This is a genomic window from Streptomyces sp. NPDC093591, assembly GCF_044764885.1.
Classification (GTDB): domain Bacteria; phylum Actinomycetota; class Actinomycetes; order Streptomycetales; family Streptomycetaceae; genus Streptomyces.
Genome location: NZ_JBIWIY010000001.1, coordinates 312,661 through 428,003, shown reverse-complemented (window position 1 = coordinate 428,003; position 115,343 = coordinate 312,661). Strand labels below are relative to the sequence as shown.

The window sequence follows — 115,343 nt, the reverse complement described above, 5'->3', positions numbered from 1 at the left end:
CTCGGCATCGGTGGTCTGCCATTCGAGTCCACCGAGCTCGAACTGCCGGAGGGCAGCCTGCTCGCGCTGTACACCGACGGACTGGTGGAAAGCCGCGAGCGGGACGTCGACCAGCGGACCGCCGAACTGCTGCAGCTGTTGAACCACTCGGCCACCTCACTGGGGGCCCAGTGCGACACGGTGATGGACGCCATGCTCCCCGATCACCGCACCGACGACGCCGCCCTGCTGCTCGTTCGCACGCGTGCGCTGGATCCCCACCACGTCGCCGACTGGGACGTCGCGCCCGACACCGCGCAGGTGCCACGGGTCAGGAAGGTCGCTGTCGACCAGGTGGACGCCTGGGGCTTGGAGGAGGCGGCGTTCGTCACCGAACTGGTCGTCAGCGAACTGGTCACCAACGCCATCCGATACGGCGAGCCGCCGATCAGACTGCGGCTGATCCGCGACACCTCCCTGATCTGCGAGGTCTCCGACGCCAGCAGCACCGCTCCCCACCTGCGCCGGGCCCGCGCCTTCGACGAGGGCGGCCGAGGTCTGCTGCTCGTCGCCCAGCTCACTCAGGGGTGGGGCACCCGGCACACCACCGACGGCAAGACCATCTGGTGCGCACAGGCCCTCACCACACGCACGCCGCAATAAGCAACGAGCAACAAGTAACAAGCAACATGGCCAGCTCAGACCGGTGTCGCCTGAAACCCGGACGTCGCCGGCCGCACCGTCACCCTGCCCACCCCGCCGTCCGCGGCGCTGCTCCGCATCACCCGACGAAAGGACGACCAAGGGTGCCCGCTCAGAACCGGCCCGCCCGCGCCGCCAACCCCGTGCGGCTTCCACCCCGACCCGAGCATCTGCCGCGTCGGTGACGACTACTACCTCGCCTGCTCCAGCTTCGAGTACTTCCCCGGCGTACCCCTGTTCCACAGCCGTGATCTGGTGCACTGGAGGCAGATCGGCAACGCGCTGGACCGGCCGGGCCAGTTGCGGCTTCCGGCCGAGATGCCGTCCTCCGACGGGATCTACGCCCCGACCCTGCGCCACCACGACGGCCGCTTCTGGCTGATCGTCACCAACTGCAGCGAGGGCGGCGGGAACCTCATCGTCACGGCAACCGACCCGGCCGGACCGTGGTCGGATCCCATCCGGGCGCCGGGCGTACCCGGCATCGATCCCGACCTGGCCTGGGACGAGGACGGCACCTGCTGGTGCACCGTCGCCGGGGTCTCCCAGGTCCGCCTCGACCCGTCCACCGGGCAGACGTACGGGACTCCGCACAAGCTCTCGGTCCGGCGAACCCGGTGCCAAGGCCCCGGAAGCGCCGCACCTGTACCGCATCGGCGACTACTGGTATCTGCTCGTCGCCGAGGGCGGCACCGAACGCGGCCACGGCGTGTCGATCGCCCGCGGCCCCCCTCCGAGCGGCCCGTTCGAGCCGTGCCCGGCCAACCCGATCCTCACCCACCGCGGCGCCGACCACCCCGTCCAGAACACCGGGCACGGCGACCTGGTCGAGGCCCCCGACGGCTCGTGGTGGATGGTGTTCCTCGGGGTGCGGCCGCGCGGCGGCACCCCGGGCTGGCACGTGCTCGGCCGGGAGACCTTCCTCGCGCCCGTGACCTGGGAGGACGACTGGCCGGTCGTGGGCGAGGTCACCCTGGACCTTCCCAAGCTCCCCTGCCTCCTCGCCGGACTACCGGAACGGCACGGTCATCCTGCAGCCCGAGTTCCTGAAGTCGCTGCGCGACGGCGAACTGGTGACACTGACCTTCCACTTCTACAGCGGCAAGAAGGTCATCTATCACGTCAGGAAGTCCGGAGACTCCGTCACCGGCACTCACGTCCCGCCCATCTCCTGACCGACCCGCCTCCCCGCCCTGGTTGCCGCCTGTCCGGCGACCAGGGCACGCGTGTCCGAGCGCCAGGGCCGGTTCGGTGACCGGCTCCCGGCTCGGAGTCAGGCCCCCAGCGACTCCGCCTCACGTCCGCCGCACCGGGTGATCCAAAAGGTTCCGGGCTCGCGGCAACCTGTGCGTGGTCTGTGACGACTAGGAAGCGGATCCGGTCAGTTCCGGTGGCCGGGATCCGGGTTTCCACTGTTGGACAGATTCCAAGGAGAACGCCTCCCCATGAACAACCCCACGAACGGCGGGCGCCGCGGGCGTCACCGCCGTCGCTGGACCGCCACCGGCCTGCTGCTCGGCGTGCCCGCCGTCCTCGTGCCGTATCTCCTGTACGCGCAGGAGGACTCGCAGGCCGCGACGGTCGACGGCGACGTCTACTACCGGCTGGTCTCCGTGCGCAGCGGCAAGGTGCTGGACGTCAACAGCTTCTCCACCGCCGACGGCACCCGGATCCAGCAGTGGACCGACCAGAACACCGCCAACCAGCAGTGGAAGCTGAAGGCGACCGGGGACGGCTACTACGAGCTGGTGAACCGCAACAGCGGCAAAGTGCTGGGCATAGCAGGCAATTCCACCGCTCAGGGGGCCGCGGCCGAGCAGCAGACCGACAGCTCCGCCACCTCGCAGGAATGGCGCATCAGCGAGGTGAGCGGTTCCGACGCCGTCACCCTCACCTCCCGCAGGAGCGGCCAGCTGCTGGACGTCTCCGGCGGCTCCACCGCCCAGGGCGCGGCGGTCATCCAGTACCCCGACAAGGGCGGCAGCAACCAGCAGTGGAGGCTGGTGGAGGCGGGCGGGACCCGAACGCCCGCAACCGGCACCGCGCAGACCACGGCCGCGGCCGGACCGTACAGGTGGAAGAACGCCCAGGTGGTGGGCGGCGGTTACGTCACCGGGCTGGTGTTCAACCCGCGGGAGAAGGGCCTGCTGTACGCGCGCACCGACATGGGCGGCGCCTACCGCTGGGACACCGGGGCCGAGCAGTGGATCCCGCTGACCGACTGGGTCGGCGAGAAGGACTGGAACCTGCTGGGCATCGACTCGGTGGCCACCGACCCCGTCGACCCCAAGCGGCTCTACCTCGGGGCGGGCACCTACACCAACGACTGGGCGGGCAACGGCGCGATCCTGCGTTCGACGGACCGGGGCCGCACCTTCCAGCGCACCGCTCTGCCCTTCAAGCTGGGCGCCAACGAGGACGGCCGCGGGGCGGGCGAACGACTCGCGGTCAACCCGGCCGACAACGGCACCTTGCTGCTCGGCACCCGCAAGAACGGCCTGTGGCGCAGCGGCGACCACGGCGTGACATGGAGTCAGGTCTCCTCGTTCCCCGTCAAGGACGGCGCGAGCAGCGGCGCGGGCATCTCCTTCGTGACGTACGGCCCGGCCGGAAGCAAGACGGTCTACGTCGGCGTCAACGACAAGTCCACCTCCCTGTACCGCTCCACCGACGGCGGCAGCACCTGGCAGGCCGTCTCCGGGCAGCCCACCGGTCAGATGCCGCAGCACGGCGTCCTCTCCGGTGACGGCTCGCTGTACCTGACGTACACCGACAACCTCGGGCCCAACGGCGTGACGGGGGGCTCGGTGTGGAAGTACACGCCGGACCGCGGGGCCTGGAGGAACATCTCCCCCTCCCAGGGCAACTACGGGTTCTCCGGGCTGGCCGTCGACCCGCGCACGCCCTCCACGGTGATGGTCACCACCCTCGGCCGCTGGTGGCCCGAGGACGAGATCTACCGCAGCACCGACGGCGGCACGACCTGGAAGGCTCTGGCCGACAAGTCGAAGCGGGACGCCTCCGCCGCTCCTTACGTCGGCACCCACACCGGGCACTGGATGACCGCCCTTGCCATCGACCCCTTCAACTCCGGGCACGTGCTGTACGGCACCGGCAACGGCATCCTGCGCAGCAAGGACGCGGACGCCTCCGACAGCGGCGGCACCAGCCACTGGAGCATGGGGGCCCGAGGGCTGGAGGAGACCGCGCTGATGGACGCGATCGCCCCGCCCGGCGGCGCCGCCGTCATCACCTCCATGGGCGACCAGGGCGGTTTCCGGCACGACTCCCTGACCAAGGTGCCCTCCGGGCGGCTGAAGAACCCGCTGATGTCCCACAGCACCGACATCGACTTCGCCCAGTCCAAGCCCTCGATGATGGTCCGCGTCGGCAGTGGCGGCGAGCAGGACGGCGCCTACTCCACCGATGGCGGCCGCAGCTGGAACGGCTTCAAGGCAGAGCCGGTGGCCGGCGCCCAAAGCGGCCACATCGCGCTCGCCGCGGACGGATCCACCATCGTCTGGACGCAGGCCGGCCAGGCTCCGTACCGCTCGACCGACAACGGCACGAGCTGGTCGAAGGTCGGCGGGCTGGGCACCGGCGCCGTGGTCGTCGCCGACCGCTCCTCGGCCAGGACCTTCTACTCGCTGTCCGGCGGCACGCTCTACGCCAGCACCGACGGCGGCGCGACCTTCACCGCCCGCGCCGGCAACCTGCCCTCCGGCCGGCTCACCGCCGTTCCCGGCATCGCCGGGGACCTGTGGATCGCCGGCGGTGACAAGGGGCTGCTGCACTCCACCGACGGCGGCCGCACCTTCACCACGCTCAAGTCGGCGCAGTCCGCCTCCGCCCTCGGTTTCGGCAAGGCGAAGCCGGGCACCGGCTACCAGGCCCTGTACCTGATCGGCACCGTCAAGGACGTCACGGGAGTCTTCCGCTCCACCGACAAGGGAGCCACCTGGCTCCGCGTCAACGACAAGGCCCACCAGTGGGGCGCCATCGGCGGCACCGGCGTCATCACCGGCGACCCCGACACCTACGGCCGCGTCTACGTCGGCACCAACGGACGCGGTCTCCAGTACGGCGACCCGTCCTGACCCCAACCCCTGAACGGGGCCGCAGCCACCACGGCCTGCGGCCCCGTCACGGCTGCCGGACCTCGCCCGGGACGCGAGCGGCGTCACGGCAGCCGGACGACCGGGACGGCCCCACTCAGCGTTCGTGGACCACGCGCCCGTCGAACACCGTGAGGTCCACCTCCACCTGGCTGATGTCGTGCGGGTCGAGATGGAGCAGCGGACGGTCCAGGACGCACAGGTCCGCCACCTTGCCGGGTTCGATGGTGCCCTTCCAGTCGTCGGCGAAGTCCTGCCAGGCCGCGTTGACCGTGTAGGCGCGCAGGGCCGAGGCGAGGTCCACGCACTGCTCGGGGCCACTTTGCCGGCCGCTTGCTTTGGATTCGCGCAGCATCATCGACGCCACACCCTGGCGCCAGTCGGGCTCGGTGATCGGCGCGTCGGAGCTGGAGCAGACCCTCACGCCTGCCTCGATCGCCGAGCGAACCGGCCATTGGTACGCCGACCGCTGTGGTCCCACGATCTCGTCCATGAGGTCGGAGATGGTCCACTTGATGCCGGGATTCATGTTGACGCCATAGCCGTGCGCGGCGAGTTTGGTCAGGCTGTCCGCTCCGATGAAGTCGCCGTGGATGACGTAGTGGCGGGCATCGGGGCGGGGTGCGGCCCCGTCGGCCGCGACGAAGGCGTCCACGACGGTGTCGATGGCCCGGTCGCCGGTGACGTGCACCCCGAGCTGGAATCCGGCCTCGTGCGCGATCCGGATCATCTCGCGCAGCTCCTCGACCTGGAGGGCGGACGACTCTCCGTGCACGCAGAGGGCGCCGTGGCCACCGTCCGGGTACGGATCGTTCATCCAGGCCGTACGGTTGGGCGGCACCCCGTCGGCGAAGATCTTGACACCGATGGCGTTCAGCAGCCGCGGGTCGGCCGACTCCGGGCGGCGCAGCTCGGCCAGCCCCTTGCGCACGTCGTCGGCGGAGCCGCCCATCGGCGCCGGGAGCAGCAGCACGCTGACGCGCGCCTGAAGGTCACCTGTTGCGGCGAGGTCGGCGTACGCGGTCCAGTTGTCGGTGCTCAGACCGCCGAAGAGGGTGCCGGTGCCGCCGGGGCCGAGGCCGGGCTCGGTGTAGCTGGTGATGCCCCGTGAGTGCAGTTCCCGGATCACGCCTTCGATGGCCTGGCGGCGCTGGGCGGTGGTGGGGGTGGGCAGCGCGCTCTGGACGAGCCGTTGGGCGGCTTCGCGCAGGATGCCGGTGGGTGTGCCGTCGGGATCGGTGTCGATGACGCCGCCGTCCGGCGCGGCGGTGTCAGCGTCGATACCGCAGGCGCGCAGGGCGGCGGTGTTGGCCCACACCATGTGGGCGGAGAAGTCGGTCAGGCAGACCGGGTTGTCCGGGGCCACCGCGTCCAGGTCGCGGCGGTGCGGGAAGCGCCCGGGATCCGTGAGGTACTCGGTGAGGTAGCCCGCGTCCCAGCCGAGTCCCACGATCCACTCGCCCGGCCGGGCGGCGCACACCGCGCCGCCGACGAGCGCGGTGATGTCGGCGATCGACCCCACCGCGGGATGGCCGACATCGAGGGCGAAGGGCGGCTTGGTCATCCCATACGCGGCCCCGTGCAGGTGGGAGTCGTTGATGCCGGGCAGGACGGTCCTCCCGTCGAGTTCGACGATGCGGGTGCCGGGGCCGGCCAGGGCACGCATCTCGGCATCGGTACCGACGGCGACGATGGCCCGGTCGCGTACGGCCACTCCTTCCGCGACGGTGAAGTCCCGGTCGACGGTGAGGACCTGACCGCCGGTCAGGATGAGGGTGGGAGCGGATTCGGTCACAGGTGAACTCCTTCGGGGGGGGCGGGGAAGAACTGGCCTTGGAGGTCAGCGCCCGGGGCGTGGTGCGAAGCAGGCCAGCGCCGCGCCCGCCACCAGCGCCGTGCCCTGGGCCATCTGCTGCCAGAACGTCGGCACGCTCAGCAGGGTGAGACCGTTCTGCAGCCCGCCCAGGAAGAGCACGCCGAGCAGGACGCCGAAGATCGATCCGGAGCCGCCGGTCAGCGCGACCCCACCGATGAGCACGGCGGTCAGAACGGCGAGTTCGAAGCCGGAGCCGGAGGTGCCCGCGACCGCGCTGTCCAGGACCGACGCCTTGAGGGTGCCGGCGAGAGCGGCGGCCGCGCCCGTGGCCACGAACAGTGCGAAGGGCGTACGGCGGATGTTGATGCCGGACAGGTGGGCGGCCTCGCGGTTGACGCCGATGGCGAAGACGTGCCGTCCGGTCGGGGTGAGCGCCAGGAAGAGGGCGCCGGCGATGAGAACGAGCGCGGCGATGACGACCGGTGCGGCGATCCCCGCGATCCGTGCGCCGCCCAGCCAGGCGAAGCCGGAGCCGAACCCGCTCAGCGGCAAGGGGAAGAGCTGCTGTGCGAGGCCGCGTATCGCGGTGAGCATGCCGAGCGTGACGATGAACGGGGACAGCCCGAGGTGGCAGCACAGTACGCCGTTGACGGTGCCCACGACGGCTCCGGCCGCCAGCGCGCCGAGGACGGCGACGGCCGGCGTGTGCCCGTTGCTCGCCAGCCAGCCTGCCACCAGCCCGCCCAGGGCGAAGGTGGAACCGACGGAGAGGTCGAGATAGCCGCTGATGACGAGCAGGGCCAGCGGTACGGCGACGATGGCCAGGGTAGCCGCGTCGGTGGCGATGCCGCCGAGGTTGGCCGGGGCGAGGAAGCTGCCGGTCGAGAGCTGGAAGGCCACCACCATCACGGCGAGGACGAGGAGCAGGGGGTGGCGTCTGAGGGTGGTCAGACCGCCCGTGGCGAGGACGCGGGGGCGGGTGACGATGCGGTCGGCGGTCGTCATGCTGCTCCTTGGGCGGGCCGGGAGTCGGGCTCGTGGACGGCCGACAGCAGGGCCTGTTCGGTGAGGTCGGGGCCAAAGAGTTCGCCGACGACGCGGCCGCCGGCGACGATCAGGCAGCGGTCGGCCAGGGCGACGACCTCCTCGGGGTCACTGGAGGCGAACAGCACGGCCGTACCGCGTTCGTCGGCCAGTGCGGTCACCACGCGGTAGATCTCCTGCCGGGCGCCGACGTCGACGCCCTGGGTCGGTTCGTCCAGCAGGAGCACCTCCACGTCGCGGGCCTCGTTGATCCACCGGCCCAGGACGAGCTTTTGCTGGTTGCCGCCGGAGAAGGCGCCCGCGGGAAGTCCTGGGCGGGCCGGGCGCAGCCCGACGCTCTCGGCCAGGGAACCGAAGACGCGGCGCTCGGCGCCCAGCGCCCGCACCCCGGCGCGGGAGAGCGGCCGGATCGCGGGCAGCAGCACGTTGTCCTGCGCGGTCAGCGACGGGAACAGCGCCTGGGCCCGCCGGTCCGCGGGTACCAGGGCTATCCCCGCGGCGAGGGCCTGGGCGGGCCGGGCCGGGGTCACCTCCTTCTCCCCGACCCGGATCGTTCCGCCCTGTGCCCGGCGTCGGCCGAAAAGGGTTTCCAGCAGGCGCGTTCGGCCGGAGCCGATGAGACCGAACAGTCCGACCCGTTCGCCTTCGCCGACGGTGAGGCCGACGGGGCCGAAGCCGTGTCCGTGCAGGCCGTCGACGGTGAGGCGGGGCCGCCCGGCGGTCCGCGCGGGACCGCTCCGTGCCGTCGCCTCGTGACGGCGGCCGGCGATGGCCTCCACGAGTTCGTTGCGCGAGAGCCCGGCCACGGACGAGTGGTGGGTGACGCGGCCGTCGCGCATCACGGTGACCGCGTCGGCGAGTCGTTCCACCTCGGACAGCAGGTGGGTGACGTAGACGATGGCGAGGCCCTGGGCGCGCAGGTCCTCGACGCGTTCGGCCAGGGCGTCGCTCTCCGTGCCGGACAGGGCGGCGGTCGGTTCGTCCAGGACGAGCACGGACGCGCTGCGGCTGAGCGCTTTGGCGATCTCCACCAGCTGGCGCTGGCCCATCGGCAGGTCGCCGACGCGGTCACGCGGTGAGCAGCTGGCCGCCACCCGTTCCAGCAGGCCGGCCGCGGCCTCCTCTTGGACGCGCCGGTCGACGCGTCCGCGACGGGTCCACTCCTGGCCGAGGAAGACGTTCTCGGCGACCGTCAGCGCGTCGACCACGCTGAGGGTCTGGTAGATGATCGCCGCGCCCGCGGTGATGGACTCGCGCGGTGTGAGGCGGGCGTAGGACCGGTCGCCGATCTCGATCGTGCCCGAGTCCGGCGGGAAGGCGCCGCCGAGGCATTTGATCAGGGTGGACTTGCCCGCGCCGTTGTGGCCGAGCAGGGCGTGCACCTGGCCGGCGGGGACGGTGAGGTCCACGCCGTCCAGGGCCTTGACCCCGCCGAAGGACTTGGTCAGCCCCTGGATGCGGAGGTTCGTCGTCATGGCCGGCCCTAGGCGTTCTGGGCGAGCAGGGCATCGATCCTGGCCGCGTCGCCGCGCTGCACGAGGTTGACCGGCACCTGAGCGCTGGGGTCGGCCTTGCCCGCGGCGACCGCGAGCGGGACATCGACGATGGCGGCCGCGAGATCGTTCGGGGCCAGGGCCGCCGAGGCCCGGTAGAAGGTGCCCTGCTTGATCGCGAGGAGGGAGGGAGCGGAACCGTCCTGTCCGCCGACGAAGGTATTGGCGTCGTCCATGGCACGGCCCGACTGCTGCAGGGCCTTGAAGGCGCCGTAAGCGGCGGCGTCGGTGATACCGAGGACGATGTTGAGGTCGGGGTGCTTGGCGAGGATGGCCTTGGCCTTGGACAAGCCGGTGTCCGGGTCGATGGCCTGTTCCTGCGCCACCACGTCCACGCCGGGAGCGGCCTTGGTGAACGCCTCGACCATGCCCTTGGTGCGCTCGCGGCCCAACTCGATGGTGCTGTCGGTGAGGAAGGCGACCTTGCCCTTGCCCGCCAGGTTCTCCTCCGCCCACTTCGCCGCCGCCTCGCCCAGCAGGGTTCCGCCCGCACGGAAGCTGAACTGGATGTCGGCGCTCTGGTGCTCCAGCGATCCGCCGTAGGTCACCCAGATCAGGCCCGCCTCCATGGCCCGCTGCGCCACGGCCTCCATGGCCTCGAACACCATCGGGAAGGACACGATCGCCGGGACCTTCTGCGCGATCCAGGTGTTGAGGTTCGAGGCCTGCGTGTCGGCGTTGGCGTTGTCGCTCGTGGTGATCAGGGAGCTGCCGTGCTTCTTCGCCTCGGCCGTGGACAGCTTGACCAGCGTGGAGTAGAGCGGGAGCTGCGTGAAGGGGTAGTCGAGTCCGATCTTCGTCAGCTGCTTGCCCTCTGAGGATGCGGGCTTGGCCGAGGCCGCGGTCTTCTCCGGCGCCGAACAGCCGGCCGCGGCCAGCGCCGTGGTGGCCAGCGTTCCGGCGGACAGTGCGAGGAACCGTCTGCGGGAGGCGGCGGAAGGCATGCTGGACTCAGGAGTGATCATGGCAGGGCTCTCCGAGGGGCAGGCCCGCGGGAGGCGGGCGTCCGGGTCGTGCCGAGTGGCGTGTCGAACAGGAAAGACTCCCGGCCGCCGTGCCGCCATCGGTAGAAATACCGAGCCGGTACGAGGGCGTGACCCCAGGGGGTTCGATTGGGTCACGGAACCGTGAACGTCTTGCCGCCCGGACACCCGCCTCATATCGTTGGGCCTCAAACGATCCGTCTGATTCCGAGCCCGCCCCGGAGGCTCGTTTGCACAGCCATCACCAGATCGCGGCGGCCGCCCGCATCGGCATGCTCGCCCACGAGCCGGACGCACCGGCCGCCTGTGCCGCAGTACTGCGGGAACTCGCCCGTGCCCTCCCCCTCGACGCGGCGACGCTGCTCTCGATCGATCCGGTCACCGGCGATCACATCCAGTTGGCCGGGGTCGGCTACACCACCGAGCTGTCCCAGAACCTGGCAGCCGAGTTCGTCAGAACCCCGTGGTACCAGAACGTCATGCGGCAGGAACTGCCACCGTCCATCTCCGAGGACGCCGACGACACCGGAACGCGCTTCAGGCACGGCTGGTTCTACGCGGAACGGGTCCGCCCCGCCGGGTTCCGCGACGGAGTGACCGGAGCGCTGCGTCACCGCGGCCGCCTCGTCGGCCTGGTGCACCTCTCCACCGAGCGTGCCGACGCGTACGACACCGACGCACGGCGCCTGCTCGCCTGCGTCATGCCGGCGCTCGCGGCCCTGGCCGACCCGGTGCCGCACATCCCCGACCTGGAGAACGGCCTGACGCAGGAGAGCGCGGCGAGCCTCGTGGCGGACGATGCCGTGATCGACGTACCCGGGCATGAGCGCGTGGGGATCCTGCGCGACGAGGTCTTCCACGAGCTGCTGCGGGCCTTCACCAGTACCGGCGGGCGGCGGCTGCGTCTGCTGTGGTCGGTGGGCGGCGACTGGCATCGCGTCACGCTCCAGCGGTACCTGCCGGGTGCCCGCCGCCTCACCGGTGCGGTGCTGGTGGTGCAGACACCCACCGAGCTCCCCTACGGGCTCAGCCCGCGGGAGCTGGAGGTGCTGACCCGGGCGGCCACGGGCCAGACCAACCAGGCCATCGCGCAGGCGCTGTACCTGGCGCCACGGACCGTGCACACCCACATGGAGCACCTGCTGCGCAAGACCGGCGCCGCCTCCCGCGCCGAGGCCACCGCCCTGGCGGTCCGCGACGGTCTGCTGCGCCCGGCTCCGGATCAGGTGGCCCGCTTCGTCGAGCGGTGAGGTGCGCCGGGCGCGGCGGTGCCGGGCAGCTCCCCCCGCGCCGGGCCGGACGGTCCGTCCGTGCGACGGGTCAGCCGATCAGTCGCTCCATGCGCCGCATCACCTCACGACAGAACGCCCCGACGCCGCCCGGGTCGTCGATGAACTGGTTCGGCTTGACGCAGAAGGTGGTGAAGCCGCTCTCCCACTGCTCGGGAACCGAGGCGAGCGCCGCTCCGAGATCGGCCGGCGAGCGCTCGTCGGGGAAGACGGCCTGGGTGCCGCCGATCATCTCCAGTTCGGTGATGTCGCGTCCCGCAGCCGACATCGCGTCCTTCAGCGCCCGCAGGTCTTCGGGCGCGGGCCGGCCGAGCGGATGGAAGCCGTGGCCGTGGCGGACGAGCCGCCGCAGCAGCGGGCCGTGCAGTCGCTGCCCACCGAACCAGAGCCGAGGGCCCTCAGGACGGTACGCCTTGGGCTCGAAGTAGACATCCTGGAAGGGGTAGTTCGGACCGTCGTGGGAGAGGGGTGACGGCCCCCACGCCTTCGCCCACACCTCCAGATGCTCATCGAGCAGCCTTCCGCGCTCACCGAACGGCACGCCGAGCGCGTCGTACTCGTCCCTGCTCCAGCTCACCGTGGGTTGCACCACCAGCCTCCCCTCGCTGATCAGGTCGAGGGTGCCCAGTTCCCGGGCGAGCAGCAGCGGGTGGCGCAACGGTGCGAGGACGGCCGCGGCGGCCAGCCGGAGTCGTTCGGTGACCGAGGCGATGGCGGCGAGCAGGAGCAGCGAGTTCGGCCAGGGGGTGTACGGGTCCTGGTTGCCCGGCAGGGCGTAGTCACGGGGGTTGCCCATGATCCCCCGGTCCGCCGCGTCGGGTCCGAGGACGATGTGCTCGCTGACCATGACGGCGTCGAAGCCGGCGTCCTCTGCCTCGCGGGCCCACCGTACGGCGGTGGGCAGGTCGGCCCGGCCGCCGGTGAGGGTCCAGTTCTCGCTGAGGACGAGCAGCATGCGTGGGGCGGCGGGGGTGCTCATGAAGCTCCTTCTTCAGGCGGAGGAGAGATAGGCCGAGAAGTCATTTCAACCCAAACGAACGTCACTTATCGTGGAGCCGAACTATCCGTTTGGCAAGGAGCGGGCGTCGGGGGCGGCATGAACAGACGCCGTCCGTGCCGTCGGCGGGCCCTCCAGCAGTGCGCTGCGGGGCGGGGGCGCCGCAGGACGGCGCTGCCCCCGCGTGCGCCGAAGCTGGAACGCGTGGGGCAGGCATCCGGAAGGATGCCTGCCCGATCGCTGTTCACAAGGACTCCCGCCGGTGGCGGGAACCTTTGGGGAACTCGGGTCAGCTCATGCCCCGCAGGCGCCAGATCTGGTTCTTCTTCCAGGTCAGGTCGGTCGCCGGGTCGCAGCACCCCCGCTGACAGGCCGGGTTCCGACCATCCGAAAGAGGGACCCGCACCACCGGACGACTCGCGCGGCGGCCGTGCGCCCCTGCAGGGCGAGGGCCGTGTTCGGGGCCCTGCCTCGGCTGCTGCGGCCGTCGGATGCGGCCCGACGCCGGGCCGAGTGGCCGTCGTTCCTTCCGGTCCACGGACGGCGCCGGGCCGACACCGCGTCAGGCGAGCTTCCAGGCCGAGGATGACGGCCGCTCCCCCCGGGGCCAGTGGCCGGTCGGACGAGGGGACCGGTCACCGGCGGCCGGCCGTCGGAGCATGCGCCGCCTGTCAGAGGGCGGTCCTCGACGCCTCGGAACGGAGCAGGGTGTTGAGGTTGGCCATGGAGGTGCGCATGCCGGCACGCATCGCGGGCTGCTGTATGCAGTCGAGGAGCAGTCCCAGCGGACCGAGGCCGATGGTGTACTCGACCTGGTAGAGCATCTCCGTCATCTCCCGGCCGTCGGCGCTGTGGACCGGGCGGAACTCGAAGGTGTTGGTGACGTCCCTCAGCGGGGCGAAGCCGGTGCCGGTGTCGACGCGGCGCTTGAAGGGCTCGATCTCCCTGACGGTCCAGACCGAGTCGGTCTTGAGGGGTCCGATGGTGCGGTTGCGCTCGGAGTAGGTCTTGCCGACGACGGCGACGCCGTGGTGGTCGGTGACCTCGATGGCTCCGGCGACCCACTCGGCGTACCGGTCGGTGCGGGAGATGACGTCCCAGACCCGCCCGAGGGGGGCGTCGATGACAGCGGTCTCGGCGACGACGAAACGGTTCATGGCAGGGTTCCTTTGCTGGTCGGTGCTGGTGGCGCTCAGATCTGGTGGAGGAGTTCGGTGGCGGTGTGGCGGCCGGAGCGGACGGCGCCGTCCATGTAGCCGTTCCAGTAGGGGGAGAACTCGGCACCCGCCCAGTGCACGCGGCCGTGGGGGCGGCCCATCCACTGGCCGAAGTCGGTGAGCACGCCGGGGGCGGCGACGGAGGTGGGGCCGCCCTGGGTCCACTGCTCTGCGGTCCAGTCCTGCTCGACGTAGTCGACGGTGTCGAAGGCGCGGTCCCCGACGACCTGGGCGAAGCAGCGCAGGACGGCGCCGCGGCGCTCGGCGGCCGAACGGTGTGCCCACTTGCGCCATTCCCTGCCGCCGAGGAAGCCCATGAGCACGCCCGGACCGCCGTCGGGCGGGGTGTTGTCGAACATCTCGCGGATGGGGGAGCCGCCGCGCAGCAGACCCATGCCGGACAGCCCGTCCTCCCGCCAGAACGGCTTGTCGTAGACAGCCACGCACTTCATGAGCGTGCCGAACGGCAGCCGCTGGAAGAGCTGGTCCTGCTGCGCCGGAAGCAGCGGGTCCCACACGATCCGCGACGCCACCAACGGCGGTACGGCGACGATCACCCGGTCTCCCCGCCAGTCCCCGGCGTCGGAGACCACGGTGACACCGGTGGGGTCCTGGCTGACGCGCCGCACCGGCGCCGACAGATGGACGCGGCCGTCGAGTTCCTCGGCGAGCCGCTGCGCGACCAGCTGTGAGCCGCCGACGAACCGGCTGTCCTGGGCGCCGCCGGTGGTGCCGGTGCCGCGTTCCATGGTGCCGGGGTGCGTCTCGTTGCCGAACGTCGAGACGTACCAGAGGCTGAACAGCGCGGACGCGTCGCGCGCCTCGCCGCCGTAGGCGGAGTTCAGGAACATGTTGATCATGTCGACGGCGTCGCCGGTGATCTCGGCCTTGCGCAGCCAGGTCTCGTAGGTCATGCCGTCCAGTTCGCGGGCGTTCGGGGCCCGCCAGGGGGCGGCCGGGTCCACCTTGGCCGCGGCCTGGCCGATGCGGGCCAGGGCGATACCCATGTCAGGCAGCGCGAACAGGTCCGGTGGGGTGTGCCCGGTGAACCGCTTGGCCTTGCCGTCGTGGACGTAGACGCTCTCGCCGGGGACGGCGGCCCGATAGGTGTCCACGCCGACCTCCTTGGCCAGCGCCAGGATGTGGTCCTGGGTGGGCCCGACGAACTGCCCGCCGATCTCGGTGACCCGGCCGTCGCCGAGGTGGTGGTTGAGCAGCCGGCCGCCGACCCGGTCGCGGGCCTCCAGCACGGCCACCGACTTGCCCTCCGCCACGAGCTCCCGTGCCGCGGTCAGACCGGCCAGTCCCGCGCCGATCACCACCACGTCGGCCCGGCGGGCCTGGTGTGACGTGGCGATGTCCTTGTCCAGCGTGCTGCTCATGATCGCTCCTTCTCATGGGTGTCCCGGCGCCGCGGAAGGCCCCCGGGGAAGCGGCACAGGCCGATGACCTGGCTCTTCCCGGGGGCGGTGTGCTCCGGTGACCTCACCATACAGGCGACATGGTCGAGCGACAATGTCAGAGGTTCAAGTTAGACGATTTGATCGAGCGACTTGAGCGAGTGATAAAGTCGGTGCTCGAAGCAGGCCGGATGCCGCTCACGGCACCGGAATGCCTCATGCCCGTGCCCGCTCGCCTGCGCGGGCCGACCGGTTCCGTCGTTCGTCCCGTGTCCGCGACGAGACGTCCGGAAATCCCTTACCGACCTCGGGAGTTCGTCATGGCTGTCCTGCTCCATCGGCTGGGCCGCGGTGCCTACCGTCATCGCAAGCTGGTGCTCGGTATCTGGTTCGTGGTCCTCGCCGCTCTCATCACGTGCGTCGGCGTTTTCGGCGGCAAACTCGACGACCGCTTCACCGTGCCCGGGACCGAGTCGCAGCGCGCGCTGGACACCCTCGGCAGGACGCTGCCCGAAGCCTCCGGAGTGAACGCCCAGATCGTCTTCACCGCACCCGAGGGGGGCCAGGTCACCGACGCCCGCTTCACCGCTGCCATCGCCGGAGCCGAGGCGGCGGCCTCCAAGGCTCCCCAGGTCAGCGCCGTCATGGGACCGGGCGTCACCGGCGCCGTCTCGGCCGACCGGAGCACGGCGATCGTGCAGGTGCAGTACTCCGTGCAACGGTCCGAGGTACGCGCCTCGTCGCTGGACGCCATAGAGCGGGCGGCCGAGGCCGCCGAGCAGGACGGGCTGAGTACCTACGTCGGCGGCAGTGTCTACGGCAGCAACGGCGTGCACATAGGCCCGTCCGAGATCATCGGCGTCGCCGTCGCCGTGCTCGTCCTCGTCGTCACCTTCGGCTCCCTGCTCGCCGCGGGCATGTCGCTCCTGCCGGCCCTGATCGGTGTGGCCGTGGGACTCGCCGGGCTGCTCGCCCTCGCTCCGGCGGTCAGCATCTCCTCCACCGCCGTCACGCTCGCGCTGATGCTGGGGCTGGCCGTGGGTATCGACTACGTCCTGTTCATCCTCTCCCGCCACCGCCAGCAGCTCGCCCGCGGCACCGATCCGCAGGAGTCCGTGGCGCTGGCCACCGGCACGGCCGGCAGCGCGGTCGTCTTCGCCGGCAGCACCGTGATCATCGCCCTGGCCGCACTCAGCGTCATCGACATCCCGTTCCTGACCGTGATGGGCCTCGGTGCCGCCGGAGCCGTCCTCGTCGCCGTCCTGGCCGCGATCACCCTGGTCCCGGCCCTCGCCGGATTCGCCGGCACCCGACTGACCCCGAAGCCCGGCAGCAAGGCGGCACAGCAGGCCACCGACCCGGGCGGATCCGCCGGGCGAACCACCTTGGGCGCCCGCTGGGTGAAGTTCGCCGTCGCCAAGCCCCTGCTCACCGTCCTGGCCGTCGCGGGCCTCCTCCTCGCGCTCGCCCTCCCGGCCGCCGACCTGCGCCTGGCCCTGCCGGACAACGCGTCGGCCCCGGTCGGCTCCACCGAGCGCAAGGCATACGACACGATCCGCGACAAGTTCGGCCCCGGCTTCAACGGCCCGCTCCTGGTGCTGACCGACACCGACCATGGGCCCGGCGCGCAGGCGGGCTCCGAGGTCGCCCGCGAGCTGCGGGACCTCAAGGGTGTCAAGGCGGTGCTGCCGGCGGTTCCCACGCGTGACGCGGCGCAGACCGTCGTCCAGGTCGTCCCCGAGACCGGCCCCGACAGCGTCCGCACCGACCGGCTCGTCCGGGACATTCGTGCCACGGCCCCGGACCTGCGTGAAACCACCGGAGCGAGGGTCGCCGTCACCGGCACCACAGCCGTCAACATCGATGTCTCCAGCCGCCTCAGCGACTCCCTGCTGCCGTTCATGGCGATCGTCGTCGGCCTCAGTCTGATCCTGCTGACCATGGTGTTCCGCTCGCTGGTCGTCCCCCTGAAGGCCGCCGCCGGGTTCCTGCTCTCGGTCGCCGCATCGCTCGGCATGGTCGTCGCCCTGTTCCAGTGGGGCTGGCTGGCCGACACCCTCGACCTCGCCCACACCGGTCCCGTCGTCAGCTTCCTGCCGATCATCCTGATCGGCGTGCTCTTCGGACTCGCCATGGACTACGAGGTGTTCCTCGTCTCCGGGATGCGCGAGGAGTGGGTCCACACCGGTGAGGCCCCCCGCTCGGTGACCGACGGCGCGCGGCACAGCGTACGAGTCGTCACCGCGGCCGCCCTGATCATGTTCACCGTCTTCGCCGGGTTCTTCCCGCTCGACGACGCCCTGATCAAGCCCATCGCCTTCGCGCTCGCCGTCGGCGTCGCCATTGACGCCTTCGCCGTCCGCCTGACCCTCGTCCCAGCAGTCCTCGCCCTCGCCGGACGACACGCCTGGTGGCTCCCCGCCTGGCTCGGCCGGCTCCTGCCCGACCTCGACGTCGAGGGCACCCGCCTCCAGAAAGTCCCGGAGGTGGAGCACAAGGAGCCGGAGCAAGTCTCCTGAACCGGCTGCGCACCCGGCGGATCCACCGCCTCGCGCGGGGCCCTGGCCCGGAGGGAGCGCCACCTCCGGTCCAGGGCCCCGGCCCTGCCACCGGAACTGCGCTGGGGCCGGCGAGTGCAGTTCGTCCTCGGAGCCGTCCTCAGCCTGGTCGGCTGCTGGATCCGCCAGGGCGCGCAGGAGACGAGGAACGCCGAGCAGCAACGGGCCCCGCGCCCCGGCCTGTTGGAGGCGCGGGGGCACGGCACCGTACGTGGGGACGCAGTTCAAGGAGCTCGGGCACGCGGATCTCTTCCCCTGGTACGTCGCCGCCCTGTGCCTCGGCTCCTCGCTCGTGTATCTGCGGCTTCCCGAGACGACTCACAAGGCGTTGCGACGCTGAGCCCGCCTCCGCGCCGTCCGGGACCCGGTGGTCAGATCCGCCCGCCGGTCAGACGGGTGATCGGACCCAGCGTCCGGCGGCCCGCACGCCGGCCCGCCGCGTACGACGTCGCGCCCAGGGCGGTCAGTCCCGCGCCCAGCCCCGCGACGAGGACCTTGCGGTCGGCGATGACCGTCCAGGCCGTCTTGGCGAGGGCCACCGCCTGGCCCGATGCGGCGACGACGGCCTGCCGGCCGGACTCGACGCGCTCGGCCGCCGTGTGGGCGACCTTGGTGGTCACCTCGGCCGCGCGCCCCGCGCTACGTCCCGCCGTGTCCGCGGCCGCAGACGCCGCGTCACCGGTCTTGCCGGCCGCCTTCTCCGCCGCCTTGGACGCCGGCGCGGTCGCCTTGGCCGTGGTGCGTCGGGCCTTGGACGCCGTCCCGCGCGTCGATCCGGACTCTTGACTCGTGTCGTTGTTCGAAGGACTCATGGACATCGCGTTGCCGCTCCCCTCGACGGCAAACACGTTCGGGCCGGACCATGTGCGCCGGGCCCGCGACGACCACCCGAACTTCCACAGGTCGTCGCTCACACAGACCTGGGCGCCCATGTTCCGTTCCGTCATGCGGAGCGCGGCGTCGGCCAGGTCGGCGTGGATGTGGGCCACCGCGTCCCGGGGGACCGGACCAGCCGGTCGATGCCCTGCTGGGACAGCGGTACCCCAGGGAGGTCTCGAAAAGGATCGAGTGCCGGGCCTGGACGACGGGTGCCCCGAAACACGGCGACGCGCCTCACGCTCACCCAGGAGGTCATCGGAGCCAGGCTGCGACGTCGGTCCCTTCCCGTACGTACACGGGGATCCGTTCCAGTGGGGTCCTTGCGTCCAGCCGCGTACCGCCCTTCAGCACGCGCCCGGTGACCGCGTCGAGCCACCGCGCGCCGACCGGCAGATACACCTGGCGGACCCGCGCGCCCGCCTCGTACACGGGTGCCACCAGCACATCGGGGCCGAGCAGGAACTGGTCATCCACGTCCCATGCCTGTGCGTCCTCGGGGAAGTCGAAGAACCGCGGACGCATCGCCGGGGCGCCGGTGCGGTGGGCCTCCTCGGACAGCCGGGTCAGGTACGGGCGCAGCCGCTCGCGGAGCATCAGGTGGTCGCGGAGGATGCCGTACGCCTCTTCGCCGTAGGACCAGACTTCGTTCGGACCGCCGGTCATGTCCGTGGAGAACGTGGGGTGGTTGGGCTTCCGGTTCCCGTGCAGCCGCATGACGGGGCTGAAGGTGCCGTACTGGAACCACCGGATCAGCAGCTCGCGGTACGCGGGGTCGTCCGGGTCGCCGCCGCCGAACCCGCCGATGTCGGTGTTCCACCAGGGGATGCCGCTCATCGCGACGTTCAACCCGGCCCTGATCTGGCGCGCGAGGGAGTCGAAGGTGGTGGGGATGTCACCGGACCACAGCAGGGCTCCGTGACGCCGGCTGCCCGCCCACGCGGAACGGACCAGCGAAAGCGGCCGGTCCTCACCTGCCGCGCGCAGGCCGTCGGCCACCGCGCGGGTGTGCAGCAGAGGGTAGAGGTTCGCGGCCTCGGCGGCCGACCCGGCCGCGTAGACGGCGCGGTCGGCGACCTCCCGGGGCAGATCGGGCTCGCAGGCGTCCAGCCAGAAACAACCGACCCCCAGCGACCGGTAGTTGTCGTTCAGCCGCTGCCACAGCGCGGCGCGTGCCCCGGGGTGGGTGGCGTCGTAGTACGCCATGGGGAGCGTCAGCGCCGGCCCGGCCTCCCGGGAAGGCCACGCGAAGGTGAGCAGACCGCCGTCCGCGTCCCGGACCAGGTGCCCGGACATGCGCAGCTCGTCGTAGGTGTCGCTGCCGGGTTCGACGGTCGGCCACACCGAGACGGCGAGCTTCACCCCGAGGCCCGCCAACTCCTCGGTCATGGCCGCGGGGTCGGGCCATTCGCTCTCCTCCTCCTCGAAACGCCAGCCACCCATCTTCGGCCAGTGGAAGAAGTCGCAGACGATGACGGACAGCGGCAGCCCTCGCTCTCTGTACTCCCGTACCACCGCCAGGAGTTCGTCCTGGGTGCGGTAGCGCAGTTTCGACTGCCAGAAACCGGACGCCCACTCGGGGAGGAGGGGCGGGCGTCCGGTGACCAGGGTGTAGGCGTCGAGGATCTGGGCCGGGGTGTCGCCGGCGGTGATCCAGTAGTCGACGCGCCCGCCGCCGTCGGCGGTCCACCGGGTGGTGTCGGCGCCGAGTTCGACGCGGCCGGCGGCGGGGTTGTTCCACAGCAGTCCGTACCCGCGCGAGGAGTGCAGGAAGGGGATGGTGGCCACGGTGTTGCCCTGGACGAGGTCGATCACACAGCCCTTCTGGTCCAGGCGCCCGTGCAGATGCCGCCCCAGGCCGTGCAGCCGCTCACCGTCGTACGCCTCGAAGTGCTGCTCCGTGCGGCCGCCAGCCGCGTGGACGCAAGGGCCGGCGTGGTGGGTGTAGGGGGCTTTGTCCGCGAGGAGTTCACGGCCCGAGGCGGCGTGGCAGAACCTCAGCCGGCCGTCGGCCGAGGCCTCGACGACGAGGCGGCCGTTGAGGAGACGGGCACGGCCCTCGTCCGATACGAGCACTTCGGCCTGCGGGGAGGGCGAGGGTGGGCTCTCCAGCGCGCCCGGGACGGTGGGGTCGATGGTCCCCGATGAGGCCCGGACCCGGACGGCGTCCGGCCCCCAGGGCTCGATGCGGAGGATTTCTTCGGCGGTGTGCCGTTCCAGGCCGCCTGCACGGACACGGTAGGACAAGGGGAAGTCCTCGGTTCGGCTCAAGTGCCCGGGCACATGGTCCGTGCGGGCAGGGGCTGCTTCGGTATCCGCGCGTTCATCCGGAGGGGCGCGGGCGAGGCGGGAGCCCCGCCGACAGTTCGAGTTGACTTTCTCCAGCTCTGGCACTCCTCACACCCTTCACGGCGCTCCAATGTTTGACTCGGCGTCAGAACGCGGGCCGGACACATACCAGCAGGTAACAAAGTCTTTCGTGTCGCAAGACTAGACAGAGGCAACGTTCGTATCCGTTAATCCATCCCATGTATCAGTGGCGAGGGCTGATGGGACCGAGACCTCTATGAATTCCAGGCCTCGTGCCCAACAGGGCTCCATCCTGGCTCACAGTCGCCGCCAACGACTCCGCTGTGATGTCGTCGGCCTGCCGCGTATGGCGCCACACCGGCAGCAGACCAGCCCGTGACGCACGGCACCCGACCGTCGGACATGCGAGCGAACGCACCAACGGCCAAGCAGTCACTGTCCACTCACCGAAAGGTTCAAGATGTCTTCCTCCGTCAGCAGACGGCGCCTGCTGCAGGTGGCCGGGGCCACCGCCGCCGCCTCTGCCACCGGGTCCTTCGTCGGGGCATCTGCCGCCCACGCGGCGGCCGTTCCCCCCGCGAGGGCCGACATCGGGGTCTCCGCGCACCCCTTCGCACTCGACCAAGTCCGGCTCACCGCGAGCCGGTGGCTGGACAACCAGGACCGTACGCGGAACTACCTGCGGTTCGTCGATGTCGACCGGCTGCTGTACAACTTCCGCGCGAACCACCGGCTGTCCACCAACGGCGCCGCTGCCACCGGCGGTTGGGACGCGCCGGACTTCCCCTTCCGTACCCACGTCCAAGGGCACTTCCTCACGGCCTGGGCACAGCTGTACGCCGTGACCGGGGACACCACCTGCCGGGACAAGGCGACGTACATGGTTGCGGAGCTGGCCAAATGCCAGGCCAACAACAGCGCCGCCGGTTTCGACGCCGGGTACCTCTCCGGCTATCCCGAGTCCGACTTCACCGCTCTCGAGCAGCGGACCCTGAGCAACGGCAACGTGCCGTACTACACCATCCACAAGACCCTCGTCGGCCTCCTGGACGTATGGCGCCACATCGGCAGCACCCAAGCCCGGGGCGTGCTGCTCGCCCTGGCGGGATGGGTCGACCGGCGTACCGGCCGGCTGACCGGCCAGCAGATGCAGACCATGCTGCAGACCGAGTTCGGCGGCATGAACACCGTGCTGACCGATCTCTACCAGCAGACCAATGACGCGCGGTGGCTCACCGTCGCCCGACGGTTCGACCACGCCGCGGTGTTCGATCCCCTGGCGTCCAACCAGGACCGGCTCAACGGACTGCACGCCAACACCCAGGTACCCAAGTGGATCGGGGCCGCCCGGGAGTACAAGGCCACCGGCACCACCCGCTACCGGGACATAGCCACCAACGCCTGGAACATCACCGTCAATTCGCATACCTATGCCATCGGCGGCAACAGCCAGGCGGAGCATTTCCGTGCCCCGAACGCCATCGCCGGCTTCCTGAACAAGGACACGTGCGAGAGCTGCAACACCTTCAACATGCTCACCCTCACCAGGGAACTGTTCGCCCTGGACCCGAACCGCGCCGCACTGTTCGACTACTACGAGCGGGCATGGCTGAACCAGATGATCGGCCAGCAGAACCCGGCCGACGACCACGGCCACGTCACCTACTTCACGCCGCTCAGCCCGGGAGGCCGACGCGGCGTGGGCCCGGCGTGGGGCGGCGGCACCTGGAGCACGGACTACGGCACCTTCTGGTGCTGCCAGGGCACAGGCCTGGAGATGCACACCAGGCTGATGGACTCCATCTACTACCGCAGTGACGACACCCTGATCGTGAACATGTTCGTGCCCTCGGTGCTCAACTGGTCGGAGCGCGGAATCACGGTCACCCAGACCACGACATACCCCGTCAGCGACACCACGACCCTGCGGGTCACCGGCAACGTCAGCGGAACCTGGGCGATGCGCATCCGTATCCCGGGCTGGACCACCGGGGCCACCATCAGCGTCAACGGCGCGGCGCAGAACATCACCACCACCCCCGGCAGCTACGCCACCCTGACGCGCTCCTGGACCTCCGGCGACACGGTGACCGTCCGCCTGCCCATGCGGGTCATCATGCGAGCGGCCAACGACAACGCGAACGTCGCCGCGATCACCTACGGCCCGGTGGTCCTGTCCGGCAACTACGGCAACTCCGCGCTCAGTTCCCTCCCGACGCTGGACACGTCCTCGATCACACGGTCCAGCGGCAGTTCGCTCGCCTTCACCGCCACCGCCAACGGCTCCCCCGTCAGCCTGGGCCCCTTTCACGACGCGCACGGCCACAACTACACCGTCTACTGGAACGCCGGCGGCAGCGTCCGCCTGGCCAACGTGGGCAGCGGTCTCCTACTGGGCATCCAGAACATGTCGACGGCCGACGGTGGCCGCGCCTTGCAGTGGCCGGACAACGGCACCGCCGACCACGACTGGTACATGATCACCGACGGGAACGCGGTCCGCTTCCGCAACGCCCACAGCGGCAAGGTGCTCGGCGTCATGAACATGTCCACGGCAGACGACGCGACCGTCCTGCAGTGGTCGGACAACGGCACCGCCGACCACCGATGGACGCTGCTCGACCAGGGAGACGGCACCTTCAAGATCCGCAACGAGCACAGTGGAAAGCTACTCGCCATCGCGGACAACTCCACCGCTGTCGGTGCGTTCGCGGTTCAGGACTCGGACGACGGCACCGCCGACAACCGGTGGCGCATCGCGAGGAACTGAGAACCGGTCACACTCCGCCCTTCAGCTCGCTCGACGCTTCGACCATGGTTCGACATACCGAACATCAGGGTCGTGTCGCAGCACATCAGTCCGGACGGCCTCCACCGGGGCCGACCGGAACCGCTCACCCACGGAATGAGGTCCCATGCTCAGACGCACTTTCAGCCGCAGGCATCTGTCTGTGGTACTCGCGGCCCTGGTCGCCTCGGCGGCGACGCTCGTCGCCGACCCGGCTCAGGCGGCCACCAGCGGCGCCTTGCGCGGCACTGGTTCCGGCCGGTGTCTCGATGTGCCGAACGCCAGCCAGACGGACGGCACGAACCTGCAGATCTGGGACTGCCACGGCGGGACCAACCAGCAGTGGACGCTGACGGACAACAACCAGCTCACCGTGTACGGCAACAAGTGCCTCGATGTTCCGGGCCACGCCGGCACGGCCGGTACCCGGCCGGTGATCTGGGCCTGTAACGGCGGTACGAACCAGCAGTGGCGGGTCAACTCCGACGGCACGATCGTCGCCGTGGAGTCCGGGCTGTGCCTGGACGTCAGCGGCGGCGCCACGGCCAACGGCACGGCGGTGCAGCTCTGGAACTGCAACGGCGGCACCAACCAGAAGTGGACCGGCCTGTCCGCATCGCCGGGCGGCACGTGTGCTCTTCCGTCGACGTACCGGTGGAGCTCGACCGGCCCGTTGGCTCAGCCGTCGAACGGGTGGGCCTCGCTGAAGGACTTCACCACCGTGACGCACAACGGCCGGCACCTGGTCTACGCGACCTACTCTGACGGATCGTCGTGGAAGTCGATGGCGTTCAGTCCGTTCACGAACTGGTCGGACATGGCATCGGCCACCCAGACCGGGATGAGCCAGGGCGCGGTGGCTCCCAAACTGTTCTACTTCGCGCCCAAGAACATCTGGGTGCTGGCCTCAAACGGGTGGGGCACCCAGTGGCCCTTCGTCTATCGCACGTCGAGCGACCCCACCAATCCCAACGGCTGGTCCGCGCCGCAGCCGCTGTTCACCGGCAGCGTCCCCGACGGCAGCGCGATCGACCCGACCCTGATCGCCGACGACCAGAGCATGCACATGTTCTTCGCCGGTGACAACGGCAAGATCTACAAGTCGACCATGCCGATCGGGAACTTCCCTGCCAGCTTCGGCTCGTCGTACACGACGATCATGAGCGACACGGTGAAGAACCTGTTCGAGGCGCCGGAGGTCTACAAGGTCCAGGGCCAGAATCAGTACCTCATGATCGTTGAGGCCAGGGGTGCGAACGAGCACCGCTTCTTCCGCTCGTTCACGGCCTCCAGCCTGAACGGTCCGTGGACCCCGCAGGCCGCCACCGAGTCCAACCCCTTCGCGGGCAAGGCCAACAGCGGTGCCACCTGGACCAACGACATCAGCCACGGTGACCTGGTCCGCAACAACCCCGACCAGACCATGACCATCGACCCCTGCAACCTGCAGTTCCTCTACCAGGGCCTGTCACCCGACACACCGTCGGGCACCGACTACATCAAACTGCCGTACCGGCCGGGCCTGCTCACCCTGCAGCGCTGAGCCGCGGGCACACGACCGGAAGCTGGTGACCGTGCCTGTCAGGCACGGTCACCAGCGGCTCGCCCCATCTCCCAGGAAGGAACGAACCCCCCATGGTCCCCCTACACAGACGACTGCTGCGTCTCCTCGCGGCCACCACACTGACGCTCACCGCCTGCGTCACCGCCTCGGCCGGCACGACCGCCGAGGCCGCGCCGGGCAGCCCCGCGCTCACCCCGCCGCTGGGCTGGAACAGCTGGAACAGCTTCGGATGCGGGATCACCGAGGCCCAAGTACGCGAGGCCGCCGACGCGATGGTGTCCTCGGGCATGCGCGATGCCGGCTACCAGTACGTCGTCGTCGACGACTGCTGGTTCGACCCGCAGCGCGACAGCGCGGGCAACCTGCGGGCCAACCCGACCAAGTTCCCCAGCGGCATGAAGGCACTCGGGGACTACATCCACAGCAAGGGCCTGAAGTTCGGCATCTACCAGGCACCCAACGAGCGCACCTGCGCGCAGGGCGTGGGCACCTACCCCGGCTCCACCGGCAGCAAGGGCCACGAGGTCCAGGACGCCAACACGTTCGCCTCATGGGGCGTGGACTACCTCAAGTACGACTGGTGCTCCGGCAACGGCACCCTCAGCGAGCAGGTCGCGCAGTTCACCCTCATGCGCGACGCCCTGCGCGCCACCGGCCGCCCGATCGTCTACAGCATCAACCCCAACAGCTTCCACGCCCCCACCGGTGACAAGTTCAACTGGGGCGAGGTCGCCGACCTGTGGCGGACGACCGAGGACCTGCTCGACATCTGGCAGAACAACAACACCAACAGCTATCCGATGGGCGTCGGCAACGTCCTGGACATCACCGCGCCACTGGCCGCTCAGTCGGGTCCGGGCCACTGGAACGACCCCGACATGCTCGTCGTCGGCCGTCCCGGCCTGTCCCTGACCGAGTCCCGCTCCCACTTCGCCCTGTGGTCGCTGCTCTCGGCCCCCCTCATGGCCGGCAACGACATCCGCACCATGTCCGCCGACGTGAGCGCGATCCTGCGCAACCCGCGTCTGCTGGCGGTTAACCAGGACTCGCTGGGCGCGGGCGGGCGCCGGGTGCGCGACGACGGGGACACCGAGGTGTTCGCCAAGTCGCTGTCCGACGGCTCGGTCGCGGTCGGCCTGTTCAACCGGGGAGGGAGCACCACGACCATCACCGCCACGGCCGCCCAAGTCGGCCTCACCGGCGGGCCGTTCACCCTCACCGACCTGTGGACCGGCGGCACGTCCAGCACCTCCGGCCAGATCTCCGCGAGCGTCCCCGCGCACGGTGTCGCCGTGTTCAAGATGACCGGCGGGAGCCCGCTGGCCGCCACCACCGCACGCCTGCGCGGTACCGGGTCCGGCCGCTGCCTGGACGTGGACCGCGCCGCCACCACGGCCGGGACGACGACGCTCATCTGGGACTGCCACACCGCCGCCAACCAGCTGTGGACCAGCTGGGCCGGAGGCGAGATCCGCGTCTACGGCGACAAGTGCCTGGACGCCCGCGACCAGGGCACCACCAACGGCACACCCGTCATCATCTGGCCCTGCAACGGCCAGGACAACCAGAAGTGGACCACGCAGGCCGACGGTTCGATCCGCAACCTCCACGCCGGGCTGTGCCTCGACGTCGACGGAGCCGGCACCGCCAACGGGACACCGGTCATCCTGTGGACCTGCAACGGCCAGAACAACCAGAAGTGGACCACGCTCCGGTAACCCCCTGGCACCGCGCAGCACGACACCCGTTCGGAAGGGGGCAGTCCCACCGCAGCAGGCCGAGCTGCGGGGGCTGCCTACCTGCGCCGAAACCGGCACTTCGACCCATCGCCGACCCCCGCCGATCGGAGGGGGGGTCGGTCGGCCGACCGGCGGGGCACGTCCTGAAGCCCGGCGGACGGTCGACCGCCCGCGCCTGAGCCAGGTTGTCCCGGTGACCGAGATCGAAAGCGCCGAGAAGGCGCCTCTCCAGCCCTTACCCTCACCCGAGTCCGCCCCGGCGACGGACCGCCCTTGGTCGACGGCGCGGCTGGTCGGGGTGGACCTCGCCCGTGCGGTGGCCGTGTTCGGGATGTTCGCCGTGCACGTCGGCCCCTTCAACCCCTTCCCCACGTCCGGCGACGACGTGGGCACCTGGTCCGTCTGGCTGGCGAGCGGCCGGGCCTCGGCGCTGTTCGGCCAGGAAGTACACCCAGCCGCCGACGCTGTCCCCGGCTGACGTCATCGGGGCGATGTACACGATGTACATGCCGAACACCGCCAGTGCGCGGGCGAGATCCAACCCAAGCAGGCGTCCCATCGAGGGGCCGGGCGAGGCCTGCCCGGCGGACTCGGACGAGGTGCGGGGCCCTGGAGGCGAGTACTCCTGCGGCGGCTTGTGTCTGTTTCATACGGAGAATCTCGCGTGCGCGCCAGGAGACGGACCATCCGGCAGTCTTCGGTAGCGCCCCCGCCGATCGGCCGTGACCGCCCCGCCGACCGGCGGAACAGCGCCGCCGGCCAACCGCCCTACTTGATGAGGGCGTTGGCCACCACAACCATGAGCCCGAGCAACGAGTCCAGTGTGCCGATCTTCAAAGCGGAGCCCCAGGTGCGGCCGGCGGCGCGGGCCGCGAGCAGGCCCCAGGCGAACAGCAGCACCGCGGCTCAGAGCACGGACAGGCTGACGCAAATACACGCGGGACATGGCTGGGTGATCCTCGAACGGTACGGAAATCGACTGCGGCCCGCGGACTCGGGCGAGCCACGGACCGATCCCACCGGACGAGAGCCGCGGACACCATCCGCCGAGCCTCGCCCACCCGCCCGCCCGCCGATGGGCCGGAGCGCTCCCCCCGAACAGCTGGAACCGGCCTGCCGGGTGGCGGAAGTCCACAGCGGCCGCACCGTCGCGCGCCTGGCCGGACGTACTGAGCAACTCGGACGGGCCCCGCGTCGCGAAATCGGCCCGGAGAGGGCTCCTGGCACCGGTGTCCTGTCGGGATCTGAGCCCGGAGGGGGCTCAGACCCCGGGCGCGGGGTTCATCCGGCGGTCAGAGCGGTCCACTTCTGGTTGGAGCCGCCGTTGCAGTCCCACAGCACGAGCGGTGTGCCGTCGGTCGTGGAGGAGCCCGGAACATCGAGGCAGCGGCCGGAGGCGGGGTTGCGGTAGCCGCCGTTGTAGGGCTGCCAGACCTGGTTGGAGCCACCGTGGCAGGACCAGATCTGCACCTTGGTGCCGTTGGCGGTATTGCCGCCGGCGGCGTCGAGGCACTTGCCCACGGAGCGCAGGGTGCCGTCGGTGTAGAGCGACCAGAGCTGGTTGGCACTGCCGCTGCAACCCCAGGTCTGGACGGCGGTCCCGTCGACGGTGCCGGCGCCGTTGACATCCATGCACTTGCCGGCGATGCCGGACTGCACGGGGGCGGGGGCTGGGGCGGGGTTCTTCAGCCACCCGGCGCTGTCCGCGGCCTGGACACCGCGGTGGAAGGCGTCGGCCATCTTCTGAGTGGGCGGTTCGTGAGGTGATGTCTGTTCCGGCTGAGGTTGGAGCAAGGCCGCTGGTGGAGGTTCCGTCGGTTATTGCTTCCTGGCGAAGTTGCCGGTGTCGGCCTCGGTGAGGATCCCGAGTTTGACCAGGCGTTTCAGCTTGGCGCGGGTGCCTTCGACGTTCTTCGGCAGCACTTCGTGGCCGAGGGCTTCGCAGACGTCCTTGGCCCGTAGCGGTCCGGTCGCGTGGTTGAAGGCGGCGAGGATGCGGGGTAGTCCGGGTGCTCGGGCAGGTCCGGCGCGACGGCAGGGAGCCGGTCGGCGAGGCCGGTGACGGTTGTGCGGGTGATCGCGAGGTGCTCCAGACGCATCTCGGCCTCCCGCAACCGGGTCTGCAGGTCGTCGATCTGTGCACGAAGGTCGTCGGCCAGGGCCCGGGCGGCATCTGCCTGGAGGTCCAGGGCGTCGAGCAGGGGCTGGATGTTCACGCTGCCGCCGCCTGCGCCTCGCGCCAGGTGGGGGCGTTCGCGCCGGTGAGGCGCCGGGTCATGGCGTGGGTCATCGCCCAGTAGACGCGGGAGGCGGAGGACGAGGGGCGGTGCTCGTAGTCGCGGACCAGGCGCCGGTGCAGTATCAGGATCCCGTAGGTCTGCTCGACCCTCCACCGCTTCGGCTGCGGCACGAACCCCTTGACCTGCAGGTTGCGTTCGACGATCTCGACGTCGATCCCCAGACCGGCGCCGTGCGCGACGACCTGGTTCTTGAAGCCCTGATCGACCAGGGCTTTGCGGACGGTTGTGCCGGCGTGCTCGGCGACCTGGTCCAGCAGCATGATGCCCGCGGCGTTGTCGTGGGTGTTCGCGGCGAGGACGACGACCGCGATGACCAGGCCGAGGACGTCCACGGCAAGACCCCGCTCGCGGCCTGGCACCCGCTTGGCCGGATCGTGGCCGCTCGTGGAGGCGGGGGCCCCGGCGGCCACGTGGACACTCTGGGTGTCCAGCACCACCAGGGTCGGGTCCTCTAATCGTCGGGCCCTCTCCCGGACCTGGCAGCGCAGGAGTTCATGGATGACCTGGTCGGTCCCGTCGTCCCGCCAGGCGGCGAAGTAGTAGTACGTCGCGCTCTTCTGTGGCAGGTCGTGCGGGAGACAGGCCCACTGGCAGCCGGTCCGCCCCTGGCCGAGGATCGCGTTAACGATCTCCCGCATGTCGTAGGCGCCCTGGTGGCCGCTGACAGAGCGGTGTCGGTTCTTCCACGCGGTGATCACCGGCTCGATCAACGACCACTGCTCGTCCGATAAGTCACTCGGGTACGGCTTGCGTTCACTCAACCGGTCACATCACCAGATCAACAACCGCGGACCGGCAGATTCCGCCCCGCCGCCACACCATCAGGCGACAGCAGATCACCTCAAAGACTCACGAACCGCCCACTCAGCAGGTGTGCACCCGTCCCACTACGCCGGAGGAACCACCTCCAGCAGGGGAACTTGATTTGCCGTCAGGCCGTACTCCACAGAAAGCGGCCTACTACAGGGCGGCGGCCGCCGCCCTGGCCTCCCGTTCTGCACGTTCCGTCTCGGCCCGGCGCAGGGACAGCGGCCTCAATAGCTGCGAACTGGCGGCAGCGTTGGGCGCGGAATCGCCTCGATCGGGGCCAGCGCACCGTCCGGCCTCCCCTACGCTCGTGGACCCGCGTCGTCGAGTGGGGCGCCGACGCTCAACTCCCGGCTCGGACAGACCCCTCAGCCCTGATCCACCCCCTGCGTCGGCCGTCTTCGAGAACTGCCGAATCCATAGCTCTCAGGGCAGGCAGCGGCAACCACCGGATTCCCATCAAAGCGAATGAAACGGGTGACCCAAGGTGTACACCTGGGGCACCCATTTACTTCTATTCAGATTCAGAGACCCGAGAACTCCGGAACCTTTTCCGGGTTCCCGTAGGTTAGAACGCGACGCAACCCAGCACGCATTCTCTCCAAGTCCACCTCAGGTGCAATGTTCAGCTCGATCTCCGAAGCAGGAAGATCGAGCTCTTCGACCGCCTCAGAGTTGAATTGGAAGCTGATCCCTTGCGAAGAGAGGGAAACCTTCTCCAACCCCCCGTAGTGCACGCCCCCCGTCTCGTTAAGAATGCAATAGCTGTCCAGGCCGAGCCTGCGGGATTGCTCGTCAGGCGCTTCCAGCCCGGCCTGAAAGATGAAATGCCCGCTTTCTCCGTACCGATCTTCAGCGAGGCCTACGATGAAGCAGGAATCGGGGACATTCTCCTCGGAGGTGACGACTCTGACGAGCCAGTCAAGACGACTCATATCCTCTCACCCACCGGCGCTCGCGGTTAAACGAAACTACATGGGCCAACTAATCCAGCACTCTCAGTTCGACTGAAAACCGGTCGCTAAGTCATACGCGAACTCCCGCTGCACGAAGGATGGCACGCCCCTCTGCCACCAGCGCGTCTCGTCCGGCCAAATGACCAGACCGTCGCAAAGGAGCGTGCGAAATCTGGCGTCGCCGCACTTGACCTCAGCGGCGAACAACAGCGCATTCGCCCCCGGATTCCGCTCAGTGAGGGAAATCCACATCCATTACTCTCAGGGCTTCCCTCGCTGTAGCCACCACTGTGTCCCACGGCTGCGATTGGATAATTTCACGATCACTCTCAGCAGTAGACGTAATGGCGCGATCGACAGCAGCATTCAGGTCCTTCATGACGCTCACTTCTCTTTCGTCACGGAGGATGAAACCCACCCTGCCCGTAGGATCGTCCAAGACTCCGGTGTCGTCGAAGAAGTCCAGCATGTCATCCATGGCCGAGTCTCCGGCCGACGTCCAGTTCCCTTCCTGCCAGCCTCTGTCACTCAGCTTCACGAGCCATTCGATCAACTGGGCACGCAGCCAGGGTGTTTGCAGGAGTACATCGTCAGGGGGCATTCCAGTTCCTCCAGGTCAGCCACTCGCTCATCGGTACGTGAGCTTCGACTGGGTAGTCCTGAATTCTTGCTCCGGGCGGCAGTAGCAAACCACCTCGCCCTACGATCCTGCCACCTGAGTTGATCACGACATGATCGACCTGCTGAGTGGCATGCGCCGAGTTCGGGTCTCCCCTGTCGATCCGGACGCTGTCCTGGCCCTTAGGGGCGCGCCAGACGAAGCCGGGCTTGTCCAGATCCTTCCTATATTTCTTGGTCATGTTGGGACCGCTCCACCCGCCGGGGATCTTCCCGCTGCCATTGGGAAACCAACCCGGACCCGAGACCTGGGACGGCCTTGGCTTCTTCATGCCGTTGTGCGCGAAGATTGCTGCCAGCGCTGAGGGCACTTGATATTCGTCACTGGTGATGTCGTAGCCGTGCTCGGCGACCCACTTGTCGAACTGGGTGCCGTAGTCACAGCCTGGATTCCCCGGGCCTCCGCCCCAGCAGTCTTCGTCCCAGATCCAGCCCGCGTACTCGACGGCGTGCGGGACGTTGCTGATGGCGCCGTAGAAGACCTCTCCTACACTTCGGCAGGTGCTGGAAAGGAAGCCCCAGTCCTTGCAGCTGTCGTCGACGTGGTAGGCCTTTTGCGAGGAGCTGCCGTCGCCGCCGCTGGAGCCGACGTTCCCCCCACCGTGCCCATTACCGCTGCTGTTGCCTGCGGTCCCTCCTGTGTACTCCGGGCAGTTCGGGTTGAGGAGGCTCGGGCATGCAACTACGGGTTTCGCGGCTTCGTTTGGCCTGCCGTTCCCGGGAGTTCCGTCGGGACGTGTCGGACAGCCGGGTTCACCTGGGCCACCGCACACTAGGCCCATGCCGCTCGGGTCCGCGTTACTCACCGGGTTCTGCGCGCCGTAGCTGTATCCATTGAGGGTCTGCGGGATGTCACTCTGCAGAAGCGGGTCGACACTGATGAACTGGGCGATGGCAGGGTCGTATTGGCGTGCGCCAATGTGGGTGAGGCCAGTGTCGGTGTCGGCGGTTTTGCCGAGGAATCCCTTGTCGTCCGGCCAGTTCGTCGCGCCGCTGGCCCGGTTGGAGCCGAAGGGGGTCAGATACCGCTTGGTCAGGGTCTGGTCGTCGGATGTGATCGCCGTCGTGCTGGTGCCGTGCTGGTCACCGGCGAGGAACGTGATCTTCTTCGTACCGGACTGGTTGCTGCACAGGGCGATGGTGGAGCCGGCGTGGGTGTAGTAGCGGCTGGCCCATGTCTTGCCCGCTTGGAGGTGTACCTCTGTGGCGCCGAGGTACAGGACGGTCTCCCCGCCGCTGGAGGTGTTGCGGCGGATGAGCAGGTTGCCGTCGGCTCCGTAGATGTAGTCCGTGGAACGGGCCGCGCCGCCAGGGTCCTCGGTCAGGCGGGAGAGCCTGCCTTCGCTGTCCCACTCGAGCTTCTGTGTGGTGCTGCCGTCCGGGCGCTTGGTGGTGTTGCCGTCTGCATCGTATGTGTACTGGGCAGTGGCGCCCGTGCAGGAACCGGTGGTCGTGGAGAGAAGGGTGTGGGGCTGAGTGGTACCCCCCTTGTAGCAGTAGGTGGTGGTCTCCGAGTTGCTGCTGTCGTGGGTGGTTTCCGTCGCCCGCTGGCCGCTCGCACCGTAGGTGTAACTCGACCAGTAGGGGGCGGCGCCGCCGAGGTTCGTGGCGGTGCGTCCGGTGTCCTTGCAGTCTCCGTCTGCCGGCGTCCATGCTTCGGTCATTCGCTGGTAGCCGTCGAAGGCGAAGCACTGGCTGTCGGCTTTACCGGTGCCGGCGAGCGTGGTGGTGTCGGAGATCTTGGTGACGTTGCCGGCGTCGTCGTAGGTGTAGTGCAGGTTCAGCGCGTCGTATGCGTGCGTCTGTGCGTGCACCTGGGTCTGCAGAAGGCGGCTGGTGCCATCCTCATAGCCGTAGGCGATATCGACCTTGTTCGTGCCGGTCGCCTCGGAGGCACCGAGCCGGAGCGTCGAGACCTGCCCCAGGTCTGTATAGGCGGTGTCCAGGACGATGCCCTTACCGCCGGCAGTGAGGGTGGTGGGCAGGCCCCGGTTCGAGTAGTCGTACTCGACGATCTCCGAGGCGAGACCGCCGGCTGCGGGCTCGGTGGTCTGCTCCAGAGTGCCGTCGATCTTGTAGTGGGCGGAGAAGTCCACCACATTCGATGCGAGTGCACCCGCGGTCACCAGCGCCTCGTCGGACGGGAGGGTGAGCCTGGACCCGGTGACGTTGTAGCGGCTGTCGTATTCCGTGACGCTCTGGGTGTACGCCTTGCCCCCGACCCCGGCTCCCCCCACGTACCGCGTGGAGGCGGCGAGTTTGCCTTTTCCGGAGGGGACGGTGTCGTACGTGCGCTGCGTGAGTTTGTTGGTGTCCGCTTTCTGCGCCGCGAGCACGGTGGGATTCGTCAGGTCCGCGTCGGCGGCCGACTTCCAGGTGTCGGTGAGCCTGCCGAGCACGTCGTAGGCGGAGATGACCGCCTGCCCGGTCGATGCCTTGGTCCAGGCAACCTGGTCGAGTGTCGTGTATCCGGTGGTCGTGGTGCCCTTGTCCGGGTCGGTCGCTGAGACCTGACGGCCGTGCAGGTCGTAGCCGTACGACCAGACGGCGCCGTCCGGGCCAGTGATCGACTTCTGCCGGCCGCCAGGCGTGTGGGCGAACCGGGTCTTTGTGTACTCAGCGCCCACCCCACCTCCGTACTCACTGTCGGCGGGTGAAGTGCTGGCGTACTGGCGCGTCTCGACGGTGCGGCCGAGAGCGTCGGTGATGGTCCGGGACGCCGAGCCGCCGGTGACGGCGCTGGTGGCGACGGAATCGCCGGTGTAGGTGGTTGTGGTCTGCCACTTCTGCACCCCGCCGACCAGGAACGTCGTCGTCGTCGGGCGTCCGGCGTCGTCGTACCCGGTCTTGGTCAGGCTGGGTGCTTCCCCGTACTCGGCCTGCGCGTAGGTCGCGGACGGCTCGGCGGTGTCGAAGATGTCGGCATAGGCCTCAATGGCCAAGCCCCGGCTGTCGTAGCGGGTGTCGGTCAGGATCCGGCCGCTTGTGGCGCCGGGTGTCTGCGTCTGGAGGGTGCGCAGGAGGGAGTCGTAGATGGTGTAGGAGGTGGAGTAGGTGCTGCCGTCCGCCTTCAGGGTGCCTGTGGAGGTCCAGGACCTGTTGGTGTTGGAGATGGAGTAGCCGAAGACGTAGCTGGCGCTCTGTCCGCCGGAGCGGCTGCGGTTGGGCAGCCACACCGAGGTCGTACGGCCCAGGGCGTCGTAGGCCGACTCCGTGATCCGGTTGTTCGGGTCGAAGGTCTTGGTTGTCTGGCCCCGCGCCGGATCGATATAGGCGTAGGTGCTGTAGGACTTTGCGTCCTTGGTCTGGGTGCGAGTGAGAGGGCCGGTGTCGGCGGGGGTGTAGGTGACGGTCGTCGGGTTGCCGGCGGGGTCCGTCGTGGTGCGGGGCCGGCCCAGCGTGTCGTACGTGATGCGGCTGACGGTCTGCCAGGACGAAGGGGCGCGCTCCCCTCCGGACACGGTGGCGGGGTAGGCGGAGGCGCGGCCGTTCCAGGTCTCGTCGCCCTTGGTGGGGGTCTGTGACACCGTCCACGCCGTGGCGCTCGTGTTGTCGTAGACAGTGGCGGTGTCCGAGACGACGTCACCGGAGGTCGCCGTGTTCGAGGGCAGCGACAGGTCTGCCTCGGTGACTGAGCAGGCTTTGCCCACCGTGCGGGTGCGCGAGGTGAGGGAGTTGATGCCGAGGTCGTCGTTGCGGGCGTACCAGGTGCGGGTGCAGGTTTCGTCGCCGGTCTTGGCGGTGTCGCCCGTGTTGTCGGTCCTGACGGCCATGCCGTAGTCGTCGTACGTGGTGGCGCTGGCCGTGGAGCGCCAGGACTGTGCGGTCGTCAGGTAGGTGTGCGTGGTGGTTTTGCCGGTGCGGACGTAGTACGCCTCGGTGTCGGCATACGACTTGTGCTGGGTGGCTGTCTTCTTCGACCAGGGGTCGTTGACGGTGACCGAGAGGGGGGCCGTGCCGTTGTAAGTGATCTCCTGGCGCAGGAAGCCGGAGAACTGCTCGCTGTCCGTCTGGTCGGGCACGTCCAGGCCAGTGAGGTCTTTACCCGGCACTGTTGAGCTGCGGCGGGCGGCGGGATCCAGGGTGCCGTCAGCCTTCAGGAGTCGGTCGCCGTTCATGCCCTGGAGATAGATCGAGGTCTTCTTCGAAAGGTCGGTGCCAGAGCCCTGGGTGAAGGTGACGGTGCGGAAGCCGCGCCAGATCGACCAGGTGCGTTCCTCAGCCGGGGTGAAGGGGGAGTCGTTGTAGTGCCAGGCCGGGTCGGCGTAGGTGTAGTGGCTCTCCATCGTGGCGCTGTGGCCGGTGGGGTCGCTCGTGACCACGTCTGTGACGCGGTATTTGTGGAACCAGTCGATGGAGGCTTCCTCGGCCCCGTTGATGTGCCAGTACTGCGGGTAACAGGACTTGGTGTTCTGGTCCTCCGCCACCGGCATGGCGCTGCCCCGTACGCATTCCTGGTCCGAGAGCGTCACGTCGGTTATGGCGCCGGTTTCCGAGGTGACGGTGCGAATGCGTGGCTTGTTCAGCGGCAGGATGTTGTCCCGGTCGCCGTCCACGCGATTGGGCCGCATGTCATAGACGAAGGTGACCGGGTTCAGGCTGATCGCGGTGCCGTTCTTCCCGGTGCGCTTGACGTTCTTGAGCGTCAAGGTCTGGTCGGTGGTGTCACCGATGTCTCCGCCGTCCAGGTACTCCTGGGTCAGCTCCCATGTGTCCACCGCCGTGAACGCACTCGTGCCGGCGGACCAGACATACGTGTCGGTCTTCGTCAGCCGCTTGCGGGTGAAGAACGACGGTCCGGTCGCGGAGCAGTCGGCGCCCGACGCGCAGATCGAGTCGAAGGGGACGTCAGGCCACTTCGAAGCCGTTGAGTCCGTCAGCTCGGAGCAGTCCGAGGCGGTGCAGCGTTCGGCGTACGCGAACTCGACCTTGCCCGACGTCACACCGGTGAACAGGGAACCTGCGCGCTGCCCGTAGAGAATCTTGGTCAGGTAGCCGCCCCGGGTGTAGGAGGCGGTGGCGGTGCTCGCGCCGTTCTTGGCGTAGGAGTTGGTCTCCTTGGTGTACCAGTAGGACATGGCGTTGCTGTGGGTGTCCTCGACGTAGTCGAGGTTCCAGCGCCAGGCCTGGGTCTTGGCACGGCCGGAGAACGACGATCCGCTGCTGTACCCCGGCTCCTTGTCGTCATCGCCGAAGACCGGGACGGTCCACACGGAGTTGGTACGGTCGCCGGCGCCCGCGCCGTCGAGTTCGTTGAGGCCGAAGACGTACCGGGTGCCGTCGCCCGTGGTGACGGTCCAGTACTCACCCTTGCCGTCTCCCTGACCGTCGACAATGTCATCACCATCGTCGCCGTTGTCGGCGCCCGTCGAGTGCGTGACGGTGGAGGCGTCGTCGTTCTTCAGGCGCCACTTGCCCGTGGTGTCGTCCTTGACGAGTTCGGAGGACTTGCCGTTCAGGACGAGGCTGGCGTTGTCGAACTTCCAGCACAGATCGAACTTGTCCGTCTGCCCATCCTCGTCGCAGGAGCCATAGGTGCGCTCGATGTACGAGTTCGCGGAGGAGTTGAAGCCCTCGCCGATCTGTGTGGACTGGTTGTTCGTGGATGCCGTCTTCCCGTCGACCGAACTGGAGTCGTAGCTCAGGGACAGCGACGGAGACGGGCCAGGCGCCGGAGGAACCTGCATGGGGTAGGACCAGGTGAACGCGCCGGACGAGCCTCCGGCCGCCCAGGTGGCCGACGGAGACAACTCAGTCGCGGCGTACGTGCCCGCGCCGGAGGCGGATTTAGCCTGGGTGGCCGGGCCCGCCTCGCGGACCCGGCCCACGATCTCGTGACCTTCACTCGGCGGGGCTGGACGTGATGACCGAAGAGCCGCGTACGGACCCGTCCCACCCCCTGCTCAACGAGCCGAACCTGGTGGTGCTGCCGCACTTGGGTTCGGCGACCGAGGCGACCCGCGCGGCCATGGTGGAACTCGCCGCCTGCAACATCGACGCCGTTCTGGACGGCCACCCAGCACTCACGCCCCTTCCTGGCACTCCGAGCCTGCCCGGCCGATACGTCTCATAGGCGTTTGTCAGCACTCTCGGCACTCCAGGCTCGGCACGCCTGCGGGGCGGGGGGAACCCGGCGCGGATGCCGGGCCCCGCCCCCTTTCGGGTCAGTTGATACGGACGAACTTCCAGAGCTGGTCGTCAACGCTCAGGCTGTTCCACTGGACGACGGCGGCGCCGTCGGCGGTGGAGGACTGGGCGACGAGGGTGATGTTGACGTTCCGGAGCCGCTAGTAGCCGTTGCCCGCGTCGATCAGAGTCCACTTCTGGGAGTCGGCGCTGGAGACGGCGTTCTGGACGATGACCGCGCCTGCCGCGCCGGAGGAGTTGCGGATGTCGTGGTTGAGATTGCTGTTTCCACACCCCACGGAGCTGAGTCGCCCGCTGCGGGTAATAACGCCCTTCCGCTCAATGGCCCATCGGGTGAGGGCCACCCCCGCGAGACGGGCGGCCGCGGACAGGCTGATGCTCTGGAGCTTCATGATCAACCAGGCCTTGACCGGCCTGGCGGCCTTCTTATGAACGACGACGGTCCGGACAGTCACTGAGTCGGCGTCATCGGGGTGCAATTCAACCCAGTCTCGGCATTCGGCCTCGTGGAGATCGCAGCCAGCGCCGAGGAGTTCGTCACCGACGTGCCCGAAAGCAGGTCACCGCTCGGCTCGGCCGGGCCGTGGTGGGTCCGCGCCCCTATTCGCGCAACGGCTGTCGCCAGTCAGCCACCAAATGTCCAAGTTCAACGCAGCGTAGTCAGCACCAAGTCAGCACGGGAGCGACGAAGACGGGTGATGACGTGGACTTTTAGTCAGCACCAAACCAGCACGGGAGTCAGCACGGCACCGTCAAATCACCCCTAACTACGCGTCCCGGACAGCGCCGTGTTTCGCCCCTCTCCGGGCCTCTGAGCCGACGCTCCACGAGCCAGCATGGTGGCCGAACGCATAGCCATGTCCCGAACTATGTTGTCCCACTACATGTGCGCCTGACCTGCAGGTTTCTACGGTATCCCGACACGTAACCGTCCCCACCGCACACGAGGAAGTGGCGAACATGGCCTCCGCAGCAACCGCTCCACCACCGCCCGGGAACCTCAAACGCATCGTCGCCGCCAGCCTCATAGGCACCACCATCGAGTGGTACGACTTCTTCCTCTACGGCTCCGCCGCAGCCCTCGTCTTCAACAAGCTGTTCTTCCCTGACTCCGACCCGCTCGTCGGCACACTGCTGTCCTTCCTGACGTACGCCGTCGGATTCGCCGCCCGGCCACTGGGTGCCCTCGTCTTCGGGCACTACGGTGACCGTCTCGGCCGCAAGAAACTGCTGGTGCTGAGTCTGCTGCTGATGGGTGGGGCGACCTTCGCGATCGGGCTGCTGCCCACGCACGCGACCGTCGGGTCCGCCGCGCCCGTGCTGTTGACCGTGCTGCGCCTGGTGCAGGGATTCGCGCTGGGTGGCGAGTGGGGCGGGGCCGTGCTGCTGGTGTCCGAGCACGGGGACGCCCGGCGGCGCGGCTTCTGGGCATCATGGCCGCAGACCGGTGCGCCGGCCGGCCAGTTGCTGGCGACCGGCGTGCTGTCCTTGCTGACGGCCCTGCTGTCGGACAGCGCCTTCAACACGTGGGGATGGCGGATACCGTTCCTGCTCTCCGGCGTCCTGGTGATCGTCGGCTTGTGGATTCGTCTGTCCGTCGATGAATCGCCCGTCTTCAAGCAGGCGTTGGCACAGGCCGAGGCGCGCAAGGCCGTGCACGAGGCCGCGGCCGAGAAGCTGCCGCTGGTCGCCGTGCTGCGGCACCACTGGCGGGACGTGCTGGTGGCGATGGGCGCGCGCATGGCGGAGAACATCAGCTACTACGTCATCACCGCGTTCATCCTCGTCTACGCCACCACCTCGGCCGGCGTCTCCAAGCAGACCGCCCTCAATGCCGTACTCATCGCCTCAGCCGTGCACTTCGCCGTCATTCCGGCCTGGGGTGCGTTGTCGGACCGGATCGGCCGCCGTCCCGTCTACCTGCTGGGCGCCGTCGGCGTCGGCCTGTGGATGTTCCCGTTCTTCTCACTCATCGACACCGGCGGCTTCGGCAACCTGATCCTCGCCGTGACCGTGGGCCTTGTCCTGCACGGCGCCATGTACGCGCCCCAAGCCGCCTTCTTCTCCGAGATGTTCGCGACCCGCATGCGCTACTCCGGTGCCTCCATCGGCGCCCAGTTCGCCTCGGTCGCGGCGGGCGCGCCCGCACCGCTCATCGCCACCGCGCTGCTGTCCGACTACGGCAGTTCTACTCCCATCGCCCTGTACGTCATCGCCGCGGCCCTCTTGACGGTGATCGCGGTGGGCGCCGCCAAGGAGACCCGCCACCGGGATCTGGCCGACATCGAGTCCTCCGCCGACGCGGAGAACACAACGGCGAGGGCGGCGGACGCGCGCACCGTCTGACCCCTGACCCTCGCGGCCAACCCCCGCAACCGGCCCCTGTACGCCCGTGCGTACGGGGGTCACTGCTGTCTAGGTGCCGACAACCGGTGCAGACGGAGGGCCAGTTGGATCTCCAGCGTGCGGGCGGGGCTCTGCCAGTCGTCGCCGAGGAGGCGGCCGACGCGCTCCAGGCGCTGGGCGACCGTGTTCACATGGACGTGCAGTTCGTCCTTGGTTCGGGCCGGGCTCATCCCGCAGGAGAAGTACGCGTCGAGGGTGCGCAGAAGGTCGGTGCCGCGCCGTTCGTCGTACGCGACGACCTGGCCGATCGTACGGTCGACGAAGCCCGCGATGTCCCGGTCCCCGGCGAGCAGCAGTCCCAGGAACCCGAAGTCCTCGGCGGCGGCGCCGTCTCCCGAGCGGCCGAGCAGCCGCAGGGCTTCGAGGCAACGCCGGCCCTCCTCGTAGGCGGCGGCCACGGCGTCGGGGTGTGCGGCCAGGTCCTCGATCGGAGCGGAAGCACCGACGGTGACCGCCTCGTGGACGGCCGTGCCGAGATGTCGGGCGGTGCGGCGGGCCAGGGCGGTGGCGGTGTCCCCGGCTTGGAGGGGCAGGAGCAGAACCGTGCCGCCGTCGCGGGCGGCGGCGAGGCCCTGCCGGGTCGCGGCGAGGTGGGACGCGGCGGACCACAGGCGTCTGCGGGCGGCCGCCTCCTGGTCGGCGTCGGCCGCGACGGCGTCGAGGCGGGCAGCGAGCACGACGTGTCCTGCGTCGAGGTCGGCGTCCAGCCGTGCCGCCCGCTCGCGCAGCAGTCGCGGGTCACGGTCGCGGGCGTCGAGCAGGTCGTCCAACAGCTCGCCCCGGACGCGCTGTTCGGCTTCGGCGGCGGAGCGCCGTGCGAGGAGCAGGAGCGAGGTGACCATCGCGGCCCGCTCCAGGGTGCGCTGGTCGACGGGGTCGAGGCCGGGGTGACCACGCAGGACCAGCGCGCCGAGCAGTTCGCCGCCCGCGGCCACCGCGGCGATCCAGTCGTCATCGTGCCGTACCGCGTGGCCTTCGGCGCGGGATGCCTCCAGTGCCCTGGCCGGTGCGGCGGTGGCTTCCGCGAACTCGACCGTCCCGTCGAGGACTTCGGAGACCGCGGCGGCCACGTCGTGCACCCCGCCGCCGCGCAGCACGAGTTGGGCGAGCCGGTCGTGCACGTCCGAAGCCCGTTCGATGACTCCACTGCGGTCCCGGATGATCTCGTTGGCCAGCTCCAGGTCGGCGAGGGCCGAGCGGGTCTCGCTGAGCAGGTTCGCGGTGTCGATGGCGGCCGCGGCAAGGGCGGCGAAGGAGCCGAGCAGCGCGATCTGCTCCCGTTCGAAGACCCGGGCGCGTCGGTCGGCTGCGAAGAGGACGCCGATCACGTGGTGCCCCAGCATCAGAGGCACTCCGAGGATGGCCACCAGCCCCTCGTCGCGCACGCCGGCGTCGATGGTGAGGGTGTGCTGGAAGCGGTCGTCCTTGAAGTAGTCGTCGGTGACATAGGGACGGGCGGTCTGCGCAACCAGTCCGCCGAGGCCCTCGCCCATGCCGAGCCGCAACTGCTGGAACCGGGCGGCGACCGAACCTTCGGTCACCCTCATATAGGTGTCGCCCCTGGCCGGGTCGTTCAGGCTGAGATAGGCGACGTCCGTGCCCAGCAGCGACCGGGCGCGCTGCACGATCGCCTGCAGTACGGCGTCCAGGTCCCGCAGACCCGCCAGGTCGTGCGCGGTCTCGAAGAGGGCCGACAGCTCGGCCTCGCGCCTGCGCCGCCCCTCCAGCTCGGAGCGCACGCGCAGCGCGAGAAGCTTGGCCTGTTCGAGGGCGACGATCCACTCGGTCGGTCTGCTCTCGGCGCGGGCGAGCAGCACCGGCTGCTCGTAGGCGTCGGCGGACGCACCCCTGGCCAGCAGCTCGAGAAATGGCGTCTCGGCGCTGTTCAGGGGAGCTCCGGCAGCGGCGGAACGCGAGGTGGACTGCACGTGATCGCGGGACATGCTCACAGGATTGCTCATCGCACCGCCGCCCCGTCAGGCCTGTGGATAACTCGGAATTCCGTCCGCGCGCCCCGCTCAGTGCGCGGTCCAGCCACCGTCGAGCACAAGCGACGTACCGGTCACGAAGGATGCCGACGGGCTGCACAGGTACGCCACGGCCTCCGCGACCTCCTCCGGTTCGATGAGCCGCTTGACCGCGCTGTCCTGCAGCAGCACCTCGGACACCACTCGTTCCTCGGGGACACCGTGCGCCCGGGCCTGGTCGGCGATCTGCTTCTCCACCAGTGGCGTGCGCACATAGGCGGGGTTCACACAGTTCGAGGTGACGCCATGGGGTGCGCCCTCCAAGGCGGCGGTCTTGGAGAGGCCCTCCAGACCATGTTTGGCGGCAACATAGGCCGACTTGAAGGCCGATGCGCGCAGCCCATGGACCGAGGACACATTGACGATCCGGCCCCAGCCCTGCCCGTACATATGGGGCAGGGCACCACGGATGAGCCGGAACGGCGCCTCCAGCATCACGGTGAGCACCGTGTGGAAGACCTCGGCCGGGAACTCCTCGATGGGGCGCACCAGTTGCAGTCCGGCGTTGTTGACGAGGATGTCGGTGCCCGCGGCGGCGAGTTCGGCCGCGTCCAGGTCGGTGAGGTCGAGGACGTGCGGTTCGACCGTGCCCGGGAGGCCCCGTGTCCGCTCGGCGAGGGCCTCCAGACCCGCGGCGTCCCGGTCGACCGCTCTCACCTTGGCCCCCGCGGCCGCGAGCCGCAGCGCACAGGCGCGGCCGATGCCACCGGCCGCGCCCGTGACGAGGGCGGTGCGGCCACCGAGGTCGAGCGGCGAGGGCAGGGGCGAGCCATGAGCCGGGAGGGTGCTGCCTGGGGTCATGGCACGACCCTAGGCAGCACCCTCGCCAGGCCACATATGGTCACAGCACATACTTCAGTCCGAGCTCATAGGCTCGAACCATGTGGGTTCATCGGACAGGGCCTGCTTGATCCGGAACAGCTGGCGTTCGTCCATCACAGGCAGCGCGTCCACCTCGAACCAGCCGACCTGCAGCGATTCGTCGTCGTTCACCCGTGCCTCGCCACCCACGGCCCGGCAGCGGAAGGTGATGTCCATGTACTGGCACGTGTCGCCGTTGGGATAGGTGACCTCGTTCCCGGATCGGACGAGGACGACGCGCTCGGCGACACACCGGACACCCGTCTCCTCGTACACCTCCCGCACGGCGGCCGTCGCGGGCTGCTCACCGGGGTCCGGGATGCCGTTGATCACCGTCCACTTGCGGTTGTCCGCGCGCTGCCCCAGCAGGACCCGCCCCTCGTCGTCGAAGACGACGGCGCTGACCCCGGGAAGCCACAGCAACTGATGACCGGCGGAGGCACGGATCGTACGAATGAAGTCAGGAGTAGCCATGACCCCGACCCTAGCGGGCCGTTGACCGCGCCCCCGGCGAGTTCCGGGGGCCTGCGCCAGGCCTGCAACCGGCCTGCAACCGGCGTACGACTACACGTCAGCGGCGCGTCGCGCGCGCATCCCGGCACCGATCGCCCAGCCGAGCCCGCCCGCGGCGACCAGCACCAGGCCGATCTCCGGGACGATGCCGAGCCGGGTGGCGGGCGTCTCGCTGGAGCGCAGCGGCACCTTCTGGACCAGCGAGTCGGCCACGAACATGCCCGTCCTCTGCGTGATCGTCCCGTCCGGCATGATGATCGCGCTGACGCCGCTGGTCACCGGGACCGTGACGGTCCGGCTGTGCTCGACGGCGCGGACGCGGGACATGGCGAGCTGCTGGTAGGTCATCTCGCTGCGGTCGAAGGTCGCGTTGTTGCTCGGCACGGAGATCATCTGCGCGCCGTCGGTGACCTCCGAGCGCACGGTCCAGTCGAAGGCCGCCTCGTAGCAGGTGACGAGGCCGACCTTGGCGCCGTCCATGGTGAACACGCCCGGCTTGCTGCCCCGGCTGAAGTCCTGGCGGACCATGGACGTCCAGGTCTCGTTGATCGCCCCGACGAGCGAGCGCAGCGGCAGGTACTCGCCGAACGGCTGGATCTGCCGCTTGTCGTACGTGTCGACGGGCCCCTTGGCCGGGTCCCACAGGATCTGCTCGTTGAACAGCTTGCCGTCCCGCTCGACGACGCCGCCGACGGAGATGGGCACGCCGATCGCCTTGGCGGCCGTGTCGATGACGGCGCGCGCGTCGGCGTTGGCGAAGGGGTCGATGTCGGAGGAGTTCTCGGGCCACAGCACGAAGTCGGGCTGTGCGACCTTGCCCGCCTTGATCTCGGCGGCCAGCCGCTCGGTCTCGCGCGCGTGGTAGTCCAGTACGGCTCGCCGCTGGGCGTTGAAGTCCAGCCCCGCGCGCGGAACGTTGCCCTGGATGACCGCGACGGTCGCGGTGCCGTTCTCGGCCTTGTCGCTGACAAGCGGTCGTGCGGCCACGGCGCCCACCACGGGTACGGCCACGCTCAGCAGGGCGACCGCGGCAGCGGACCGCCGTACGGCTCGTGTCCGCCGCGCCTCGAGGGCCAGGCGTATCACCTCGTACAGACCGAAGCCGCAGAGCACGACCGCGAAGCCGAGCACCGGGGTGCCGCCCACCGCGGCGAGCGGCAGGAAGACGCCGTCGGCCTGGCCGAACGCGATCTTGCCCCAGGGGAAGCCGCTGAACGGCGCACGCGCGCGTGCCGCTTCTCCGGCGATCCACAGCGCCGCCGCCCACACCGGCGAACCCGGCAGCTTCGACACCGCGGCGACTCCCGCGCCCACCAGCGCCACGAAGACCGCCTCGATCGCGGCCAGCGCGAGCCAGGGGCCGGGGCCGACCTCCACTCCGGTCCACACCAGCAGCGGCAGCAGGAAGCCGAGGCCGAAGAGGTAGCCGAGGCCGAGGCCCGCCTTCCAGCTGCGGCCGCGCAGTACCCAGCCGAAGACGGCGAAGGCCGGCAGGGCCAGCCACCACAGGGTGCGCGGCGGGAAGCTGACATAGAGCAGCACTCCGGAGAGCGCCGCGGCGAGGGCCGGAACCAGGCGCACGAGCCGTGCCGCGCGCGAGGCGGGCGCGGTCTGCGGCTGCAGCTGGTCCGACTCGCCCACGGAAGTTGCGGTGACGGTCACTCCGGGAGTGTACGGCGGTTGACCTCGGCGCCGACAGCGCGGTCGGTGGAGGGCAGGGCTCCCACGTGGGCGCATGCGTCCGTCGGGTCCGCGTCCAGGACCACCGCGAGTCCGGCCCCCGGCGGGAGACGCCGCCCGCCGCGGCGCTGTCGGCCCGGGTCCTCCCCGGTGTGCGGACGGCGCCGCCGACCCCGTGGCAGTCAGGCGACGCATCGTTCCTGCACGACACGTCCACAAATCGCCCATCAGCGGTTACGGTATGCCGGAGCTCAGTCGTACCGGCAGGTCAGGTCCGGTCCGTGCGGCGGGGCCCGTCACAGGTCGGGGGACCGGGTTTCGGGGGGCGGGGTGGATGTCACGGGGATGACGTCTGCGGCAGGTCCGGATGAGGACGGCGACAGACGAAACGTTTCTGATGCGGCAGGCGTGGTCGTGCTGGGGGCATGCGCCGCCTGGTCGCTGATCTCGGCTGCCGTGCACGACGGCCGCCCCGAGGGTGTGCTGCTCGCGATCCTCGCCGTGGCCGCCGGCTATGCCGCTGGGCGGATCGGCGGGGCATTGCTGCCGGTCGCCGCGCCCTGCGCCGGAGCGGTGGCCGGAGTGGGTCTGACGCTGGCCGTACCCCACCTCGCCCCCGGGCCGCAGATCGTCGCCCCACTGGGCCATGCCGGGGCCACGGCCGCCGTACTCACCCTCTCCACCGGCGCCGCGTGCTGCGCCGCCTGGACCGCCTCGGCACCCGCGCTGCGACTGGGCCTGCGCGTGCTGGCTGCGGGCATAGCGGTGACGGCCGGTGTCCTCGGCTCGATCTCGGGCTTGGTCACCTGCGCCGCCGTCGTGCTGTGCTCGCTCGCCGCCGGCCACATCCGCCATCGTGGCGTGGGCATCGCGGGACTGGCCCTGACCGCGACCTCCGTCACCGGCCTGACCTTGGCAGTCGCCGGGAACTCGATGCCCGGCGGACTCACCGACTGGCTCGAGGGTCAGCTGACGCCGCACCGGATCCAGCTGTGGCACGACGCCCTGCACCTGGCAGGCCAGGACCCCGCGCTGGGCGTGGGCCCAGGACGTTTCGGGGAACTCAGTACGACGGCCACCGGAACGCTGCTGTCCGACGGCAAGCCGCACTCGGCGCCTCTGCAACAGGCGGCGGAACAGGGCGTGCTCGGCGTCGCCTTGCTGGCGGCGGCCTTCGGCTGGATGTTGTTCGCGCTGTGGCGCACCGCGCGCCCCACCCCGGTCGCACTCACCGCGGGCGCGGCCCTGACGGCGCTGGCGGCCATCGCCGCCGTCGGCAACGCGCTCAGCTTCACCGCCGTGTCGGTGGGCGCGGGTCTGCTGGCCGGGTTGGCCACGGCACGTCCGCTCGCTCATGCATCGCAGGCGCGCGAGATCGACGTACACGCGCGTGGCGAACGGCTGAGCCCATGACCCGGCGCACGGCGAAGGGGCCGGCCCACATGTGTCTCCGAAGCCCCGCCCCCGCAGCGACGAACCGCCCCTGGATTCAGTGCGCCGTGCCGGGTGCCCGTGTCCGCAGGCGGTCCCTGATGACCCGTACGGCCGCCTCCGCGTCGTCCACGGTGATCGTGAACGTGTGGCCGTCCCACAACCGCAGCACCAAGCCCTCGCCACGCCGCACGACGACCGCGGTGCCCTTCTCGGGCCGCCACCGGTAACCCCACCCGCCCCAGTGGCGCGGGGTGACGTGTGCGACGAAGTCGGCGCCCGCCACCTCGGACAGCGGAATACGGCGGCGCGGCACACCGATGTGGCCGCAGCGCACCTCGAGGCACTCATGGTCGACTCTCAGGGCGACATGCACGAACGCCAGAGTGCCGAAAAGGACCAGCAGGCCGGCCGCGATGCAGCCGACGACGGCCATGACGAGGGGGGCGACGCCGTCCGTCCACGGCGAGTCGACGGCCAGCTCGACCCCGAGCGCCATGCAGGCGGCACCGACGAGCGCCAGCAGCCACTGGACCCGATTGGTCGCCCGCCCGGTCCAGACATCGGGGTGCGGCTGCGCGCTGTGGGGGTGGTCCCTCATGCCTATGAGGTTACTCAGGTTTCGCTGCGCTGGTACCGCGCTGCGGAGGGTGACTGCGCCGACCGGGCTTCGGACGGACCGGCGCCCTCCGCATGGTGACCGTCGGTTACTGCGCGGGGCTCGTCTCCTGCAGCAGACGGCCTTCCTCGTAGGCGAGAGCGGGCACGGGCAGGGCGCCCTCGCGGCCGCTCAGCAGCACCGTCAGGGTGCCGTTCGCCTCGGCACCGGGGGCCGGCTGCTCGCCGAGGCGGCGCAGCGCCTGCGCGGCGACCGCGCCGGCGGAGCCGTGCAGGACGAGCGGCGGGAAGCCGGGGCGCTGGACGGCGGCGCGGATGCGCTCGGCGACGAGTTCGTAGTGTGTGCAGCCCAGGACGACGGTGGTCACGTCCTTGGGGGTCAGGGCGGCGGCCGCTGCGATGGCCGCTTCGATCGCCGTCTCGTCCGCGTGCTCGACGGCCTCGGCCAGCCCGAAGCACGGCACCTCGGTGACGGCCACGCCGTCGGCGTAGTCCTCGATGAGACCGCGCTGGTAGGGGCTGCCTGTGGTGGCGGGCGTGGCCCAGATCGCGAACGGGCCGCCTCCGGCCGCGGCCGGCTTGATCGCCGGGACCGTGCCGATGACCGGTATGCCGGGTTCGAGGCGGGCACGCAGGGTGGGCAGGGCGTGCACGGTCGCGGTGTTGCAGCCGATGATCAGGGCATCGGGCCGGTGCGCGGCGGCGGCGTCCGCGACGGCCACGGCGCGCTGTGTGAGGTCCTCGGTGGTCCTCGGACCCCAGGGCATGCCGTCGGGGTCGAGGGAGAGCACGAGATGTGCGTCGGGTCGCAACCGCCGTACCGCGGCGGTGGCCGCGAGCAATCCGATTCCGGAGTCCATCAGCGCGATCTTCACCCGGCCACGATAGACGATGGGCCCTTGCGGGCAGGTCGGGTGGGGCAGACTGCGCGCGTGAGCGCCATCGCGTGGACTGCCGCCGGATCACTCGTCGCCTGGCTGTGGCTGCTGCTCTGCCAGGGCTTCTTCTGGCGTACGGACGTCAGACTTCCGCGGCGGACGGAACCGGACGAGTGGCCGTCGGTCTGCGTCGTCGTGCCGGCGCGCGACGAGGCGGCGGTGCTTCCCGCGAGCCTGCCGTCGCTGCTCGCCCAGGACTACCCGGGGCGCGCGGAGGTCTTCCTGATCGACGACGGCAGTTCGGACGGCACGGGGGAGCTTGCGCGCGAGCTCGCGCGGCGGCAGGGCGGACTGCCGCTGACCGTGGACTCCCCCGGCGAGCCGCCCGCGGGCTGGACCGGCAAGCTGTGGGCGGTGCGGCACGGCATCGGCCTGGCACGCGCGCGTGCTCCCGAGTACCTGCTGCTGACAGACGCCGACATCGCGCATGCGCCCGACAGCCTGCGGGAGCTGGTCGCGGCCGCGCACACCGGGGGCTTCGACATCGTCTCCCAGATGGCCCGGTTGCGGGTGGAGAGCCTGTGGGAGCGGCTGGTCGTGCCGGCCTTCGTGTACTTCTTCGCGCAGCTGTATCCGTTCCGCCGGATCGGTAGGAAGGGAGCACGTACGGCGGCCGCGGCGGGCGGGTGCGTCCTTCTGCGTGCCGAAGCCGCCGAGCGGGCGCGGATCCCGGATGCCATCCGGCATGCCGTCATCGACGACGTGGCGCTCGCGCGGGCCGTCAAGCGCGACGGTGGCCACATCTGGCTGGGGCTGGCCGAGCGGGTGGACAGCGTGCGCCCGTATCCGCGGCTGAGCGACCTGTGGCGGATGGTCTCGCGCAGCGCGTACGCGCAGTTGCGGCACAACCCGCTGGTGCTGGCCGGGACGGTCGCCGGGCTCGCACTGGTGTATCTGGTGCCGCCCGTGGCCCTGGTCGCGGGTCCGGCCGGCGGGGGTACGGCGTCGGCGGTCGTCGGCGGCCTCGCGTGGCTGGTGATGACGGGCACGTACCTGCCGATGCTCCGCTACTACCGCCAGCCGCTGTGGCTCGCTCCCCTGCTGCCGTTCACCGCGTTCCTCTACCTCCTCATGACGGTCGATTCCGCGGTGCAGCACTACCGCGGGCGCGGCGCGGCCTGGAAGGGCCGCACGTACACGCGTCCGGACGTGGTACCCGACGAGGGCTGACTTGCTCGGCGTCCGACGAGGGCGGACTACTTACGGCCGGGCGTCCAGTTCATGCCCCACGCGTAGGCGTGGTCGACGGTGCGCTGCGGGCTGACCCCGCGCTCGGGCACCAGGTAGCGGGCCTCACGCTGGACGACCAGGTCGCTGCCAGTGTTGGTGATCAGGGCGAGCGCGCACACCGTGGAGGGGACCGTGCACTCGTCGAGCGAGAAGTCGACCGGCGCGCCGTGCTGTGGCGTGAGGGTGACCGTGGCGTGCAGGTCGGCGAAGGAACGTGCCCCTTCGTAGATGGTCACGAAGATCAGGATGCGCCGGAAGTCCCGCTGGTGGTCGAGGTTGACGGTGAGGTTCTCGCCTCTGGACATGGCGCCGGTGCGGTCGTCGCCGTCGAGGTGGATGTACGGGGGCTGGTGCAGGGCGCCGAAGGCGTTGCCGAGGGACTGGATGACTCCCTTGCTGCCGTCGGTGAGCTCGTACAGGGCGCACAGGTCGAGGTCGAGGTCGTTGTGCATGGCGACCGCGCGGCCCAGCTTGCTCGCCCAGCCCGAGAACTGCTTGCGCACCTGCCAGTTGAGGTTCACGCGCAGGACGCCCGAGGTGCCGCCCTGCTTGGTCAGCGAGACGGAGGGGGCCGCCTTGGTGAGCGTCACCTTGCTCAGGCTGACCGGCGCCGCCTGGGGTGCGGGCGGGGGGACCGGTGGCATGGCGGGCGGCGCCATGGTCACCGGAGGCGCCGCGGGCGGCGGTGTGGCTGCCGGGGGCGTGGCGGACGGGGCGACGGGGGCCGGAGCGGGTTCCGCCTGCTGGGGTTCGTCGACCGTGATGCCGTAATCGGTGGCGAGGCCCTCGAGGCCGCTGCTGTAGCCCTGGCCGACGGCGCGGAATTTCCAGGCGCCTTGGCGGCGGTAGAACTCACCGAGTACGAAAGCGGTTTCCACGGTGGCGCCCATACTGTCGAAACGGGCGACGACGGTTCCCTGGGCGGCATCCTTGACCTCGATGGAAAGGTCGGGAACCTGACCGAAAGCGCCGCCGTCCGCGGAAGCGGCGAGGATGACGGTCTCGATCGCGGGTTCCACGCGCGCGAGGTCGACCAGCAGGCTGTCGGTCACCCGGCCGCCGGCGTCCCGCTTGCCCTCGTGCCGGACGGCGCCGGAGGAGTGCGCCGGCTGGTTGTAGAAGACGAAGTCCCCGTCGGAGCGGACTTTTCCGCCCACCAGCAACAGCGCCGAGGCGTCCGCGTCGGGCACGCCCGGTCCGGAGCGCCAGCCCAATTCGACCCGCAGTGCCGTCGTCGGCACCGGAGCATTCGATCCTTTCGACATTGACATGTCCGCCCCCACTCACGGGTCACCGCGCCAGGCATGTCCCGGCAGCTCACTGGGTTCTTTACAGGGCCAACCTATTCCCCTCGACAACGAACTCCCATGAGGGCCACAGGAACACCGGAGGCCAACCCCCGGTAACCCGCTCGGAACTCGGCATTTACACGATCCGAGCGCTGATTGGCGTCCCTTTTTGCCAAGTTCGCTCGCATTGGGGATCCGGCGTCACTGCGGACGCACAAAACAACCCTCTTATCGGTCTCCCCAACCAGCACATCGTGGGCTTAACTTATGTGCCATGACCTCCCCCCGCTCCACCTATGGCGGCGGCTACTACTCCGCCTCCTTCCCGGACACTCCGATCTACGACTCGCTCGTGGCCGAGCGGGGCACCCCGCAGATCGCCCCGATCCGGGTCCCCGCCGCGTACGACACGCCGAGCGGCAACCTGCCCGCGCTGCCGTCCGCGCTGCCCGCCCTCCCGGCGGCCCCGTCCCAGCCCTCCTACGGTTATCCGCAGGCGCCGCAGCCCGCTCCGCTACAGCAGGCGCCCGCGGCGTACATCCCGCAGCAGGCGGCCGCCCCGCGCGGCTACCCCGGCCCGCAGGCCCAGCAGCCTCGGCCGGTGGCCCCCGGCGGCACGGGCTACGAGGCGATGCGCCCCGCGGCTCCCCGTCCCGCCGCGACTCCTTACCAGGACCCGTACAACAACCAGCAGTACCGCGGCTACTGACCCCGCTCCCCCGGGGCTGTCGGCGCCACCTGGCACGATGGCCTCATGGGGCACGCACAGCTGCAGTCGATTCACGTTCATCCGGTCAAGGCGTTCCGGGGCACTGCGCCCCGGGAGGCCGTCGTGGAGCCCTGGGGGCTGGCCGGAGACCGACGCTGGATGCTGATCGACGACGGGGGAAAGGTCGTTACGCAGCGCCAGCAACCGCGCCTCGCGCTTGCCGCCGCCGAGCTGCTGCCCGGCGGCGGCGTCCGCTTGTCCGCGCCCGGCAGGGACCCGCTCACCGTGCCCGTGCCGCGGACGGTCGGCACGGTGCCGGTGGAGATCTTCCGCGACAAGGTCGAGGCGGTCCTCGCCGAGGACGACGCGGCGCATGCCTGGTGCAGCGCCCATCTCGGCGCCGACGTGCGCCTCGCGTACATGGACGATCCCGGCACGCGCCGGCCCGTCGATCCGGAGTACGCCCTGCCGGGCGAGACGGTCAGCTTCGCCGACGGCTACCCGCTGCTGCTCACCACGACGGCGTCCCTCGATGCTCTCAACTCCCTCATCGCGCAGGGTGATCATGCGCAGGAGGGCCCGCTGCCCATGAACCGCTTCCGCCCGAACGTGGTCGTGTCGGGCACCACCGCCTGGGCCGAGGACGACTGGTCGCGCCTCGCCATCGGCGAGGTGACCTTCCGTCTTCCCAAGAAGTGCGGTCGGTGCGTGGTGACCACCACCGACCAGGCCACCGCCGAGCGCGGCAGGGAGCCCCTGCACACCCTCGGCAGGCACCGCCGCCTGGGCGGCAAGCTGATCTTCGGCCAGAACCTGGTGCCCCTCTCCCGCGGCACGATCCGGGTCGGCGATCCGGTCACGATCCTCGACTGAGAAAGATCTCGCGGAGCGTCGAGGCGCGGGAACCGGGGCCGGGTGCCCGCGCGTTGGGCTTTTCGTGAGAAGTTCATGAGAGACCCCGAACTCAGGTGATTTCGCTCTCTCTTCGGCGGGGTCCGCGCGTGAACGGCTCGGTGAGGGGTTATCACGGAGCGGGAAGGGGGTGTGTGGACGATGCGGGCGATCAGCGGACTCTGGCGCTGGCGGCACAATCCGCTGTGCCGTCCGACCGACCTGGCCGAGGCCTGGGCGGCCCTCGCGGCCCTGCTGCTGATCCTGGTCGTCACGCCGTTGGCCGGCTCCCTGGTCGGCGGCCTCGCGCAGGACGCCCTGCAGGAGTCCGTCCACGAACAGCGCGCCTCCCGGCACCTGGTGACGGCGACCGTGGTCCGCAAGGTGGAAGGCTCTGCGCTGGACGCGGATCCCGAAGCCGCCACCGGTCGGGACCTGCGCACCAGAGTCGTGGCCGACTGGACCGCACCGGACGGCAGTCCGCATCACGGTTCGGTCATGTCGAGCCTCGAGTCCCCACAACCCGGCGACCGCTTCACGATATGGACGGACCGACAGGGCCGCACGGTCGCCCGCCCGCTGGACTCCGCGACAGCGTCGACGCACGCCGTACTCGCCGGACTCGGAGCGGCCCTGCTGGCCGCGGGCCTCGTCGAGGGCAGCAGACGGCTGGTCGTCTGGCGCATGGTCCGTCGCCGGTACGCGCGTTGGGACCAGGCGTGGGACAAGGCGGGTCCGGACTGGGGCCGGACCGGCACCGGCAGTTGACGGCCTTCCGGCTCTGGTCAACCCACCGCCCGCGCGCACGCTACGGTGGACCGGCCGAACTCTTCGGCAGCAAAACCCGCGTACTTCGAGGTGGGGGCACATCAACGCCATGGCACAGGGCACGGTCCAGGTGACGCACACCGGCACATCGCGGTGGCGGCGCCGCACGGGTGAGTACGCATCGCTCGCGGCCGCGCTGGAAGCCGCGGCCGACGGTGACGTCCTCACCGTCGCGCCCGGCACCTACCGGGAGAACCTCGTCGTCCAGCGGGCGGTGACCCTGCGCGGCCCCGAGGGCTCCCCGGGCTCGGTGCGCATCGCGCCCGTGGACGGTGTGCCGTTGACAGTGCGCGCCTCGGCGGTGGTCCAGGACCTGCATGTGGAGGGCCAGGACGCGGCGGCGCCCGCACTGCTCGTCGAGGAGGGCGCGCCGGAGCTGTCGGACGTCCGGGTCGTGACACGGTCCGCGGCCGGGATCGAGGTACGCGGCGGCGCGCGCCCGACCGTGCGGCGCTGCACCGTCGACAATCCCGCGGGCATCGGCATCGCCGTGCTCGACGGCGGGGGCGGGGTGTTCGAGGAGTGCGAGGTCGTCGCGGCCGGCCAGGCGGGCATCGCCGTGCGCGGCGGGGCGCATCCCCGTCTGGAGCGCTGCCGGGTCCACCACGCCTCAGGCTCGGGGCTGACGGCCACGGGTGAGAACTCCGCGCTGGAAGCGGTGGGTTGCGAGGTCTACGAGGTCCGGGGCTCCGGCGTCCAGATCACCGGCCGGGCCACCGCCCATCTCACCGACTGCGATGTGCACCGCACCACCGCCGACGGCGTCACCCTGGACACGGACGCCGTGCTGACCCTGGCCGACTGCCGTATCCACGACATCCCGGAGAACGCGGTCGACCTGCGTTCCCGCTCGGTGCTCACCCTGACCCGCACGACGGTGCGGCAGTTCGGGCGCAACGGTCTGTCGGTGTGGGATCCGGGCACGCGCGTGGACGCCAACCAGTGCGAGATCTTCGACAGTACGGGCGACTATCCGGCGGTGTGGGTCAGCGACGGCGCCACCGCGGTACTGGAGTCCTGCCGGGTGCACGACGTGCCGGACGCCTTGTTCGTCCTCGACCGGGGCTCGCGCGCGGATGTCGTCGACAGCGACCTGTCCCAGGTGCGCAACACGGCCGTGTCGGTGAGCGACGGCGCCACCGCCCAACTCGACGACTGCCGGATCCGGGACGCGGCGACGGGCGCCTGGTTCCGGGACCACGGCAGTGGCGGCACCCTCAACAACTGCACTCTGGACGGCACCCAGACGGGCGTGATCGTCACCAAGGGCGCCGATCCCACCATCGAGCGCTGCACCGTCGACTCCCCCGCCGAGGCCGGGTTCTACGTCTCGGCGGGCGGCCGCGGCACCTTCCTGAACTGCCGGGTGCGGGGCAGCGCCGGCTACGGCTTCCATGTGATCGACGGCTGCCGTACGACGCTGAAGAAGTGCCGTACGGAGCGGTGCGCGCGGGGCGGGTACGAGTTCGCGGACGGCGGCCCGGACGCCGCCTCCGGGGTGGGGCCCGACGTGGAGGACTGCACCAGCGACGAGAGCGCCGGTCTCAGGCAGCCGCCCCCGGCACCGGAGCCCGCCGTGCAGACGGTGCGCCAGTCCCCCGGCCTGCTGGGCGCGATCCCCGGCCAGCGCACGACCGAGCAGGAGCCGCTCGTGGCCGCCTCGCAGCCCGAGACGCCGACGCGGACCTCCAAGGCCGTCCTCGGTGAACTGGACGCGCTGGTGGGCCTGGAGAGCGTCAAGCGCGAGGTGCGGGCCCTCACCGACATGATCGAGGTGGGCCGGCGCCGTCAGCAGGCGGGCCTCAAGGCCGCGTCGGTCAAGCGGCACCTGGTCTTCACCGGCTCCCCCGGCACCGGCAAGACGACGGTGGCCCGCCTCTACGGCGAGATCCTCGCCTCCCTCGGCGTCCTGGAGAAGGGCCATCTGGTCGAGGTGTCCCGTGTCGACCTGGTCGGCGAGCACATCGGCTCCACGGCGATCCGCACGCAGGAGGCCTTCGACAAGGCGCGTGGCGGGGTGCTGTTCATCGACGAGGCGTACGCGCTGTCGCCGGAGGACTCGGGCCGGGACTTCGGCAAGGAGGCCATCGACACGCTGGTGAAGCTGATGGAGGACCACCGGGACGCGGTCGTGGTGATCGTGGCCGGCTACACGGCCGAGATGGAGCGCTTCCTCTCGGTCAACCCGGGTGTGGCGTCCCGCTTCTCACGCACCATCACCTTCAGTGACTACGGCCCCGACGAGTTGCTGCGGATCGTGGAGCAGCAGGCCGAGGAGCACGAGTACCGGCTCGGCCCGGGCCTCGCCGAGGCCCTGCTGAAGTACTTCACGGCGATCCCCAAGGGCCCGGCGTTCGGCAACGGCCGTACGGCACGCCAGACCTTCGAGGCGATGGTGGAGCGGCACGCGGGCCGGGTCGCCCAGCTCGACGAGCCGAGCACGGACGACCTGACCCTGCTGTACGCGGAGGATCTGCCGGAGCTGCCCTGAGGCCGACCGGATCGTGCGGGGGCCGCGACCGGCCGGGCGGCCCCCTCCTGAGTCGGCCGGATCAGCTCTCGGCTACGGCCTGCGCCCGTTGAGTCGGCACCTCCGGCGTCAATCGCGCCAGTAGCCGCTCCCTTTCCTCGGCGAACGCCGGGTCCGCCTGGTAGTCGCCATGGCCGAGGATGGGGGCGGGCAGGGGGTGTTCGGGGGTACGGCCGTACGCCAAGGGGTCCTTGAGGGCCTCGCGGTCGACCGTGGGCGTGCAGCTGCCGGGCAGCCGGACCGGGCCGCCGATCGGGTCGGTGGGCCGGTACAGATTGCGCCAGCAGTCGACCTCGGCGTGCAGCGAGGTGAGCGCGGCCGGGCCGAAGTGGGCCGGGAACCAGCGGCCGTAGAGGCGTTCCAGCGGGGAGCCGTAGGTCAGCAGCGCGACCCGCTTGCGGTCGGCGGGGGTCAGCTGCCAGGCCGCCGCGGCCGCGAGCACGCTGCCCTGGGAGTGCCCGGAGATGACGAGACGGCGGCCGTCCTCGGCGCGCGTCCAGGTCGCCATCCGCCAGGTCAGGTCGGGCACCGCCCGCTCGGCGTAGCAGGGCGGCGCGAAGGGATGGGCGGCGCGCGGCCAGAAGGTGCCGACGTCCCACAGGATGCCGATGGTGCGCCGCGCGGAGGCGTCCTTGTAGGCGCGCCTGCCCCAGGTGACGAAGAGTATGAAGCCCACGCCGATCAGCCAGGAGCCCAGCGCCTGCGCCGTCTCGGCGGCGCCGTGGACGAAGGCGTGCGTGTCGTCGGCGGCCGCACTCGGGGTCGCGTCGGTCGTCAGCGCGCCGACCAGGGCTCCGGCGCCCAGGAGCAGGGTCGCGGTGGAGATGACGGCGACCACGAGAGGGGCCCGGTCGGTGAGCGTGGCCATCGCGCGCGTGCTCGCGATACGGCGGGTGCGTGCCGTGTCCTGGGGCTCCCCGGCGTAGTCGAGCACCACCGTGCCCAGTTCGGTGCGGCGCAGCTGCCAGGCCCGCCATGCCAGCCAGCCGCAGAGCAGCAGCAGGACGACCAGCAGAGGTGGGATGACGGACGCCTGCCAGGTCAGCAGGACCGGCGGTCCGGCGATCGACGTGCCCGTGCCGTCCAGCCAGTCGGCCACCCGCTGGGACACTCCGCCGGACATCACGCCGCCGAGGGCGCAGGCCAGCATCGCCACGGCCGGTCCGCCGAGGCCACGCATCGCGGCGCGCGGGTCGGGGCTGGTGCGGTGCAGGACGTGGGCGACGACGGCGAGGACGATGACGATCAGGCCTTGGAGGAAGGCGATGGCGCCGAAGGTGGGGTCGCCCGGGAGGCGGCCCGCCGACTGCCAGCCGGGCCGCTCCCACCCGGCGTACACCAGAGCGAGCACCAGCAGGACGAGGGCGGCCAGTGGCAGGCGTCGTACGAGATGCTCGTCGAGGTCCTGGTCGAGGCGGTTCTCGCTGCGGCCCCGGCGGCAGACCACCCACACCACGAAGCCCGCCCCGGCGACGATCGCCGCTTCCAGCAGCCACCCGAGTGTGTCGAGGAGCGCGGGTCCGCCGGGCCTGCGGTCGAAACGCGCCGCCGCCGAGCCCACGGCCGCGGCGACCGTGAGCAGGCCCGCGGCGGTGTGGGCGGCGCGCAGCCGGGCGACCAGGCGACGTCCGTACCAGAAGCCGGGGCGGCCCAGGGCGGTGCCGCCGGACTCCTCGTGTGCCTCCGGCTCGCGGGACATCGGCTGCTGGGACTCGTACGCGCTCCAGGTGCGGCGCGAGAGGTACCACAGCAGGCCGGTCAGCGCGGTCGGCACCACGGCTGCGAGGGCGAGCCTGCGGCCCGGGCGGCTCCACCAGCCGCCCTCCGAGACCGCGGGCGACAGGAAGCCCAGCCAGCTGTGCCGCTCGGCGCACGCGGACTCGCCCGCGCACTGCCAGGCCGCGAGGTCCAGGGCGACCTCGCACGCGGCCGCGACCAGGAGCACCGTCAGCGTCAGTCCCGCGAGCCGCACGAGGAGGCCGTAGAAGCGCACCGTACGCTCGCGGCCCTGGGCGGTGGGGCGCATCCAGTGGGCGAGGTTCACCACCATGAACGGCAGTAACAGCAGCCACAGGGCGCGGGCGCTGTTTCCCGAGGTGAGGTTGCACCAGACGTAGGCCTCGGGGACCGGTTTGCCCCGGTAGTCGTCCGGTCTTTGTTCGGCGTCGACGTCCTCGGCCCGCCGGAAGACGGCGGCCGTGTCGTCGCCGGTGATCCGCACGGTCCGCGGATCGTCGAGCATGTCCTGCGGTGTGGTGCCGCCGACACCGTGGACCAAAAGTTCCAGGGCGGTCCCGGCGCGTTCCTGTCTCTGCGCACGTTCCACTGTTCGCACTTCCCCCGTGACGAGCCGTCGGCTTCTGTCCGTGCGGGCACAAGGATCTCCCCGGACAGGCTCGCTTACACCTCTCCTCACGGAATCTCCCCCGATCCGTGAGGAGGACCGGGAAGCGGGAGACGCGGAAGTGACATGAGCGCGTCGGTACAGGCAGTGGCGCCACCGGTACCGAGCCGTGCGAGGATGGGACGTCCCGCGCGCCGGGAGGGGTGAGAATGTCCTCATCAGAGTGGGTGCGCGGGGTGTGTCGGACAGCTTGAGGCGAAAGGACCGGAGCGTACGTGAGCGAGAATCAGAACCTCCTCGCGGAGCAGCGGCGCGCCCTGATCCTGGACGAGGTCCGGCGCCGGGGCGGGGTCCGCGTCAACGAGCTGACACGCAAGCTCGGCGTGTCGGACATGACGGTGCGGCGCGATCTCGACGCGCTGGCCAGGCAGGGCGTGCTGGAGAAGGTGCACGGCGGTGCGGTCCCGGTGGTCGAGGCGAGCACGCACGAGCCGGGCTTCGAGGCCAAGTCGGGTCTGGAGCTGACGGCCAAGGAGGACATCGCACGGGCCGCGGCCGAGTTGGTCGCGCCGGGCTCCGCGATCGCGCTGTCGGGTGGTACGACGACGTACGCGCTGGCGCACCAGCTGGTCGACGTGCCCGACCTCACGGTGGTCACGAACTCGGTGCGGGTCGCCGACGTCTTCCACGCCGCGCAGCGCACGTCGGGCCCCCGGCAGGGTGCGGCCACGGTCGTGCTGACCGGCGGGGTGCGCACGCCGTCCGACTCGCTGGTGGGCCCGGTGGCCGACCAGGCGATCGCGGCGCTCCACTTCGACGTGCTGTTCCTCGGTGTGCACGGCATATCGGTCGAGGCCGGCCTGTCCACGCCGAACCTCGCGGAGGCCGAGACCAACCGGCGTCTGGTGCAGTCGGCGCGCCGGGTCGTGGTGGTCGCCGACCACACCAAGTGGGGTGTGGTGGGGCTGAGTTCGTTCGCGGCGCTGGAGCAGGTCGACACGCTGGTGACGGACGCCGGTCTCGAGACCGAGGCGCGCTCGGAGATCGCGGAGCATCTGCGACGGCTGGTGGTGGCGGGCGAGCCCGATGAGGACGCGGACCTCTGAGGTCGCGCCTTTGAGGTCGCGCCTTTGAGGTCGCGCCTTTGAGGGTGCGGACCTGCGAGGCCGGCGTTCTCTCGCGGTGCAGACATCTGACGGGGCGCCAGCTATGGTGACGCTGCCCGGTGCGGCGTCGGCATAGGGGGTTTCGTTCCATGGCTCACCTGCTGCGTGAGGTGGGGCTCGACTTCGTCGAGTCCGCACCCGTACGGCATGTCTTCGCGCGGGAGATCACCGCTCCCCCGGAGCCGGTCCACCGCGCGCTGGCCGAGGACGTGCCGGGCTGGGCGGACTGGTTCTCGGCGGTGACGCTGGCCCGGCCGCTCGACGGCGGAGCCCGACGCGAGGTCCGGCTCAGGGGCGGTACGCGCTTCGAGGAGACGATCCTCGCGGCGAAGAGCCCCGAGGTGTACGCCTACCGCGTCGACGTCACCAACGCGCCGGGCGCGCGGGCCATGGTCGAGGAGTGGCGGCTTACCCCTGCGGGGACGGGCACGCGCGTACGGTGGACGTTCGCGGTGGACGGTACGGCACCCTTCCGGTTCACCGTCGGCCTCGCCCGGCCCGGCCTCGGCCGGGCGTTCCGGGACGCGGTGACCTCACTGGACCGGCGGCTGGCGGCGGCCCGCTGAGGCTCGCGGATCACTCGGGCCAGACGCCCGTGGCCAGCAGCTGCTCGATGGCCGCCGAGTACGGCGCGATGTCCAGGCCCTGCTCGGCCAGCCACACGTCCGAGTAGTACTTGTCGAGGTACCGGTCCCCCGGGTCGCACAGCAGCGTCACCACGCTCCCCTGCCGCCCCTCGGCCACCATCTCGGCGACGATCTTCAGCGCGCTCCACAGCCCGGTGCCCGTCGAGCCGCCCGCCTTGCGTCCGATGGCCCGCTCCAGGGCCCGTACGGCGGCCACGCTCGCCGCGTCCGGCACCTTCATCATCCGGTCGACGGCGCCGGGCACGAAGCTGGGTTCCATGCGGGGCCGGCCGATGCCCTCGATGCGGGAGCCGCAGTCGCAGGTGACGTCCGGATCGCCGGTGGTCCAGCCCTCGAAGAAGCACGAGTTCTCCGGATCGGCGACACAGATGCGGGTGTCGTGCTGCATGTAGTGGACGTACCGGGCGATGGTCGCGGAGGTGCCGCCGGTGCCGGCCGTGGCGACGATCCACGCGGGCTCCGGGAACCGCTCCAACTCCAGCTGACGGAAGATGGATTCGGCGATGTTGTTGTTGCCGCGCCAGTCCGTGGCCCGTTCGGCGTAGGTGAACTGGTCCATGTAGTGGCCGCCGGTCTCCACCGCGAGGCGGGCCGACTCCTCGTACATCTTGCGCGAGTCGTCCACGAAGTGGCACTGCCCGCCGTGGAACTCGATCAGGCGGCACTTCTCGGCGCTGGTCGTGCGCGGCATGACCGCGATGAAGGGCACGCCGATCAGCTTCGCGAAGTACGCCTCGGAGACGGCCGTGGAACCGCTGGACGCCTCGATCACGGGGCGGCCCGGCCGGATCCAGCCATTGCACAGGCCGTAGAGGAAGAGCGAACGGGCGAGGCGGTGCTTGAGGCTGCCCGTCGGGTGGGTCGACTCGTCCTTCAGGTACAGGTCGATGCCCCACTGCTCCGGCAGCGGGAAGCGCAGCAGGTGGGTGTCGGCCGAGCGGTTGGCGTCGGCCTGGACCTTGCGTACGGCTTCTTTCAGCCAGACGCGGTAGGCGGCGTCGCTGCGGTCGACGTCGAGGGTCACGCCGGACGGGATCTGCTGGACGGTGCTCACGGCGGTGCTCCTCGTGCTGTTCGGCCACGGCGACTCGCGCGACCGTCCCTTCGAGCATAAACATCTTCCGCACGCTTCTCACCTGCATAAACACACCTTTGGGCGCCTCAAAGACATCCCTGGACCGCTGACCCCACCCGGACTGTGGGGGCGCATTCGGGCGAGTGCTCCGAGCGCCCCGGTCAGGCGTGACGTGCGTACTGGTGCTCGACGCGGGACGCGGGCAGACTGCACCGGACGGGACGGCGATCCCGCACGGGGGGCACACTGGATCACGACCAGAGCCGGCCACACCTGACAGGACGAGCCGGCACACCGACGCGCACTAAGGGGGCGGGGCATGGCGGAGCCGGAGTTCAGGGCCACGGGCGTGCGGATCGGGAAGCGGCTGCGCTCGCTGACCCGGGCCGGGCAGGTGCGGATCAGCGACGGCAGGCTGCAGTTGCTCACCAGCTACGGCAGCGAGATCGACAGCGCGCCGGTGCAGGCCGTGCGGGCGTCCAAGCCCTGGTTCGCCCCGGACGACCGGGCGCTGGCGGACCTCAACGGCAACCGCTACTCACTGACCCTGGGCGATCACGACCCCGCTCCGGGAGAGCCGGGTCCTCCTGCGGCACGCCGGTTCATAGAGGCCGTACGGAAGGCTGCGGGGCGTAAGGGCTGAGTCACAGCGAGTTGCGCTATCGCACCCCTTGCGTCACTCTGGTCTCACGTCACTCTGGGTTTACCGGCGATAACGCTGCGAACCAGCCCGCCGGACACGACAGCAGGCGGCCGTTTCCTTCAAGCACCCTGCTGGATCCGTACTCCGTGTTCTTCCGGACCACTTCAGTCGGGGAGTCGCAGCCGTGATCAAGTACCCAAGCAGGCACTGCACGGTGGAGCTCCAAGCCCTGCCGTCGCGGATCGGCCAGGTCCGCAGAATCGTATCGGCGCAGTTGCGCTACTGGCATCTGGACGCCTTGATAGACCGCGCCGCGCTCGGTGTGACCGAGCTGTTGACCAACGTCCACCAGCACGCCCAGCCGGACAAGACGTGCACCGTCGAGATCGAGCTGCTGCTCGACCGGCTGACGGTCTCGGTGCACGACCACGACCCGCGTCTGCCGGTCATGGCGGACGCCGAGGGCGTCGACGCGCTCGCCACCTGCGGGCGTGGCCTCGCGATGGTGGCCGCGGTCAGCGAGAGCTGGGGCGTGCGGCCGGACGGGGACGCGGGCAAGGTCGTCTGGTTCACGCTTCCGACCCCCGTCGCCGCGGCACGGGCCGGGGTCTCGCGGCCACCGCAGCGGGCGGTCGTGGAGACGCCTGCGCGGCGGCTTGCGGAGGTCGGGGCGCGGGTTGACCTGCGCAGGCCCGAACGTGCGCCCGCCTGAATTGTTCGGTCGCCTGCGGGCGCTCTCAGCCGGTGTCCTTGGTCCAGTGAGGTTGGTGGGCCCTTGCCGTTGGCTCTGTGGGCCATCGGGTGGCCCTGGGTCGGCAGGGGCTGCCCTGCCGACCTGCCATCCGGCCACCCCGGCGAGGTTCACTCGGTGGCGATCGCCCGCAGTACGTCCAGCCGTGCCGCGCGCCGCGCCGGGCGTAGGCCCGCCAGTGCTCCGGCCGTGAGGCCGACCAGTGCCACCACCGCGAGTTGCAGGGGAGGCATCGCGAACGCGAAGGCGCTGTCGCTCGCGCCGTCGGAGGCCTTGACCAGGACCCAGCCCAGGAAGGCGCCGAGGGCTAGGCCGCCGACCGTGCCGAAGGCGGCCACCAGGATCGACTCCCAGCGGACCATCGCGCGCAGTTGGGAACGGGTCTGGCCCACCGCCCGCAGCAGGCCCAGTTCGCGGGTGCGCTCGTGGATCGCCAGGGTGAGGGTGTTGGCGATGCCGAGGAGGGCGATGAGCACCGCGAGGGCGAGCAGGGCGTAGACGAGCGTCAGCATCATGTCGATCCCGCCCGCCGAGGACTGTGCGTACTCGTCGCGGGTCTGCACCTCGGGGTCGCCGTACCGGCCCGCGACCTTTTCCACCGCCGCCTTGCCCTCGTCCGCGCTGACGCCGTCCTTGAAGGAGACGGCGAGGAGGGTGTCGGCGTCCTGGGTGCGGTGCGGGGCCCAGGCGTCGCGGGTGATGACGTAGTCGCCGGCGAGTTCGGACTGGCCGTAGACCGCGCGGACCGTGAAGGTCCGCTTCTGGCCGTCGGTGAAGGTGAGCTGTGTCCTGTCGCCGGTCGTCAGGTTCTGCTTGTCGGCCTCCTTCTCGGTGATGGCGATGCCGTCCGTGCCGAGGTCGCGCAAGGAGCCCCTGACGTTGCCGAGGTCGAAGGTGCGCTCCAGGGCGACCGGGTCGGTGACCGTCAGCGCGCGTCCCTTGCCGTCCACTTCGGCGACTCCGCGGCCGAGGCCGACGGCGGTGTCCACCTCGGGCAGCCGCTGGACCGCGGCGGCGAGGCGTGGGCTCAGGCCGCTGCCGCCCGCGCCGAACGAGGGGGTGCTGACGGCCACGTCGCCCGCGAAGGACCTGGACATGGTCTGGTCCATGGTCGCCTTCAGCGAGGCGCCGAACACCGTGAAGAGGGAGACGACGGCCACGCCGATCATCAGGGCGCTCGCGGTGGCGGCCGTCCGCTTCGGGCTGCGCAGGGCGTTGCGGCGGGCGAGGGAGCCGGTGACGCCGCGGAGGCGGTCGAGGGGGCCGCCGAGGATCCGTACGGCCGTCGTGGAGGCGACCGGGCCGAGGACCACGAAGGCGGCCAGGGCCAGGACTGCGCCGGTTCCCGCCAGCCAGAGGGAGGGGGACAGCAGGACGCCGCCGAGCGTCGTACCGACGGCGAGGGCCAGCAGGCCCAGGCCGGTGACGGCGCGGACGCGGGAGGCGCCGGAGGTGTCGACGGCCGTCTCGCGCAGGGCGGCCAGCGGTGCGGTGCGGCCGGCGCGCGCGGCGGGCAGCAGTGCGGAGCCGAGGCAGACCACGATGCCGACCGCGAGCGGCAGGGTCATGGACAGCGCGCCGATGACCAAGTCGCCCTCGGGGAAGGGGAATCCGATCGCCGGGAACAGCATCTGGAGACCTGCCGCGATGCCGATGCCGCCCGCGAGGCCGGCCACCGATGCGGCGGCGGCCACGGCGGTCGCCTCGACGAGGGCCGACGCGGTGACCTGACGGCGTGAGGCACCCAGGGCGCGCAACAGGGCGTTCTCGCGGGTGCGTTGGGCCACGACGATCGCGAAGGTGTTGTGGATGGAGAAGGTGGCCACCAGGAGGGCTACGCCTGAGAAGACCAGGAGGAAGGTCGTGAAGATCGTCAGGAACTGGCTGGCGATCATGTCGGTGTTCTCCTCGGCCGACTCCTGACCCGTGATGGCCTCAACTCCCTTGGGCAGTGCGGGAGTCAGCTCGTCGACCAGCTCCTGCTGGCTGACGCCCGGCCCGGCCCGCACCTGGATGCTCGCCGCTTCGCCGGCCCTGGCCGTGAGGTATTTCTCGGCGTCGGCCCGGGTCATGCCGGTGAAGGTCACCTGGGCCATGCCGTCCTCGCCGCCGAAGGTCGCGAGGCCGACGACGGTCACCTTGATCGGGTCGGGCGTGCGCAGGGTCGTCGTGTCGCCGATGTACAGGTCGCCGCGCTTGGCGGTGCCACGGTCGATGACGACCTCGCCGGACTTGTGCGGTGCGCGGCCTTCGGCGAGCCGGTACGGGTTGAGCTCGGGGTCGGCGATCCAGTTGCCGGCGAGGGTGGGCGGGCCCTGGCCGCCGATCGGGTCGCCGTTCCTGCCGACGAGCTGACCGGCGCCCTGGATGTTGGGCGCGGCGGCCGCGACGCCGGGAACCTTCTCGATCGTGCTCAACAGGTCCGTGTCGACGGGTTCGCGTACGCCCTCGCTCTCGCCCGGGGTGGTGATGGCGTCGGCGCTGCGGACGACGGCGTCCGTGCCGCTGGTGGCGTTGCCGAACATCGTGTCGAAGCCGGCGCGCAGCGTGTCGCCCATGACGAGGGTCCCGGCGAGGAAGGCCACGCCCAGGAACACCGCGAGGAACGTACCGGCGAAGCGGCGCTTGTGGGCGCGCAGGGAGGACACGCTCAGGCGGACGGATGCGTTCATGGCGGTCATGACGACGCCACCTCGAAGGCTTTCATGCGGTCCAGGACCTTGTCGGCGGTCGGGGATTCCATACGGTCGACCAGGCGCCCGTCGGCGAGGAAGACGACCTCGTCGGCGTGGGCGGCGGCCACCGGGTCGTGGGTGACCATGACGACCGTGCGGGCCGTCCGGCGCACCGCGCGGCCGAGCAGGCCGAGAACCTCCTCGCCGGAGCGGGAATCGAGGTTGCCGGTGGGCTCGTCGGCGAAGACGACCTCCGGCCGTCCTGCGAACGCCCTGGCCACGGCGACGCGTTGCTGCTGACCGCCGGAGAGCTCGGCGGGCCGGTGGTGGAGCCGGTCGCGCAGGCCGACCACGTCGATCAGCGCGTCGATCCACTCCGGGTCGCCCTTGCCGCCCGCCAGGTCCAGCGGCAGCGTGATGTTCTCGGCGACGGTCAGTGTGGGCACCAGGTTGAAGGCCTGGAAGACGAAGCCGACGCGATCGCGGCGCAGGAGGGTGAGGCGGCGGTCGTCGAGGGTGCCCAGGTCGATGTCGCCGATGTGGGCGGTGCCCGAGGTGAGGGTGTCGAGGCCGGCCGCGCAGTGCATGAGGGTGGATTTTCCGGAGCCCGAGGGCCCCATGATCGCGGTGAAGCGGCCGACCGGGAAGTCGACGCTCACCCCGTCCAGGGCCCTCACGCTGGTGCCTCCGGTGCCGTACACCTTCACGGCGTCGACGACCCGGGCGGCGGTCCGGGTGACGGTGGTGGTCGTCATGCCGCACCGCCCTTGCCGGTGCGGCCGAACTGCTCGTCCAGGACGGACAGCCGGCGCCAGTACTCGTCCTCGTCGATCTCGCCGGAGGCGAAGCGGTGACCGAGCACGGTGATGGGTGAGTTGTCGTCGGCGGCGGGCCTCCAGGGGGCGCGGCGTCCACGCCATACCGTGCGGCGCAGCAGCGTGACGCCACCGATCACGACGGCCGCCCAGATCAGCGGGAAGAACAGGATCCAGGGGCCGGGGCCGCCGTCTGCGAAGTGAGCCAGGGTCTGCATCTCGAGTCATCTCCCGAGTCGGTTCGGATGGTTCGTTCGGTGATGCTTCGAGACTCGCTCCGGAGAGGGGTCCGGGTCGTCGTGCGGCCGGCGGCAGTGGGCGTACCTCGCGGGGAGTACGACCAGGGCTCGATTTCTGTAACTACTAGTATGTACAGTGAGGGCATGAGCGCCTCGGACACCTCGGACCGACTGATCGAGTCCACCCGTGAGCTGCTGTGGGAGCGCGGCTATGTGGGCACCAGCCCCAGAGCCATCCTGGAGCGCGCGGGCGCCGGGCAGGGCAGCATGTACCACCACTTCAAAGGGAAGCCGGATCTCGCGCTGGCCGCGATCCGCCGTACCGCCGAGGAGATGCGGGCTACCGCCGCGGGAGTACTCGACGGGCCGGGGACGCCGTACGAGCGCATCGAGGCGTATCTGCGGCGGGAGCGCGATGTGCTGCGTGGCTGTCCGGTCGGGCGGCTGACCATGGATCCGGACGTGATCGCCAGCGACGAACTGCGGGCGCCCGTGGACGAGACGCTCGACTGGCTGCGTGAACGGCTCGCCGGGATCGTCGAGGAGGGCAAGGAGCAGGGCCAGTTCGCGCCCGGGCTGGACGGCGAGTCGATCGCGGCGACGATCGTCGCGACGGTCCAGGGCGGCTATGTCCTCGCCCGCGCGTCCGGTTCGCCCGCCGCCTTCGACGTGGGCGTCCGGGGGCTGCTCTGCCTGCTCGCACCGCACCAGGCAAACCAGGAACACCAGGAGCACTAGGAAGGCGTCCCGATGCACGCGATGCAGTACGAGCTCACTCTGCCCGCCGATTACGACATGGAGATCATCCGTCGTCGCGTCGCGAGCAAGGGGCACCTGCTCGACGAGTGGGACGGCCTGGGCTTCAAGGCGTATCTGATGCGCGAGCGCGGCGTCCACGGGTCGCCGGTCAACCAGTACGCGCCGTTCTATCTCTGGAACACCGTGACGGGCATGAACTCCTTCCTGTGGGGAGGCCCGTTCCAAGGGATCGTCAACGACTTCGGGCGGCCGTCGGTCCGGCAGTGGTCCGGGCTGGCGTACGAGGAGGGCGGCGCCGCCGACTCCCCCGCGCGGGTCGCGGTGCTGCGGCGCCAACGGGTGCCGGACGGTGTGCGGCTGACCGATGTCATGGCGGACGCGGCACGGGAGAGCGAGCGGCTGGCCGGCGAGGGCGGCGTGGTGCTCTCGGCGGCCGCCGTGGACGCGAGCCGCTGGGAGGTCGTCCACTTCTCGCTCTGGGAGCACGACGCGCCCAGGGCCGACGGTGAGGTGTACGAGGTCCTGCACATGTCCGACCCGGGGCGGGCCCGGCTGCCACAAACGGTGTAAGTCCCAACCTTCACAAAGGAGTTCACCCGACATGCCCTTCGTCCGCATCGACGCCCTGGGATCCGACCCCGAGCGGCTGGACGCCCTCGGCCGTGCCGTGCACGACGCCCTGGTGGAAGCCGTCGGAATCCCGGCCGACGACCGGTTCCAGGTGCTGGTCGGACACGACGGCACCCGAAGCACCCTGCGCTACGACAGCGACTATCTCGGCATCCACCGGGACGACGGCCTCGTGTACGTCACGATCACCCTGCGCTCCGGGCGGACCCCCGCGCAGAAGCAGGCGCTGTACCGGCGGATCGCCGAACTCGCCCACGCCTACGCGGGGACCGAACCGCGGAACGTGTTCGTCAACCTCATCGAGAACGAGCCGATCAACTGGTCGTTCGGCGAGGGAGTGGCGCAGTACGCCGACTCCCCCGCCCCCGTCGACTCGCCCGCCCTCACCGGGCCGTAGTCCTAGGCCACGGATGTCCACGGTCGGCCGGAGCTTCGCGGCCGCGGCACGACACCCGAGGTGGCGTGCGAACCCGACGGACACGAAGGGCTGTTGACGCTGGTCGCGCTGGGGTGTGGCACGGGTGTGGTGCCGTGTCTCGTGCTGGAGCGCAGTGCGGTGCGCGAGCGGGTGTCGGTCGTCCCCGCGACGCCGCCGCCGGAGCCGTTCCCGATCGGGCTGTGCGTCCGGCGGGCCGATCTGCGGCGGCCGCTGGTGGCCGCCTTGTGGAGTCTCACGGCTCCCTGAGGTCCAGGCGGCCCACGCGAGCCACGTTCTCGCGGTCCTCGGCGTCCGCGCTGGCCTCGGCCGCGAACCAGGCGTCGAGGATCTCCTTGAGCAACGGCTCGGACGTCAGACGCAGGCTGAGCGCGAGCACGTTGGCGTCGTTCCAGCGGCGAGCGCCGTCCGCCGTGTACGCGTCCGTGCACAGGGCGGCCCGCACGCCCGGCACCTTGTTCGCGGCGATCGACGCGCCCGTGCCGGTCCAGCAGCACACGACCGCCTGGTCGGCCGCCCCGGCGGCGACCTCGCGGGCGGCCGCCTCGGAGCAGGCGGCCCACTGGGGGTCCTCGCCGGGGCTGAGCGCTCCGTGGGTGACGACGTCGTGGCCGCGACCACGCAGCTCGTCGACGAGGGCACGGGCCACAGGTTCGTCCATGTCCGATGAGACGGAGATCCGCATGTCAGGAAGGGTACCCAGGTCCGGGCCGGGAGTGCGGCCGTCCGGGTGGCGGCCGAGCATGGAGGGGAGCGCCGGAACGGCCGAGGAGGAGTCATGCCGACACTGCACATCGAGCATCCGATCACGGACTTCGCCACCTGGAAGTCCGCCTTCGACCGCTTCGCCCAGGCGCGTGCCGACGCGGGCGTACGTCACCACCGCGTCCAGCAGCCCGTCGACGACCCCGCCTACGTCGTCGTGGACCTGGAGTTCGACGAGGTGGCCGACGCCGAGCGGTTCCTGGGATTCCTCAGGACGAGGGTGTGGTCGTCGCCCGAGAAGGCGCCCGCGCTGGCGGGGGCGCCCCGGACGCGGATCCTGGAGACCGCCGAAGAGCGGTGAGGCCTACGCCAGCGCCCCCAGCGGATCGTCCAGCACCGGCTGCCAGGCCAACTCGGCCGCGCCGACCAGGCTGTTGTGGTCGAGGGTGCACGCGAGGATCGGGACGCCGCCGCTCTGGCCCCACAGGCTGCGGTCGGCGACGACCGCGCGCAGGCGGTCGGGGTCGGCGTCCAGGAGGGTGCGGTGGAGGCCGCCGAGGATGATGCGGTCCGGGTTGAGGATGTTGACCAGGCCGGCCAGGCCCAGGCCGAGGCGGTCGATGAGGGCCTCGGTGGCCCTGCGAACCGTCCGGTCGTCGTACCGGGTGCGGATCAGGTCCTTGGCCTGCTGGAGCAGGGAGACCTCGGGGCCCGGCTCGCGGCCGGCCGCCGTGAGGAGGGCCAGCGGGTCGGCCTCGACGTCGAGGCAGCCGCGGCTGCCGCAGTGGCAGGGTCTGCCCTCGGGGTTCACGGTGAGGTGGCCCACCTCCAGGGCGAGGCCCGAACTGCCGGTGTGCAGACGGCCGTCCAGCACGAGGGCACCGCCGACGCCCCGGTGTCCGGTGGCCACGCACAGCAGGTGGCGGGCGCCGCGGCCCGCGCCGTGCCGGTGCTCGGCGAGGGCGGCGAGGTTGACGTCGTTGCCGGCGAACGCCGGCCCGGTGATCCCGGCCTCCCGCACGCGCTCCGCGAAGATACGGCGCACCGGCGCGCCCACGGGCCAGGCCAGGTGCAGCGGGTTGAGCGCCAGACCGTCCGGTTCGGCGACGGCGGACGGTACGGCGAGCCCGGCGCCCACGCAGCGCCGGCCGGTCGTGCGCAGCAGGTCGGCGCCCGCCTCCACGACCGAGCCGAGGACCTTGGCGGGATCGGCGTCCACGGTCTCGCAGCCGGGGGCGGTGGCGACGATACGGCCGCCGAGGCCGACGAGCGCCGCCCGGAAGCCGTCGGCGTGCACCTGTGCGGCGAGGACGACCGGCCCGTCCTCGGCGACCGCCAGCCGGTGCGAGGGCCGCCCCTGCGAACCGGCCGCCGCGCCGGGCCGGGCATCGACCCGGATCAGCCCGAGCGCCTCCAGCTCGGCGGCGACCGCGCCGGCCGTGGCCCGGGTCACCCCGAGCTCGGCGGTGAGGACGGCACGTGTGGGTGCGCGTCCGGTGTGGACGAGCTCCAAGGCGGGTCCGAGCGCGCCGCGCCCCCGGTCCAGCCGCGTCCTCGAGGTGGTCCCTTCCCCCGCCGGCCGGGGGTCCGCCTTGCCGCTCATGAGGGCGAGTCTCCCATGATCCGCAGATGTGGCGGCCTACAGCCCGCTCACCCTGAGCGTGATGTTCAACCGCCCTGTCAGCCCCAACTCCGGTGGTGCGGTGCCCGGCTGCACCCTCGGCACGCCGTGATGGGCGAGCCGCGACGGGCCGCCGAACACGAAGAGGTCGCCGCTGCGCAGCTCGACGTCCGTGTAGGGCCGGGTCCGCGTCTCGGTGTTGCCGAAGCGGAAGACGCAGGTGTCGCCGAGGCTCAGGGACACCACCGGGGCGTCCGACTTCTCGTCGCTGTCGCGGTGCATGCCCATGCGTGCGTCGGCGTCGTAGAAGTTGATCAGGGCGATGTCGTACGGCGTCTCCGAGTACGCCGCCTCCGACTCGCCCAGCGTGTCCCGCACCGCACGCCGGCCCAGCTCGCCCAGCCAGTCCGGGAACGGTTTCACCGGGGTTCCGTCGCCGTCGACGACCGTGCGGGCGTAGGCGTACGGGTACCAGTGCCACCCCAGGCAGACCTGCCGGGCGGTCATGGTGCCGCCGCCGGGCGTGTGGACCGTGCGCAGCCCGGCCGGCGGGCGGGCCCACTCGCGGCAGGCCTCCAGCAGCTCGCGCTGGCGGTCCGGATCCAGCCAGCCGGGCAGGTGCACCGCGCCCGGCGCGACCTGCGTACGTTCCCGGGGGAACAGCTCGGCGTCCATGCCTCCCATCCTCCCTCACCGGCCCCACCCGCCGTGAGCTGCGGCTCAGCTAGCCTTGACGCACGATGAACGACCGTATGACGACGCCCTGGGGCGAGCTCGCGCTGACCCGTTTCCCCGAGGACCCGCGTGACAGGCTGCGCGCCTGGGACGCCTCCGACGAGTACCTCCTCAGGCATCTGGCGGAGCGGGAGACACCGCTGTCCGGCACGGTCGTGGTGGTCGGTGACCGCTGGGGCGCCCTGGTCACGGCGCTCGCGGCGCACCAGCCCGTACAGATCACGGACTCCTACCTGACCCAGGAGGCGACCCGGGCCAACCTCGCCCGCGCCGGCGTCGAGCCCGGCTCCGTGCGGCTGCTCACCACGCAGGACCCGCCGCCGGAGCGCGTCGACGTCCTGCTCGTGCGGGTGCCGAAGAGCCTGGCGCTGCTGGAGGACCAGCTGCTGCGGCTGGCGCCCTCGGTGCACGAGGGCACGGTGGTGGTCGGCACCGGGATGGTGAAGGAGATCCACACCTCGACGCTCCAGCTGTTCGAGCGGATCCTCGGCCCGACCCGCACCTCGCTCGCCGAGAAGAAGGCCCGGTTGATCTTCTGCACGCCCGAGCCGTCGCGGGAGCGGCCCGCCAACCCGTGGCCGTACACCTACACGCTGCCCGACGGCATCGGCGCGGTCTCGGGGCGGACGGTCGTCAATCACGCGGGCGTCTTCTGTGCCGACCGGCTCGACATCGGTACGCGGTTCTTCCTGGGGCACCTTCCGGACGGCAAGGGCGCCCGGCGGGTGGTGGACCTCGGGTGCGGCAACGGCGTCGTCGGAACCGCGGTGGCGCTGGCGAACCCGGAGGCCGAGGTGCTGTTCGTGGACGAGTCGTTCCAGGCCGTGGCCTCGGCGGAGGCGACGTACCGGGCGAACGGCGTACAGGGGCACGCCGAGTTCCGGGTCGGGGACGGGCTGGCGGGCGTGCCGGCCGGCAGTGTCGACCTCGTGCTCAACAATCCGCCGTTCCACTCCCACCAGGCGACGACCGACGCGACGGCCTGGCGGATGTTCACGGGGGCGCGGCGCGCGCTCGGGCCGGGCGGTGAGCTGTGGGTGATCGGCAACCGGCATCTCGGCTACCACGTGAAGCTGCGGCGGCTGTTCGGCAACAGTCAACTGGTCGCGAGCGACCGGAAGTTCGTGGTGCTGAGGGCCGTCAAGCGGTAGGCAGGCGGCACCGGGTCAGGAAGACCTCAACACCCCGATGATGTCGGCCACCGCCCGCACCATCGCCTCCCGCCCCACGCCCAGGTACTTGCGTGAGTCGACCGCCTCGGGATGGGCGGCGAGGAAGTCGCGGATCGCCCCGGTCATGGCGATGTTGAGGGCCGTGCCGACATTGACCTTGGCGATGCCGCCCGCGACCGCCGCGGTCAGTTCGCCGTCGGGGACGCCGGAGGAGCCGTGCAGGACGAGGGGGACGTCGAGGGTGGTGGACAGGCGTTTGAGGAGTTCGTGGTCGAGGGTGGCGGTGCGGGTGGTCATGGCGTGTGAGCTGCCGATGGCGACGGCGAGCGCGTCTACGCCGGAGTCGGTGACGAAGGCATGGGCCTCTGCGGGGTCGGTACGGGCGCCGGGGGTGTGGGCGTCGAGCGCTGGCTCGCCGTTCTTGCCGCCGAGGCGCCCCAACTCGGCCTCGATCCAGAGGCCTTGGGAGTGCGCCCAGTCGACGGCGGCCTTGGTGGCGGCGAGGTTGTCCGCGTACGGCAGTCGGGCCGCGTCGTACATCACCGAGCTGAACCCGGCGGTCGGCGCCTGGCGCAGCAGGTCGTCGCTCTGGATGTGGTCGAGGTGCAACGCGACGGGGACGGTGGCGCGTTCGGCGGCGGTGACGGCGGCGCGGGCCAGCGGGAGGAGCCGTCCGTAGCGGAACCTGACGGCGTTCTCGCTGACTTGGAGGACGACGGGCGAGCTCACCGATTCCGCACCGGCGATGACCGCCTCGACGTGCTCCAGGGTGATGATGTTGAACGCGGCGACGGCGGAGCGGGCTGCGGCGGCCCGGGTGACGAGCTCACCGGTGGTGACGAGGGGCACGGCCTGTCCTTTCCGGAAGTCCCGGGGCTTCAGGGGGCGAGGATCACCGAGCGGGTGAGGTGGCGGGGCTGGTCCGGATCCAGGCCGCGGGCCGCTGCGACGGCGACGGCGAGGCGCTGGGCGCGGACCAGTTCGGCGAGTGGGTCGAGACGGCCCTCGATCCACAACCCGCCCGTGGCGCGCACCTGTTCGGCCAGCCCCTCGGGTGCCTCGCCGAACATCCAGGTGGCGGTACCGCTCGTGGTGATGCTGATCGGGCCGTGCCGGTACTCCATCGCCGGGTAGGCCTCGGTCCAGGACAGCGACGCCTCGCGCATCTTCAGCCCGGCCTCGTTGGCCAGCCCGACGGTCCAGCCACGCCCCAGGAAGGTGAACTGCCCGCACTCCACGAGCCCTTCGGGCAGTTCACCGGCGAGGGCGGTGCGGGCGTCGGCCACGACCTCGTCGGTGTGCAGGCCGAGGTGGGCGCGGAGCAGGGTGAGGGCGGTGGTCGCGAACCGGGTCTGCACGACGGACCGTTCGTCCGCGTAGTCGAGGACGACGACCTCGTCGGCGACCGCCATGACGGGCGTGTCCGGGTCGGCGGTGATCGCGGCGGTGCGCGTTCGCCCTTTCAGCCGTCGCAGCAGGTCCAGCACTTCGGTCGTCGTACCGGAGCGGGTGAGGGCGACGACGCGGTCGTACGCCCGCCCGGGCGGGAACTCCGACGCGGCGAAGGCGTCCGTCTCCCCCTGGCCCGATCCCTCGCGCAGCACGGCGAAGGCCTGCGCCATGAAGTACGACGTGCCGCAGCCGACGACCGCGATCCGCTCCCCCGGGGCCGGAAGAACCCCGCCGAGGCCGTTCGCCTCCGCCGCGGCGCGCGTCCAGCACTCGGGCTGGCTGTTGAGCTCGTCCTCGACATGCGTCATGCCGCCGCCCTCCGTACTTCCACCCCATGGACGAGTGGCTGGATGATTGTTCTTGCAAGATAGCCACACCTTTCGAGCAGAATCAAGCATTCCTGCGTGAGAGGCGTGCGCTAGGGTCGCCGGAAGATCGAGGAATGGAGGGCGGATGTCGCGCGACGCCCGCTGGAAGGCGCTGCTGGAGCTGCTCGTCGAGCGGGGCCGGCTGGACGTCGAGGAGGCGGCCGCCGAGCTGGAGGTGTCGTCCGCCACGATCCGCCGCGACTTCGACCAGCTCGCCGAGCAGCAGATGCTGGTGCGCACACGGGGCGGCGCGGTCGTGCACGGGGTGTCGTACGAGCTGCCGCTGCGCTACAAGACGGCCCGGCACGCCTCCGAGAAGCAGCGCATCGCCAAGGCGGTGGCCGACCTCGTCGCGCCCGGCGAAGCGGTGGGGCTGACAGGCGGCACGACGACCACGGAGGTGGCGCGGGCCCTGGCCGTGCGCAGCGACCTCGCGTCCGGCTCGCCCGCGCTGACCGTCGTCACCAACGCGCTCAACATCGCCAATGAGCTGGCCGTACGACCCCAGTTCAAGATCGTGGTCACCGGAGGGGTGGCGCGCCCGCAGTCGTACGAGCTCATCGGGCCGCTCGCGGACGGGGTGCTGGCCCAGATCACGATCGATGTGGCGGTGCTCGGCGTCGTCGGCTTCGACGTGACGCACGGCGCCGCCGCGCACGACGAGGCGGAGGCGGCGATCAACCGGCTGCTGTGCGAGCGGGCCGAGCGGGTGGTCGTGGCCGCGGACTCCAGCAAGCTGGGCCGACGGGCGTTCGCCCGGATCTGCGCGGTCGACGCGGTGGACACGCTGGTCACGGACACGGCGGCCGCGCCCGACACCGTACGGCGCTTCGAGGAGGCGGGGCTGACGGTCATCGCGGTCTGAGAGTCGCCGGGCATCACGGTCTGCGCGACATCGCGGTCCGATCACCCGGTCCCGGCCCTCGCCCGGCCGATTCCACCTACGCTGGGAGCGAGGCGCATGGCGGGCCAGGGAGGCTGCGATGAGCACGACACCGACCGACGGGGACGTACGGGGGGCTTCGCGCTATGTGCCGATCGCCGAGCACGGGCTGATCGGCGATCTGCGCAGTGTGGCCCTGGTGGGGACGGACGGCACGATCGACTGGTACTGCTGCCCGGCCTTCGACGCGCCGAGTGTCTTCGCGGCGGTCCTGGACGCGGAGCGGGGCGGCTGCTTCGAGCTGGCGGCGGCGGTGCCGGCCCGGACCAAGCAGTTCTACTTCCCGGACACGAACGTCCTGATCACCCGGTTCTTCACCGAGGACGGGGTGGGTGAGGTGCAGGACTTCATGCCGGTGGACGGCGGCCTGGTGGAGACCGAACGGCACCGGCTGATCCGGCGTGTGGTGTGCGTCCGCGGGTCGATTCCCTTCCGTACGCGGGTCGCGCCGCGCTTCGACTACGGCACCCGGCCGCACACCGTCCGCAGGGTGGGCGACGTCGCGGTCTTCGAGTCCGAGAAGCTGTCGCTCGGTCTGACCGCGACCGTGCCGCTGGAGGTCGACGGGCCCGACGTGTGCGCCGAGTTCAAGCTCTCCGAGGGCGAGTCGGCGGTCTTCGCACTGGACCAGGTGGGCGGCGAGGTGAACCCGCGGCGGTGCGCGCGGACCGAGGCCGAGGAGCAGTTCAACAGTACGGTGGCGTACTGGCGGCACTGGCTGTCCGCGTCCAGGTACCGGGGCCGCTGGCGGGAGATGGTGCACCGCTCCGCGCTCACCCTGAAGCTGCTCACCTACGCGCCCACCGGCGCGATCGTGGCCGCGCCGACGACGAGCCTGCCCGAGCAGCCGGGCGGGGAACGCAACTGGGACTACCGGTACGTGTGGGTGCGCGACGCCGCCTTCTGTGTGTACGCGCTGCTACGGCTGGGCTTCACGGGTGAGGCCGAGGCGTTCATGAAGTTCCTGACCCAGTACGTCAGTCGGGGCGACGGCTGTCACGCGGGCCCGTTGCAAATCATGTACGGCATCGACGGCCGCACCGATCTGACCGAGCGCGAACTCGACCACCTGGAGGGGCACCTCGGTTCCGCCCCGGTGCGTGTCGGCAACGCCGCCGCCGACCAGCTCCAGCTCGACATCTACGGCGCGCTGATCGACTCGATCTACCTCTACGACAAGTGGGCGGAGCCGATCTCCAGCGACCAGTGGGACGACGTGTGCGGGCTGGTGGACTGGGTGTGCGAGAACTGGGACCAGCCCGACGAGGGCATCTGGGAGACCCGCGGCGGCCGCAAGAACTTCCTGTACTCGCGGCTGATGTGCTGGGTGGCGATCGAGCGGGCCATCCGCATGGCCAACCGGCGCGGGCTGCCCGCCGATCTGCCGCGCTGGCGGGAGTGCCGGGACACGATCTACCGGCGGATCATGAAGCGCGGCTGGTCCGAGGCGCGCCAGGCCTTCGTCCAGCACGAGGACGGCGACGTGCTCGACGCGGCCGTGCTGATGATGCCGCTGACGAAGTTCATCTCGCCGACCGACCCCAAGTGGCTGTCCACCCTGGACGCCCTCACCCAGGACCTGGTGTCCGACTCGCTGGTCTACCGCTACGACCCGGCGGCAAGCCCCGACGGACTGCAGGGCGACGAGGGCACGTTCTCGATCTGCTCGTTCTGGTACGTCGAGGCAATGGTCCGCGCCGGCCGTGTCGACGAGGCGCGGCTGGCCTTCGAGAAGATGCTGACGTACGCCAACCATCTGGGCCTGTACGCCGAGGAGATCAGCCACACCGGTGAGCAACAGGGAAACTTTCCGCAGGCGTTCACCCATCTCGCCCTGATCAGTGCGGCCTTCAACCTGGATCGCGCACTGGGGTGACCGGAGTTCACCGGTTCGCAGGTCAATCGACAAGACATCGAATTTAGGTGAGGCTAACCTAAACAGGGTCCCCAACTCACCGAAGGGCACCCCGAGATGACGCCTGGCTCGATCTTCCCGTACGTCATGCCGACCCCCGCGATGCTGCCCGACGACCGGACGGGATGGACCCTCGACCCGGGCCGGGCGGCGCTCCTGGTGCTGAACCTGCAACGGCGTTTCCTACGGGTGGTGGAGCAGGAGGGCGCCCCGGTCACCGCGCTCCTCGCCGGCGCGGGCCGCTTGGTCGGCGCCGCCCGTGCGGCGGGCGTTCCCGTCATCCACTCGGTACCGGCCGGTGAACGAGGCCCCGCACTCGCCGTACGACCGCCCGGGCCGCCGGCCGACAAGGACGGCGAGGCGTTCGCCGAGCAGGTCGCGCCGCGAACCGGGGACGCCGTACTCACCGCCCGGAAGCACAGCGCCTTCGCGCGGACCCGGCTGGAGAGCCGGTTACGGGACCTGAAGCGCGATCAGGTCGTGATCGTCGGGCTGTTCGCCCGGGTCGGCGTGCTGATGACGGCCGCCGACGCCTGGGTGCAGGACCTGGAGCCGTTCGTCGTCGCGGACGCCATCGCCGACGCGTCGGCCGGTGGCCATGAGTTCGCGCTGGAATGGGTGGCGGACACGTGCGGGGCGGTGACGTCCACGGATCAGGTGGTGGCCGCGTTCGACCCCGCCGTGCCGACGGCGGAAGCGGTCTGACCGGCCCGGACGGACCACCGCGCGCCGGTTCAGTCGACTGCGGTGATGAAGTGTCAAGTCACCTCAACGGCAAAGGCGTTGCTCGAAAAGCGTTGCTAAGGCAAGCCTTACCTTGCTTTACTGGCGGCCGTACAACTCCTGCCTGTCGCCGGCGACAAGGGACGCACATGTCGAGAAATCTCCGCACCACCCTTCTCACTGTCACCCTGGCCGCCGGCCTGGCGGCCTGCGGCTCCGTCAAGGACGACTCGAACACCTCCTCCGACACCTCCGGCGACGCGAAGGCGGACTCCTCGTCCGCCTTCCCGGTGTCCATCAAGCACAAGTTCGGCACGGCGAAGATCACCAAGGCGCCCGAGCGGATCGTGGTGATCGGCAACGGCGGAACCGACGACATCGACGCGCTGTACGCCCTGGGTGTCACGCCGGTCGCCATCTCCAAGGACGCCCTCAGCGAGGACGGCGTCTACCCGTGGCTCAAGGACGAGATCGACACCGAGAAGACGGAACTCCTCGACACACTGACCGCCGTCGACTACGAGAAGGTCGCGTCCCTCCAGCCCGATCTGATCCTCGCCACCTCGGACTTCACCCTGGACAAGGACTACAAGAAGCTCGCCGCGGTCGCGCCGACCATCGGGTACGAGACGGCCTGGGGGCAGCAGACCTGGCAGGAGCACGTGCAGGTGGTCGCCAAGGCCGTCGGCAAGGAGAAGCAGGGTGAGCAGGTCATCAAGGAGACCGAGGACAGCATCGCCGCGGTGAAGGAGAGGCATCCCAAGCTGCAGGGCAAGACCTACAGCCTGTCCATCGGCAACACCCCGGTCAAGATCTTCACGATCGCGTCCGAGGACGACTTTGCGGCCAAGCTGATGAGCCAGCTCGGGATGAGCCTGACCCCGTCGGTGAAGAACATCAAGACGGTCAACGGCAGCCCGACCGGTGAGCTCTCCTTCGAGCAGCTCGACAGGATGGACGCCGACCTGGTCGTCATCGCGTTCACCACGCCGGGCCTGAAGAAGGCGTTCGAGGCCAGTGACCTGGTGAAGAACATGTCCGCGGTGAAGAACGGCCGGTATGCCGTGACCGACGTCGCTACCATCAGCCAGCTCCGCAGCCCGTCGGCGCTGGGCATCCCGTGGGCGCTGGACAACCTGGAACCCGGCTTCAAGAAGCTCGGGTGACCCCCCGAGGGGGGACTTAGGTTAACCTAAGTCAGAGACAGCAGGCGGGAGTGATCGCCGACCGCCTCCCCGCGGAGGGCATGGTGGCAACTGAGGCCGGTACGGCCCCTCTTGTACAGACCGGCAAGACGAAGAAGACCGCGAAACAGTCCCCCAGGCGCCGGAACTCGACCCGCACCCTGGCCGTGCTCGGCGCCCTGCTCCTGCTGCTGACCGCCGTCGTGCTCAGCCTCGCGGTCGGCTCGCGTGCCCTGTCGCCGGACGTCGTATGGGACGCGCTGCTCCACGACGACGGGTCCACCGCGGCCTCCGTCATCTGGGACGTTCGCGTGCCGCGCACCCTGGCCGGTATCGCGGCCGGCGCCGCGCTCGGTGTCGCGGGCGCGCTCATCCAGGCGCTCACCCGCAATCCGCTGGCCGATCCGGGGCTGCTCGGCATCAACGCGGGCGCCGCCACCGCGGTGGTGCTGTCCCTCACCGTGCTGGGCGTCACGAGCCTGTGGGCGTCGGTGTGGTTCGCCATGGTGGGCGCGGTGGTGGCGGGGCTGCTGGTGTACTCGCTGGCCTCGGGCGGTCGCGGCGGCGCCACGCCGGAGCGGCTCGCCCTCGGCGGCGCGGTGGTCGCCGCCGTGTTCACCGGCATCAGCCAGACGCTGATGCTGCTCGACGCCCAGGCGCTGGACCAACTGCGGTTCTGGAGCGTGGGTTCGCTCGCGCGGGCCGACAGCGAGACCCTCACGACGATCGCGCCATTCGTCGCGGTGGGCCTGGTGCTCGCGCTGGCGCTGGTCCGGCCGCTGAACGCGCTCGCGCTGGGCGACGACGGTGCCCGGGCGCTGGGCGCCCATGTGGACCGCACGCGCTTCCTCGGCCTCGCGGCCATGACGCTGCTGTGCGGTGCGGCGACCTCGGCCGTGGGGCCGCTGGTCTTCGTCGGGCTCGCCGTCCCGCACATCGCCCGCATGATCGCCGGGGCCGACCAGCGCTGGACGCTGCCGCTGTCCATGCTCCTCGCCCCCGCCCTGCTGCTCTTCGCGGACGTCGTCGGCCGGATCGCCGTACGCCCCGACGAGCTGGACGCGGGCGTGGTCACCGCGGTGGTCGGCGCACCGGTGTTCATCGCCCTGGTCCGCTACCGCCGGACAGTGACCGCATGACGACCCGGGCGCCGGCTCGCACCGGTCCGCGTGCCCGTACGCATGTCGTACGGAGCCGCTCGCACCGTTTCTCGCTGCGGGTGGACGTGCGCGCGGTGACGGTGTGCGTGCTCGTGCTCGCCGTCACCGCTGCCGTGGGCGTCCTCGCGCTCGGCACCGGCGAGTACACGATCTCGCCGGCGGACGTGGTCCGCACCCTGCTGGGCAACGGCAGCCCGCGCACCGACTTCGTGGTCAACGACCTCCGGCTGCCCCGCCTGCTGACCGGCATCCTGGTCGGCGCGGCCCTCGGTCTGAGCGGTGCCCTCTTCCAGAGCCTGACCCGCAATCCGCTGGGCAGCCCCGACATCGTCGGCTTCACCTACGGCTCCGCCACCGGAGGCCTGCTGGTGGTCCTGCTCGTCGGCGGCACCGGCGGGCAGATCGCCGTGGGGGCGGTGGGCGGCGGCCTCGCGACCGCGGTCCTCGTGTATCTGCTGGCGTGGCGGCAGGGCATCCACGGCTACCGGCTGGTGCTGGTCGGCATCGGGGTCAGCGCCCTGCTCCAGGGGGTGAACGCCTATCTCCTGGCCAAGGCCCGGTTCACTCAGGCCGCGCAGGCGATGGTGTGGCTCAACGGCAGCCTCAACGGCCGGGGTTGGCAGGACGTCCGGCCGGCCGTCCTCGGCCTGCTCGTGGTGCTGCCGCTGGTGGCGCTCGCCGCGAGCCGGCTGAGGATCCTGGAGATGGGCGACGACGTGGCGGGCGGGCTGGGCGTGCCGGTGCAGCGCACCCGGCTGGTGATCCTGGTGCTGGCCACGGCGGCCTGCGCGGTGGCCACCGCGGCGGCCGGTCCGATCCCGTTCGTGGCCCTCATCGCCCCACAGCTGGCCCGCCGCCTCACCCGGGCCCCCGGGCCCAACCTGTCCGCGGCCACGTGCACCGGGGCATTCCTCGTGGTCAGCGCCGACTTCGCCTCCCCACGCATCCAATCGTCGGCTCAGTTGCCGGTCGGCGTGGTGACCGCGGTCGTCGGCGGGGTGTACCTGGGGCTGCTGCTGCGCAGGCAGCGGCGGGCGGGACGGATCTGACGTCAGTGGCCGTGGCTCGGCTCGGCCTCCGGCGAGGACCCCTGCGACGGTTCGGACGACGCCGCTCCGGCCCGGACGGTGAACGCCGCGGTGCGCACCTTGCCCTCGTGCTTGAAGTCGAGGAACAGGCGGTACGTGCCGCTGCTCGGCGCCGTGGCCATGAACGAGATCTCCGGCCCGGGCTTCGTCCTGCCGTCGCCGGGTGCGCCGCCCGGGTGGACGTGGAGGTAGGCGAGGTCGCCGGAGCGCAGCGCGACCAGGTGGCCGTAGGCACCGAGGTAGGGCTGGAGGTCGGTCACGGGGCGGCCGTTTCGCGAGACCTTGAGCTTCAGCTCGCTCTCCTTGCCCGGGAACAGGCCGCCGTCCAGACGGACCTCATAGCCGTCGGTCTTCGCGGTGGAACCCGGCGTGGGCATCTTCTGCGGCTCATAGGAGCCCGAGGCCGCCAGATCCGCCCCGAGCGTGAGGCTCTCGGCGCCCTTCTTCGCCGGGGTGAAGTCGGCCAGGACGCGGTAGCCGCCCGCGCGGGGCAGCTCGACGGGGATGCTCCAGGTGCCGTCGGCGGCGCGGGTGGGGTGCAGGTGGCGATACGTCACCAGGTCGCGTGAGGCCACGATGAGGTGCAGTTCCTTCTCCTGCTCGGGCTCGTAGGCGGTGACGGCCCGGCCGCCGCTGTCACGTATGACGAAGCGCAGGTCGGAACGGGTTCCGGCGGTGACGCTCGGAGTCCTCAGGTCGAGGGTGTAGCCGCCCTGGGAGACCTGGAGCCCGCCGGGCACCTCCGTCTCGGCCCCACCTCCCTCCGGTGCCGACGACGCCTCTTCATGGCTCTCGTGGGAGGCGGCCGCGGAGTCCTCGACGACGGGGTCGACGCCCGTGCCCACGGCGTAGGCGGTGCCGAAGGTCGCGGCCAGTGCGGCGGCGAACGCGGTGATCTTCAGTCCGGCATGCATGGCGGTCTCCTGTGGATCGGATCCTTCGATATGAGCCTTCGATGCACTTCACCATACCCCCACGGGGTATGAAGTCAATTCAATCCCGGGCTTGCCTTGACTACCCCCTGGGGGTATACATGGCATCGGCGAGGATACCCCCGCCCCGTATTCTGGTCGACCGCGACCGCGCACTTCAGGAGGAACCCGTGTCCACCACCACCTACGCCGTCTCCGGCATGAGCTGCGCCCACTGCAAGGCCACGCTCACCAAGGCCATCGGCGGGCTGGACGGCGTCACCGGCGTCGATGTCGACATCGCGTCCGGTCACGTCACCGTCATCAGCGCCACCGAACCCGACGACGCCGTGATCGCCGACGTCGTCGACGACGCCGGCTACGAGCTGACCGGCCGCGCGGCCTGACCCGCACCCCCGAACCGTCGGAGCCCGGCCGCCCCGGGATCCGCCCGCCCTCGCACCAGGAGCAGCGATGACCACCACCGCGTCCGGCCCCGCGACCGAGATAGAACTCGCCATCGGCGGCATGACCTGCGCCTCGTGCGCGGCGCGCATCGAGAAGAAGCTGAACCGCATGGACGGGGTGACCGCCACCGTCAACTACGCCACCGAGAAGGCGAAGGTCAGCTACGGCGGTGACGTCTCCGTCCAGGACCTGATCGCCACCGTGGAGGCGACCGGGTACACGGCGCAGGAGCCCGCGCCGCCCGTCCAGGAGCAGCCCCGGCACACGGGCGGGCACGATGAGCTACGGCCACTGCGCGAGCGGTTGGTCACCGCCGTGACGCTCGCCGTCCCCGTCATCGCGATGGCCATGATCCCCGCCCTCCAGTTCGAGTACTGGCAGTGGCTGTCGCTCACGCTGGCGGCGCCCGTCGTGACGTATGCCGCCTGGCCCTTCCACAAGGCGGCGTTCACCAACCTGCGGCACGGCGCCGCCACCATGGACACGCTGATCTCGGTCGGTACGTCGGCCGCGTTCCTGTGGTCGCTGTGGGCGCTGTTTCTCGGCACCGCGGGCGAACCGGGCATGACGCACCCCTTCGAGCTGACGATCTCCCGCAGCGACGGCTCCGGGAACATCTACCTGGAGGCGGCCGCCGGAGTCACCGCCTTCATCCTGGCCGGGCGCTACTTCGAGGCCCGTTCCAAGCGCAAGGCCGGCGCGGCCCTGAAGGCCCTGCTGGAGCTGGGCGCCAAGGACGTCACCGTCCTGCGCGCCGACGGAACCGAACGGACCGTCCCTGTCGCTGAGTTGAAGGTCGGCGACCGCTTCCTGGTCCGGCCCGGCGAGAAGATCGCCACCGACGGGACGGTCGTCGAGGGCTCCTCCGCGGTGGACGCCTCGATGCTCACCGGCGAGTCCGTGCCGGTCGAGGTGGGCCAGGGCGACCCGGTCACCGGCGCCACGCTCAACGCGGGCGGCCGCCTCGTCGTCGAGGCCACCCGGGTGGGCGCCGACACCCAACTGGCGCGGATGGCCCGGCTGGTGGAGGACGCGCAGAACGGGAAGGCCTCGGCCCAGCGGCTCGCGGACCGGATCTCCGCCGTGTTCGTGCCGGTCGTGATCGCCCTCGCACTGGGCACCCTGGGCTTCTGGCTCGGCAACGGCGCCGGGCCGACCGCCGCCTTCACCGCCGCGGTCGCCGTACTGATCATCGCCTGCCCGTGCGCTCTGGGCCTGGCCACGCCGACGGCGCTGATGGTGGGCACCGGCCGGGGCGCGCAGCTCGGGATCCTGATCAAGGGCCCGGAGGTGCTGGAGTCCACGCGCGAGGTCGACACGATCGTCCTGGACAAGACGGGCACCGTGACCACCGGCCGGATGACCCTGCTGGCCGTGCACACCGCGGACAACGCCGAGGAGAGCGAAGTCCTGCAGCTGGCGGGCGCGTTGGAGCACGCCTCCGAGCACCCGATCGCCCGTGCGGTGGCCGACGGGGCGCTTCAGAAGCTGGGTTCGCTGCCGACGCCGGAGGACTTCGCGAACGTGCCCGGTCTCGGGGTGCAGGGCGTGGTCGAGGGCCACGCGGTGCTCGTGGGCCGGGAGCGGCTCCTCGAAGAGTGGGCCATGGAACTGCCGGACTCCCTGGCGCACGCGAAGTCCGACGCCGAGGCCTCCGGCCGTACCGCCATCGCGGTCGCCTGGGACGGTGAGGCGCGGGCGGTCCTGGAGGTCGCCGACGCGGTGAAGGAGACCAGCCCGGAGGCGATCCGTCGGCTGCGCGCCCTCGGTCTCACCCCGATCCTGCTGACCGGCGACAACAAGGCCGTCGCCGACGCCGTCGCCCGCGAGGTCGGCATCGCGCCCGAGGACGTCATCGCCGAGGTGCTGCCGCAGGACAAGGCCGATGTCGTCAAGCGGCTGCAAGGCGAGGGCCGTTCCGTGGCGATGGTCGGCGACGGCGTCAACGACGCCGCCGCCCTGGCCCAGGCCGACCTCGGTCTGGCGATGGGCACCGGCACGGACGCCGCGATCGAGGCCGGCGACCTCACCCTGGTCCGCGGCGACCTGCGCGCCGCCGCCGACGCCATCCGGCTCGCCCGCAGGACGCTCGGCACCATCCGGTCGAACCTGTTCTGGGCCTTCGCCTACAACGTGGCCGCGCTGCCGCTCGCCGCGGCCGGACTGCTCAACCCGATGATCGCCGGTGCGGCGATGGCGTTCTCCTCGGTCTTCGTCGTCGCCAACTCGCTGCGGCTGCGCTCGTTCCGGGCCGCGAGCTGACTCGCCGCACCGCCCGCCCCGAGAACGGCACCACCGAGGGGCCGTACCGGTCTCAGGCCGACGCGTCCTTGACGGCCTGAGACCGGTACGGCCCCTCCATCGCCTTGAGCCGCTGCATGCCGGTCAGCCGGACGACGAAGTGGACGGCGGCAGCGGCGGCGAGGATGTGCACCAGGTCGGCGGCCATGTACTGCGTCACCGCGTCCTTGATCTCCGCCGACGTCTCGGCGTCCTTGTATGTCGCCCCGGCGTACCGGTTGAACAGGAGGCTGAAGGCGAAAAGACCCCACCACAGGTTCACCGGCCAGGTCCGAGCCCGGTACGGCTCACCGGCGGCCGGCAGCAAGGTGGCGGCGCCCCACATGTCGAGGGCGATGCGGTACGGCAGCCAGAGGTTCACCAGCGGGATGAGCCAGGCTCCGACGGCCCACCCGGGTCCGTTGCGGAACCGGTCGGGCGCCAGCAGTCCGGTGTTGCGGCGCATACGGAAGAACCAGACGACGAACACGATCGCGCAGGGCAGGTACACGATGACCTGGTATCTCCCGGCCGTCTCGTACAGCGAGGCAGCGGCTGCGAAGTCCTGCTGCGCGGCCGTGACGAAGCCGCCGTCCGCGTCGATCACCGCCCGGAGCCGGAATCCGGCGAACAGGCTGAACAGGTCGCAGAGGGCGACGAGAGCGAGCCCTCCGACGGCTGCGGCCATGAGGCCGACGGACGACGCGGGCGCACCTGCGGGCAGCAGGGGACGCGGACGTAGCTCATTGGATGCGGACATGATGATGAGGCCCCCCACGGGCGGAAAGGAAAGGTCCGCGGGTAGAAGGCGCGGCCGACGCACGATACGCCGACCGCATACTTCCCGTCCATGACAATCCCGCAGGGCGCGGGTCCGTGGGATCAGTCCAGATCAACCGGGCTGCCGGTCAGCGCCGACGGTGCGTCGTACGTCGACGGCGGTGAGCGCCAGTGCCAGGGGTCCGGGCGCCAGGAAAGCGAGCGGCAGGAGCATCCAGGCGCACGCGGCGGCGGTGGCCACCGCGAGCAGGACCAGGCCGTTGCCGCCCACGTCCCGCACGGCGTCCTGGGCGGCCCCGCGCACCGCGGCCGTCCAGTCGGTGAGCGCCTCGGGGCGGGCGCAGGCCCTGAGGCCCACCACCGCGGTGCCTGCCCCGATCGCGGCGGCCGTCACCGCGAACAGCGGCGCCCCGGGCAGCCCCGCCCCGGCCAGTGCCAGATCCGCGGCGAACAGCAGGACGCCCGCGAGCGCGACGGCGCCCGCCACGAGGTCCCCGGCCCGCAGCCGGCGTCGCAGGAGGGCGAAGTACCGCCCCGCCGTGGCCGGCCGCTCCTCCCCCGCGCCGCGCAGCACCGCACACGCCGTGGACAGTGCGGCGGGCGCGGTCACCAGCGGCAGACACGCCACCGCGGTGGCGAGGCCGACGCTCAGCACGTCGGCGAACAGGGTCATCCGCGGCCCGAAGACCTCGCCCGACTCACGTGCTCCCATGCCGCTCACCCCTTGAGTCCGGAGCTGGCCATGCCCTCCACCAGCAGGCGCTGGAAGGCGAGGAAGAACAGCACGATCGGCAGCAGCGCGATCACGGACATCGCGAACATCGGGCCGAACGCCGAGGTGCTGGACGCGTCCACGAACGACCGCAGGGCGAGCGTGAGCGTGAACTTGTCCGGGTCGAAGAGGTAGATGAGCTGGGTGAAGAAGTCGTGCCAGGTCCAGATGAAGGTGAAGATCGCCGTGGTGATCAGCGCGGGCCGGGTGAGCGGAAGGACGACCTTGAAGAAGCTGCGGAACGGACCGCAGCCGTCGATGCGGGCCGCCTCCTCCAGCTCGCGCGGCAGACCCCGCATGAACTGCACGATGAGGAAGACGAAGAACGCCTCCGTCGCCAGGAACTTCGGCAGGATCAGCGGCCAGTAGGTGTTCACCAGGCCGAGCTGGTTGAAGATGATGTACTGCGGGATCAGCACCGCGTGGTGCGGCAGCATGATCGTCGCGATCATGAAGGCGAACAGCGGTCCGCGGAAGCGGAAGCGCAGGCGTGCGAAGGCGTAGGCGGCGAGCGAGCAGCTGATGACGTTGCCGAGGACCGCGCCGCCCGCGATCAGCAGCGAGTTGGACAGCAGCCGCCAGATCGACACGTCGTTGACGCCGTCCAGGGCGGTGGAGTAGTTGGACCATTCCAGGTGGCGGGGCAGCAGGTTCAGGCTCGCGATGACCTCGTCGGCGGGCTTGAGCGAGGTGGCCAGCAGCCAGGCCAGCGGGTACAGCATGACCAGCAGCGCGGCCAGACAGCCGACGTGCAGGGCGATCCGGCCCCAGGCAACGGGCTTGCGGGCAACCGGAGTTGTGGTGGTGGTCATCGGTCCCCCTCGGAGGCGTAGAAGACCCAGGAGCGCGAGGTGCGGAACAGCACCGCCGTGACGGCACCGATCACGATCAGCAGCACCCAGGCCATGGCGGAGGCGTAGCCCATGTGGGAGGCGACGAATCCGCGGTCGTAGAGGTAGAGGGTGTAGACGAGGGTCGAGTCGGCGGGGCCGCCCTTGCCCGCGCCGATCGCGAAGGCGGGCGTGAAGACCTGGAAGGCCTGGATGGTCTGGAGGACCAGGTTGAAGAAGAGGACGGGTGACAGCATCGGCACCGTGACGGACAGGAACTGCCGCCATTTCCCGGCCCCGTCGACGGCCGCCGCCTCGTACAGCTCGGCCGGGATCTGCTGGAGGCCGGCCAGGAAGATGACCATCGGCGCCCCGAACTGCCACACCGTCAGCAGGGCCACGGCGAGCAGCGCCCAGCCGGGTTTGTTGACCCAGCCGCCGGTGCCGAGCAGGTTGTCCACCGTGCCGCCGTCGTTGAAGATCGCGCGCCAGACGAGGGCGATCGACATCGACGCGCCGAGCAGCGAGGGCGCGTAGAAGGCCGACCGGTAGAAGCCCTTGCCGCGTTTCATGCCTTTCAGGGCGAGCGCGACGACGAGGGCCAGCGCGAGTTGCAGCGGCACCGCGATGACGACGTACGTCAGTGTGGTCAGCACCGACCGCCAGTAGCGCGGGTCCTCGGTGAACATCTGGACGTAGTTGCGCAGGCCCACCCAGCGCGGCGGGTTGAACAGGTCGTAGTCGGTGAAGGACAGATACAGCGAGACGGCCATCGGCAGCAGCGTCAGGACGATCGCGCCGAGCACCCACGGGGACAGGAACACCCAGGCGGGGCCCTGGCTTTCGCGTTTGGGGCGGCGCTTCGGCGCGGTGGTCGCCCCCGGCTTCCTGGCGGCGGGCGCGGGGATGTCGGTGGTGGTCATGACCTCAGCTCCGCCTTCGCCTCGGTGACGTAGTTCTCGGCCGCCTCGCGGGGCGACATGCGCTCGTAGGAGACCTGGTCGTAGTCGCGCTGGAAGGTGGTCTGCAGGGCGTTGTCACCCGAGGGCGGGGCCTGGGGCGGGTTCTTGAGGGAACCCTCCAGCGAGGCCTGGTAGTCGGCGATCGTCTTGTCGAAGTCCTTGAGGTGCGGCTCGATCGACTCGCGGACGGACTCGTTGACGGGGATGCCTCGGGTGGCGCCGAGGATCTTCCCCGCCTGCTCGTCGTTGATGAGGAAGTCGACGAGCTGTGCGGCCTCCTTGGGGTGACCGGTGTTGGCCCCGACCCCCAGGAACATGGACGGCTTGAAGTACTGGCCCGGTGTGCCGTCCTCGCCCGACGGCATCGGTGCGAGCGCGACGCCGGTCGGTATGAGGGCGAGGTAACCGCTGGACGGGGCGTCCCAGTTGGCGTCGGCCGTCGCCTCGCCGCGCCCGAGCGGGGTGTTCTCCACGGAGCCGTCGAGCTGGGTGGTCTGCTCGGCGGGCGAGACGGCACCCTCGCGCCGGAGCCGGTCGGTGAAGGTCCACCAGCGTGTCAGGTCGCCGGCGGTGAAGCCGAGTCCGCCGTCCTCGGTGTAGAGCGACTTGCCCTGGCCGCGCAGCCAGACCTCGAAGCAGTCCTCGCTCTGGCCGGGGTCGGTGGCGCCGGGCTTGCCGGTCTTCCTCGCCAACGCGCGCATGGCGTCGGCCCATTCGCTCCAGGTCCAGCTCCGGCCCGGGAGCGGCACGCCGGACGCCTTCCATGCCTTGACGTCGTAGACGACCGTCTCGGTGCCGCGGCCCTGCGGTATCGCGTACTGCGTGCCGTCCAGCCGCCCGGTGACGAGCAGACCCGCGTCGATCTCACCGGTGCGCAGTACGGCCTTCTGACCGGCCAGGTCGAGCAGGACACCACCGGAGGCGTACTGGTCGATCTGCCGGTAGTCGAGCTGCATCACGTCGGGGGCGTCGCCGCCGGCCGCCTGCGTGGCGAGCTTCTGCTTGTAGGCCTCATAGGCCGAGAACGACGTCTGCACCTGGATGTTCGGGTGCTGTTTCTCGAACAGGGCGACGGCCTGCTCGGTGCGTTCCGCGCGGTCGGGGTTGCCCCACCACGTGTAGCGCAGCACGACCTTGCCGCCGCCGACCGACTCCCCGGATCCTCCGCAGCCCGCCAGCATCGTGCAGAGCACGAGTGCGGCGGCCGACGCGCAGAACCCCTTTGTCCTGTGTCCGGGCATGCCGAGGTCACCTCTTCTCTCCTCGGACTTTCTGTTGGCCCCCCCTTCGGCCCCCCCTTGGCCCGTTACTCGCCGCCGTACGGCAACGTCGTCCCGGGCAGGTTGTACTCGTCACGGCGGCCGCACATGCCGAAGCCGCCGAGCCTGGTGGGCGCGGTCTCGTACGAGGTCGCCTCGGCGAGATACGCCGGTTCGCCCGCCTCCAGCGCGTCGAGCTGTGCGCCCGTGCGCTCGGCCGTGGCCAGCGCGCCCGCCCGCCAAAGCTCCCGCCAGTTCGGCACCTTGGCACGGACGAGGCGGGCGGCGGCGCGCTGGAATTCCACGTACGGGCCGCTGTCACCGGCGACGAGCGCCTCGCGCAGGGCGAGGTAGCCCTCGACGGCGAGGTCCCGGCGGCGGCGCGCGGCAGCCGCCGTCTCCGCTCCCGTGCCGGGCGGGATCGCCGCGGCCGCCGCGTACTTCTCGGGGTCGGCGAGCACCTCGGGCGGGAAGGTGAAGACGGCGTCCCCGGCCTCGGGCAGTCCGCTGTTCTGCATCAGCACGGTGATGCGCAGATCGCCGCCCTGGACCATACGGTGCACGGTCCCGGGCGTGAACCAGGCGACGGAGCCCGGCTCCAGGGGGATGTCCCGGTAGCCGTCCGGGCTCAGCGTCTGCACGGCACCCCGGCCCCCGGTGACGACGTACGCCTCCGTGCACACCAGATGCAGATGCGGGCTGCCGCCGCACACACCGTCGGCGGCCTCCCAGTCGTATGCGCTGAGGTGGGACAGGCCGACGGCGCCGGGCAGCGGGTGCGGAAGGTTCGGCTTCACCACGGCAGCCCCTCCAGATGAGCGGCCACCCGCTCCCGGTCCCAGGCCCCGTCGGCGAACACGACGCGATACCGGTACGCGAAGGACTGGCCCGGCGGCAGCTCGAACTCCTCGAAGAACGCCCAGGAGAACGCCACCGTCGGGATCGGCTCGGAGCGCACGAACCAGTGGGACTCGTGGATCGCGGCGTTCTCGTCGAGGTTCTCGGGGGCGTGCGCGAAGACGAGCGTGGAGTGCCCGTCGACGTCGTCGTGTTCGGCGGTGAAGGCCAGCCACGGCCCCTGGGTGCCCATCAGCTTGCCCGCGTCGGCGCCCGCTCCGCCGTCGAGGTCGGGGCCGAAGGCGGTGCCGCCGGTGAAGTCCCGGGGGCCGCGCCACTGGAGTCCGGTGTAGCCGGCCATCTCACGGCCGGCGGTGGTGGGCGAGCCGAAGGCCAGCGGCACGGCACGGAGGTTGGTCAGCCGGATCGACCAGTCCAGGGCCCAGGCACCCGCCTCCTCGTCCACCGAGTGGACGGTCAGCCCGCGCACCTCGCGCGCCCACTCCTCGCCGCCGTTCTCGACCCAGGTGAGCTCCTCGGTGAAGGCGAGCCGGTCGTCCTCGGCCGTGAAGTCGGCGAAGCCGTCGTGCCGCATGGAGCCGACCCGCTCGGGCAGGGCGAGGTAACCCTCGCCGTGGACATAGCAGTTGCCGCCCCAGAAGTTCTGCCCGGACAAGTGACTCGCCGTCATCTGCAGGCCCTTGTGCCAGCGGTGGTCGTTCGGCCGGTAGCCGGTCACGGTGTGCCCGGCGAGGGTGCGCACCGGGTGGGCGTAGGGCTTGCGGGACTCGAAGGCATCCGGGTCGGGGCGGTAGACGTAGCGGAGGATCTCCGTGCCGCCTGCCGCCTCGACGGCGATGTGGTCGCCGTGGACGTGACTGACGCGGATGCTCATGCGCGCTCCTTGGGGGCCCAGTGGGGGTGGTCGCCGTGCATGGCCGGGTAGAAGGGGTCGCCGGGCCGGATCTCGCCCGCGAGCACCGGGCTTCCCGTGAAGGCGGCCTTGTAGAGGGCGGCGGCGAAGTCGAGGGTGGCCCGGGCGTCCGGACCGCTCCCGGGCGGCCGGACACCGTTGTCGTAGGCGTCGAGGAGGGCGCCGAGCTGTGCCGTGTGCGAGCTGGGCACGTCCGCGGCGGGGGTGCGCCAGGCGGTGGCGCGCTCGGAGGGGACGTGCGGGGCCGGGGTGTACACCCAGTCGTCGTTGCGGTGGCCGTACAGGTGGGTGAGTTCGACCGTCGCGTCGGAGCAGTCGATGCGGATGCGGCTCACCTCGTGCGGGGACAGCACGCTGTTGACGACGGTGGCGAGGGCGCCGTTCTCGAAGCGTACGAGGGCCGTGGAGACGTCCTCGCTCTCGGTGTCGTGGACCAGGCGCGTGGCCATGGCCCGGATCTCCGCCCACGGCCCGAGCAGGTGCAGCAGCAGGTCGAACTGGTGGATGCCGTGTCCCATGGTGGGCCCGCCGCCTTCGCTGGCCCACTTCCCGCGCCACGGCACGGCGTAGTAGGCGGCGTCACGGTGCCAGGTGGTCTGGCAGTGCGCGACGAGCGGGGCGCCCAGCTCACCGCCGGCGATCAGCTCACGGGCGTGCACCGCGCCGGATCCGTAGCGGTGCTGGAAGACGACCGACGCGTACGCGCCCGACGCCTCCTCGGCCGCCGCGATGTCGTCGTACTCGGCGAGGGACAGGCAGAGCGGCTTCTCGCAGAGCACCCAGGCACCCGCCTTGAGGGCGGCGACCGTCTGCTCCCGGTGCAGGGACGGCGGTGTGCCGATCAGCACCAGGTCGGGGCGTACGGCGTCCAGCATCTCGCCCGTCGAGGTGTACCCGGCCAAGTCGTCGCCCGCGAGTTCCCGGAAGGCGTCCAGCCTGGCCCGGTCCACGTCGACGGCGGCGACCAGCTCCACCCGGTCCGCGTGGTGTCTCAAGGCGGGGAGATGGCTGCCGCTGACGATGGCGCCGGTGCCGATGACGGCGACGCGGCGTCGGGCGGTACTTGGGGACATGCAGTTCTCCTCGGACGGCCGACGGACAGCCCGCTCAGAAAGCGCTTGCACTTCGAGGGCGACCCTAGGCAGGGACCGAATGTCAGGACAACCCCTCTGCGGCGAGATGAGCAAAGCCTTGACCGTTCGGCTCGGCTCACCCCGCACGCTCCCCTTCCAGACGGGCAGTCAAACGGGATGAAGATCACGAAGGGCTCAGGAGCGGTGGCGTGGCTCGATTCGGCACGGCGAGGGGCCGTCGGGCGGGCGCGTCAGCCGATCGGCTGGACGGTCTCGGCACCCGACTGCGACCGGGTCCGGGCCTGGCTGACCAGGCCGAGCCGGGCGAGGAACTGCTCCAAGGTGAAGGCGGCCATGCCCAGACACACGGCGTTGCCGGGCACCTCGGACACCTCGACGGTCAGGCCGGGCAGGGAACCCGGCAGCACGTGACGGGGCAGTTCGTCCCGAACGGCGGGGACGAGCCACGGGGCGAGCGCCTTGGGCAGCCAGCCGGTGAGCGTCACCTTCGGGACGTTGAGCAGGTTGACGAGGTCGCCGAGGGCGGCGGCGAGATAGCGGCCCGTGCGCCGGACGAGCTCCCGCAGCACCGGGTCCCCCGCGGCCAGGCCGCCGGCGACGGTCTCGACGAGGTCGCGCTGCCCGGGCTGTCCCAGCGCCGGATGGGACGGGTCGATCTCGGCCAGCGTCGCCTCCAGGCCGGGGGCGCCGACGTACGCCTCCACGCACCCGTGCCGGCCGCAGCGGCACGGGCGGCCGTCCAGCATCAGGAGGGTGTGTCCCCATTCGCCGGCGTTGTTGGTGATGCCGCGGACCAGGGTGCCCTCGATCGCGATGCCGGCTCCGGCCCCGGTGCCGATGTTGACCACGGCCATGCTGTCGACGACGCGTCCGGCGCCGAACCACATCTCGGACAGGATCGCCGCCTTGAGCGGATTGTCGACGTACACCGGCAACCGCAGCCGCTCGGCCAGCAGTTCCTCGATGTGGACGTCGTGCCAGTCCCAGTTCGGCGCGAAGACGGAGACCCCGGCGTCGTGGTGCACGTGGCCCGGCATGCTGACCCCGACTCCCACGATCCGGTCGCGCTCGGTCCCGGCCGCGTCCAGGGCCGCCTCGATCGCGCCGACGATGCCGTCGACGACGTAGGCCTGGTCGTTCTGGTGCTCGTCGAGGGCCACCTCGTGCCGGGCCAGGACGCCGAGCGCGAGATCGTACACCGTGGCGTCGACGTAGGTCTCGGCTACGTCGACACCGACGATGCGGCCCCGGTCCGGGTTGATGGTGAGCCGTTCGTACGGCCGTCCCACGGCGTTGCGCTCCACGGCGGCGATGTGCAGCACGCCCTCCGCCAGGAACTGGCCGGCCAGCGTCGTCACGGTGGCCTGGCTGAGCCCCGTGTGCCGGGCGAGTTCCTGACGGGACGACGGCCCGAGGTCGAACAGGGCGTGCAGCACCTCGAAACGGTTCTCGCTGCGAACGTCTCGGACCGTGTGCCGGGCCACCGGTGTTTCCCCCTCAGTCGGTCGGTCCCCCCAGCCACAGCGTACGGATCTCCGGCGTCCCACGCCCCTCAATACCCTGGGCGAGCAGGGTCAGGCCCGGCCAGTTGGGCGGTACCCAGAGCGCGTCGGGGTCACCGCCCGAGAAATCGGGCCGGTCGCCGGCCCAGACGCGCCCCACGCACTCGCCGCCGGCCCATCCGGTCACCCGGACCTGCGTGGCGTCCAGCCGGACCAGATATCCGTCCGGTGACGCCGGCAGGTCGACGTCGAGCCATGCCTCCTCCCCCGGTTTCAGCGCCAGCGGGAGCCGTACCTCCTCCGTGCGGCCGGCGCCGGCGGCGAACGCGGTCAGCAGCTCGTCGTCCTGTACCGCGCACGACCAGTCCCGTACGGAGTCGAGCGCCAGCAGTTCGGCGCGCAGGGCGGGACCGCTCGGGTGGTGCGGCAGGGTGACCGAGACCTGGTGGGTGCCTGCGGTCAGCAGCACCCAGGGGTTCTCGGCGTGGACGGTCTCCGGCTCCCCGTCGTCCACGCTCACCCGCAGCGGTTCGACGACCCCGCGCAGATGCAGCGCCGACGGGGTGGGCGAGTGGACGGTACGGGTGTAGGTGACCGGCGCCGCGACGCGGGTGCTGCTCCAGCCGCCGAGCACCCGGGTGGGCGCGGGCGCCCCCGCCCAGTGGCCGTGCACCGTCCACAGGGAGGACACGTCCGTGGTGTCCCGGACCTTCCAGAGGGTGCCGAGGCCCCGCAGCGCGCCGAGACGGAGGGCGGGCAGGCGGGCGTCGTCGAAGTTGGCGTGGCCCCAGATCTCCACGACGGCCTCGATCGCGACGCTGCCCGTCACGTCCCGTATGTCGATGCGTCGCGCCGCGCCGAACCCGGCGATCGGCGGGTGCGTCCGGCCCGCCACCGTCAGGTCGACGATGTCGGCGGCGCCGGTGAGCAGCAGCGCGTCGACGTCCGTCAGATCGGTGGTGGTCCGGTAGAGGCCACGGCCCCGGTAGGCCCCGAGTGACTCCAGCGTGGGCGGCAGCGTGTGCAGCCCGGCCGACTGCTCGGGGGCCGTGTCGGACCGCCGCCGCACCTCGCGCACGGCGGTCCGCGCGGCCTTTTCGGGCTGCTGCGGCGCGTCGGTGAGGTGCACGGTGCCGTCGGGATCGACCGACCGCAGCCGCGCGGCGTCCGCCGACGGCAGCACGACGAGCGTCACTCCCGCCACGGTCCTGTTGCCGGACACCGGGATCACGGTCCGCGTCCCGTCCAGTACGACGGTGACCGGCACGTCGGAGGAGAACACCAGCGCCCCGTCCGCGGCCGCCACGAGGTCCGCCGAGGCGAGCGTCAGGGCCGCCGCCGATCCCCAGGGCCGCAACGGTACGTCCACCGCCATCAGAGGGCAGGACCCCGGCGCGACCGCTACGGGCACGCCCTGAACGACCGCCGTGCCCGGCTCCGTTCCGAGATGCGGTACGGCCACCAGGCGGCCGCCCGCCGGCAGGTCCAGGGCGGCCGCCTCCGAACCCGTCGGGAAGTCGCAGGCCACCTCGGTGTCCGCCGCCCCCGGGACCGCGAGGGCCAGCCGGTCGCCCCACGCCTCGACGACCCGTGCGAGGACCTGCGCCTCCGCGTACTCCGGCCGGGCCACGCCGGTGGACGTGACGTATCCGCCGAAGTCGTAGCCGTGGCTCATGAAGTTGCCGGGGCGCCCCCAGTTGCCGCTCGACGGGGTGTAACCGAAGTTCCAGCCGGACGACTGGAGATACGGCGCGATCAGCTTGGCGCCGCTCGCCAGCAGCCGCCGCAGGGTCCGGTGGCGCCGGTTCGTCTCGGTGACCAGCAGCGGCACCCCGCGTTCCGCGACCAGAGCGGCGTAGCGGCGCACCTCGGCCTCGATGTCCGGGGAGTCGTCGTCCGGGTAGAAGTTGCAGGCGGGTACGACTCCGTCCACGTCCCCGGTGGCGCCCGCGAGGTCGCCCTGGCCGGAGCAGGCGATGAGCGGCACGGTGATGCCGTGCCGAAGTGCCGTGTCCCGCAGGGCGGTGAGGTACCCGGGGCGGTCCGCGCAGTCGAAGAAGTCCAGCTCGTTCTCCAACTGCACCATGATCACCGAACCGCCCGCCCCGTACTGACGCTCCGCCAGCAGCGGCAGCACCTGGTCGAACCACGCGGTGACCTGCTCCAGATAGCGGGGCTCGTTCTGACGGACCCTCAAATCGTCGTCCAGGCCCAGCCATGCGGGCAGCGCGCCGCCGTCCCACTCGGAGCAGATGTACGGTCCCGGCCGCGCGATGACGTACAGGCCCGCCTCGTGCGCGAGGTCCAGGAAGGCGGCGACGTCCCGGCGGCCCTCGAAGGACCAGCGGCCGGGCGCCAACTCGTGGAAGTTCCAGGGCAGATAGACGTCGACGCAGGTGTACCCAGACGCCCGTACCTGTTCCAGCCGCTCGCGCCACTGCTCCCGCGGGAGGCGGAAGTAGAACAGTGAGGCGCACAGCAGGGTGCGCGGACGGCCGTCGATCCACACGCCCCGGCCGTCTACGTGGATGGTGGTCACTTCACTCCCGCGCTTCCGCCGCTGATGTCCATTTCGTACAGGTACTTCTGGCCCAGGTAGTAAACGATGATCATGGGCAGTGCGAGCAGGATCGAGCCGACCATCACCAGGTTCCACGCGGGTGACTGGCCCGCCGCCGAGGTGCTGGTGATGTACTGGATGCCCAGCGACAGCGGCATCTTGGACTCGTCGTTCAGATAGATCAGCGGGCCCATGAAGTCGCCCCACGTGTGGGTCAGGGTGAAGATGCCGATCGCGATGAGCACCGGCCACAGCATCGGCAGCATGATCCGCCGGTAGATGCCGAAGAAGCCGAGACCGTCGACCATGGCCGCCTCGTCGAGCTGGCTGGGCAGCCGGGAGACGAACTGCCGTACCAGGAAGACGTTGAAGGCGTTGGAGAAGAAGTTCGGCACGATCAGCGGCAGATAGGTGTTCACCCAGCCCAGCTCCCGGAAGAGGATGAACTGCGGGATCATCGTGATCTGCGTCGGGATCATCATGGTGGCGATGACGATCAGGAACAGCGCGTTCTTGCCGGGGGCCCGCAGTCGGGCGAAGGCGTAGCCGACCAGGCCGCTGGAGAGCATCTGCCCGGCGACCGAACAGAGCGAGATGATCACCGAGTTGATCAGGAAGCGGCCCATCGGCAGCTCGGAGCCGAAGGCCCGGGTGAAGTTCTCCCAGTGGAACTCGGTCGGGAACAGGGTGAAGGAGTTGGTGTTCACCGTGGCGTCGCTGGACAGCGCGATGGAGCCGACGAACACCAGGGGCATGGTGAGGATCGCCGCCACGACGATCAGCGTCGCGTACGTGAACGGGGTGGCCCGGAACGCCCGTAGCCTGCCGGGGCCTTGTCCCATACGGGCCTTGCGCGGCGGGGCGCCCTCCTGCGTTCGCTGCGGCGCCGGGGTGGTCAGGAGGCCGGCCATCACTTCACCTCTGTTTCGTAGAACACCCAGCGCCGGGCGGTGCGGAATGCGATGAGCGTGAAGACGAGGACCACGAGGAACAGCAGCCAGGAGATCGCCGACGCGTAGCCCATGTGGTAGTTCCCGAAGGCCTCGTCGAAGAGGTAGGGCACCATCGTCTCGGCCCCGGCGTAGGCCGCGGGCAGCTTGCCCTTCGGCACCAGGATGTACACCTGGGCGAAGACCTGGAAGGCGCCGATCATCCCCATGATCAGGTTGAAGAAGATGATCGGGGTCAGGTGCGGCAGCGTGATGCTCCAGAACTGCCGCACCGCGCCCGCGCCGTCGACCTCGGCCGCCTCGTACAGCTCCTTCGGGATGCCCTTCATCGCGGCGAGCAGCAGCACCGTCGCGGCGCCCGCGCTCCATGCCGACATCACGATCAGCGCGGGGGTCGCCCAGTCCCCGTCGAGCAGCCAGGACGGGCCCGAGATGCCGAACAGGCCGAGGCCGTCATTGAACGGGCCGTTCGGGGCGAGCACCTGCCGGAAGATCATCGCCGTGGCGACGAGCGGCACCAGGGTCGGCAGATAGATCAGCGTGCGCAGCAGTTTCCGGGCGCGTACCTGCTTGTTGAGCAGATTCGCCAGCCACAGGCCGAGCACCAGGCCGAGCGGGACCGAGACCGCCGCGTAGTAGAAGGTGTGCCACAGCGCCCTCCAGAACCTGGGGTCGTCGGTGATCAGCGTGACGTAGTTCTGGAACCCGACCCAGACGGGCGAGGTGAACGAATCCCAGTCGGTCATGGAGTAGTAGAGCGACGCGATCATCGGCCCGAACAGGAAGACCAGGAACCCGATCACCCACGGCGAGACGAACAGATAGAACGAGAGCGCCTCACGGCGCCGCCGCTTCGAGGAGGTCCCGGTCTTCGGGACCTCCGTCGAGGCCGGCTTCGAGATGGCCGCCATCGCCGGTCATCCCGCGGACTTGATGATGGACTCGAGGTCCTTCTGCAGGGCGGTCAGCGCCTTCTTGGCGCTCTCCTTGCCGAGCCAGAAGTCGGCGAGGCCGGCGTCGATGGCCGACATCATCTCGTTCCACTCGGGGATGAACGGCGCGCGGAAGATGAAGTCGCTGGACTCGGCGAACGCCCCCATGTTGACGTCGTTCTTCATCCACGCGGGCTTGAGGAACGCCTGGCTCTGCTGCACCGCGAGGCTGGCCGGCACGTCCTCGCCGTCGTCGATGATCTGCCGCTGCGCCGCGTCCGAGGTGAGGAAGTCGATCGCCTTGAAGGCGTTGTCACGCTGCTCGCAGGTGCGGGAGATGGCCAGGCCGCTGCCGAACGCGGACACGGCCTGCTTCTTGCCGCGCCAGATCGGCGCGATGTCCCACGCGAACTTCGCGTCCGTCAGACCGGCCGTGACCCAGAAGCCGTTGGCGTGCGTGGCGCACTTCTGCATCGGGAAGGCCTGGTCGCCGCCGACCTCGGAGCCCATGTCGGCGTAGTCCGCCTTGCTCGGCGCCACCTTGTGCTTGAAGACCAGGTCGCCGGCCCATTGGAGCGCCTCGACGACCTCGTCGCTGTCGACGGCGGGGCGGCCGTCGGCGTCGATGATGGTGCCGCCGTTCTGGTACGCGAGGCTCCACCACTGCGGATACCACTCGGCGCCGGTGTAGCCCCACTGCTTGCCGGGGACGGTGAGCTCCTTGAAGGCGTCGAGCGCGTCGTCCCAGGTCCACTCGGCGGTGGGCGCCTTGATGCCCTTCTTCTCGTACAGGTCCTTGTTGTAGTACACGGTGATCGCGCCGGAGCGGTCCGGGATCGCGTACAGCTTGTCCTCGTACGTGTAGATGGAGCCGACCGGGCCGAACCGCTTCTCGGTGTCGAGGCCGGCCTTCTTGGCGAGGTCGTCGAGGGCCAGGAGCTGGTTCTTGCTGGAGTAGGTGTTGACGCTCTCGGCGACCTGCATGATGTCCGGGCCGCTGCCGCCCGCGATCATCGTCTGCACCTTCTGGGGGTACTGGTCGCTGGGTATCAGCTGGAGCTTGACCTTCAGCTCCGGGTACTTCTTCACCAGCAGGTCGATGCGCTTCTGGTACGTCTTGCGGTCGGCGTCGCCGCCCCAGACGGTCATGACGAGCGGGCCGCTCGAGCTTCCGCTGCCGGAACCGCACGCGGTGAGCGTCACGACCCCGGCCGCGACTCCGAGGCCGAGGAATCCCCGGCGCGACATCTGGACCTTGCCAACTGACATGGCACTACTCCTCGGTGAAAAGGGCGAACACGCAGGAAACAGCCCTCGGGAGCCCGGGCCCGGCTTCGAGTGACGGTTAAACTAACCCTCGTTAAATCTCGCTACAAGACCTTGTTTCCCACGAGTTTCAACCTGCACGACTCGAACACGAGCGAGAGTCGGCCGCACTCGGCACCCTCGGAGGACCTTCGCCGGAGGTCAGCCCTTGTCCAGGAAGCGCCGCAGCCGGGTCAGCGGCCAGGTGTTGATCACGTCGTCCTTGGTCAGCCAGCCGCGCTGCGCCGTGCCCACGCCGTAGCGCAGGTTGGCGAGGTGGATCACGGCGTGGGCGTCGCTGTCGACGGCGAACTTCACGCCGTGCCGCCTGGCCCGCAGGATGTCCTCGTCGCGCAGGTCGAGCCGGTCCGGATGGGAGTTGATCTCCAGGGCGGTGCCGGTGCGCGCACAGGCGGCGAAGACCGCGTCGAGGTCGGCGTCGATGCCCGGGCGCTTGCCGATGATGCGGGTGGTGGGGTGGCCGATGATGTTCACGTGCGGGTTCTCGCAGGCCCGCACGAACCGCCGGGTCAGCGCCTCGCGCCCCTGGTTGAAGTGCGAGTGCACCGACGCCACGCACAGGTCGAAGCCGGCGAGGAACTCGGGCGGCCAGTCCACGTCGCCGTCGGGGCCGATGTTCAGCTCCGCGCCGTGCAGCACGCGCATGCCGGCCCGCTTTCCCCGCTTGCCGTACTGTCCGTCGAGTTCGCGGACGCGTGCGCGCTGGGCCAGGATCCGTTCGTCGGTCATCCGCTGCATGGCCATGTCGGGGCCGTGATCGGTGACCGCGTAGTAGGCGTAACCGCGCTCGGCGGCCGCGGCGACCATCTCCTCCAGCGGCGCGAGACCGTCCGTGAGGTCGGTGTGGGTGTGCAGATCGCCCCGGATGTCCCGCTCCTGGACCAGCTCGGGCAGCTCGCCGCGCAGCCCGGCCGCGATCTCGCCGCGGTCCTCGCGCAGGGTGGGCGGGATCCACGGCAGGCCGAGCCGGGCGTACACGTCCTCCTCGGTCTCGGAGACGATCTTCTCGCCGGTCTCGGTGTCGAAGAGTCCGTACTCGGACAGCTTGAGCTTCTTGTGGACGGCGAGCTCGCGGGTGCGGATGTTGTGCGCCTTCGAGCCGGTGAAGTACTGCATCGCCGCGCCCCAGGAGTCCGGCGGTACGACCCGCAGGTCGACCTGGAGGCCCTTGCTGGTGCGGATCGACGTCTTCTTCTCCCCGTGCGCGATGACCTCCGAGACGTACGGCAGCTCGGTGAAGGCCCGCATCACGGGTGCGGACTTCTTCGCCGCGACGAGGACGTCGATGTCGCCGATGGTCTCGCGCACGCGGCGCAGCGATCCCGCGTAGGAGCAGCGTGTGCAGCCGGTGACCTGCGACATCTCCGCGACGATGTCCTCGGCGAGGCTCATGGCGACGTCGATCAGGACACGGTCGCCGGAGGACTGCAGCAGGCCGATGCCGTGCAGGATGTTCTCCTCCGTCTTCGGCCCGAAGCCCTTCAGGTCTCGCAGGCGTTCCTCGTGGATGGCGTCGGCGAGCTCCTCGGTGGTGGAGATGCCCAGCTCCTGGTAGATGACCAGGGCCTTCTTCGGGCCGAGCGTGGGGATCGCCGTCAGCTGCCGGACGCCGGCGGGGATCTTCGCCCGGAGCTCCTCGACGGAGGACACCTGGCCGGTGCCGAAGTACTCGATGATCTTCTGGGCGGTCGACTTGCCGACGTTGGGGATCTCCTGGAGCCCCTTGACGTCGAGTGTGGACACGTCGGCGTGATAGCCGCCGATCGACCGGGCGGCCTTTTCGTAGGTACGCGCCCTGAACGCGTCTCCTCCGGTGATCGAGATCAGATCCGCGTACTCCTGGAACAGCGCGGCGACCTCGTCGTTGGACCGAGCCACACCTCCAGGGTAGGCAAGGTGGGGCAGGGCGGCTCGGTGCCGGAACCCGATCGGGCGAGCCGCCCGTTCCGCTACTGGCCCAAGGGCGTGGGTGGCGTGGCCGCGGTGTCGAACACGGGGGTGGTCGGGAGCAGAGGGTGTGCGGTGGCCGCCCGCTCCTTGGTCAGGGCATGCGTGATCCTGCGGGCCAGGAGGGGGTCGGCCGGCAGGGTGTGCGCGGCGAACCAGCGGGCGGCGGAGGGGTCGGGGGACGGCTCGACGAACTCGGCACCGGCGTAGTCGTCGAGCGGCGGGTCGTAGACGTATCCCGCGACCACGCCGTGGTTCACCAGGCGTTCGAGCAGGGCGTCGCGGTGATGGACGAGGAGCGGGACCCGGAAGAGGGGCGGCGGGCCGTCGCCCGCCCGCTCGCGCAGGGCGGGGGTGGCCCAGGGGGTGCCCGACAGCAGTGCGACACCGGCCCTGCGGCGGGCGAGGTCGCCGTCGAGCAGAGCCATCCGCAGCTCCAACTGCCCCCGGACCAGGGCCCCGTGGCGGGTACGGAAGCCGTGCAGGTCGACCCGGACCCAGGGCTCGTAGGCGGCCAGGCTCGGCGCGTGGCATGCGCTGCCGGCGAGGCGGGGTGCGTGCAGGGCCATGCGGAAGTCGTCCCGCTCCAGCAGCCGCAGGCGCTGCATCGTGCGCCACACGGGACGCGCCAGGTGGAGCGAGCGTACGGCGGACCGGGCCAGCGGGCGCAGGGTGGTGGCCAGGTCGGCACGCAGACGGCGCGGGGTCAGCAGATCGTCGCGCAGCAGCTCCAGCTCCCGCCGGGTGCGCGCGTCGTCGACGGCCAGGAAACCGCCGGCCATCGCCGCCACGTGCTTGGACAGGCTGAACGCCGCCGCCGTGCCGAAGGTCCCGATCGGCCGGCCGTCGACATGGGTGCCGATGGCGTGCGCCGCGTCCTCGATCAGCGGGATGCCCAACTCGTCGCAGCGGCGCCGCAGTTCGGCGACACGGTCCGGCATGCCGTACAGGTTCGTGGTCAGGACGGCGTCCACGTTGCGCCAGGTGGACTCCGGTACGGCGGCCGGGTCGATGTTGCCGTCCCACTGGGACACGGGGGCTTGCACGGGGCGCAGTCCCGCGGCGAGGACGACGAAGAGGATCACGTCGTCGTTGACCGGGGACATCAGCACCCGTGCGCCCGGCCGGCACCAGCGCCGCAGCGCCAGATACAGGGCCAGTCGGGCCGAGGGCGTGTAGACGCATTCGCGTCCGATGCGCCGTGTCATCATCGCGGCGAGCCGCGATCCGTACGGCATGGTCACCTCTTCCGTGGAAGGGTACGAGGAAGGACCGCCCGAGGCAGGCGGGCGGGCACGCTCGCGGGCGTCGATCGAGGCCGTGGAGCGCGGGGTTGGAGACCGCGAGGGGCCGTGGATACGGCGCCGACGCGTGACGCGTGACGAAAGCGGACCCCGCTCAGCGGGCGCGAGCCCCTCCCATGCCCGGCAGTTGGGTCGGGCTCGAGGTACGCAAGGTGCCGACGGTCTTCAGCAGCCGGTCGGCGGGCTCGCGCAGCCCGGGGTGGGCCAGGACCGTGTTTCTCAGGCCGCGCACGGGTCTGCGCCACATCCGGTGGGCCGCCGCCACCGGGTGCGGGCGCACCGCGAACCCTTCGGCCACCCGCAGCTCACGGGTCTTGAGCCAGTCCTTGTACTCCTTCTCGCCGCGCCCCATGTCCATGAGCGTCACGCCGTCCCGGCCCGCGGCGTCGGCCATCCGCAGATGCATCATCAGTCCGGGCGAGTAGTAGCCGAACTCGGGGTCGTACGCGGTGAACCAGGCCGCGAACACCGTGCGCGACCTCGGCCCGAAGTGCGCGGCGACGGGCCGGTCACCGGCGTACACCACGGACAGGATGCCGGTGAAGTGTTCCTCGCGAACCTGGAAGAGGTGCTCGACGAGGTCGACGATCCACGGCCTGGAGAAGCGGTCCATCCGCCCCGTCCTGCGGTACTGGGCGGACTTCCACCGCATGAGCGTGCGCAGCACCCGCGGGTCGCGCTCGTCGTGGACGAACCGCACCTCGCCCACGTCCCGGCCCAGGCGGCGTTCCTTCTTCAGCGTCGTCTTGGCAAGTCCGGGGTACGCGGCGCGTAACCACCGCGCGTAGTCGCCCTCGCCGGGCTTCAGGTCGAGCACGGGAGAGGCGAACGTGCCCGTGACGTACGGGCCGAACGGCTTCTGCTCCTCGACGAGGTGATCGAACTCGAAGACGGACAGCCCGCAGGCCCGCAGCAGTTCCCGGGGGTCCCAGGTGACGCCCGGACGGTGCACGAGGGCCTGGCAGTCGGAGAGGCCGAGACCGATGGCCCGCCCGACTCCGAAGGCGGTGCGCTCGTACGGGAGGAAGCCGACGGCCTCCCCGTCCTCGTGCAGCACCGCCACCCGCGCCCCGCCCCGGTGCCTGCCGACTCCGACGGCGAACTCCGGCGCCAGGAAAGGGTTGGCGTACTCGGGCGACTCGTCCATCGCCCGGTGCCACGCCCGGCGCAGCGACTCGTCCAGTTCCTCGGGTCTGTGAATCGTGATGGCGCTGTTGGACCGCACGGCGACCACTCCCCCCAAAAGTCCCCCCAGGACGCGTTCTTAGCGCCTCGCCACAATTTCCCCCATGTCGAACTTTGCGGCGAACTTTGCGGCGAGGCTCAAACGTCGCGAAACAGTACGCACGCTGTCAAGGCGCCTGCAGGAACCTTTAGCTGTGCTTGGTACGCACCGGGCCGACCGACGACGAACGCTCAGCGGATCGCCACGACGACATGGCTGGCGCCGTACTGCCAGACGACTCCGGTGTGCCCGAACCCCGCCTGCCGCAGCAGCCGTTGATGCGCGGACACCGACAGGCGCGCCGCGCTGTCCGCCGTACCGCCCTGCGGCTGCCGGCGGCGACGTTCGGCGAGGAGGTCGGTCAGCTCGGGATCCTTCGCGACGGCCGTCCACCAGGAGGCCCAGTCCTCGTGGGCGAAGGCCTGCCCGCGTTCGGCGTGGCGGCGACCGACGCATCCGGTGAGTTCGGCGAGCCGGGCGTCGTCGTGCGGGAAGTGGTCACCGTTGACGAGGACGCCACCGGGCCGCAGCAGCGCCGCGAGCTGCCGGTAGACGCGGTACAGGGCGTCCACGCCCAGATAGTGCAGGGCCGTCGTCGACACGGCCGCGTCGAGCGGGCGGTCCAGCCGCAGGGCCGTCGTCCAGCCCTCCTCGCCGATCACCACGTCGACATAGCGGGCCGCGTCCGCGTGGTGGGTGCGGGCCAGCTCCAGCAGCAGCGGATCCATGTCCACGCCCACGATGTCGGCGTGCGGCAACTGCCGGGCCAGCCGGGCCGCCAGCGATCCGGGACCGCAGCCGAGGTCGACGACCAGCGGCCTGGCCGGGCCGCCCGCCACGGTCTGCTCGACCACGTCGCCGATCACCGTGAAACGCTCCTCACGGTCCACGGCGTACCGCTGCTGCTGGCGTTCCCAGCGCTCCACCCATCGCTCCGCCGTCGCCAGGCTCAGCCCCATCCGGTCGTGCCACCTCGCCGTCTCGCGCCTGTCTCACCCTCTTGGCCCGACACTACAAGATGGAAACGGTTCCCATTACCCCTCATGGCGGTACGTCACCCGAGGGTGGCAAGGACAGCCAGCAGCCGGTCGACCTCCTCGGCGGTGTTGTAGACGTGCAGGCTCACCCGCACCGAGCCGGTCCGCTCCCCCGCGCTGCCCTGGCAGTGCTGGTCGGAGCGGACCATGAAGCCGTGGCTGAAGAGGATGAAGCCCAGGTCACCGGAGTCGACGGCACGGTGGCGGAAGGTGACGATGCCCTGGCGCCGCTGTACGGACGAGTCGGCGGCCAGGCTGCTCTGGCAGCCGAGGATCTCGTACGCGTCGAGGTGCCGCAGCCCGTCGGTGAGCCGGGCCGCCAGGGCGACCGTCCACTGCTCGATCCGGTCGGTGCCGGCGGCGTCCAGCCAGTCCAGGGCGGCGGCGAGGGAGGCGATGCCGACCGTGTTGGGGGTGCCGGACCAGCCGCCCGGTGTGAACTCCGGGCCGCGCGCCTGGCGGGCCCAGACCGCTCCCGTGCCGGGCAGCGCCATGGCCTTGTGCCCGGAGAAGACGACGAAGTCGACGTCCAGGTCGGCCACGGACACGGGCAGATGGCCGGTGCTCTGGGCGGCGTCCAGGCAGATGACCGCGTCCGGGCCGACCGCCCGGCGGATGCGGTGGATGTTCATGTCGCCGCCGTACACGTGGTGGACGTGACTGGCGGCGACGAACCGGGTGCGCGGACCGGCCAGTTCCGTGAGCGCGGTGTGGTCGTAGTCGCCGGACGCCTGCTGGTACGGCATCGGCCGGACGCGGATGTGGACGCCCTCCCGCGCCAGTTGCCGTTGGGTCTCCAGCCAGGGCGCGATATTCGCCTCGTGGTCGGCGAACGGGACGACGATCTCGTCGCCGTCGGCGAGGAGCCCGGGCAGCCAGTCCCGGGCGATGCCGCGCAGCCCCTCGGTGGTGCCGCTGGTGAAGTGCACGGCCGACCGAGTCGGGGCGGGGTCGCCCAGGAACCGCCGGACCCGGTCGCGGGTCTGCTCGACCAGGGACGTGGTCCGGTTGGCCCAGGTGTAGGTGCCGCGTCCCGCGTTGGCGTTGGTCGTGGTGAGGTAGGTGTGGACGGAGTCGAGGACGGCCTGCGGTTTCTGGGCGGTGGCGGCGCTGTCCAGGTAGGCCAGCTCCGGGTGTGCGGTGATGATCGGGAACTGGGCGCGCAGAGCGCGCTGCCACTCCCCCAACTCCTCGATGAGGGCGGCGTCTTGGGTGGTGTGCGTCCTGGGTACGGTCATGGCGTCAGTCCCGTACGAGGGGTGCGCCCGCGTCGCGCCAGGCGATGACACCGCCGGTGAGGCTGCGGACGTCGGGGTGTCCCATCCGGGTCAGCAGGGCGGCGTAGCGGGCGGACTTCTCACCGACCGGGCAGGCCAGCAGGACCGGGCGGTTGCGGCTGAACGGCAGCCCGCCGTGCAGGAGTTCCTCGAAGAGCTCGTCGACGATGTTGACCGAGCCGTCGATGTGCAGGGCGGCGTAGGCGTAGGGGCTGCGCAGGTCGACGACGAGTGGCTCTCCGGTGGCGATCCACGCCTGGGCGTCGGCGACGCCGATGGCCGGTGCCGTGCGTATCTCGGCGTCCGACAGGTCGGCCGGCGAGTTCTGGCGGCGGGGGCGGCCGAAGAGGTCGGGGCGCCGCTGCCGGACGTAGCTGAGGTAGCTCTCGACGCGGTCGCAGACGATGAAGACAGCCGATCGCCGCTCCGCAGGTTCCTCCTCGGTCAACTCCTGGTCGGCGGCGCGCAGTTGGCGTACGGCTCCGAAGTAGGCGGCCCCGCCGGTCGGGCCGGCCAGGATGCCGCAGCGGCGGTTGAGGGTCAGCATTCCCTCGATGGCCTCGTCGGCGCTGACGGCCTCGATGGTGTCGTAGGTACCGGGGTCGAACAGGCCCACCTCGTGCGCCTCGTCGATGGTGCGGATGCCGGGGATGAAGTCGGACTTGGCCGCGACCAGACCGGCGACCCGTACGGCGGGGTCGTGTTCGCGCAGGGCGCGGGCGACGCCGGTGGACGAGCCGGCGGTGCCCACGCAGGCGATGAACCAGTCCGGGGCCCGGCCGTCGAGGTCCTTGACGATCTCCGGTCCGGTGCCGGTGAAGTGGGCCTCGGTGTTGCGCGGGTTGAAGTACTGGTCGGTGTGCAGATAGGTGCTGTCGGGTGCGGAGAGGGTGCGGTGGAACAGGGTGAGCGGGTCGTCGGTGGCGGTCGGGTCCAGGCACTCGCTCTGGCCGGGGAGTTCCTCGATCTCCGCGCCGAGCAGCAGGAGCAGGTCCTTGATCTCCGGGATGCGCATCCGGTTGGTGACGCTCTTGAAGGTCAGGCCGTGCATGCCCGCGAGGACGGCCAGGGCCTTGGCGGTGTTGCCGCTGGACAGCTCGACCACCTGGCCGCCGTCCTCGGCCGCCCCGGACAGGTGTGGTCGCGCCATGTTCCAGGCGGCCCGGTCCTTGACCGATCCGAAGGGGTTGAGCAGTTCGAGCTTGGCGTACAGGTCGATGTGCCTGAGGCCGTGCACGGCCGGGTCGATGCGCACCAGCGGTGTGTTGCCGATGGCCTCGGTGATGCTGTCGTACCTCACTGCGCTCCCCCCACGGGTGTGGTCGGCCAGTACTGGTCGTCCAGGCACCAGCGCCATGTGTCGCCCTCCTGCCAGGCGGCGACCTTGCGCGCGGAGGGCTGGTGCTGGGCACGGGTGGCGTGGAAGTCCATGCAGTAGCCGGCCGTGTTGGCGAACGCCAGCAGATCGCCCGGCTCGGGGCGGCGCGGCAGGAAGACGGTGCGGCGGGTGATCAGGTCGGTCTCCAGGCAGAGGCTGCCGAAGAGATGGACGGCGACCGGTTCGGCAGCGGCGCCGACCCCCGCCCCTGTGCCTGCGCCTGCCGCCGCCGGGTCCCGTGGGACGACGACGGGGTCCATCAGCACCCCGTGCTCCTCCAGTGCCACGTCGTCGGCCTTGGCCGCCAGCCGTACGAGAAGGGGGCCGCGGGCCTCCCCCTCGCGCACCTCCAGCACCTTCGTCAGGGTCAGTCCGCACTGGTCGAGGAGGGCTCGGCCGGGTTCGGTGTGCAGGTCGTACAGGTGCTCCAGGAGCAGGGCGGCCAGGGGGCGGCCGCCCAGGGACGCGGCCGGGTGCGAGAGCAGTTCGTCGAGGTAGCGGGCTCCGGCGACGGGGCGGTGGGCGGGGTACAGGCCGAGCGTGCCGCGCAGGGTGCCGGCCTCGTTGCGCAGTCCGTAGCCGTGGCCGCCGTAGGTCAGGGGCGGGCGGGTGCCCAGCACGGCTTCGGTGAGTTCGGTCGTGTATCGGTCCCACTGCCCGCCGTGCGCGAGGTAGTTGACGCCGAACCCGCCGCCGATGTCCACGGCCCTGGGCCTGAGCCCGCGGCTGCGGCACTCCTCCAGCACCCGCAGACAGCCCTCCAGCGCCGTGGCCTTCTCGGTGAGGCTCGTCGTGTCCAGGTGGTAGGCCACGCCGACCAGGTCGACCACGTCGGCGTGCCGCTCGACGGCCTCCAGGAGAGGTTCCGACTCCCCTGCCGGGGTGCCGAATCGGCTCCGCCGGCTCAGCACTCGTACGCCAGACGTCTCGAAGCCCGACAGCCGCAGCAGGATGCGGGCGCGGGGCAGCGTGTGTTTGCGTACCAGCGTGGCGAGTTGCTCCAGCTCGCCACGCGTGTCGAGGCTGACGGTGACCGACGTACGGGCCGCCAGCCACAGGAATTCGGGGTTCTTCGGCCCTGTGGCGGTGATCCGGTCGGGGGTGAGGCCGGCGCCGAGGGCGTGCTGCAGTTCCTCCAGCGAGGCGACGTCCACACCGGCTTCCGTGGCGGCGAGCCGCCGCAGCAGGGCGCTGGACCGGTTGGCCTTGTGGGCGAAGTAGACCTGGCCGGACAGGTGGTGGGTGCCGTACACCGAGCGGAACTGCTGGAGATTGTCGGCGAGTTGGTCGGGGACCACCACGTTCAAGGGCGACCCGAGCGCGTCGGTCAGCGTGTGCAGCAGCTGCGTGGAGTGCAGCAACGAGCGCGATCGCGACTCCAGCCGCGGTTCGAGATACAGGGGCTGCCCGCCCATGCCTGGCCCTCCCCAGCACTCGGGCCCGACCTCCCGGGCACTGCCGATCACTCCCCGCGGTTCGCCGTATAGCTCCTTTCCCTTCCTCCGAGTGGTTTACGCCCCGTACCTGCCGCAGTGGGCGGTACGTCGAGAGATGGCGGGAACCCACGGGGTGCATCACCAACCCTTTTGCTCAACTTCCTTCTCTCGTACCGTCATTGCGGAATTGAAATGACCATGACGATGGAAGAGGCTGCATGGGCAGAGGTCTGCTGTCACTGGTTCTCGCCGCGGTCACCGGAGCGGCGCTGCTCGCGGCGCCCGCGACCGCCGCGCCGGCACCGCCGTCCGGAACGTCCGCGCCGCCCGGTCCGTCCGATGTCTACCGCCCGGTCCGTGGGCCGGCCGCCCCCGCGGAGTACCGCTACCTCCAGAAGACCCTGCCGGGCGAGTCGATGCCGCGCCACGCCCATGACCTCGCCGCCGCGCAGGCCCGCGCACTGCCGACCGTCGGCGGACGCTGGAAGGGCATCGGCCCCACCAACATCGGCGGACGGATCGTGTCCCTCGCGCTCGACCCCAAGCGCGCCGACACCCTGTACGCCGCCGCCGCGAGCGGCGGGCTGTGGCGCAGCACCGACGCCGGGGCGACGTTCCACTCGGTGTGGCCCGACAGCTGGACCCAGGCCATGGGCGCGGTGGCCACCGCCCCCGACGGCACCCTGTACGTGGGCACCGGTGAGCCCAATCCGGGGGGCGGGAGCATCACTTACGAGGGGACGGGCCTGTACCGGAGCCGGGACGGCGGCAAGAGCTGGACGCCGATCGGGCTGCGCGACTCCGGCGCGATCAGTGCCATCACCGTCGACCCCGCCAACCCGCGCCGTATCTATGTCGCCGCGGCCGGCTCGCTGTACAACGGCGGTGGCGACCGTGGCGTCTATCGCTCGGAGGACGGCGGCTCCTCCTGGAAGCGGATCCTCACCGGCGCCAACGAGTTCACCGGCGCCACGGAGATCGTCATCGACGGCGACCGGCTCTACGCCGTGCTGTGGGACCACCGGCGCACACCCGAGCTGCGGACGTACGGCGGTGTCGGCTCGGGCGTCTTCCGCAGCACGGACGACGGCGCGACCTGGCAGCGGCTCGGCGGCGGACTGCCCGCCGAGGGCCCCGACGTGGGCCGTATCGGCCTGGCGGTGGCGGGCGAGAAGCTCTACGCGATCGCCAACAAGGCCAGTGGTCCCTTCGAGGGTTTCTACGCCTCCGCCGACGGCGGCGACAACTGGACGCGCACTCCTGCCAACGCGGACCTCACGGGCTCCCAGTCCAGCTTCGGCTGGTGGTTCGGCAAGGTGTGGATCGACCCGCGCGACAGCGAGCACGTGCATGTGGCCGGCGTCCCCCTGATGACCACGAAGGACGGCGGCGGCACCTGGAGCGCCGACGACACCAGCCTGCACGTCGACCACCACGCCATGGTGTGGGACCCACGCCGCCCGGGCCGCGTGTACATAGGCAACGACGGAGGCGTCTACCGCTCCGATGCCAACGGCGACGGCGGCTGGGTCAAGGCACGCCACCAGCCGTACACCCAGCTCTACAGCGCGGCGATCAGCCCGCAGGACGTCACCAGGATCTCGGGCGGCGCCCAGGACAACGGCTCCCTGCGCTCCTGGGGCGGAGAGTCGTTCAACGAGTACCTGGGCGGCGACGGCGAGGAGAACCTGATCAACCCGACCGACGTGAACAACGTCTTCGCCTGCTACCAGTACGGCAACTGCTTCAGCTCCACCGACGGCGGCGACACACTCACGTACTTCGCCGACCGGACGACGTACCAACGCCGCAACTGGTTCACCCCGGTGGTCTTCGACCCGCGCGACCCGAAGATCCTCTACTACGGCTCGGAGGTGCTCAACCGCTCCACGGACGGGGGCGAGACGTGGCGGCCGGTCAGTCCGGACCTGTCGGGCGGCCCGGGCCCCGACCCGATCTACACCAACTACGGGACGATCACTTCCATCGCCCCGGCCGGCGACGGACGCACCGTGTACGTGGGCACGGACGACGGCCGCGTCTGGGTCACCAGGGACCTCGGGGCGACCTGGACGAAGCTGGCCGAGGGACTGCCCTGGGTGACCCGGGTGGTCGTCGACCCGAAGAACCCCGACCGCGTCTGGACCACACACTCCGGCTACCGTTCGGGCTCCCCGCTGCCCCATGTGTACGGCAGCACGGACGGCGGCCGGCACTGGCGGAACCTGTCCGGCAACCTCCCGGCGGCCCCCGTCAACGACCTGGTCGTCGCCCGCGGCGGCATCCTCTACATCGCCACCGACCAGGGCGTGTTCACCAGTGTCACGGGCGTCCCCCACTGGCTGCGCCTCGGCCGGGGCATGCCGCAGGTGCCGGTCGACGACATCGAGTACGACGCCGGTCACCATCGTCTGGTGGCCGCGACGTTCGGCAGGGGCTTCTACGAACTGACCACGCTGTGACGGAGGTTCCGGGCCCGGACCACCGGGCCCGGAACCCCCCGTTCCGCGGTGATGACCGTGCGTTTGACGCGCTCCCTCAGCCACCCTGCCCTGCGATGTTGACCATCCAGGTGATGCCGAAGCGGTCCGTGCACATGCCGAAGACGTCACCCCACATCTGCTTCTCCAGCGGCACGGTCACTGAGGCGCCGTCGGACAGCTTCTCCCAGTAGCCGCGCAGTTCGGCGTCGTCGTCGCCGCTGAGGCTCACGGAGATGTTGTTGCCCGGGTTGTGATCACCCGTCGGGGTGTCGGCACCCATCAGGGTGAAGTCGCTGGGGGTCTCCAGCATGCCGTGCATGATCTTGTCGGCCATCGGGGTGTCCTTCTGGCCGAATTCGGCGTAGGTGTTGAGCACCAAAGTGCCGCCGAAGACCTCCTTGTAGAACTCCATCGCCTGCCGGGCGTCACCGGCGAAGGTGATGTACGGGTTGAGACGCGAGGCCATGAATCCTCCAGGAATAGGGCCACAGGCCGACTTCAAGGAAGGTAGCGCGGGCCACTGACAACGGCCCGCGCACACCACCACATGGCCTACGGCGCCCCCTACAAGGTGCGCTCCAGCCGGTCCGCCACCAGCTTCACGAAACGCGCGGGATCCTTGGACTGGCCGCCCTCGGCGAGCACCGCCAGCGTGTGGAGCAGTTCGACGGACTCGGCGAGCTCCGTGCGGTCCTCGCGCTCCTTGTACGCCTGGTTCAGGCCCTTCACCAGCGGGTGGCCGGGGTTGAGCTCCAGGATCCGCTTGGTGCGCGGCACCTCCTGGCCCATCGCCCGGTACATGTTCTCCAGGGCCGGGGTCAGATCGTGCGCGTCGGAGACCACGCAGGCCGGAGAGACGGTGAGCCGCGTCGACAGGCGCACCTCCTTGATGTCCTCGTCCAGCTGCTCGCCCATCCAGCCGAGCAGACCGGAGTACTCCTCGGCCTGCTTCTCCCGCTCGTCGTCGGTGTTCTCGTCCCCCTTGGCGTCCAGGTCGATCTCGCCCTTGGCGACGGAGCGCAGCCGCTTGCCCTCGTACTCGCCGACGGTGTCGACCCACACCTCGTCGACGGCGTCGGTGAGCAGCAGGACCTCGATGCCCTTGTCCCGGAACGCCTCCATGTGCGGGGAGTTCTCGATGCTCTGCCGGGACTCGCCGGTGATGTAGTAGATGTCGTCCTGGCCGTCCTTCATCCGCTCCACGTACTGCGCCAGCGTGGTCGGCTCGTCGTCCGAGTGCGTGGTCGCGAATGAGGAGGCGGCGAGGATGGCGTCGCGGTTCTCGGAGTCGGTGACCAGGCCCTCCTTCAGGACGGTGCCGAACTCCCGCCAGAAGGTGGCGTAGCGGTCGCTGTCCTTGGTCATGAACTCCTTGACCGTGGACAGGACCTTCTTCGTCAGCCGGCGCTGCATCATCCGGATGTGCCGGTCCTGCTGGAGGATCTCGCGGGAGACGTTGAGCGAGAGGTCCGCCGCGTCGACGACGCCCTTGACGAAGCGGAGGTAGGGCGGCAGCAGCGCCTCGCAGTCGTCCATGATGAAGACGCGCTTCACATACAGCTGGACGCCGCGCTTGAAGTCCCGCGTGAACAGGTCGTGCGGGGCGTGCGAGGGGATGAACAGCAGCGACTGGTACTCGAAGGTGCCCTCCGCCTGGAGCCGGATCGTCTCCAGCGGTTCGCGCCAGTCGTGGCTGATGTGCTTGTACAGCTCGTGGTACTCGTCGTCGGACACCTCGTCGCGCGAACGCGCCCACAGGGCCTTCATGGAGTTCAGCGTCTCGGGTTCGGCCGGGGTGTCGCCGTCGCCCTCGGCCGCCTCCGGGACCATCCGGATCGGCCAGGTGATGAAGTCGGAGTACCGCTTGACGATCTGCCTGATCTGCCACGGGGAGGTGTAGTCGTGCAGCTGGTTCTCGGGGTCGGCGGGCTTGAGGTGGAGCGTGACGGACGTGCCCTGCGGCGCGTCCTCGGCGGTCTCGAGCGTGTAAGTGGCCTCGCCGCGCGACGTCCAGCGGGTCCCCTGGCTCTCGCCGGCCCGCCGGGTCACCAGCGTCACCTCGTCGGCCACCATGAAGCCGGAGTAGAAGCCGACACCGAACTGGCCGATGAGCCCCTCGGCCCCGGCCGCGTCCTTGGCCTCCCGCAGCTCCTTGAGGAACGTGGCCGTTCCCGAGTTGGCGATGGTGCCGATGAGCTGCCCCACCTCGTCGTACGACATCCCGATGCCGTTGTCCCGCACCGTGAGGGTACGGGCCTCCTTGTCGACGGCGATCTCGATGTGCAGGTCTGACACGTCGGCGTCGAGGGAGTCGTCCCGCAGCTTCTCCAGGCGCAGCTTGTCGAGCGCGTCGGAGGCGTTGGAGACGAGCTCCCGCAGGAAGACATCCTTGTTCGAGTAGACCGAGTGGATCATCAGCTGGAGCAGCTGACGGGCCTCTACCTGGAACTCAAACGTCTCGGTCGGCATGGTTCGCGACTACCTCACAGGTTCAGTCACCGGAACTGGTCGCAGTCACTGTAAGACACGAGGTCGGCGCGGAGTGGCGCGGTGCGGAAACAGCGGGGCCAGGGAGTTCAGGCGAGGTGGGCGAAGACGACCAGGTTCGCGGTGTAGTCCTTGACCTGCCGGTCGTAGTCCCCCGCGCAGGTGATGAGCCGGACCTGGGCCCGGGGGGTGTCGCCGTACACGCGCCGGCTCGGAAAGCTGTCCTTGTCGAACGTCTCCACGCTGTCGATCACGAAGGACGCGCTGCGCCCGTCGGCCCGCTCCACCTGGAAGCGGTCCCCCTTCTTCAGCTCGCTGAGGTTCGCGAACACCGCGGCGGAGGTCGCCGTGTCCACGTGTCCGGCGATGATCGACGTGCCCGTCTCACCGGGGGATGCCCCCTTGGCGTACCAGCCGACGAGGTTGGTGTCGTGGGCCGGTGGGGGCTGGAGCTGGCCCGAACTGCCGATGGCGAGGTCGGTGAAGGGCGCGTCGACCGAGATCTTGGGGATGAGCAGGCGGGTCGGCCGGGACCGGGGCAGATGCTTGCCCACATGCCATCGGGCGGGCGAGGACGACTCGGCCGCCGACGGGGTGTGCGGTTCGACCGCGGGGGGAGCGTGCGGGGCGGAGCGGCCTCCGGGCTCCTCGTACCGGCCGTCCGGGAGGGTCACCATCAGTGTGATGACGGCGACCACGCTCCAGAACGTCACCGCGGCTGCGCGCCTTATCCGCCGTGAGGCCACGGAACCGGCGTCGTGGAGGGCCGGGTCGGCATCGGGGGAAGAGGAACGGCCGGCGGCCATCGGGCACCACCTCACTGGGGCACGGCTGGGGACACAGCGGACGGGAGGGCGGGCGGGGCCGCCGCGACGCGCGGCGCACGTGCGGCGGCCACAGCGGTCATGCGGTCAGGCATGGGTCAGGACGCGGATCCGGGTGCCTTCTTGCGACGCAGCGCGTACAGGCCGGTGCCGGCGACCGCCAGCGCGGCCAGCCCGCCGGTCGTGACACCCGGCGAGGCGAGACCGCCGCCTCCGGTGTGCATCCCTCCGTGCGGCTTGCCGTGGTCCTCGCCCCAGGAGTCCTCGTCGTGGCCACCGCCCCACGAGTCCTTCCCGTGGTCGTCTTCCTTCCAGGACCCCTTGTCGTGGTCGCCGCCCCAGGAGTCCTCGTCGTGGCCGCCGTCCTTGCTCCGGTAGCTGTCCGGGTCGTGCTTGGGGTCCTTGCCACCGCCCCAGTCGTCGTCGTTGTGCAGGGCGGCCAGCGCTCCGCCGCCCGTGCGCATCCCGCCACGGGGCTCCTCGTGCTTGCCCCCCTCCTCGTGCTTGCCTCCCTCGTCGTGCTTGCCCCCGTC

At 70.6% G+C, this 115,343-nt stretch carries 91 protein-coding genes and 7 pseudogenes (1 of these 98 running past the window's edge); 38 read left to right on the top strand and 60 right to left on the bottom strand.

Annotation, left to right across the window (positions count from 1 at the left end; all coding sequences use genetic code 11):
* From ACIREI_RS01840 to ACIREI_RS01825, 4 genes and pseudogenes are all read left to right on the top strand, one after another.
* Positions 1–642, top strand: the 3' end of a protein-coding gene (locus ACIREI_RS01840; protein ID WP_403326861.1) for a SpoIIE family protein phosphatase. 1,812 nt of this gene lie to the left of the window's left edge; only the last 642 of its 2,454 coding nucleotides appear in the window; its start codon lies beyond the left edge, outside the window; it ends in the stop codon at positions 640–642.
* An 84-nt stretch (positions 643–726) separates the two neighbouring features.
* Positions 727–1,576, top strand: a pseudogene (locus ACIREI_RS01835) (glycoside hydrolase family 43 protein); the annotation flags it as partial.
* Between the two features lie 133 nt (positions 1,577–1,709).
* Positions 1,710–1,856 (top strand): hypothetical protein, encoded by a 147-nt coding sequence (locus ACIREI_RS01830; protein WP_403326859.1) that lies wholly within the window; start codon positions 1,710–1,712, stop codon positions 1,854–1,856.
* Positions 1,857–2,126: 270 nt separating this feature from the next.
* Complete coding sequence (locus ACIREI_RS01825; protein WP_403326181.1) at positions 2,127–4,778, top strand: RICIN domain-containing protein; 2,652 nt, start codon at positions 2,127–2,129, stop codon at positions 4,776–4,778.
* Positions 4,779–4,893: 115 nt separating this feature from the next.
* Here ACIREI_RS01825 and ACIREI_RS01820 read toward each other — a convergent pair whose 3' ends face one another.
* Genes ACIREI_RS01820 through ACIREI_RS01805 form a run of 4 tightly spaced genes read right to left on the bottom strand, consistent with a single transcriptional unit; the run spans position 4,894 to position 10,174 of the window.
* Complete coding sequence (locus ACIREI_RS01820; RefSeq protein ID WP_403326179.1) at positions 4,894–6,591, bottom strand: amidohydrolase; 1,698 nt, start codon at positions 6,589–6,591, stop codon at positions 4,894–4,896.
* A gap of 45 nt (positions 6,592–6,636) precedes the next feature.
* A complete protein-coding gene (locus ACIREI_RS01815) occupies positions 6,637–7,617 on the bottom strand; it encodes an ABC transporter permease (RefSeq protein WP_403326177.1) in 981 nt (326 codons plus the stop codon).
* On the bottom strand, positions 7,614–9,131 hold the full coding sequence (locus ACIREI_RS01810; protein ID WP_403326174.1) for a sugar ABC transporter ATP-binding protein: 1,518 nt from the start codon (positions 9,129–9,131) through the stop codon (positions 7,614–7,616). Before ACIREI_RS01810 ends, ACIREI_RS01815 begins: the two co-directional genes overlap by 4 nt.
* A gap of 8 nt (positions 9,132–9,139) precedes the next feature.
* Complete coding sequence (locus tag ACIREI_RS01805; protein WP_403326171.1) at positions 9,140–10,174, bottom strand: sugar ABC transporter substrate-binding protein; 1,035 nt, start codon at positions 10,172–10,174, stop codon at positions 9,140–9,142.
* 248 nt (positions 10,175–10,422) lie between these two features.
* Here ACIREI_RS01805 and ACIREI_RS01800 point away from each other — a divergent pair, with 248 nt between their 5' ends.
* On the top strand, positions 10,423–11,442 hold the full coding sequence (locus ACIREI_RS01800) for a LuxR C-terminal-related transcriptional regulator (protein ID WP_403326169.1): 1,020 nt from the start codon (positions 10,423–10,425) through the stop codon (positions 11,440–11,442).
* Positions 11,443–11,512: 70 nt separating this feature from the next.
* On the opposite strand, the gene ACIREI_RS01795 is transcribed toward ACIREI_RS01800, so the two are convergent.
* From ACIREI_RS01795 to ACIREI_RS01785, 3 genes are all read right to left on the bottom strand, one after another.
* Positions 11,513–12,460, bottom strand: coding sequence for an LLM class flavin-dependent oxidoreductase (locus tag ACIREI_RS01795; RefSeq protein ID WP_403326167.1), 948 nt, complete (start codon positions 12,458–12,460; stop codon positions 11,513–11,515).
* A 689-nt stretch (positions 12,461–13,149) separates the two neighbouring features.
* Entirely contained in the window at positions 13,150–13,635 is a 486-nt protein-coding gene (locus tag ACIREI_RS01790; RefSeq protein WP_403326164.1) for an SRPBCC domain-containing protein, read from the bottom strand.
* Positions 13,636–13,670: 35 nt separating this feature from the next.
* Positions 13,671–15,077, bottom strand: a complete 1,407-nt coding sequence (locus ACIREI_RS01785) for a flavin monoamine oxidase family protein (RefSeq protein WP_403326162.1) — start codon at positions 15,075–15,077, stop codon at positions 13,671–13,673.
* A 338-nt stretch (positions 15,078–15,415) separates the two neighbouring features.
* Here ACIREI_RS01785 and ACIREI_RS01780 point away from each other — a divergent pair, with 338 nt between their 5' ends.
* Positions 15,416–17,614, top strand: a complete 2,199-nt coding sequence (locus ACIREI_RS01780; RefSeq protein ID WP_403326159.1) for an MMPL family transporter — start codon at positions 15,416–15,418, stop codon at positions 17,612–17,614.
* Between the two features lie 232 nt (positions 17,615–17,846).
* Positions 17,847–17,993 (top strand): annotated as a pseudogene (locus ACIREI_RS01775) (MFS transporter); the annotation flags it as partial.
* A 31-nt stretch (positions 17,994–18,024) separates the two neighbouring features.
* Here ACIREI_RS01775 and ACIREI_RS01770 read toward each other — a convergent pair.
* The 3 genes and pseudogenes from ACIREI_RS01770 to ACIREI_RS01760 all read right to left on the bottom strand — a co-directional run bounded on the left by ACIREI_RS01770 (position 18,025) and on the right by ACIREI_RS01760 (position 20,776).
* Entirely contained in the window at positions 18,025–18,471 is a 447-nt protein-coding gene (locus tag ACIREI_RS01770) for a hypothetical protein (RefSeq protein WP_403326857.1), read from the bottom strand.
* Between the two features lie 78 nt (positions 18,472–18,549).
* A pseudogene (locus ACIREI_RS01765) lies at positions 18,550–18,739 on the bottom strand (cysteine hydrolase); the annotation flags it as partial.
* A gap of 45 nt (positions 18,740–18,784) precedes the next feature.
* Positions 18,785–20,776 carry a TIM-barrel domain-containing protein gene (locus tag ACIREI_RS01760; RefSeq protein ID WP_403326156.1) on the bottom strand — a complete coding sequence of 664 codons (1,992 nt, stop codon included), beginning with the start codon at positions 20,774–20,776 and terminating at the stop codon, positions 18,785–18,787.
* A gap of 523 nt (positions 20,777–21,299) precedes the next feature.
* Between ACIREI_RS01760 and ACIREI_RS01755 the strand changes: the two genes are divergently transcribed.
* The 4 genes from ACIREI_RS01755 to ACIREI_RS01740 all read left to right on the top strand — a co-directional run bounded on the left by ACIREI_RS01755 (position 21,300) and on the right by ACIREI_RS01740 (position 27,408).
* Positions 21,300–23,609, top strand: a complete 2,310-nt coding sequence (locus ACIREI_RS01755; protein ID WP_403326154.1) for a beta-L-arabinofuranosidase domain-containing protein — start codon at positions 21,300–21,302, stop codon at positions 23,607–23,609.
* A 145-nt stretch (positions 23,610–23,754) separates the two neighbouring features.
* Positions 23,755–25,170: a non-reducing end alpha-L-arabinofuranosidase family hydrolase gene (locus tag ACIREI_RS01750; RefSeq protein ID WP_403326152.1), complete on the top strand. Its 1,416-nt coding sequence runs from the start codon at positions 23,755–23,757 to the stop codon at positions 25,168–25,170.
* Positions 25,171–25,262: 92 nt separating this feature from the next.
* Positions 25,263–26,909 carry a glycoside hydrolase family 27 protein gene (locus ACIREI_RS01745; RefSeq protein ID WP_403326150.1) on the top strand — a complete coding sequence of 549 codons (1,647 nt, stop codon included), beginning with the start codon at positions 25,263–25,265 and terminating at the stop codon, positions 26,907–26,909.
* A 214-nt stretch (positions 26,910–27,123) separates the two neighbouring features.
* On the top strand, positions 27,124–27,408 hold the full coding sequence (locus ACIREI_RS01740) for a hypothetical protein (protein WP_403326147.1): 285 nt from the start codon (positions 27,124–27,126) through the stop codon (positions 27,406–27,408).
* A 290-nt stretch (positions 27,409–27,698) separates the two neighbouring features.
* Here ACIREI_RS01740 and ACIREI_RS01735 read toward each other — a convergent pair whose 3' ends face one another.
* The 7 genes and pseudogenes from ACIREI_RS01735 to ACIREI_RS01705 form a co-directional block, all read right to left on the bottom strand.
* Entirely contained in the window at positions 27,699–27,830 is a 132-nt protein-coding gene (locus tag ACIREI_RS01735) for a hypothetical protein (protein WP_403326145.1), read from the bottom strand.
* Positions 27,831–28,211: 381 nt separating this feature from the next.
* Positions 28,212–28,679: pseudogene (locus ACIREI_RS01730) on the bottom strand (ricin-type beta-trefoil lectin domain protein); the annotation flags it as partial.
* 134 nt (positions 28,680–28,813) lie between these two features.
* On the bottom strand, positions 28,814–29,146 hold the full coding sequence (locus ACIREI_RS01725; protein WP_403326142.1) for a hypothetical protein: 333 nt from the start codon (positions 29,144–29,146) through the stop codon (positions 28,814–28,816).
* Entirely contained in the window at positions 29,143–29,991 is an 849-nt protein-coding gene (locus tag ACIREI_RS01720; protein ID WP_403326140.1) for an IS5 family transposase, read from the bottom strand. The genes ACIREI_RS01725 and ACIREI_RS01720 overlap by 4 nt, the downstream gene beginning before the upstream one ends.
* 570 nt (positions 29,992–30,561) lie before the next feature.
* Positions 30,562–30,972, bottom strand: a complete 411-nt coding sequence (locus tag ACIREI_RS01715; RefSeq protein ID WP_403326138.1) for an Imm10 family immunity protein — start codon at positions 30,970–30,972, stop codon at positions 30,562–30,564.
* Positions 30,973–31,225: 253 nt separating this feature from the next.
* A complete protein-coding gene (locus ACIREI_RS01710; protein ID WP_403326136.1) occupies positions 31,226–31,594 on the bottom strand; it encodes a hypothetical protein in 369 nt (122 codons plus the stop codon).
* Positions 31,584–37,499, bottom strand: a complete 5,916-nt coding sequence (locus ACIREI_RS01705; RefSeq protein WP_403326134.1) for an RHS repeat domain-containing protein — start codon at positions 37,497–37,499, stop codon at positions 31,584–31,586. The genes ACIREI_RS01710 and ACIREI_RS01705 overlap by 11 nt, the downstream gene beginning before the upstream one ends.
* Before the next feature lie 14 nt (positions 37,500–37,513).
* On the opposite strand from ACIREI_RS01705, the pseudogene ACIREI_RS01700 reads away from it, so the two are divergent.
* Positions 37,514–37,744 (top strand): annotated as a pseudogene (locus ACIREI_RS01700) (D-glycerate dehydrogenase); the annotation flags it as partial.
* 214 nt (positions 37,745–37,958) lie between these two features.
* Here ACIREI_RS01700 and ACIREI_RS01695 read toward each other — a convergent pair.
* Positions 37,959–38,273, bottom strand: coding sequence for an RICIN domain-containing protein (locus ACIREI_RS01695; protein ID WP_403326132.1), 315 nt, complete (start codon positions 38,271–38,273; stop codon positions 37,959–37,961).
* A 505-nt stretch (positions 38,274–38,778) separates the two neighbouring features.
* On the opposite strand from ACIREI_RS01695, the gene ACIREI_RS01690 reads away from it, so the two are divergent.
* Positions 38,779–40,164 carry an MFS transporter gene (locus ACIREI_RS01690; RefSeq protein ID WP_403326129.1) on the top strand — a complete coding sequence of 462 codons (1,386 nt, stop codon included), beginning with the start codon at positions 38,779–38,781 and terminating at the stop codon, positions 40,162–40,164.
* A 59-nt stretch (positions 40,165–40,223) separates the two neighbouring features.
* Here ACIREI_RS01690 and ACIREI_RS01685 read toward each other — a convergent pair whose 3' ends face one another.
* From ACIREI_RS01685 to lnt, 4 genes are all read right to left on the bottom strand, one after another.
* Entirely contained in the window at positions 40,224–42,167 is a 1,944-nt protein-coding gene (locus ACIREI_RS01685) for a helix-turn-helix domain-containing protein (protein WP_403326126.1), read from the bottom strand.
* A 75-nt stretch (positions 42,168–42,242) separates the two neighbouring features.
* Positions 42,243–43,052, bottom strand: coding sequence for a 3-hydroxybutyrate dehydrogenase (locus ACIREI_RS01680; RefSeq protein ID WP_403326123.1), 810 nt, complete (start codon positions 43,050–43,052; stop codon positions 42,243–42,245).
* 54 nt (positions 43,053–43,106) lie between these two features.
* Entirely contained in the window at positions 43,107–43,586 is a 480-nt protein-coding gene (locus ACIREI_RS01675; protein WP_403326121.1) for an NUDIX hydrolase, read from the bottom strand.
* Positions 43,587–43,676: 90 nt separating this feature from the next.
* On the bottom strand, positions 43,677–45,287 hold the full coding sequence (gene lnt, locus ACIREI_RS01670) for an apolipoprotein N-acyltransferase (protein ID WP_403326119.1): 1,611 nt from the start codon (positions 45,285–45,287) through the stop codon (positions 43,677–43,679).
* 363 nt (positions 45,288–45,650) lie between these two features.
* Between lnt and ACIREI_RS01665 the strand changes: the two genes are divergently transcribed.
* The gene (locus ACIREI_RS01665; RefSeq protein WP_403326117.1) at positions 45,651–46,718 is read left to right on the top strand and encodes an O-antigen ligase family protein; all 1,068 of its coding nucleotides are present in this window, start codon (positions 45,651–45,653) and stop codon (positions 46,716–46,718) included.
* Between the two features lie 76 nt (positions 46,719–46,794).
* Here the strand turns inward: ACIREI_RS01665 and ACIREI_RS01660 are convergent, their stop codons facing one another.
* Positions 46,795–47,337 (bottom strand): hypothetical protein, encoded by a 543-nt coding sequence (locus ACIREI_RS01660; RefSeq protein WP_403326114.1) that lies wholly within the window; start codon positions 47,335–47,337, stop codon positions 46,795–46,797.
* 106 nt (positions 47,338–47,443) lie between these two features.
* Positions 47,444–48,229 carry a glutamate racemase gene (locus ACIREI_RS01655; RefSeq protein WP_403326111.1) on the bottom strand — a complete coding sequence of 262 codons (786 nt, stop codon included), beginning with the start codon at positions 48,227–48,229 and terminating at the stop codon, positions 47,444–47,446.
* A gap of 57 nt (positions 48,230–48,286) precedes the next feature.
* Here ACIREI_RS01655 and ACIREI_RS01650 point away from each other — a divergent pair, with 57 nt between their 5' ends.
* Entirely contained in the window at positions 48,287–49,462 is a 1,176-nt protein-coding gene (locus ACIREI_RS01650) for a glycosyltransferase (protein ID WP_403326108.1), read from the top strand.
* A gap of 26 nt (positions 49,463–49,488) precedes the next feature.
* Here ACIREI_RS01650 and ACIREI_RS01645 read toward each other — a convergent pair whose 3' ends face one another.
* Positions 49,489–50,787: a TerD family protein gene (locus ACIREI_RS01645; RefSeq protein ID WP_403326105.1), complete on the bottom strand. Its 1,299-nt coding sequence runs from the start codon at positions 50,785–50,787 to the stop codon at positions 49,489–49,491.
* Between the two features lie 298 nt (positions 50,788–51,085).
* Here ACIREI_RS01645 and ACIREI_RS01640 point away from each other — a divergent pair, with 298 nt between their 5' ends.
* The 4 genes from ACIREI_RS01640 (at position 51,086) to ACIREI_RS01625 (ending at position 55,730) form a co-directional block, all read left to right on the top strand.
* Complete coding sequence (locus ACIREI_RS01640; RefSeq protein WP_403326102.1) at positions 51,086–51,520, top strand: DUF6643 family protein; 435 nt, start codon at positions 51,086–51,088, stop codon at positions 51,518–51,520.
* 45 nt (positions 51,521–51,565) lie between these two features.
* Positions 51,566–52,393, top strand: coding sequence for an MOSC domain-containing protein (locus tag ACIREI_RS01635; protein ID WP_403326099.1), 828 nt, complete (start codon positions 51,566–51,568; stop codon positions 52,391–52,393).
* 180 nt (positions 52,394–52,573) lie between these two features.
* Positions 52,574–53,179: a hypothetical protein gene (locus ACIREI_RS01630; protein WP_403326096.1), complete on the top strand. Its 606-nt coding sequence runs from the start codon at positions 52,574–52,576 to the stop codon at positions 53,177–53,179.
* A 109-nt stretch (positions 53,180–53,288) separates the two neighbouring features.
* Positions 53,289–55,730 (top strand): right-handed parallel beta-helix repeat-containing protein, encoded by a 2,442-nt coding sequence (locus ACIREI_RS01625; RefSeq protein WP_403326094.1) that lies wholly within the window; start codon positions 53,289–53,291, stop codon positions 55,728–55,730.
* A gap of 61 nt (positions 55,731–55,791) precedes the next feature.
* Here the strand turns inward: ACIREI_RS01625 and ACIREI_RS01620 are convergent, their stop codons facing one another.
* Positions 55,792–58,095 (bottom strand): hypothetical protein, encoded by a 2,304-nt coding sequence (locus tag ACIREI_RS01620; RefSeq protein ID WP_403326091.1) that lies wholly within the window; start codon positions 58,093–58,095, stop codon positions 55,792–55,794.
* A gap of 293 nt (positions 58,096–58,388) precedes the next feature.
* Between ACIREI_RS01620 and ACIREI_RS01615 the strand changes: the two genes are divergently transcribed.
* Both ACIREI_RS01615 and ACIREI_RS01610 read left to right on the top strand, forming a co-directional pair.
* Positions 58,389–59,219, top strand: coding sequence for a DeoR/GlpR family DNA-binding transcription regulator (locus tag ACIREI_RS01615; protein WP_403326089.1), 831 nt, complete (start codon positions 58,389–58,391; stop codon positions 59,217–59,219).
* A gap of 149 nt (positions 59,220–59,368) precedes the next feature.
* Positions 59,369–59,845: an SRPBCC family protein gene (locus ACIREI_RS01610; RefSeq protein ID WP_403326088.1), complete on the top strand. Its 477-nt coding sequence runs from the start codon at positions 59,369–59,371 to the stop codon at positions 59,843–59,845.
* A gap of 10 nt (positions 59,846–59,855) precedes the next feature.
* Here the strand turns inward: ACIREI_RS01610 and ACIREI_RS01605 are convergent, their stop codons facing one another.
* Positions 59,856–60,980 (bottom strand): PLP-dependent cysteine synthase family protein, encoded by a 1,125-nt coding sequence (locus ACIREI_RS01605; RefSeq protein ID WP_403326085.1) that lies wholly within the window; start codon positions 60,978–60,980, stop codon positions 59,856–59,858.
* Between the two features lie 340 nt (positions 60,981–61,320).
* On the opposite strand from ACIREI_RS01605, the gene ACIREI_RS01600 reads away from it, so the two are divergent.
* The gene (locus tag ACIREI_RS01600; protein ID WP_302002917.1) at positions 61,321–61,644 is read left to right on the top strand and encodes a hypothetical protein; all 324 of its coding nucleotides are present in this window, start codon (positions 61,321–61,323) and stop codon (positions 61,642–61,644) included.
* 184 nt (positions 61,645–61,828) lie between these two features.
* On the top strand, positions 61,829–62,356 hold the full coding sequence (locus ACIREI_RS01595; protein WP_403326082.1) for an ATP-binding protein: 528 nt from the start codon (positions 61,829–61,831) through the stop codon (positions 62,354–62,356).
* A gap of 149 nt (positions 62,357–62,505) precedes the next feature.
* Here ACIREI_RS01595 and ACIREI_RS01590 read toward each other — a convergent pair whose 3' ends face one another.
* From ACIREI_RS01590 to ACIREI_RS01580, 3 genes are read right to left on the bottom strand one after another with little or no spacing between them, the layout of a single operon-like run.
* Positions 62,506–65,067 carry an ABC transporter permease gene (locus tag ACIREI_RS01590; RefSeq protein WP_403326855.1) on the bottom strand — a complete coding sequence of 854 codons (2,562 nt, stop codon included), beginning with the start codon at positions 65,065–65,067 and terminating at the stop codon, positions 62,506–62,508.
* A 5-nt stretch (positions 65,068–65,072) separates the two neighbouring features.
* Positions 65,073–65,825 carry an ABC transporter ATP-binding protein gene (locus ACIREI_RS01585; RefSeq protein ID WP_403326079.1) on the bottom strand — a complete coding sequence of 251 codons (753 nt, stop codon included), beginning with the start codon at positions 65,823–65,825 and terminating at the stop codon, positions 65,073–65,075.
* A complete protein-coding gene (locus tag ACIREI_RS01580) occupies positions 65,822–66,103 on the bottom strand; it encodes an SHOCT domain-containing protein (RefSeq protein WP_403326076.1) in 282 nt (93 codons plus the stop codon). Before ACIREI_RS01580 ends, ACIREI_RS01585 begins: the two co-directional genes overlap by 4 nt.
* Before the next feature lie 150 nt (positions 66,104–66,253).
* Here ACIREI_RS01580 and ACIREI_RS01575 point away from each other — a divergent pair, with 150 nt between their 5' ends.
* From ACIREI_RS01575 to ACIREI_RS01560, 4 genes and pseudogenes are all read left to right on the top strand, one after another.
* The gene (locus tag ACIREI_RS01575) at positions 66,254–66,862 is read left to right on the top strand and encodes a TetR/AcrR family transcriptional regulator (protein ID WP_403326073.1); all 609 of its coding nucleotides are present in this window, start codon (positions 66,254–66,256) and stop codon (positions 66,860–66,862) included.
* A gap of 12 nt (positions 66,863–66,874) precedes the next feature.
* Complete coding sequence (locus ACIREI_RS01570) at positions 66,875–67,453, top strand: DUF4865 family protein (protein WP_403326070.1); 579 nt, start codon at positions 66,875–66,877, stop codon at positions 67,451–67,453.
* Positions 67,454–67,484: 31 nt separating this feature from the next.
* Positions 67,485–67,910 (top strand): tautomerase family protein, encoded by a 426-nt coding sequence (locus tag ACIREI_RS01565; RefSeq protein WP_403326068.1) that lies wholly within the window; start codon positions 67,485–67,487, stop codon positions 67,908–67,910.
* 45 nt (positions 67,911–67,955) lie between these two features.
* Positions 67,956–68,198, top strand: a pseudogene (locus ACIREI_RS01560) (LysR substrate-binding domain-containing protein); the annotation flags it as partial.
* On the opposite strand, the gene ACIREI_RS01555 reads toward ACIREI_RS01560, so the two are convergent.
* Positions 68,185–68,634 (bottom strand): RpiB/LacA/LacB family sugar-phosphate isomerase, encoded by a 450-nt coding sequence (locus ACIREI_RS01555; RefSeq protein WP_403326067.1) that lies wholly within the window; start codon positions 68,632–68,634, stop codon positions 68,185–68,187. The pseudogene ACIREI_RS01560 and the gene ACIREI_RS01555 sit on opposite strands and share 14 nt — an antisense overlap.
* Positions 68,635–68,727: 93 nt before the next feature.
* Here ACIREI_RS01555 and ACIREI_RS01550 point away from each other — a divergent pair, with 93 nt between their 5' ends.
* The gene (locus tag ACIREI_RS01550; protein WP_403326064.1) at positions 68,728–69,015 is read left to right on the top strand and encodes a hypothetical protein; all 288 of its coding nucleotides are present in this window, start codon (positions 68,728–68,730) and stop codon (positions 69,013–69,015) included.
* A gap of 3 nt (positions 69,016–69,018) precedes the next feature.
* On the opposite strand, the gene ACIREI_RS01545 is transcribed toward ACIREI_RS01550, so the two are convergent.
* Positions 69,019–70,257, bottom strand: a complete 1,239-nt coding sequence (locus tag ACIREI_RS01545) for an ROK family protein (protein WP_403326062.1) — start codon at positions 70,255–70,257, stop codon at positions 69,019–69,021.
* Positions 70,258–70,293: 36 nt separating this feature from the next.
* Positions 70,294–70,950, bottom strand: a complete 657-nt coding sequence (locus ACIREI_RS01540; protein WP_403326059.1) for an alpha-ketoglutarate-dependent dioxygenase AlkB family protein — start codon at positions 70,948–70,950, stop codon at positions 70,294–70,296.
* A gap of 77 nt (positions 70,951–71,027) precedes the next feature.
* On the opposite strand from ACIREI_RS01540, the gene ACIREI_RS01535 reads away from it, so the two are divergent.
* The gene (locus ACIREI_RS01535; protein ID WP_403326853.1) at positions 71,028–72,161 is read left to right on the top strand and encodes a methyltransferase; all 1,134 of its coding nucleotides are present in this window, start codon (positions 71,028–71,030) and stop codon (positions 72,159–72,161) included.
* A gap of 15 nt (positions 72,162–72,176) precedes the next feature.
* On the opposite strand, the gene ACIREI_RS01530 is transcribed toward ACIREI_RS01535, so the two are convergent.
* Together ACIREI_RS01530 and ACIREI_RS01525 are read right to left on the bottom strand one after the other, a co-directional pair.
* A complete protein-coding gene (locus ACIREI_RS01530) occupies positions 72,177–73,031 on the bottom strand; it encodes a ketose-bisphosphate aldolase (protein WP_403326056.1) in 855 nt (284 codons plus the stop codon).
* 29 nt (positions 73,032–73,060) lie between these two features.
* Positions 73,061–73,942 carry an SIS domain-containing protein gene (locus tag ACIREI_RS01525; protein WP_403326053.1) on the bottom strand — a complete coding sequence of 294 codons (882 nt, stop codon included), beginning with the start codon at positions 73,940–73,942 and terminating at the stop codon, positions 73,061–73,063.
* Positions 73,943–74,087: 145 nt separating this feature from the next.
* Between ACIREI_RS01525 and ACIREI_RS01520 the strand changes: the two genes are divergently transcribed.
* The 6 genes from ACIREI_RS01520 to ACIREI_RS01495 all read left to right on the top strand — a co-directional run bounded on the left by ACIREI_RS01520 (position 74,088) and on the right by ACIREI_RS01495 (position 80,976).
* Positions 74,088–74,867 (top strand): DeoR/GlpR family DNA-binding transcription regulator, encoded by a 780-nt coding sequence (locus tag ACIREI_RS01520; protein WP_403326051.1) that lies wholly within the window; start codon positions 74,088–74,090, stop codon positions 74,865–74,867.
* A 118-nt stretch (positions 74,868–74,985) separates the two neighbouring features.
* The gene (locus ACIREI_RS01515) at positions 74,986–76,821 is read left to right on the top strand and encodes a glycoside hydrolase family 15 protein (RefSeq protein ID WP_403326050.1); all 1,836 of its coding nucleotides are present in this window, start codon (positions 74,986–74,988) and stop codon (positions 76,819–76,821) included.
* Positions 76,822–76,917: 96 nt separating this feature from the next.
* The gene (locus ACIREI_RS01510; RefSeq protein WP_403326048.1) at positions 76,918–77,565 is read left to right on the top strand and encodes an isochorismatase family protein; all 648 of its coding nucleotides are present in this window, start codon (positions 76,918–76,920) and stop codon (positions 77,563–77,565) included.
* A gap of 167 nt (positions 77,566–77,732) precedes the next feature.
* Positions 77,733–78,749, top strand: coding sequence for an iron-siderophore ABC transporter substrate-binding protein (locus ACIREI_RS01505; protein WP_403326046.1), 1,017 nt, complete (start codon positions 77,733–77,735; stop codon positions 78,747–78,749).
* A gap of 83 nt (positions 78,750–78,832) precedes the next feature.
* A complete protein-coding gene (locus tag ACIREI_RS01500) occupies positions 78,833–79,906 on the top strand; it encodes a FecCD family ABC transporter permease (protein WP_403326851.1) in 1,074 nt (357 codons plus the stop codon).
* Positions 79,903–80,976, top strand: a complete 1,074-nt coding sequence (locus ACIREI_RS01495; RefSeq protein WP_403326043.1) for a FecCD family ABC transporter permease — start codon at positions 79,903–79,905, stop codon at positions 80,974–80,976. Before ACIREI_RS01500 ends, ACIREI_RS01495 begins: the two co-directional genes overlap by 4 nt.
* Positions 80,977–80,978: 2 nt before the next feature.
* Here the strand turns inward: ACIREI_RS01495 and ACIREI_RS01490 are convergent, their stop codons facing one another.
* Positions 80,979–81,929 carry a hypothetical protein gene (locus tag ACIREI_RS01490; protein ID WP_403326041.1) on the bottom strand — a complete coding sequence of 317 codons (951 nt, stop codon included), beginning with the start codon at positions 81,927–81,929 and terminating at the stop codon, positions 80,979–80,981.
* A 188-nt stretch (positions 81,930–82,117) separates the two neighbouring features.
* On the opposite strand from ACIREI_RS01490, the gene ACIREI_RS01485 reads away from it, so the two are divergent.
* Positions 82,118–82,333 carry a heavy-metal-associated domain-containing protein gene (locus tag ACIREI_RS01485; protein WP_403326038.1) on the top strand — a complete coding sequence of 72 codons (216 nt, stop codon included), beginning with the start codon at positions 82,118–82,120 and terminating at the stop codon, positions 82,331–82,333.
* Between the two features lie 67 nt (positions 82,334–82,400).
* Positions 82,401–84,656, top strand: coding sequence for a heavy metal translocating P-type ATPase (locus ACIREI_RS01480; protein ID WP_403326036.1), 2,256 nt, complete (start codon positions 82,401–82,403; stop codon positions 84,654–84,656).
* Between the two features lie 52 nt (positions 84,657–84,708).
* Here the strand turns inward: ACIREI_RS01480 and ACIREI_RS01475 are convergent, their stop codons facing one another.
* The 20 genes from ACIREI_RS01475 to ACIREI_RS01380 all read right to left on the bottom strand — a co-directional run bounded on the left by ACIREI_RS01475 (position 84,709) and on the right by ACIREI_RS01380 (position 108,995).
* On the bottom strand, positions 84,709–85,434 hold the full coding sequence (locus ACIREI_RS01475) for a DUF4328 domain-containing protein (protein ID WP_403326033.1): 726 nt from the start codon (positions 85,432–85,434) through the stop codon (positions 84,709–84,711).
* Between the two features lie 132 nt (positions 85,435–85,566).
* Complete coding sequence (locus tag ACIREI_RS01470; RefSeq protein WP_403326031.1) at positions 85,567–86,166, bottom strand: hypothetical protein; 600 nt, start codon at positions 86,164–86,166, stop codon at positions 85,567–85,569.
* A gap of 5 nt (positions 86,167–86,171) precedes the next feature.
* A complete protein-coding gene (locus ACIREI_RS01465; protein ID WP_403326029.1) occupies positions 86,172–87,038 on the bottom strand; it encodes a carbohydrate ABC transporter permease in 867 nt (288 codons plus the stop codon).
* On the bottom strand, positions 87,035–87,979 hold the full coding sequence (locus tag ACIREI_RS01460; RefSeq protein WP_403326026.1) for a carbohydrate ABC transporter permease: 945 nt from the start codon (positions 87,977–87,979) through the stop codon (positions 87,035–87,037). The genes ACIREI_RS01465 and ACIREI_RS01460 overlap by 4 nt, the downstream gene beginning before the upstream one ends.
* Entirely contained in the window at positions 87,976–89,259 is a 1,284-nt protein-coding gene (locus ACIREI_RS01455) for an ABC transporter substrate-binding protein (RefSeq protein WP_403326024.1), read from the bottom strand. The genes ACIREI_RS01460 and ACIREI_RS01455 overlap by 4 nt, the downstream gene beginning before the upstream one ends.
* A 65-nt stretch (positions 89,260–89,324) precedes the next feature.
* Complete coding sequence (locus tag ACIREI_RS01450) at positions 89,325–90,077, bottom strand: cupin (RefSeq protein WP_403326022.1); 753 nt, start codon at positions 90,075–90,077, stop codon at positions 89,325–89,327.
* Positions 90,071–91,009: a PmoA family protein gene (locus ACIREI_RS01445; protein WP_403326020.1), complete on the bottom strand. Its 939-nt coding sequence runs from the start codon at positions 91,007–91,009 to the stop codon at positions 90,071–90,073. The genes ACIREI_RS01450 and ACIREI_RS01445 overlap by 7 nt, the downstream gene beginning before the upstream one ends.
* Positions 91,006–92,121, bottom strand: a complete 1,116-nt coding sequence (locus tag ACIREI_RS01440; protein ID WP_403326017.1) for a Gfo/Idh/MocA family protein — start codon at positions 92,119–92,121, stop codon at positions 91,006–91,008. Before ACIREI_RS01440 ends, ACIREI_RS01445 begins: the two co-directional genes overlap by 4 nt.
* 251 nt (positions 92,122–92,372) lie before the next feature.
* A complete protein-coding gene (locus tag ACIREI_RS01435; RefSeq protein WP_403326015.1) occupies positions 92,373–93,626 on the bottom strand; it encodes an ROK family protein in 1,254 nt (417 codons plus the stop codon).
* A gap of 13 nt (positions 93,627–93,639) precedes the next feature.
* A complete protein-coding gene (locus ACIREI_RS01430; protein ID WP_403326012.1) occupies positions 93,640–96,183 on the bottom strand; it encodes a beta-galactosidase in 2,544 nt (847 codons plus the stop codon).
* Positions 96,180–97,115, bottom strand: a complete 936-nt coding sequence (locus tag ACIREI_RS01425; protein ID WP_403326010.1) for a carbohydrate ABC transporter permease — start codon at positions 97,113–97,115, stop codon at positions 96,180–96,182. Before ACIREI_RS01425 ends, ACIREI_RS01430 begins: the two co-directional genes overlap by 4 nt.
* Entirely contained in the window at positions 97,115–98,065 is a 951-nt protein-coding gene (locus ACIREI_RS01420) for a carbohydrate ABC transporter permease (RefSeq protein WP_403326008.1), read from the bottom strand. Before ACIREI_RS01420 ends, ACIREI_RS01425 begins: the two co-directional genes overlap by 1 nt.
* A 6-nt stretch (positions 98,066–98,071) precedes the next feature.
* Entirely contained in the window at positions 98,072–99,355 is a 1,284-nt protein-coding gene (locus tag ACIREI_RS01415) for an ABC transporter substrate-binding protein (protein WP_403326005.1), read from the bottom strand.
* 198 nt (positions 99,356–99,553) lie between these two features.
* Positions 99,554–101,290: a DNA polymerase/3'-5' exonuclease PolX gene (gene polX / locus ACIREI_RS01410; RefSeq protein WP_403326003.1), complete on the bottom strand. Its 1,737-nt coding sequence runs from the start codon at positions 101,288–101,290 to the stop codon at positions 99,554–99,556.
* Positions 101,291–101,361: 71 nt separating this feature from the next.
* Positions 101,362–102,603 (bottom strand): DegT/DnrJ/EryC1/StrS family aminotransferase, encoded by a 1,242-nt coding sequence (locus ACIREI_RS01405; RefSeq protein WP_403326000.1) that lies wholly within the window; start codon positions 102,601–102,603, stop codon positions 101,362–101,364.
* A gap of 154 nt (positions 102,604–102,757) precedes the next feature.
* The gene (locus ACIREI_RS01400; RefSeq protein WP_403325998.1) at positions 102,758–103,888 is read right to left on the bottom strand and encodes a GNAT family N-acetyltransferase; all 1,131 of its coding nucleotides are present in this window, start codon (positions 103,886–103,888) and stop codon (positions 102,758–102,760) included.
* A 191-nt stretch (positions 103,889–104,079) separates the two neighbouring features.
* On the bottom strand, positions 104,080–104,847 hold the full coding sequence (locus ACIREI_RS01395; RefSeq protein WP_403325996.1) for a class I SAM-dependent methyltransferase: 768 nt from the start codon (positions 104,845–104,847) through the stop codon (positions 104,080–104,082).
* Between the two features lie 95 nt (positions 104,848–104,942).
* Entirely contained in the window at positions 104,943–106,163 is a 1,221-nt protein-coding gene (locus tag ACIREI_RS01390; protein ID WP_403325994.1) for an aminotransferase class V-fold PLP-dependent enzyme, read from the bottom strand.
* A gap of 4 nt (positions 106,164–106,167) precedes the next feature.
* Positions 106,168–107,502, bottom strand: a complete 1,335-nt coding sequence (locus ACIREI_RS01385; RefSeq protein WP_403325992.1) for a pyridoxal-phosphate dependent enzyme — start codon at positions 107,500–107,502, stop codon at positions 106,168–106,170.
* Positions 107,499–108,995, bottom strand: a complete 1,497-nt coding sequence (locus ACIREI_RS01380) for a Y4yA family PLP-dependent enzyme (RefSeq protein ID WP_403325990.1) — start codon at positions 108,993–108,995, stop codon at positions 107,499–107,501. The genes ACIREI_RS01385 and ACIREI_RS01380 overlap by 4 nt, the downstream gene beginning before the upstream one ends.
* A 239-nt stretch (positions 108,996–109,234) precedes the next feature.
* Between ACIREI_RS01380 and ACIREI_RS01375 the strand changes: the two genes are divergently transcribed.
* Complete coding sequence (locus tag ACIREI_RS01375; RefSeq protein ID WP_403325988.1) at positions 109,235–111,478, top strand: glycosyl hydrolase; 2,244 nt, start codon at positions 109,235–109,237, stop codon at positions 111,476–111,478.
* Positions 111,479–111,554: 76 nt separating this feature from the next.
* Here the strand turns inward: ACIREI_RS01375 and ACIREI_RS01370 are convergent, their stop codons facing one another.
* The 4 genes and pseudogenes from ACIREI_RS01370 to ACIREI_RS01355 form a co-directional block, all read right to left on the bottom strand.
* Positions 111,555–111,965, bottom strand: a complete 411-nt coding sequence (locus ACIREI_RS01370; protein ID WP_403325985.1) for a VOC family protein — start codon at positions 111,963–111,965, stop codon at positions 111,555–111,557.
* Positions 111,966–112,063: 98 nt separating this feature from the next.
* The gene (gene htpG / locus ACIREI_RS01365; protein WP_403325984.1) at positions 112,064–113,968 is read right to left on the bottom strand and encodes a molecular chaperone HtpG; all 1,905 of its coding nucleotides are present in this window, start codon (positions 113,966–113,968) and stop codon (positions 112,064–112,066) included.
* A gap of 107 nt (positions 113,969–114,075) precedes the next feature.
* Positions 114,076–114,792 carry a class F sortase gene (locus tag ACIREI_RS01360; RefSeq protein WP_403325981.1) on the bottom strand — a complete coding sequence of 239 codons (717 nt, stop codon included), beginning with the start codon at positions 114,790–114,792 and terminating at the stop codon, positions 114,076–114,078.
* A 116-nt stretch (positions 114,793–114,908) separates the two neighbouring features.
* Positions 114,909–115,343: pseudogene (locus tag ACIREI_RS01355) on the bottom strand (hypothetical protein); the annotation flags it as partial.

What these genes read in the sequence shown, in the direction of transcription:
- ACIREI_RS01825 (WP_403326181.1), top strand. Translation starts at nt 2,127, where the DNA reads ATGAACAACCCCACGAACGGCGGGCGCCGCGGGCGTCACCGCCGTCGC.
- ACIREI_RS01815 (WP_403326177.1), bottom strand. Translation starts at nt 7,617, where the DNA reads ATGACGACCGCCGACCGCATCGTCACCCGCCCCCGCGTCCTCGCCACG.
- ACIREI_RS01810 (WP_403326174.1), bottom strand. Translation starts at nt 9,131, where the DNA reads ATGACGACGAACCTCCGCATCCAGGGGCTGACCAAGTCCTTCGGCGGG.
- ACIREI_RS01805 (WP_403326171.1), bottom strand. Translation starts at nt 10,174, where the DNA reads ATGATCACTCCTGAGTCCAGCATGCCTTCCGCCGCCTCCCGCAGACGG.
- ACIREI_RS01795 (WP_403326167.1), bottom strand. Translation starts at nt 12,460, where the DNA reads ATGAGCACCCCCGCCGCCCCACGCATGCTGCTCGTCCTCAGCGAGAAC.
- ACIREI_RS01790 (WP_403326164.1), bottom strand. Translation starts at nt 13,635, where the DNA reads ATGAACCGTTTCGTCGTCGCCGAGACCGCTGTCATCGACGCCCCCCTC.
- ACIREI_RS01785 (WP_403326162.1), bottom strand. Translation starts at nt 15,077, where the DNA reads ATGAGCAGCACGCTGGACAAGGACATCGCCACGTCACACCAGGCCCGC.
- ACIREI_RS01780 (WP_403326159.1), top strand. Translation starts at nt 15,416, where the DNA reads ATGGCTGTCCTGCTCCATCGGCTGGGCCGCGGTGCCTACCGTCATCGC.
- ACIREI_RS01770 (WP_403326857.1), bottom strand. Translation starts at nt 18,471, where the DNA reads ATGTCCATGAGTCCTTCGAACAACGACACGAGTCAAGAGTCCGGATCG.
- ACIREI_RS01755 (WP_403326154.1), top strand. Translation starts at nt 21,300, where the DNA reads ATGTCTTCCTCCGTCAGCAGACGGCGCCTGCTGCAGGTGGCCGGGGCC.
- ACIREI_RS01750 (WP_403326152.1), top strand. Translation starts at nt 23,755, where the DNA reads ATGCTCAGACGCACTTTCAGCCGCAGGCATCTGTCTGTGGTACTCGCG.
- ACIREI_RS01745 (WP_403326150.1), top strand. Translation starts at nt 25,263, where the DNA reads ATGGTCCCCCTACACAGACGACTGCTGCGTCTCCTCGCGGCCACCACA.
- ACIREI_RS01715 (WP_403326138.1), bottom strand. Translation starts at nt 30,972, where the DNA reads ATGAGTCGTCTTGACTGGCTCGTCAGAGTCGTCACCTCCGAGGAGAAT.
- ACIREI_RS01710 (WP_403326136.1), bottom strand. Translation starts at nt 31,594, where the DNA reads ATGCCCCCTGACGATGTACTCCTGCAAACACCCTGGCTGCGTGCCCAG.
- ACIREI_RS01690 (WP_403326129.1), top strand. Translation starts at nt 38,779, where the DNA reads ATGGCCTCCGCAGCAACCGCTCCACCACCGCCCGGGAACCTCAAACGC.
- ACIREI_RS01685 (WP_403326126.1), bottom strand. Translation starts at nt 42,167, where the DNA reads ATGTCCCGCGATCACGTGCAGTCCACCTCGCGTTCCGCCGCTGCCGGA.
- ACIREI_RS01680 (WP_403326123.1), bottom strand. Translation starts at nt 43,052, where the DNA reads ATGACCCCAGGCAGCACCCTCCCGGCTCATGGCTCGCCCCTGCCCTCG.
- ACIREI_RS01675 (WP_403326121.1), bottom strand. Translation starts at nt 43,586, where the DNA reads ATGGCTACTCCTGACTTCATTCGTACGATCCGTGCCTCCGCCGGTCAT.
- ACIREI_RS01665 (WP_403326117.1), top strand. Translation starts at nt 45,651, where the DNA reads ATGACGTCTGCGGCAGGTCCGGATGAGGACGGCGACAGACGAAACGTT.
- ACIREI_RS01660 (WP_403326114.1), bottom strand. Translation starts at nt 47,337, where the DNA reads ATGAGGGACCACCCCCACAGCGCGCAGCCGCACCCCGATGTCTGGACC.
- ACIREI_RS01645 (WP_403326105.1), bottom strand. Translation starts at nt 50,787, where the DNA reads ATGTCGAAAGGATCGAATGCTCCGGTGCCGACGACGGCACTGCGGGTC.
- ACIREI_RS01640 (WP_403326102.1), top strand. Translation starts at nt 51,086, where the DNA reads ATGACCTCCCCCCGCTCCACCTATGGCGGCGGCTACTACTCCGCCTCC.
- ACIREI_RS01635 (WP_403326099.1), top strand. Translation starts at nt 51,566, where the DNA reads ATGGGGCACGCACAGCTGCAGTCGATTCACGTTCATCCGGTCAAGGCG.
- ACIREI_RS01630 (WP_403326096.1), top strand. Translation starts at nt 52,574, where the DNA reads ATGCGGGCGATCAGCGGACTCTGGCGCTGGCGGCACAATCCGCTGTGC.
- ACIREI_RS01625 (WP_403326094.1), top strand. Translation starts at nt 53,289, where the DNA reads ATGGCACAGGGCACGGTCCAGGTGACGCACACCGGCACATCGCGGTGG.
- ACIREI_RS01610 (WP_403326088.1), top strand. Translation starts at nt 59,369, where the DNA reads ATGGCTCACCTGCTGCGTGAGGTGGGGCTCGACTTCGTCGAGTCCGCA.
- ACIREI_RS01600 (WP_302002917.1), top strand. Translation starts at nt 61,321, where the DNA reads ATGGCGGAGCCGGAGTTCAGGGCCACGGGCGTGCGGATCGGGAAGCGG.
- ACIREI_RS01590 (WP_403326855.1), bottom strand. Translation starts at nt 65,067, where the DNA reads ATGAACGCATCCGTCCGCCTGAGCGTGTCCTCCCTGCGCGCCCACAAG.
- ACIREI_RS01585 (WP_403326079.1), bottom strand. Translation starts at nt 65,825, where the DNA reads ATGACGACCACCACCGTCACCCGGACCGCCGCCCGGGTCGTCGACGCC.
- ACIREI_RS01580 (WP_403326076.1), bottom strand. Translation starts at nt 66,103, where the DNA reads ATGCAGACCCTGGCTCACTTCGCAGACGGCGGCCCCGGCCCCTGGATC.
- ACIREI_RS01575 (WP_403326073.1), top strand. Translation starts at nt 66,254, where the DNA reads ATGTACAGTGAGGGCATGAGCGCCTCGGACACCTCGGACCGACTGATC.
- ACIREI_RS01570 (WP_403326070.1), top strand. Translation starts at nt 66,875, where the DNA reads ATGCACGCGATGCAGTACGAGCTCACTCTGCCCGCCGATTACGACATG.
- ACIREI_RS01565 (WP_403326068.1), top strand. Translation starts at nt 67,485, where the DNA reads ATGCCCTTCGTCCGCATCGACGCCCTGGGATCCGACCCCGAGCGGCTG.
- ACIREI_RS01555 (WP_403326067.1), bottom strand. Translation starts at nt 68,634, where the DNA reads ATGCGGATCTCCGTCTCATCGGACATGGACGAACCTGTGGCCCGTGCC.
- ACIREI_RS01550 (WP_403326064.1), top strand. Translation starts at nt 68,728, where the DNA reads ATGCCGACACTGCACATCGAGCATCCGATCACGGACTTCGCCACCTGG.
- ACIREI_RS01545 (WP_403326062.1), bottom strand. Translation starts at nt 70,257, where the DNA reads ATGAGCGGCAAGGCGGACCCCCGGCCGGCGGGGGAAGGGACCACCTCG.
- ACIREI_RS01540 (WP_403326059.1), bottom strand. Translation starts at nt 70,950, where the DNA reads ATGGACGCCGAGCTGTTCCCCCGGGAACGTACGCAGGTCGCGCCGGGC.
- ACIREI_RS01535 (WP_403326853.1), top strand. Translation starts at nt 71,028, where the DNA reads ATGACGACGCCCTGGGGCGAGCTCGCGCTGACCCGTTTCCCCGAGGAC.
- ACIREI_RS01525 (WP_403326053.1), bottom strand. Translation starts at nt 73,942, where the DNA reads ATGACGCATGTCGAGGACGAGCTCAACAGCCAGCCCGAGTGCTGGACG.
- ACIREI_RS01520 (WP_403326051.1), top strand. Translation starts at nt 74,088, where the DNA reads ATGTCGCGCGACGCCCGCTGGAAGGCGCTGCTGGAGCTGCTCGTCGAG.
- ACIREI_RS01515 (WP_403326050.1), top strand. Translation starts at nt 74,986, where the DNA reads ATGAGCACGACACCGACCGACGGGGACGTACGGGGGGCTTCGCGCTAT.
- ACIREI_RS01510 (WP_403326048.1), top strand. Translation starts at nt 76,918, where the DNA reads ATGACGCCTGGCTCGATCTTCCCGTACGTCATGCCGACCCCCGCGATG.
- ACIREI_RS01505 (WP_403326046.1), top strand. Translation starts at nt 77,733, where the DNA reads ATGTCGAGAAATCTCCGCACCACCCTTCTCACTGTCACCCTGGCCGCC.
- ACIREI_RS01495 (WP_403326043.1), top strand. Translation starts at nt 79,903, where the DNA reads ATGACGACCCGGGCGCCGGCTCGCACCGGTCCGCGTGCCCGTACGCAT.
- ACIREI_RS01490 (WP_403326041.1), bottom strand. Translation starts at nt 81,929, where the DNA reads ATGCATGCCGGACTGAAGATCACCGCGTTCGCCGCCGCACTGGCCGCG.
- ACIREI_RS01480 (WP_403326036.1), top strand. Translation starts at nt 82,401, where the DNA reads ATGACCACCACCGCGTCCGGCCCCGCGACCGAGATAGAACTCGCCATC.
- ACIREI_RS01475 (WP_403326033.1), bottom strand. Translation starts at nt 85,434, where the DNA reads ATGTCCGCATCCAATGAGCTACGTCCGCGTCCCCTGCTGCCCGCAGGT.
- ACIREI_RS01470 (WP_403326031.1), bottom strand. Translation starts at nt 86,166, where the DNA reads ATGGGAGCACGTGAGTCGGGCGAGGTCTTCGGGCCGCGGATGACCCTG.
- ACIREI_RS01465 (WP_403326029.1), bottom strand. Translation starts at nt 87,038, where the DNA reads ATGACCACCACCACAACTCCGGTTGCCCGCAAGCCCGTTGCCTGGGGC.
- ACIREI_RS01460 (WP_403326026.1), bottom strand. Translation starts at nt 87,979, where the DNA reads ATGACCACCACCGACATCCCCGCGCCCGCCGCCAGGAAGCCGGGGGCG.
- ACIREI_RS01455 (WP_403326024.1), bottom strand. Translation starts at nt 89,259, where the DNA reads ATGCCCGGACACAGGACAAAGGGGTTCTGCGCGTCGGCCGCCGCACTC.
- ACIREI_RS01445 (WP_403326020.1), bottom strand. Translation starts at nt 91,009, where the DNA reads ATGAGCATCCGCGTCAGTCACGTCCACGGCGACCACATCGCCGTCGAG.
- ACIREI_RS01440 (WP_403326017.1), bottom strand. Translation starts at nt 92,121, where the DNA reads ATGTCCCCAAGTACCGCCCGACGCCGCGTCGCCGTCATCGGCACCGGC.
- ACIREI_RS01425 (WP_403326010.1), bottom strand. Translation starts at nt 97,115, where the DNA reads ATGGCCGGCCTCCTGACCACCCCGGCGCCGCAGCGAACGCAGGAGGGC.
- ACIREI_RS01420 (WP_403326008.1), bottom strand. Translation starts at nt 98,065, where the DNA reads ATGGCGGCCATCTCGAAGCCGGCCTCGACGGAGGTCCCGAAGACCGGG.
- ACIREI_RS01415 (WP_403326005.1), bottom strand. Translation starts at nt 99,355, where the DNA reads ATGTCAGTTGGCAAGGTCCAGATGTCGCGCCGGGGATTCCTCGGCCTC.
- ACIREI_RS01395 (WP_403325996.1), bottom strand. Translation starts at nt 104,847, where the DNA reads ATGGGGCTGAGCCTGGCGACGGCGGAGCGATGGGTGGAGCGCTGGGAA.
- ACIREI_RS01390 (WP_403325994.1), bottom strand. Translation starts at nt 106,163, where the DNA reads ATGACCGTACCCAGGACGCACACCACCCAAGACGCCGCCCTCATCGAG.
- ACIREI_RS01380 (WP_403325990.1), bottom strand. Translation starts at nt 108,995, where the DNA reads ATGGGCGGGCAGCCCCTGTATCTCGAACCGCGGCTGGAGTCGCGATCG.
- ACIREI_RS01375 (WP_403325988.1), top strand. Translation starts at nt 109,235, where the DNA reads ATGGGCAGAGGTCTGCTGTCACTGGTTCTCGCCGCGGTCACCGGAGCG.
- ACIREI_RS01370 (WP_403325985.1), bottom strand. Translation starts at nt 111,965, where the DNA reads ATGGCCTCGCGTCTCAACCCGTACATCACCTTCGCCGGTGACGCCCGG.
- htpG (WP_403325984.1), bottom strand. Translation starts at nt 113,968, where the DNA reads ATGCCGACCGAGACGTTTGAGTTCCAGGTAGAGGCCCGTCAGCTGCTC.
- ACIREI_RS01360 (WP_403325981.1), bottom strand. Translation starts at nt 114,792, where the DNA reads ATGGCCGCCGGCCGTTCCTCTTCCCCCGATGCCGACCCGGCCCTCCAC.